The organism is Nocardiopsis flavescens (genome assembly GCF_900141985.1).
Taxonomy (GTDB): Bacteria; Actinomycetota; Actinomycetes; order Streptosporangiales; family Streptosporangiaceae; genus Nocardiopsis; species Nocardiopsis flavescens.
Map to the genome: position 1 here is coordinate 170709 of NZ_FQZK01000003.1, position 114471 is coordinate 285179.

The following is a 114471-nucleotide window of genomic DNA, read 5'->3' on the forward strand; positions in this document are numbered from 1 at the left end:
CGGCCCCGGGCGGCCCGGGACAGGGCGGCCCCGGCCTTCCGGAGGTCGTCGGGGGAACCCGAACCGACCCCCAGGAGGGCCAGCCTGGCCAGACCCTGGTCCCGGGACACCGGGAACTGGACCGACTCGCCGGCCTTGCCGGTGAGCGAGTAGTGCGTGAACAGATCGGTGAGCGGGGCCGGGAGCACCCGGTCCAGGCCGCCCGCCTCGACCCCGTCGACCGCCGCCGGTCCGCCGTCCGCCGCCTGCACGGGCAGGACGAGGAGGTCGGCCGCGGTGTCGTCGAGGGTCCCGGTGACGGGGTTGATCTCCGTGGCGAAGGGCACAGGGCGCTCACAATCGTTCACTCGTCGGGAGGTGTGACCACCTCGGGGGTCTCGGGGCCCGTCCGGCCCGGGGTGGGGGTCGGTGGTACCGGTGGTGCCGGTGTCAGCCGACGACGCCCCGGAGGGCGTCCCGGAGCTCGGTGGCCTCGTCCGGGGTCAGTTCGACGACCAGGCGGCCGCCGCCCTCCAGCGGGACCCGCATGATGATGCCGCGACCCTCCTTCGTGACCTCCAACGGGCCGTCACTGGTCCTCGGCTTCATTGCCGCCATGCCATTCCCCTTTCTCGTGTTCCTCGCGGGTGGCCGGGCCACAGCACCGACGCCGATCCGCTGGGTCCGTCTCGGCTTCGAAACCGTGGGCCGGTTCCGTGCGACTCGCGCCCGTGTGACTTAAGGGGCGTGAATCACTCTTCGACCATTATCTCGGAGGTTGGCCCCCGTGTGTGCGACGTACCACGGCGCCCGCGGGCGTCGCGCACACCGGCCAACGAGGAATCGTCGGTCAGTAAGGTTATATCGGTACTAGCCGAAACCTCGTGAGAGCACGGGAGGCCGACCGGTCTCCTCCCCCTCCGGGAACGCTTGAACCGCGTCGGCCCCCGTTTTCCGAAAACGGTGCCGACCGGCGGTGTCAGGCCCCGCCGGAGAGCAGTCCGGTGGAGATCATCCGGGTGCCCTCGCGGGTGACGGAGGACCATTCCGCGTTGAGCCCGCCGCCGCCGGGCCACACCGTCAGCTCCGCCTCGTCGACGCAGCGCTCCTCGGGGTCGGCGGTCTCGGTGTAGGTGAAGACCCGGCGGTCGTTGTCGGCCGCGGTGAGTTCGAGCGTCCCGGAGCAGGTGAAGGTCGTCCAGGCGGTGCTGCCGCGCTCGGCGCCGTCCTCGATCCGGACCTCGGCGTGCCAGTCGGCCACGTGCGCGCCCTCGGTGTCGACCTGGGTCATCTCTCCCGCCCACGACCCGACGAAGTCCTCGGCCGGGGCGCCGGAGCCCGCCGGGGCGTCCTCGGCCCCGTCGCCGATCAGCGCCCAGGCGGCGGCGGTGCCGCCCGCGATGAGCACGACGGCCGCCGCTCCGACGGCCAGCCCGGTGATCCGGCGGCGGCGTCGGGCGCTGCCCTGGACGGAACGGGGCGGCGACCACAGGGACACCTGCTGCACGGGGACGGCGGAGGTCGACGGGGCGGGCGTACCGCCCCGGTCCTGGGCTCCCGACTCCAGCTCGGCTGGTGCGTCCATCCTCGACATCCTCACAAAGAATGCGCCCGCTCCAGGGGCGGGGCGGGGGTACGTGAGTACAGCGACCGAGGATAGAGCACACGAACGCGACGGATCGTCCCGAGAAGGACACCGCGCGTGTGATGCACGACATACCAGGGGATCCCGCGGGCGAACGGTACCGGGCACCGGGCGGGACGGCGCCCCGGCGGGCCCGCGGGGCCGGGTCAGGCGCTGCGGCCGGCGGAGGTCGAGGGCCGGGCGCCGTCGTCCCCGGGGTCCCCGGGGTCCGCCTCGCCGCCGTGGTCCCCGGAGGGGCCCGGGCCGTCGTCGGCGGGGGCGTCACCGGGCAGGTGCGAGCCCGGGGTGGGGCCGGTGCCCTGCGGGACGTAGGAGGGGTCCAGGCGCGACAGGCGCCACTCCAGGTCTTCGATCCGCGCCTCGCGCTCGCGCAGGGTGGCGGTGAGCCGTAGCAGCAGTTCGTCGACGGCGCGCACGTGGTAGCCCCACATGGCCAGCGGCAGCAGCAGGCGGCCCAGCTCCGCGGCCTTCACCGGGCGGTCGCTGGGCAGGTCGAGCGGGGGGTAGTCGGCCTCGAACCGGGCGAGGCGCCCGCCCTTGCCGAGCACGACGTAGACGACGCCGACGAGCACGGCCAGCGCGGCCGCGGCGACCAGGAAGAGGATGAGATAGGGCACGGCACCGATCGTGCCATACCCGGCCGCCCCGCGGGAGGGCGCGGGAGCGGCCGGGGCGCGGGCCTCAGGAGCCGTTGGTCCTGGCGCGCTCCTGGGCGTCCAGCTCGCGGGCGATGTCCAGGTGCGACTTCTTGATGATGTCGACGACCTCCCCGGGTTCGTCGACCATCTGCACCAGCTCCATGTCGTGCGGCTTGATGAGCCCGTTCTCCAGCAGGCTCTCGCGGATCCACTTCTCCATGCCGCCCCAGAACTCGGTGCCGACCAGCACGACCGGGAACCGGGTCACCTTGTTGGTCTGCACCAGCGTGGCGGCCTCGAACAGCTCGTCCAGGGTCCCGAACCCGCCCGGCAGCACCACGAACGCCTGGGAGTACTTGACGAACATCGTCTTGCGGACGAAGAAGTAGCGGAACGTCATCCCCATGTCGATGTAGGGGTTGAGGCTCTGCTCGAAGGGCAGCTCGATGCCCAGCCCCACGGAGAGCCCGCCCGCCTCCTTGGCCCCCTTGTTGGCGGCCTCCATCATCCCGGGGCCGCCCCCGGTGATGGTGGCGTAGCCCGCCTCCGCCAGCTTCGCCCCCACCTGGACGCCCAGGTCGTAGTAGCGGGTCCCGGGCCGGATGCGGGCCGACCCGAACACGCTCACCGCGGAGGGCAGCTCGGACAGCAGGCCGAACCCCTCCACGAACTCCGACTGGATGCGCAGCACCCGCCAGGGGTCGGTGTGCACCCAGTCGGCCGGGCCGCGCCGGTCCAGCAGCCGCTGGTCGGTGGTGGTGTTGGGGATGGACTCTCCGCGGTAGGTGAGGGGACCCGCGTTCCTCACCTGCTCTTTCCTGTTCGCTTCTTCCGTCATGACCCCAAGTTATCCGCGCCGGAGCGGATCGCGCCCGAACCGGGTGTGGCCCGGTGGTGGCCACCAGCGGCCATTTCCGCGAAGCGGGCGTGACCGGCGGGCCCGGCGCGGGTCAGCGGGCCCCGGTGAGCCAGGCGGCCATGCGCTCCTCGGCCTCGCGGATGCGGGGGATCTCGGCGTACTCGCCGCGGGTGTGGGCGAGCGTCGGGTCGCCGGGGCCGTAGTTGACGGCGGGCACGCCCAGCTCGGAGAAGCGCGAGACGTCGGTCCAGCCCAGCTTGGCGCGGGCCCGGCCCTCCCCCACCGCCTCGACGAAGGCCGCCGCCGAGGGGTCGTCCAGCCCGGGGCGGGCGGGGGCGGCGGCGTCGGCCAGGCGCACCTCGAACCCGTCGAAGACCTCCCGCAGGTGCGCCTCGGCATCGGCGACGGACAGGTCGGGGGCGAAGCGGTAGTTGACCTTGACCACGCACTCGTCGGGGATGACGTTGCCCGCGACCCCGCCCGTGACGAAAACGGCGTTGAGGCCCTCGTGGAAGCGCAGGCCCTCCACCTCCGGCTCGCGCGGGGTGTAGGCGCGCAGCACGTCGAGGATCCCCCCGGCGCCGTGGATGGCGTTGACGCCCATCCAGGAGCGGGCGCTGTGCGCGCGCTCGCCGCGCGCGACGACGTCGACCCGCATGGTGCCCTGGCAGCCGCCCTCGATGACGCCGTCGGTGGGCTCCATGAGGATGGCGAAGTCACCGGCCAGCCACTCGGGGTGGCGGCGGGACAGGCGCAGCAGGCCGTTGCGCTCGGCGTCGACCTCCTCGTTGTCGTAGAAGACGTAGGTGACGTCGTGCACGGGCTCGGCGACCAGGGCGGCCAGCTTGAGCTGGACGGCGACCCCGGCCTTCATGTCGGAGGTGCCGCAGCCGTAGAGGCGGTCGCCCTCGACCCGGGAGGGGACGTTGTCGACGATCGGCACGGTGTCGATGTGCCCGGCGATGACGACGCGGCGCTCGCGGCCCAGGCCGGTGCGGGCGACGACGGCGTCGCCGTCGCGGGTCACGGACAGGTGCGGCAGCGCCGAGAGGGCGCGTTCGACCCCGTCGGCGAGGCCCTCCTCGGCGCCGCTCTCGGAGCGGACGTCCACGAGGGCGGCGGTGAGGTCCGCGACGTCCGAGGTCAGGTCGAGCATGAGGCGTCCCCGTCTTCCGTGGGTCGGTCGTGGTGTGCGGTGTCCGCCTCACGGCGCGGGCACCGCCCCCAACCCTAGGTGTACCGGCCGCGGGGGCCGGCGGCACCCGCCGCGCCCGGCGCGCACGGAGCAGGGCCTTGCGGTACCGGTGCGGACCGCGGCGCCTCCGGGCCCCACCGCCGCGGGCGTCCGGCCCCGGGAACGCCGGAGGGCGCCCCCCGTGCGGGCGGGCGCCCCCGTACGGGTCCGCGGGTCAGGCGTTGACGCCGTGCTCGCGGAGCAGGTCGTTGAGGGCGAGCTTGTCGTGCTCCTCCCCCTCGGCCAGGCGCTTGAGGACCAGCAGCACCGGCATGCCGAAGTCGCCGCCGGGGAAGCTCTTGATCCGGTTGGCGGTGACGCACACCGACCAGGCCGGGGCCTCGCCGCGCGGGAGCTCCTCGCCGGTCTCGGCGTCGAACACGCGCGTCGAGGACGTGAGGACGGTGCCCGCGCCGAGCTTGGCGCCGGTGCGCACCCGGGCCCCCTCGACGACCATGCTGCGCGAGCCCAGGAAGGCGTCGTCCCCGATGACCACCGGGGAGGCCTGCGGCGGCTCCAGGACGCCGCCGACGCCCACGCCGCCGGACAGGTGGACGTTGCGGCCGATCTGCGCGCAGGAGCCGACCGTGGCCCAGGTGTCGACCATGGTGCCGGAGTCGACGTAGGCGCCGATGTTGGTGAAGGACGGCATGAGCACGACGCCCGGGGCCAGGTGGGCCCCCCAGCGGGCGATGGCGCCGGGGACGACGCGCACGCCGTCGAAGCGGGTCTTCAGCGGCATGCGGTCGTGGTGGTAGAAGTCGCCGACCCGCGACTCCTGCATGTCCAGGACCTTGAAACCGAGCAGGATCGAGCGCTTGGCGCGCTCGTCGACCACGACCTCGTCGGTGGCGGGGTCGACGAAGGCCACCCGGGCCTTGCCCTCGTCGATCAGGTCGATGGCGGAGGTGATGATCCCGCGCGCCTCGGTGTGTCCCGGGGTGAGTTCGGAACGCTGCTCCCAGAGTTCGTCGATCCGGTCGGGCAGCGGGCTGGAGTAGGAGCTGGTCATGTGGTCCACGTTAGTAGTCCCCGCGGGATCGCACGGACACGGGCTCCCCGCTCGGCGCGGCAGGTCCGCCGCAGCGGCACCACGGCCGGGGCGGGGTTGACTACAATGCGGCCGAAGCGCCGCACGGCCCCACCTCCCCGGCACGGCGCGCCCCACGTCCCCTACCCGATGGTCGTCAGTTGCCTAAGCGCCGCAAAATCTCAGCCTTCGTGAAGATCCTCTTCGCGCTGTTCGTCGTCTGCGGTGTCCTCGTCGCGGGCGGTTACTACGTGTTGACCACCGTGGAGCCGATCACGACCGAGCCCGAGCCCGAGACGCAGTGCCGTGTGGACCTGGCCGACGGCAAGTACTCGCTCAAGGTCGAGCAGGCCGTGAGCGCGACCACGGTCGGCGGTGTGGCGTTCAGCCGGGACCTGCCGCCGGAGGCCGTGACCGTGGCCTACGCCACGGTGTGGCAGGAGACCGCGTTCTACAACCTGGAGTACGGCGACCGGGACTCGCTGGGGCTGTTCCAGCAGCGCCCGTCGCAGGAGTGGGGCGACCCGGAGGAGATCCTCGACCCGGTCTACTCCAGCAGGGCCTTCTACGACGCGCTGGTGGAGGTCGACGGCTGGGAGGGGCGCCCGGTGTTCGAGGCCGCCCAGGCGGTGCAGCGCAGCGCCGACGGCTACGCGTACGACCAGCACGAGAAGCTGTCGGCGCGGATGCAGGAGGTGTTCACCGGCACCCGCGGATCCGGCCTGACCTGCTGGTACGACCGCGAGACGCTGGCCTCGCTCACCGGGGGCGAGGCCGACCCGGCGGGCGCGGAGCAGGAGATGGCGCGGGTGTTCGGGGTGGAGCCCGCGGCGCTGACCGACGCTCCCGAGTCCCCCACCGGCGACCGCGGCTGGGCGATGGCCCTGTGGGCCGTGGCCCACGCCGAGGAGTACGGGCTGACCTCGGTCGCCTACAACGACCGCGTGTGGCGCGCCTCCGACGGCACGGAGGGCGCCGCCGAGTGGCAGTCCTACGTCACCGACACCCGGGGCGAGCTGGTCCTCGGCTGACGCGCCCGCGGGGCCGCCGTGCACGGCGCCGCCCCGGGCCCCGCGCCACCCGCCCCGAACGACCGCTCCACGGCCGTCCCGCCGCCGGCCCCGGCCGTGCGCGCCCCGCCGGGGCCGGGGCACCGGCCGTCCGCACAGGGGCGGGTCCGGCCGGAGCGCCGCCGCCCGGGGTGCGGTCGCCGAACGCGGTCACACCACCCGGTGGCCGCCCCGCGGGGCACCGGCCCCGCCGCCGTCAGCCGCCCAGGCGCGCGACGGCGGCGTCGACCCGCTCGTCCGTGGCCGTGAACGCCACCCGCACCGCACCGGCCCCGGCGGGCCCGTAGAACTCGCCCGGCGCGACGAGGATTCCGCGCCCGGCCAGGTGCTCCACGGCCTCCCAGGCGTCGTGGTCGGGGTGGGACGCCCACAGGTACAGCCCCGCCTGGGAGTGCTCGATCCGCCATCCGGCCCCGGTGAGGGCCGCGCGCAGGCGGGCCCGGCGGGCGCGGTAGCGCTCCTTCTGCCCGGCGGCGTGCTCCTCGTCGTCCAGGGCGGCGCCCATGGCCGCCTGCACCGGGGCGGGCACGATCATCCCGGCGTGCTTGCGCACCGCCAGCAGCTCCTGGACCAGGGCCGTGTCGCCGGCGACGAACGCCGCGCGGTACCCCGCCAGGTTGGAGCGCTTGGACAGCGAGTGGACCGCGAGCAGTCCCTCGTGGGAGCCGTCGGACACGTCCGGGTGCAGGATCGACACCGGGGCCTCGCCCTCCCAGCCCAGGTCCAGGTAGCACTCGTCGGAGGCGACGACCGCGCCGCGCTCGCGCGCCCAGGCCACGACCTTGCGCAGGTGCGCCACGCCCAGGACGCGGCCGGTCGGGTTGCTCGGCGAGTTCACCCACACCAGCCGCACGGGCGCCGGGCCCAGCGAGGTGAGGCCGTCGGCCGCGACCGGGGTCGCCCCGGCCAGGCGGGCGCCGATGTCGTAGGTGGGGTAGGCCAGCTCCGGGTGGACGACCGTGTCGCCGGGGCCGAGCCCGAGCAGGGTGGGCAGCCAGGCGACCAGCTCCTTGGAGCCGACCGTCGGCAGCACGCCCTCCCCGGTGACCCGCACCCCGTGGCGGCGCTCCAGCCAGCCGGTGATGGACGCGCGCAGCGCCGGGGTGCCCCAGGTCGCCGGGTAGCCGGGGCTGTCGGCGGCGTCGGCCAGCGCGGCGCGCAGGCCCGGCGGGACCGGGTCCACCGGGGTGCCCACCGAGAGGTCGACGATGCCGCCGGGGTGGTCCGCGGCGATCTTCTTGTACGGGGCCAGCCGATCCCACGGGAAGGCGGGGAGCCGGTCCGTCACGGGCCGCCGGGTCATCGTGTCTCCATCGGGTCGCCCGGGCCGTCGCGGCCCGGGGGTCGGTCGGGTGTCCGTAAAGCGATCGCGCCGACCCTCCCGGTTGCGGGGGGATCGGCGCGATGGCGGTGCGATCGGGCGCAGGGGCGCCCTCTGCGCCACGGAGGCGCACCGGCGCGCGATCGGATGCCGAGGAAGGCCCGGCTCACTCCGCCTGCGGCGGCAGCTTCGCGATGAGGGGGTGGTCCCGGTCGATCTTGCCCACCTTGGAGGCGCCGCCCGGGGAGCCGAGGTCGTCGAAGAACTCGACGTTGGCCTTGTAGAAGTCGGCCCACTGCTCGGGCACGTCGTCCTCGTAGTAGATGGCCTCGACCGGGCAGACCGGTTCGCACGCACCGCAGTCAACGCACTCGTCCGGGTGGATATACAGGCTGCGCTCGCCCTCGTAGATGCAGTCCACGGGGCACTCGTCGATGCACGCCTTGTCCATCACATCAACACAGGGCTGCGCGATGACGTAGGTCACGTCGTACTCCTTGATCTCACCCCCGCGTTCCCACGGGGGAGGCGGGGACCTCGCAGAGACGTCCGTCGAGCACGGTCCGGCGTGCGGGCGCCCGGGCCCTGCCCCCGGCCTCTGCGAACGATTGGCACAGATGTCGTACTCCTAGTATGGCGGCGAAGCGGAGTCGTCGCACAATCGGGGGGCGCGTTGCACATGGCGGGTCGCCTGGTCCACCGGATCACGCCGGAGGACACGGGCAGCAGGGTCTCCATCCGAATCCACCTCCCCGGAGGGGGGTTCACCGATATCGTCGGGGTGCTGGAGTCATGGAACGACGGCGTGCTCGCGGTGCGCCGCCGCGACGGCCGCGAGGCGCGCGTGGAGGAGTCGTCCATCGCCGGCAGCCGTGTCGTTCCCGACGTCCCCCCGCGTCGGCGCGGAACGGCCGGTGGGAGGCATTCTTCCGGCCCACCGGGGTAGGACGGTCTCAGTCCCGGACGGCCGCCCCCTGCCTCCGGTGACGACGCAGCACCGCGAAGTACCGCGCCCCCGACGGCACCCCCCGGCGGACACGCGGGCGCCAGGCACGGGGTTCCGGGGAGGTAGCGCGGTCCATGGGTGAAGCAGTTGCGTCCGCGCTCGCCGAACTGGCCCGGCGCGACGGCCGGTCGGCGGAGATGGCCCGGCAGGCCCTGGACACGCTGGCCCCCGGCAACGACCTGGAGGGCCTCAACCAGCACGCCGTCCAGCGCTTCTGCTGGTTCGAGCTGCCCGCCCGCTTCTCCCGCGAGGACCGGCTGCCCGCGCTGCGCGCCCTGGGCTCCCTGTTCTCGCTGCTCCAGCTGTACCGCTACGAGCGGATCTGCTCCGCCCCGGCCACCGCCGACCTGCTGTCGGTCCACGGCGGGGACCACGGGGCCGGCGCCGCCGTGTACGAGCGGCTGATGTGGGAGTCGGGGGTGGAGCCCCCGGACCTGCCCGAGCTGACCTGGGGCACCGTGGTGGGCGACGCGGAGATCCGGGCCCGGCAGGAGACCGCCTCCGCGCTGGAGCTGGCGATCGCGCTGGGCGACGTGCGGCCCGGCGAGCAGGACTGGCGGCATTCCCAGGAGCGGTTCACCCGGTCCTTCCTGACCCGTCCGGACGACCGGGGGCTCAGCCACCTGGACCGGATCCGCGAGGAGCGGGTGCGGTCCTGGCTGTCCTCGGCGGCGCACCCGCACCGCCGGCACCTGTGGCCCCTGGTCGGCCGCATCATCGCCGGCGCCGACGTGCCGCGCACCGCGGACTCGGCCATGGCGCCCCTCCAGCGGCTGCTGGACCTGGCCGAGGACGGGATCGCACTCACCCAGATCGGCTACATCTCCCCCGGCGTCGTCCGGTCGATGTGCGAGGACTTCGGCTGGCGCACCTCCCCCGAGCCGCCGCGCAGCGAGACCGACGCGACCCAGCTCATCGCCCTGCACCAGATGGTGCGGGGCATGCGGGTGGTCCGCCGGTCCGGCCGCCGCCTGGTGCTGACCCGGCGCGGGCGCCAGCTGCGCGCGGACCCCGAGGAGATGTGGCGGGCCGCCACCGAGACCCTGTGCCGCACCGGGGGCCCCGAGCAGGCGGCGGCGGAGACGCTGCTGGGCATGCTGCTGTCGCGCTCCCCCCGGGGCTCCGGCCCGCACTCCCGGCGCGGCGAGCCGGACATGGTCACCGCCGAGCGCCTGCTCACCGACTCCGGATGGACGGCCCCCGAGCCGCAGAGCCCGTCGGGGCGCCACGCGGCCTCGCACCGGCGCACCGCCGAGGCCGCCTCCGACCAGCTGCGGGCCATGGTCATGTCGGTGAGCTGGCTGCTGGACGCCCTGGGCCTGCTGACCGGGGACGACGGGGACGGGCACCGCGAACTCACCTCCCCCGGGAAGGCGTTCGCCCTGGCCAGCCTGCACAAGTCGGCGGTCGCGCCGCGCGCGGTGGTCTGACCGGGGACGGCCCGCCGCAGTCCGGCACCCGCTGCGGACCGGTGCCCGACAGGGCCTAACCTGGAGCGCGGACAACCCCGCGCGACCAGCAGGAGCATCATGCCCACGCCCGACCCGGCCCCGAAGGCGGAGACGCCCGACGCGACCGACACCCCGCGCACGGACTCCGCCGACCCCTGGGAGCGCATGCCCGAGGACGCGCTCAACCGCCCGGAGCTGGCGGAGCGCGGGCCCGGCACCGGCGCCGCCGGGCCGCGCGGGGACGCCGACGGGGCGGAGGCGGGCGGAGCGGGGGCGCCCCCCGCGAAGGCCGAGGAGGCCGGGACGGACGGGGGCGGGCGCGCGGGGGGCGTGTTCGACTTCCTGCCCAGCCCGGTGTTCGTCCTGGTCCTGGGCCTGACGGTGTTCGCCGGGTGGCTGTCCTGGCGGGCCGTGGAGTTGGACTGGGCCGCCGAGGACGCCAGTGTCACCCCGCTCATGCCGCCGCTGTTCATCCTGCTGGGCTGGATCGTCTCCTGTGCCGTGCACGAGTACGCCCACGCGCTCGCCGCGCACCTGGCCGGCGACCGCTCCCAGCGCGGCGGCGCCTACCTGCGCCTCAACCCGCTCGGGTTCGAGCACGCCTTCGCCGGGACCGTGCTGCCCGCGCTCTTCCTGGGCTTCGGTGCCTTCGGCCTCAACGGGCCGCCCGCGTTCGTGGACTGGGAGCGCCTCCCCCGGGGCCGCCGGGTGATGGTCGCGCTGGCCGGGCCGCTGGCGAGCCTGGTACTGGCCGCCGCCCTGGCCGTGACCGTGTCCGTCCTGGTCCCCCCGGGCAACGACACCACCAACTGGGCCATCGCGGCGCTGGCGTTCCTCGCCTTCCTCAACCTGACGTCCGCGGTGATCAACCTGCTCCCCGTCCCGGGCCTGGACGGGTTCGAGGCGCTCGCCGCGGCCCTGCCCGGCCGGCCGTGGGTGTCCGTCGCGCGGGCGAACGCGCTGTTCGGCTCGGTGGCGGTGTTCGCGATCCTGTGGTTCCCGGTCCTGCGGGACCTGTGGGTCGGCCTGTTCTACACGCTGTTCCGCACGGCCATGCCCAACCCGACGTTCGAGGGCACCGTTTTCCTGGGCGAGCTGCTGCTCCGGTTCTGGAGCGCCTGAACCCACGCGCGCACGAGGGCCCCCGCCCGGCGGCGGGGGCCCTCGGCCGTGCGTTCCCCGGGTCAGCCCCGGCCGTCTCCGGGGGCCGGGGGCAGCCCGGCCAGAAAGGGGTTGCCGCCCCGGGAGCCGCGCACCACGGCGATCGCCAGCGCCACCATGGCCCCGAAGAGGAAGCCGTAGTGGAGCAGGTGGTCGGTGAGCACGACGTCGCCGCCCGGCAGGTACACGGTGAGCGCCATGGTGGCCGCCATGAACCCGGCGGCGAAGGCCAGGCCGCCCGAGACCCCGCCGACGCCCCACGAGCACAGGCGGCACAGGCCGTACAGGGCGGCCAGCAGCAGGACGAGCCCCACGACGCCCAGCGCCTGGGCGGGGGCGCCCGCCTCCCAGTAGCGGGTCAGCCAGCCCGCGCCGACCGCCGACAGCACCCCGGTCGCGAGCCCGACCGCCAGCAGCACCGGCAGGGTGACGGCCCGCAGCACCGCCGCCGCGACGGGGTCCTCCCCGCCGGGAGCCTCGTAGCGCGCCGGGTCGGCCCCCGTCACCGGCGCGGGGCCCGGGGCTCCGCCCGCGCTCACAGGCCCTCGAAGAGGTCGGTCTCGAACTCCCCGGCCGGACGGCGCCGGCCCGGCCCGAGCAGCAGGGTGTAGTACTCCACGGCGTCGATCTCCTGGGCGATGTCGTTGGACAGGGCGAAGCGCGCGCCGTCCACCGTGATCTGCGTGGCGTGGGAGCGCATGGCCAGCGCCTTGGACGCCCAGTGCGCGGTGGCGTCGATCCGCGTGGTGACCAGTTCGTCCGGGGTCCCCCGGGCGATGTCGGACACCGCGCGCGGCGGGGTGAACGGCCCCGCCTCCTCGCCGAGCCGGGCGATGGAGGCCTCGATCACCGAGACCGGCTGGGCGATCGCGTACAGCTTGCGGACCTGCCAGGGCGTGCCCGGCACCGCCCGCTCCGCCGCCTTCACGCACGCGCGCCGGGTGATCCGGTGCGCCTGGACGTGGTCGGGGTGCCCGTAGCCGCCGTTCTCGTCGTAGGAGACCAGCACGTGCGGGCGGACCTCGCGGATGACCTCCGCGAGCAGGCCGGCGGCCTCTTCCGCGTCGGCACCCGCGAACGCGCCCGCGCGGCCGTTGGAGGGGACGCCCTCCATCCCGGAGTCGCGGTAGCGCCCCGGGCCGCCCAGGAAGCGGTGGTCGCGCACCCCCAGGGAGACGCAGGCCTTGTCCAGCTCGCCGACCCGGTGATCGCCGAGGGTGTCGTCGCGGTCGGCCGCCAGGTGCGCGAGTCCGGCGGGGATGACCTCGCCCTCCTCGCCCCGGGTGCAGGTCACCAGGGTGACCCCCGCACCTTCGGCGGCGTACTTCGCCAGTGTGGCCCCGGTGACGATGCTCTCGTCGTCGGGGTGGGCGTGCACCATCATCAGTCGTCTGTCGGTCACCACGAGGTGAACAATACCGGCCGGATGCCCGCGATCCCTCCCGAACGGCCAGGTGGGGCGCGGACGTGCGGCGTGTCGGGCGGTTCGGGGACCCCGGCCGTCCACGGGGGCCGCGGGAACCGGGGGCGTGGGCCACAATCGGTCCTATGAGCTTTCCTCGCCAACAGGCCCGTACCCTGCGGTTCACCCTCGGTGTGCCGCGTTCCTTCGAGGTGTCCCCGGACGGCGGGCGCGTCGCCTTCCTGAGGGGCCGCGACGGCATCGACACCGCCACGTGCCTGTGGGTGCACGAGGCGCAGGAGGGCACCGAGCGCGTGGTCGCCGACCCGCGCGCGCTCGGCGCCGACGACGAGAACCTGCCCCCCGAGGAGCGGGCGCGCCGGGAGCGGCTGCGCGAGAGCGGCGGCGGCATCGTGTCGTACACGGTGGACCGCGCGTTCACCCGCGCCGTGTTCACCCTGTCGGGCCGCCTGTTCTACGTGGACCTGGTGGGCGAGCGCGCCGAGCCGCGCGAGCTGCCCGCCGCCACCCCCGTCGTGGACCCGCGGATCAGCCCGGCGGGCGACCGGGTCGCCTACGTCAGCGGCGGCGCGCTGCGCGTCCTGGACATCGCCGGCGCCGAGGCCGACCACGGCGACCGCGTGCTGGCCGCCCCCGACGGCGACGGTGTCACCTGGGGCCTGGCCGACTTCATCGCCGCCGAGGAGATGGGCCGCTACCGCGGGTTCTGGTGGGCGCCCGACGGGTCGGCGCTGCTGGCCGCCCGGGTGGACGAGTCCCCCGTCGGCCGCTGGTACGTCGACGACCCGGCCTCCCCCGAGCAGGAGCCCACCGCGCTGCGCTACCCGGCGGCGGGCACCGCCAACGCCGAGGTGCGGCTGGCCGCGCTGGCCGTCCCCTCGTCCGCGGAGTTCCGCGCGGCGGGCGCCCCGGAGCCGGTGTGGATCGACTGGGACCGGGAGGCGCTGCCCTACCTGGCCACCGCCGGGTGGACGACCGGCCCGGACGGGTCGCCCACCGCCGTGTTCAGCGCGCTCTCCCGCGACCAGCGCACGCTCACCCTGTTCGGGGCCGACCCGGTGACCGGGCTGGCCATGGAGACGCGCACCGAGGCCGACGGCGTGTGGGTGGAGCTGATGCCGGGCGTGCCCGCGCACACCGGCCGGGGCGACCTGGTGTGGATCGGCCGCGAGAACGGCACCGGCGAGCGCCGCGTGTTCGTGGGCGGGCGGGCGGTCAGCCCCGCCGACGTGTACGTGCGCGGCGTGGTGGACGTGGACGGCGACCGCGTCCTGTACTCGGGCTCCCCCGCCGACCGGCCCGGCGACATCTCGCTGTGGCTGCTGGACCCGGAGACCGGGCTGTCCTCCCCGGTCGAGCTACCGGGCCACGGCTGCTCGGCCTCGCCCGACGCCGACGCGCACAGCGGCCTGCGCTCGGGGCGGCTGCGCGGAGGCACCCTGGTGGTGCAGCACCGGTCGATGGAGTTCGCGGGGGTGCGCACCCTGGTGATCCGGGAGGCGGACACCGAGACCCGGCGCGGCACCGGGTCCATCGCGAGCTTCGCCGAGGCCCCGGACCTGCCCGATCCCCGGGTGGAGTTCTGGCGGGCGGGTGAGCGGGGCATCCCCTGCGCGCTGGTCCTGCCGTCCTGGTACCGCGACGACCTGCGGCCGCTGCCGGTCCTCATGGCCCCCTACGGCGGCCCGCACGCCCAGCGCGTGCTGCGGGCGCGCGGCGCCTTCCTGACCGCCCAGTGGTACGCCGAGCAGGGGTTCGCGGTGCTCATCGCCGACGGCCGCGGCACCCCGGGCATCGGTGTGGAGTGGGAGCAGGAGGTCCACCTGGACCTGGCCTCCGGTGTGCTGGAGGACCAGGTCACCGCCCTGCACGACGCCGCGGAGCGGTTCGGCTCCCTGGACGTCTCCCGGGTGGGCATCCACGGCTGGTCGTTCGGCGGGTACCTGGCGGCGCTGGCCGTGCTGCGCCGCCCGGACGTGTTCCACGCCGCGGTGGCCGGCGCCCCGGTCATCGACTGGCGGCTGTACGACACCCACTACACGGAGCGGTACCTGGGCCTGCCCCAGGACGACCCGGGCGTGTACGAGCGCAGTTCGCTGCTGGACGACGCCGCCGGACTGGAGCGCCCGCTGATGCTGATCCACGGGCTGTCCGACGACAACGTGGTGTTCGCGCACACCCAGCGGATGTCCTCGGCGCTGCTGGCGGCGGGGCGCCGGCACACGGTGCTGCCGCTGTCGGGGGTGACCCACTCCCCGTCGGACCCGACGGTGTCGGAGAACCTCATGCTGCTCCAGGTGGAGTTCCTCAAGGACTCCCTGCGCGGCGACGCCTGAGCCGCCCGGTGCCGTGCGCCCGCGGGCGCACGGCACCGGGACCGGGCTCACGAGGACGGACGGGCCGCGTCCTGGTCGGCCGCGATCTCGGACTCGTCGGGGACCTCGATCTCCACCGGGGTGTCGAAGGCGATGAACCCGACCGACTCCGTGATGTAGTCCTCCTCCACCTCGGCGAAGCGGAGGAAGGACTGGAAGTGCTGGGGGTACCCGTCCTCGCCGACCCACAGGTCGAAGTCGCCCTCGTAGGTGTACCTCTCGTCCTCCAGCCGCAGCGTCCCGGTGTAGTGGTGCCCGGTCCTGCCCGCCATGTCGAGGCCCTCGGTCAGCTCCTCCGGGTAGGTCTCGAAGGGGGTGTCCGTCACGCCCTGGTAGGAGAAGGCCGCCGCGCCGCCGGTGAGCTGCTCCAGCAGCCCCAGCGACCTGTTCCAGCGCCCGCGGGGCTCGGGGAGGTCGGCCGGGTCCGGCCGGTAGTAGCTCCCCTCGACGACTCCGGCCAGGTTGCTGTCCAGGCGCATGAGCACGTCGGGCCCGTCGCCGACCTCCAGGACGTGCTCGGTGGCCGGGCCCAGGTAGGCGGTCTCCCGGTACCGGGGCTCGGGGTCCTCGGTGTAGAGGATCTGCTCGTTGCGCCCCTGGCTCATGAGCTCTCCGGTGGCGTCCGAGTTGTGGACGATGAAGCTCGACGCCCCGCGGGCCAGCTCCACCGCCTCGGCGACGACCGCCTCGCCGTCCTGTGGGTCGCGCTCGACCGCCGGGCCCTGCGCGGCGGCGGACGGACCGTCGGCCGCCGGTCCCGCGGAGGAGGCCGTCAAGGGGTCCTCGGGCGGCGTGTCACCGCCGGGCGAGCGCGCCGCGAGGAACCCCCCGACGAGAACCGCGGCCAGGACGGCCGCCCCCGCGGCGAGGAACAGCCCGCGGCGCGGTCGCCGGACCCTGCGCGGGCGCGGTGCCGCCACCCCGGTCCACTCCCGGCGCAGCATCTCGGGCAGGATCGCGGTGGCCGGGGCGCCGGCCGCGGGGGCGCCGGCCGGCTGGATCCGTGTGGCGCTCCAGCCCGCCGTGAGCTCGTCGAGCGCCTGGAGCGCGGTGGGCCGGCCCTCCGGGTCCTTGGAGAAGGCGCGCCGCAGCAGGGGGGCGAGGTGGTCGGGCACCCCGGCCAGGTCCGGCTCCTCGGTCCGGGTGCGGTGCGAGACCACGGACACCGGGCCGGTGCCGAAGGGCTCGCGGCCGGTGGCGGCGAACAGCACCATCCCCGCCCAGGCGAACACGTCGGAGCGGTCGGTGGCCTCCGCGCCCCCGTACTGCTCGGGGGAGACCCACCCCGGGGTGCCGAACAGGCCGCCGGTGCGGGTCAGGGCGGTGCCGCCGACCGCGCGCGCGATGCCGAAGTCCAGCACCTTGGGGCCGGTCGGCGCCAGGATGACGTTGCCCGGCTTGAGGTCGCGGTGCACCACCCCCGCCGCGTGGATCGCCGCCAGCGCCTCGGCCAGGCCGGCGGCCAGCGCGTCCAGCATGCCGCCGGACAGCGGGCCGTGCTTCCTGATGTGCGCGCGCAGGGTGTCCCCGGGCACGTACTCGGTGGCCAGCCAGGGGACGTCGGCCCCGGCGTCGGCGGCCAGGAAGGCGGGGGCGCACACCGACCGCACCCGGGCCACCATGGCGACCTCGCGGGCGAACCGGGCCCGGAAGTCCGGGTCGGCGGCGAACTGCTCGTGGACGGCCTTGACCGCGGCGCAGGACCCGTCCGGGGCGAGCCCGGCGTAGACGGCCCCCATGCCACCGGCGCCGAGGCGGCCGACCACCCGGTAGGGGCCGATGCGGTCGGGGTCCGTCGCGGCGGGCGGGGTCGCGCCGGGCGGCAGGCGGTCTGCGTCGAAGGGGCGTTCGGAGTCGTTCAACGGGGGGTTGCTCCTCGGTGCTCGATCGGCGGGCGGATCAGGTTCCGGCGGGGTCGTAGGCGCAGCTGTTCAGGGGCCTGCCGTCGGTGAGGCGCGCGTCGTGCGGCCCCAGGGAGTCGTGGCCGGGGAAGGCGGGGCCCGCCGCCTCGTCGTCGTGGGACGAGCGCACGTAGCAAACGCCGCCGGGCGTGTCGAGGGGCGCGGTCCGCCCCTCGCCGAGGGAGGCCGCGGGCAGCAGGTAGAGGGCCCCGGGAGGCGCGCCGAAGAACGCGACGGTGGTCTCCGCCTCGGGGGAGCCGGGGTCGAGTTCCGCGAGCACCCCGCGGGTGTTGGGCCGCCGGTAGTCCAGGCTCTCGTCGTCGGGCGAGACCGCCTGCACCCAGCCGAAGTCCTCGGCGTGCAGGCTCAGGGAGCCGAAGTCCGGGAGGTACTCCACCCTCAGGCCGAGCGACAGGGTGCTGGCGTTGCTCGGGTTGTCGGCGGTGAGGTAGGTGACGCGCAGCTGCTCCAGGGCGGTGCCGTCCTCCCCGACCAGGGAGCGGACGACCACCGGCTCGGTGTCGGAGGCCTCGACCACCACCGTGCCGTCGGTGTAGAGGCCGCGGTACTCCTCCGGGACGTCGTCGGGGACCGGCTCCCCGTCCGCGCCCGCGGCCGGCGGCAGGGCGGCGCCCCCGTCCGGGGAGGGCCCCGGCACCGTGCCGCCGTCGGCCGCCGTCCCCGTGGGGACCAGGGCCGGGGCGGTGGCCGCGGCGACGGCGAGGGCGGTCGCCGCGGCGGACACCGCGAGCACGCGGCCGTGGCGGCGCACCCACGGGCGGCGGGGCGGGGCGACGCGGGTCCAGGAGAGCGGGTCGGCGTCCACCGCGGGCAGGACGGCCGCCCAGGGGGCCGGGGCGGGGAACGCGGGCAGGGCCCGCGCCGCCTCGGCGGCGGAGGGCCTGCGGGCCGGGTCCTTGTCCAGCGCGGCGGCCAGGACCGGGCGCAGCGGTCCGGGGACGCCGTGGAGGGCGGGGGCCGCGGACAGCACCGCCGAGATGACGCCCTCCTCCGTGCCCGGGCCGAACGGGCCGCGGCCGGTCGCGGCGAACACCGCCATGCACGCCCAGGCGAACACGTCCGAGCGGTCCGTGGCCGCCTCGCCCCGGTACTGCTCGGGGGAGATCCACCCCGGCGTCCCGACCAGGGCGCCCGTACGGGTCAGCGCGGTCTCCTCCGCGGCGCGGGCGATCCCGAAGTCCAGGACACGGGGCCCGGCCGGGGACAGGATGACGTTGCCCGGCTTGAGGTCGCGGTGCACCACCCCCGCCGCGTGGATCGCCGCCAGCGCCCGCGCGGTGACGCGGGCGAAGTCGGCGAGGAACCCGGCGGGCAGCGGGCCGCCCCCGCGCACCCGGGCGTCCAGGGTGGGTCCGGGCACGTACTCGGTGGCCAGCCAGGGGACGTCGGCACGGGTGTCGGCGGCGAGGAAGCGCGGCACGCCCTCGGCCCGGACCCGGCGCACCAGCCGGACCTCGCGGGCGAAGCGGTCGCGGAAGTCGCCGTCGGCGGCGTACACCGCGTGGATGCGCTTGAGGGCCGCGCGCCGGTCGCGGTCGTCCAGGGCGGCGTAGACGGTGCCCATGCCACCGGCGCCGAGGCGGCCGGCGATCCGGAAGGGGCCGACGGCGCGCGGGTCCCCCTGCGACAGGGGGGACACACCGGCGGGGGCGCCCGGTGGGCGGGGCGGGGGAGGGTTCACGGGAACGTCGGTCCTCGTTCGGTTCCAGGGGGCGGCGGTCACCTTCCGTGACTCCTTTTACGATACCGAGTGCCGGAAAAAGGTTCCCGGGGCCGCCGGGAGGTCCCGGGCGGGCGGCCGTACCCTGGGCGCATGCGTTCGTTCCCGGTTCTCGCCGCCCTGCTCGCCGACCTGGTGTGCGTCCTGGTGTTCGTCGTGGTGGGGAAGGCGGACCACGGTACGGGTACCGCATTCGGGGCGGTGCTGTCGACCGCGTGGCCGTTTGTGGCCGGGGCCCTGCTGGGGTGGGCGGCGACCCGTGCGTGGCGCGCTCCGGCGGCGCTGTGGCCGACGGGGGTGTTCGTGTGGGCGGTCACCGTGGTCGGGGGCATGCTGGCGCGGCGGGCCGTCGGCGAGGGGACCCCCCTGTCGTTCGTGATCGTCACCTCGCTCTTCCTCGCGGCGGCGATGCTCGGCTGGCGCGCGGTCGCACTTCTTGTCGCGAAAAGGCGACAGCGGGCCGCCTGAAGAGCGAAACTGGGGGTGTCGCCCCCGATCGCTAAGGAGCCGTCCGTGGCCGACCCCGTCACCCTCGCCCTGGCCACCGCGGTCGTCACCGGCGTGGCCACCAAGATCTCCGAGCACGCCGGCACGGCGGTCACCGAAGGGCTGGCGCGGCTGCGCCGGGCCGCCTTCGCGTGGTTCCGCGGCGACGACGGGGCCCGGGAGGCCCTGGACGAGGCGCTGCTGTCCACCGGCGACCCCGCGGCCCTGGAGGCGGTGGCCGGGCACCTGGAGCGCGCGTCCGCCCAGAACCCGGAGATCGCGGCCCTCATGCGCGAGCTGGGCGCGGAGGTCGACGTCTCCCAGGAGGGCGAGGGGAACACCGTCAACCAGATCCACGGCGACGTCAGCGGCAGCGCCCGGGTCGTCCAGGCGCGCGACTTCCACGGGGACATCCACCTGTAGGCGGTGCCTAAGCTGGGGGGCGATGAACGAGAACCCCGACACCCCCGGTGAGGACGAGGCGCGCGAGGTCGGTGTCGGCCCCTGGGAGGGCCCCTGGCCCCGGGGCGGGCACTACGACCCCGCACTGCTCGCGGACGGCGACCGGCGCAACGTCGTGGACCGCTACCGCTACTGGCGGCGGGAGGCGATCGTCGCCGACCTCGACACCGTCCGGCACCCCTTCCACGTCGCGGTGGAGAACTGGTCCCACGACTTCAACATCGGCTCGGTGGTACGCACCGCCAACGCCTTCGGCTGCGCCGCGGTGCACATCGTGGGGCGGCGGCGGTGGAACCGGCGGGGGGCGATGGTCACCGACCGCTACCAGCACGTGCACCACCACCCCGGCACCGGGGCGCTGGTGGCCTGGGCGGCGGAGCGGGGCCTGCCGCTGATCGGCGTCGACAACCTGCCCGGCGCGGTACCGCTGGAGACCTACCCGCTGCCGCGCGAGGCGGTGCTGGTGTTCGGCCAGGAGGGGCCGGGGCTGTCGGAGGAGGTGCGGTCGGTGTGCCGCGCGGTGCTGTCGATCGCCCAGTTCGGGTCGACCCGGTCCATCAACGCGGGGGCGGCCGCGGCGATCGCGATGCACGCGTGGGTCCGGGCGCACGTTTTCGACCAGGAACTGCAGGAAACGGTCACACCCCCCGGAGTCTCGTGACGCATTCGTGATCTACCATGGCCGGGTAGGCCCCCTACTGGAGAGCGAACCGCATGACTGCGACTGTGACCGCCGGTTCCCGAGCCGCGACTCCCGACGACGTCCCCGGGGTGGCGCACGTGCTGAGCCGCGCGCTGTACGACGACCCCCTCTTCGCGTGGCTGTTCCCCGACCTCGAGACGCGGCTGGCCCGGACCAGGCGCATGCTGGCGCTCACCGCCGGGTTCGGCTACGTGCCCTTCGGCGACACCCGGGTCGTGGAGGTGGCCGAGGAGGGGGCCGACCCCGTGATCCGCGGCGCGGCGCTGTGGGCCCCCTACACGACCAACCCCGAGGGGCGCCTGGTGTCCCTGCGCATGTGGCCGCACTGGGGCCAGCTGCTCGGGCGCGCCCGGACCGCGGGGTTCGTGCGCGTCTTCGCGGAGTGGAAGATCGCCGCGCCGCAGGAGCCGCACGTGTACCTGGCGGCGCTGGGCGTCGACCCGGCCATGACCGGGACCGGCCTGGGCGGCGGGCTGCTCACCGCGGGCCTGGACCGCGCGGACTCCGAGGGCCGGCCGGTCTTCACCCAGACGCTCGACGAGAAGGGCCTCGGCTTCTACGAGCGCTTCGGCTTCCGGGTGGTCGGCGAGGCCGCCAACCCCGAGGTCGGCACCAGCTGGTTCCTGCGGCGCGACCCGCTCTGAGAACACGCGGGACACGGGTGTGTGACCTCCCCGTGATCTAGCATGGTGTCCCGAGGAAGAGGGGCACCGCCATGACCAGTACTCTCGCGCGGACCGTGCGCACCGCCACCGTGGACGACCTGCCGGGGGTGGCGCGCGTCCTGGGCCGCTCCTTCCACGACGACCCGCTGTTCCGGTGGCTCTTCCCGGACCCCCTGCTGCGGATCTCCCGGACCACCCGGGCCCACGCCCTGCTGGCGGGCTTCACGTTCGTCCCCGTCGGGTACTCCGCCCTCGTCGAGGCGCAGGAGGACCCCGGGCGCGGACCGGTCGTCCGGGGCGCCGCGCTGTGGACCCCGCCCGGCTGGGACGGCGGCACCGCGGCCGCGCTGCGCTCCCTGCCGCACTGGGTGGAACTGGTGGGTCCGGGCCGGTTCCCGGAGGTGCTCCGGTACTTCGCGGCGGTGGCCGCGCACGCGCCCGCCGAACCGCACTGGCACCTCCAGGTGCTGGGCGCGGACCCGGCGGTGCCGAGGACCGGGGTCGGGTCCCTGCTGCTGCGCGCGGGCCTGGAGCGCGCCGACGCCGACGGCTCCCCGGTGTACCTGGAGACGATGAACCCGGACAACCTCGCGTTCTACACGCGCTTCGGGTTCGAGGCCGTCGACACCGTGGACGCCCCGGAGGGGCCGACCGCCCACCTGATGCTGCGCCGGCCCGCCTGACACCCCCGCGCCGTGCCGTCCGCACGGACGTACGAGGCGTCGCCCGCCGCGTCGACCCGGCGCGCGGAGCGCGTCGCCGCCGGCATGCGCACCGTCCGCGCGGAGCCGCAGCGCACCGCCGTGATGCCCCTCGGCCACGACCTCGCGTGCCCGCGGGCCGCGGCCCGCGGGCACGGCCGTGCCGGCGGCGGAGCCGAGGCACGGGTGCGGCCGCGGTGCTCCGACCGGCCCGTCGCGGAGCAGGCCGCCCGGCCGCCGCGGTGGAGGAGCTGCGCTCCGCCCGTCCGGGACGGGCCGCCCCCGCCGGTGGGGACGGGGTTCTCGCCGCCGTGGTGCGCCCCCGGCCTCGCCTCCCGGGAGCCCGGGGCCTTCCACACGGTCGCCGCGCGCTGCTCCGCGGGCACCGGGCTCCGATAGCCTCCGGGCATGGAACTCACCCTGGACCTCCCCGACCCCCTCTGGGCACGTCTGCGGGAGATCGCCGACTCCGAGGGCACCGACGCGGCGACGGCCGCCGTCGGCGTCCTGCGCGCCCACCTGGACCTGCGCCGCGCCGAGGTCCGGCGGTGCGCCGAGGAGATCGCCGCCGAGGACGCCGAACTCTTGAGGAGGCTGGGCGCATGACCCGGCACCTGACGCGCGGCGACGCCCTGGAGATCGCCGGGGTGATCCTGCCGCCCGCCGTGTCCGTGCGCGACGCCGCCCTGCTGGACGCGGCGCTGGCCCGGCCCCGGGACACGGCGTTCGGGGAGGAGGCCTACCCGGACCCGTGGCTCAAGGCGGCGGCGCTGCTGCGCTCGGTCCTGATCGGACACCCCCTGTCGGACGGCAACAAGCGCCTGGCCTGGACCTGCGCGAAGACCTTCCTGCGGCTGAACGGGGTCGCCTGGGGCCCGGTGGACCAGGACGCCGCCTACGACCTCGTCATCGCGGTGACCACCGGCGCGCTGGTGGACGCCGCGGAGATCGCCGCTCGCCTGCGCGCCCTGCCCGCCCGCGTGTGGGGGGCGGCCGGGGAGGACGCCGGGGCACAAGACCCCGGCCGGGGCTCGGGGTGAGCGGCCGGTCCTGCGCGAACCGCCCGGTGTCGCGGCCACCGGTCGGATGCGGGCCGGGTGCGGCCCGCGCGGCGGGGCCGGAAAAGGGCCGGGGCCGCGAGGACGCGGCCGGCCCGGCCCCCGCAGACGCGAAACGCTCGGCCGGGGTGTCCCGGCCGAGCGTCTCCTCGGGCTCCTGACGGCGAACCGCCGGCTCCACGTACCGCGACGGCGGGCGGGACCCGCCGCACGCGTGCGGCCCGGGGCCTCGCCGCGGGTGCCGGCTAGCCGACGCCCTTGGCGAGGGAGCCCAGCAGGTCGCGGTTGAGCTGCGAGATGGTGTCCAGCGGGATGCCCTTGGGGCAGACCGCCGCGCACTCCCCGATGTTGGTGCAGCCGCCGAAGTCCTCTTCGTCGTGCTGGCTGATCATGTTGACCACGCGGGAGGCCCGCTCGGGCTGCCCCTGCGGGAGCATGCCCAGGTGGGTCACCTTCGCGGCGGTGAACAGCATGCCGGAGGCGTTCGGGCAGGCCGCCACGCAGGCGCCGCAGCCGATGCAGGTCGCGGCGTCGAACGCGCGGTCGGCGTCCGGCTTCGGGATCGGGTTGGCGTGGGCGTCCGGGGCGGTGCCCGTCGGGGCGCTGATGTAGCCGCCCGCCTGGATGATCCGGTCGAACGCGCCGCGGTCCACGACCAGGTCCTTGATGACCGGGAACGCCTTGGCCCGCCACGGCTCCACGGTGATGGTGTCGCCGTCCTTGAAGCTGCGCATGTGCAGCTGGCAGGTGGTGGTGACCTCCGGGCCGTGGGCCTCGCCGTCGATCACGACGCCGCACGCACCGCAGATGCCCTCGCGGCAGTCGTGGTCGAACGCGACCGGCTCCTCGTTCTCCAGCGTGAGCTTCTCGTTGAGAACGTCGAGCATCTCCAGGAAGGACATGTCCGGGGAGACGTCGGTGAGCTTGTAGTTGACCAACCGGCCCTGGTCGTCCCGGCCCTTCTGGCGCCATACGCGCAGGGTGATGTTCACTTGTAGCTCCGCTGCTTCATCTCGACGTACTCGTACTCCAGGTTCTCCTTGCGGAGTACGGGCTTGTTCCCATCGCCGGCGAACTCCCAGGCCGCGACGTAGGCGAACTCGTCGTCGTGGCGCAGTGCCTCGCCGTCCTCGGTCTGGCTCTCGGCGCGGAAGTGGCCGCCGCAGGACTCGCGGCGGTGCAGGGCGTCGATGCACATGAGCTCGCCCAGCTCCAGGAAGTCGGCGACGCGGCCGGCCTTCTCCAGGGCCTGGTTGAGCTCGTCGTTGGTGCCGAGCACCTTGACGTCGCGCCAGAACTCCTCGCGCAGGTCGCGGATGAGCTCGATGGCCTTGGTGAGGCCCTCCTCGCTGCGCTCCATCCCGCAGTACTCCCACATGATGTGGCCGAGCTCCTTGTGGAAGGAGTCGACGGTGCGGGAGCCCTGGAGGGACAGGAACGTGTCGATCCGGGAGGTGACCTGCTCCTTGGCCGCGACGGCCTCGGGGTGGGACTCGTCGACCTTCTCGAACGGGCCCTCGGCGAGGTAGTCGTTGATGGTGTTGGGCAGGACGAAGTAGCCGTCGGCCAGGCCCTGCATCAGCGCGCTCGCGCCCAGGCGGTTGGCGCCGTGGTCGGAGAAGTTGGCCTCGCCCGTCACGAACAGGCCCGGGATGGTGCTCTGGAGGTCGTAGTCGACCCAGAGCCCGCCCATCGTGTAGTGGACGGCCGGGTAGATGCGCATCGGGAGCTCGTACGGGTTCTCGCCGGTGATGCGCTGGTACATGTCGAACAGGTTGCCGTACTTGGCCTCGACGGCGGCGCGGCCCATGCGCTGGATCGCGTCGGCGAAGTCCAGGTACACGCCCAGGCCGCCCGGTCCGACGCCGCGGCCCTCGTCGCAGACGTTCTTGGCGGCGCGGGAGGCGATGTCGCGCGGCACCAGGTTGCCGAAGGACGGGTAGATGCGCTCCAGGTAGTAGTCGCGCTCGTCCTCGGGGATCTGGCGGGGGTCGCGGGTGTCCCCGTGCTCCTTGGGCACCCAGATGCGGCCGTCGTTGCGCAGCGACTCGCTCATCAGGGTCAGCTTGGACTGGTAGTCGCCGCTGACCGGGATGCAGGTCGGGTGGATCTGCGTGTAGCAGGGGTTCGCGAAGAGCGCTCCCTTGCGGTGCGCCCGCCAGGTGGCGGTGACGTTGCAGCCCATCGCGTTCGTCGACAGGAAGAACACGTTGCCGTAGCCGCCGGAGGCCAGCACGACGGCGTCGGCGAAGTGCGTCTGGATCTCGCCGGTGACCATGTCGCGGGCGATGATGCCGCGGGCCTTGCCGTCCACCACGACCAGTTCGAGCATCTCGTGGCGGGTGTTCATCTGCACGGTCCCGGCCGCGATCTGCCGCTCCAGCGCCTGGTAGGCGCCGATGAGCAGCTGCTGCCCCGTCTGCCCGCGGGCGTAGAAGGTGCGGGACACCTGCACGCCGCCGAAGGAGCGGTTGTCGAGCAGGCCGCCGTACTCGCGCGCGAACGGGACGCCCTGGGCCACGCACTGGTCGATGATCTCGACGCTGGCCTGGGCCAGGCGGTACACGTTCGACTCGCGGGAGCGGAAGTCGCCGCCCTTGACGGTGTCGTAGAACAGCCGGTAGATGCTGTCGCCGTCGTTGCGGTAGTTCTTGGCCGCGTTGATGCCGCCCTGCGCCGCGATCGAGTGGGCGCGGCGCGGGCTGTCCTGGTAGCAGAACGAGGTGACGTTGTAGCCGGCCTCGCCCAGGGTCGCCGCCGCGGAGGCGCCGGCCAGGCCGGTGCCGACGATGATCACGGAGAGCTTGCGCCGGTTCGCGGGGTTGACCAGCTTGGCCGAGAAGCGGCGCTTGTCCCAGCGCTCGTTGATCGGGCCCTCGGGGGCCTTCTCGTCCAGGATCGGGTCGCCGACGACGAAGTAGTCGGTGTCAGACATTACTTACTCACCAGTCCAAAGGTGACCGCCAGGGGCGGGAGCAGGAAGCCGATGGTCACGACCAGGGAGACCGCCACGGCCACCGCGTTGATCTTGCCCTGGCGGGACGCCTTGTTCGCGCCGAGCGTGGCCATGGCACTCCAGATGCCGTGCCGCAGGTGGAAGCCGACGGCGATGACGGCGGCGACGTAGAACAGGGTCACGTACCAGAACTCGGGCTGGAACCCGTTCACGAGCCGCTCGAAGGGGCTGTCGGACTTGCCGCCGGGCGCGATGGCGTTGACGGTCAGGTGCAGGATGTGGAACACCACGAAGAACGCGATGAGGACGCCGCCGTACCGCATGGTGTACGAGGCGTAGGTGCGCTGGACGCGCTTCTTCACCTGGTACCGGTCGTTGCGGGCACGGGCGGCGCGCCGCCAGAGGACGGCCACCGCGTAGATGTGGATCAGGATGCTCGCCAGCAGGACGATGCGCGCGATCCACAGGAAGCCCTGCTCGGGCAGGAGCGGGTAGCCGAGCTCGCGCAGGCCGTGCGCGTAGCCGTCGAAGGCCTCCTGGCCCGAGAAGACTTTCAGGTTGCCGTACATGTGCGCGATCAAATACAGCACGAGGATCGCCCCGGTGACAGCCATCGCTGACTTGAGTGCCACCGTGGACCCGTAGGCCGTAGACCGCTTCTTGGTCAAGGTACTGTTCGCCACAGCCTGCCACTCTAAATTCGTGTTGAGCCCGACGTCTAAGGCATCAGGACTCTGGCATCCATAGCCGTAGGCTATGGACCATGCAGTTCCAACAGCTCGCCTACTTCGTCGCCGTCGCCCGCACACGCCATTTCACCCGTGCAGCAGAGCTTTCCCGCGTCGCCCAGCCGAGTTTGAGCAAACAGATCCGCAGCCTTGAGAAGGAGCTGGGCGCGCCGTTATTCAGTCGTGCCCGGGGAAATATCACACTCACCCCGGCCGGCGAGGCGCTGCTCCCGCTGGCCCAGCGCATCCTCACGGACCTGGAGACGGCCCGGCGCGAGGTGGCCGAACTGGCGGGGGTGCGCCGCGGCCGGGTCCGCCTGGGGGCCACCCCGTCGCTGTGCGCGGGGCTGCTGGCCGACGTCCTGGCCGACTTCCACACCCGCTACCCGGGGATCGAGCTGAACGTGGAGGAGAGCGGGTCCCGCGACCTCATCCGCGACCTGGGCCGGGGCGAGCTGGACCTGGCGCTGATCATCCTGCCTCTACAGAGCAGCGACCCGGACCTGTCCACCACCCCGATCCTGCGGGAGAACCTGGTGGTGGCCAGCCCCACGGCGCGGCCCTCCCCCAACGGCCGGGCGTCGATCCGGATCACGGAGCTGCGGGACCGGCCGCTGGTGATGTTCCGGCGGGGGTACGACGTGCGCGAGGCGACGCTGCGCGCGTGCCGGGCGGCGGGGTTCGAACCGGAGCTGGCGGTGGAGGGCGGCGAGATGGACGCCGTGCTGCGGTTCGTGGAGGCGGGACTGGGGCTGGCGGTGGTGCCGAGCATGGTGCTCAAGAGCCGCCCCGGCCTGCGGGGTACCCCGCTGGCCCGGCCGCGGCTGCTGCGGACGGTGGCGCTGGCGCGGCGCAAGGACGTCGACCCCTCGCACTCGGCGGACGCGTTCCGCCGCCACCTCAACGCGTACCTGCTGGAGATGTCGCCGCAGGAGCTGGGGCCGGACCTGGAGGTGCTCATCTCGGACCCGGAGGCGGGCGGCCGGGAAAAGGACGGGGCTTGACCCCTACCACTCAGGCCACTCATTTACCAAAAGTGCCGAAGTTCCCAAAAAGAATCTTCATTCTGTTTTCATGACATAACCATACAAAAAACAGAACAATAGTGGCGCAATTCACATCCATTTCTCCGGCATTTCGTGGACCCTGAGATGTGACCGTCATCACAGGCCCCTAGCGTGGCGTGACAGTGCGGTCCCCCTCCGGCCACTCCCGGGCCGGCGGGCCGCTCGTCAGGAGGCGCCACGGCGCAGGGCGCGGCCACCCCGCGGCCCGTCCCCGCTCCGGGCCCTCCCCCACAGGAGGTGGAGACAACGGTGACCCCGCCCGACCGCGCGGCCCCCGCCCGCGCACGGATACAGCTCCCGCGGCGCACGCTGCGCACCGACCGATGGTGGCTCGCCCCCCTGTTCACCACGCTGGGGCTGGCCGCCTTCGTCGTCTACGCGACCCTGCGGGTCTTCCAGCAGGACCACTACTGGGTCCAGGAGCACCACTACCTGACCCCGTTCTACTCGCCCTGCCTCGCGGCCCAGTGCGCGCCGGACGCCGCCCTGTTCGGACGCCTGCCGGTGGAGTTCCCCCCGCTGGTCCCCTACGCCCTGCTCAGCCTGCCGTTCCTGCTGCTGTTCCGGGTGACCTGCTACTACTACCGCAAGGCCTACTACCGCTCGGTCTGGCAGGCGCCCACGGCCTGCGCCGTCCGGGAGCCGCACCGGTCCTACACCGGCGAGACCCGGCCGCTGATGCTCCCGCAGAACGGGCACCGGTACTTCTTCTACGTCGCCTTCGCCATCACCGCGGTCAACACCTGGGACATGCTCGTCCCCTTCTTCCACGGGACGGACGGCGGCTTCGGCGTCGGCCTGGGCAACGTGATCATGGTCGTCAACGTGCTCATGCTGTGGGGCTACACCCTCAGCTGCCACTCCTGCCGCCACATCATGGGCGGCCGGCTGCGCAGCTTCGGCCGCCACCCGGTCCGCTACCGCCTGTGGACGGGGATCTCCCGGCTCAACGACCGGCACATGTACTTCGGATGGGCCAGCATCGCCACCCTCATCGCCACCGACGCCTACGTCGCGCTCATGGCGGGCGGGGTCATCTCCGACCTGCGCTTCTTCAACTGACCTCTGGGCACGAGGCCGACCCGGAAAGGCACAAGATGGCTCCTTCGAGAGCACCCGGCGTCACCCGCCACACCTACGACGTGGTGGTCATCGGTGCGGGTGGTGCGGGGCTGCGCGCCGCGATCGCCGCCCGCGAGCAGGGCATGCGCACCGCCGTGATCTCCAAGTCGCTGTTCGGCAAGGCGCACACCGTGATGGCCGAGGGCGGCGCCGCGGCCGCGCTGGGCAACGCCAACCCCGCCGACGGGTGGCGGGTCCACTTCCGCGACACCATCCGCGGCGGCAAGTTCCTCAACGACCCGCGGATGGCCGAGCTGCACGCACGCGAGGCCCCCGACCGCATCCTGGAGCTGGAGTACTGGGGCGCGCTGTTCGACCGGACCCCCGACGGCCGGATCAGCCAGCGCAACTTCGGCGGCCACGAGTACCCGCGCCTGGCGCACGTCGGCGACCGGACCGGGCTGGAGATGATCCGCACCCTCCAGCAGCGGATCGTCGCCCTCCAACAGGCAGACGCCGCCGAGCTGGGCGACCCCGACGCGATGCTGCGGGTGTTCCCCGAGACCGCGGTCACCGAGCTGCTGCTGCACGACGGCGCGATCGCCGGGGCGTTCGGCTACCGCCGCGAGGACGGCGGGTTCGCGGTGTTCGAGGCCCCCGCGGTCGTCCTGGCCACCGGCGGCATCGGCAAGATGTTCCGGACCACCTCCAACTCCTGGGAGTACACCGGCGACGGCCACGCGCTGGCGCTGCGGGCCGGGGCGTCCCTCATCAACATGGAGTTCGTCCAGTTCCACCCGACCGGGATGGTCTGGCCGCCGTCGGTGCGCGGCATCCTCGTCACCGAGTCGGTGCGCGGCGACGGCGGGGTGCTGCGCGACTCCGGGGGCCGCCGCTTCATGTTCGACTACGTCCCCGACGTGTTCCGCGCCCAGTACGCGGAGTCGGAGGAGGAGGCCGACGGCTGGTACGACGACCCGGAGAACCACCGCAGGCCCCCCGAGCTGCTGCCCCGCGACGAGGTGGCGCGGGCGATCAACAGCGAGGTCAAGGCCGGGCGGGGCTCCCCGCACGGCGGCGTGTTCCTGGACGTGTCCACCCGGCTCCCGGCCGAGGAGATCCGCCGCCGCCTGCCGTCCATGCACCACCAGTTCAAGGAGCTGGCGGACGTGGACATCACGGCCGAGCCCATGGAGGTGGGCCCCACCTGCCACTACGTGATGGGCGGGGTGCGGGTGGACGCCGAGACCGCCGCCTCCGACGTCCCCGGGCTGTTCGCCGCCGGAGAGGTGGCGGGCGGCATGCACGGGTCCAACCGGCTGGGCGGCAACTCCCTGTCCGACCTGCTGGTGTTCGGCCGCCGGGCCGGGCTGGGCGCGGCGGAGTACACCGCCGGGCGGGGCGGGCGCGCCCCCTACGAGGCCGTGGCGGACCGGGTGTCCGAGGCCGCGGACCACGCGTTGGCGTACCTCAAGCAGGGCACCGGGGAGAACCCCTACACACTCCACTCCGACCTCCAGGACACCATGAACGACCTGGTCGGGATCATCAGGCGGGGACCGGAGCTGGAGCGGGCGCTGGAGCGGCTGGACGTCCTCCTGGAGCGGTCCGCGGAGCTGAGCGCCCCCGGGGACCGGGTCTACAACCCCGGCTGGCACCTGGCGATGTCGCTGCCCAACATGCTCGTGGTCTCCCGGGCGATCGCGGCGGCGGCGCTGGAGCGGGAGGAGTCGCGCGGCGGGCACACCCGGGACGACTTCCCCGAGATGTCGTCGCGGTGGCGCCGGATCAACCTGGAGGTCCGGGCCCGCGGGGAGGGCGCCGTGACGGTGGAGCACCGGCCGGTGCCCGACATCCCCGCGGGGATGCTGGCCGTGTTCGACCCCGACGAGCTGGCCAAGTACCTGACCAAGGAGGAGCTGCCCGAGACGGCCGCCGACACCGGCGACGGGCACGAGGACGAGGAGGAGCGGGCATGAGCGAGCGGGTGTTCCGGGTCTGGCGCGGCGGGGCCGACGGAGGGCTGGCCGAGTACCGGGTGGAGGTGAACGAGGGCGAGGTGGTGCTGGACGCGCTGCACCGCCTCCAGGCCACCCGGGCCCCCGACCTGGCGGTGCGCTGGAACTGCAAGGCGGGCAAGTGCGGGTCGTGCTCGATGGAGGTCAACGGGATGCCGCGGCTGTCGTGCATGACGCGGATGAGCGTGTTCGACGAGGACGAGACGGTCACCGTGACGCCGCTGCGCACCTTCCCGGTGATCAGGGACCTGGTGTGCGACGTGTCGTTCAACTACGACAAGGCGCGGGAGATCCCCTCCTTCACCCCCGACCCGGCGACCTCGCCCGGGGACTTCCGGATGGCACAGGTCGACGTGGAGCGGTCACAGGAGTTCCGCAAGTGCATCGAGTGCTTCCTGTGCAACAGCGTGTGCCACGTGATCCGCGACCACGAGGAGAACCAGCCGCACTTCTCCGGCCCCCGGTTCCTGATGCGGGTGGCCGAGCTGGAGATGCACCCGGAGGACACCGCCGACCGGCGCCTGATCGCCCAGGACGAGTTCGGGCTCGGCTACTGCAACATCACCAAGTGCTGCACGGAGGTGTGCCCGGAGGGCATCCACATCACCGACAACGCGCTCATCCCGATGAAGGAGCGCGTCGCCGACCGCAAGTACGACCCCCTGGTGTGGCTGGGGTCCAAGATCGGCGTCCGTCCCAGGGACACCCCGATCGCGCCCAACATCCGTCCGCCGGCGGACGGATGACCGCGTCCGGGGCGCGGGGCCGCCGCCCCGCGCCCCGGCGCCGTCCGCGACGGGGGGAGGCGTATGCGGCGGAAGGGCGGAACATGCCCGCTCATCCGCTTGATGGCGAATCTCGACTTTTCCCGTGCGGAGGGGCACACTGTGCCCCCTCGGATCGCGGGTGAGGGCGGGGAGCGATGGCGGACGACCACAGCCTCAAACGGCACGTCGGCGGCGGGGCCGCACGGGTGCTGGGCACGGCGATCCGGGAGCGGCTCCCCGGGTTCGACGTGGAGGGCTACGCCGGGGAGGTGGCGGCCCGGGTCGGCCCACTGGAGCTCAAGGACCGGGTGATGGTGATGGCCGAGGGCCTGCGGGCGCGGCTTCCCGCCGCCTATCCCGAGGCCGTCGCCGTGCTCGTGGAGTCCCTGGGCGAGGACCTGGTGGACGGCGCCGGGATGTACGCGCACGGGTTCCACCTGATGGCGGTGGCCCGGTTCGTGGAGGAGTACGGGGTGGCCCACCCCGAGGCGTCGCTGCCCGCCCTGGTGGAGATCACCCGCAGGCACACCTCCGAGTTCGCGGTGCGGCCCTACCTGGTGCACCACCGGGAGGCGGCGCTGGACCTGATGCGCGCCTGCGCCGCCGAACCCGACCCCAACGTGCGGCGGTTCGCCAGCGAGGGGCTGCGCCCCCGGCTGCCGTGGGCGCGGCGGCTGCCGGAGTTCGTCGCCGACCCGGGGCCGGTACTGGAGGTGCTGGAGGTACTGCGCAACGACCCGTCGGCGTACGTGCGCACCTCGGTCGCCAACAACCTCAACGACATCTCACGCGACCACCCCGGCAGGGTCCTGGACCTGGCCGAGCGGTGGACGCGGGAGAGCCCCACCCCCGAGACCGCCTGGACCGTCCGGCACGCGCTGCGCACCCTGGTCAAGCGGGGCGACCCGCGCGCCCTGGCACTGCTGGGCGCCACCGGCGGCGACCGCGTGGGCACCGCGGACCTGTCCCTGTCCCCCGCCGTGCTGGACCTGGGCGGCGAACTCCGGGTGCGGGTGGAGCTGGTCAACACCGACGACCGCCCGCACACGGTCATCGTGGACTACCGGGTGCACTACGTGAAGGCCGACGGCTCCCGCCGCCCCAAGGTGTTCAAGTGGACCACCGTGGAGCTGTGCGCGGGCGAGCGGCGCACGCTGGAGAAGCGGCACCGGGTGAAGCCGATCAGCACCCGCACCCACCACCGCGGCGAGCACCTGGTGGAGGTGCAGGTCAACGGGGTGATCAAGGCGGCGGCCCCGTTCGAGCTGCGGGTGTGAGCGGCCCGGCCGGTCAGGCCCCGGCGGCGATGAGCGGACGCATGTCCAGCCGGTGCACCCCGGCGGGACCCAGGGGGTCCCAGCCGTCGGCGAGCGCGGCGCGAACCGCCTCGGCCACCCGGGCCGGGGTGATGGGCTCGGGCATGGACTCGTCGGGCGAGCAGTCCGTGCAGCAGTAGTGGGACAGCGGGAGCCGATCGCCCAGGGTGACCGAGAGCAGGCGGCCGGGCGCGTCGTCGCGCTCGACCGCGAAGGTCAGCGGGCGGGAGCCGGTCCGGGCCTCGGCGGCGCTGCGGCGGGAGCGGTGGCGCCAGCGGTAGGCGGTGCCGTCGACGGTGATCCTGCGGGTGCCCTTCCTGGGCATGGTCATCGGGGCCTCGTTCGTTCGGGGGGCTGGACGGGCACCACGCTAGGGGCCGCGCCCGGGCCCGCGCCACGGGTTTTCCGGGACCGCGCCGGGCGGGGATCCGCCGCCCGAACAGGCCACGGACCGGGAGTTCCCGTCGAGGACGGCCCCCGCCTCACCGAGGGCCACCGGAACACCCGCCGGGACCACGCCGCCCGCACCAGGCAAGACCCCCCGGCCACGAACCGGGAGGCCGTGCCGGGGAAGGGACCCGCGGTCACCGAAGGCCACCGGCGGAACCACGCCGCCGGCACCGCACGGGACCCCACGACCCCGAACAGACCAGGGACCGGGAAGCCGTGCCGGGGAAGGGCCCCGCATCGACAAAAGCCGCGGGCCGCCGGGACCGTGTCCGCAGGCGCCGCGAAGGGACCCGCCCGCCCGGTCGCCCCGGGGGCTAGAAGCCCCGGGCCGCCCAGTCGTCCAGGTGCGCGGCGGCCTCGGCGATGGTCGTCGACTCCCCGTGCCCGGGGTGCACGACCGTGTCCCCCGGCAGCACGGCCAGGTGGTCGCGGATGGACGCGATGATGGTCGGGAAGTCCGAGAGCGGCTGCCCGGTGGAGCCCGGGCCGTCCGGGAAGAGCGTGTCGCCGCTGAAGACCGCGCCCAGGGCGGGCGCGTACAGGCTCACCCCGCCGGGGGTGTGCCCGGGGGTGTGCAGGATGCGCAGCTCGACCCCGCCGACCTGGAGGGCCTCGCCGTGCAGCAGCGGGGCGTCGGGCTCCTGGTCGGGGTGGACCAGGTGCCAGAGGTCGGCGTCCTCGGGGTGCAGCAGCACGGGGCTGTCGGTGAGCTCGGCCAGTGCCACCGCCGCGTTGATGTGGTCGGTGTGGGCGTGGGTGCACACGATCGCCATCAGCTCCCGGTCGCCCAGCCCGCGGGCGATGGCCCGGTGGTCGTGGGCGGCGTCGATGACGATCGCGCTCTCCTCGTCCCCCACGATCCACACGTTGTTCTCGACCGCCGACTCGACGCCCTCCAGGCTGAGCACCCCCGAGGTGCGCAGGTGCGCGACGGGGTAAGGGTCGGTCATCGAAGCCTCCACCACCTGACGTCCGCTGCTTGCTCCGGTGGCTCAGCCTATCCCGACGGGGGGACGCGCACACGCGTTCGCGGGCGGGGGCCGCGCCGCCGCCGCGCGCCCGGGGTGCTCCCGCGGACCGCCCGGCGGGAGTACCCCCGGGTCAGGCGGTGGTGCCGGGTTCGAAGTTGCGGCGCAGGGCGTACGGCTGGATGAGGCCGAGCCCGTGGGCGTGCCGCGCGCGCACCCTGACCACCTGTAGCCCCTCGGCATCCTCCAGGCTGCGGGCGAGGTCCTCGTCGATGAGGACCGTGCCCGGCCGAGCGAAGGAGGTGAGGCGGCTGGACCGGTTGACGGTGGTGCCGAAGACGTCGCCGTGCAGGGTGAGCACCGGCCCGGAGGACAGGCCGACCCGCACGTCGGGCACCTCCACGTGGGTCTTGACCCCCGAGGCCAGGCGCAGAGCGATGTCGGCGGCCTTGACGGGGTCGTCGGCCACGTAGAGGACCTCGTCGCCGAGGGTCTTGACGACCCGGCCGCCGCCGGAGGCGACGATGTCGGCGGCGGTCGCCTCGAAGCCCTCGACCACCTGGGCCAGCTCGACCTCGTCCAGTTCGCGGCTGAGGGTGGTGAAGGAGACCAGGTCGGCGAACCCGACGATGAGCGGGTAGTAGTTGGGCACCCCGTCGCCGCCGTTGGACATCACCGCCAGGGTGCGGGCCGTGGACGCGGCGAGCTGGCGGCGCCAGATGTGCAGCAGCAGCCGCTCGACCTCGGGCAGCAGCTCCTTGACCTGGTTCATCAGCGGGACGGCGCCCTCGGCGCCCTTCCCCTCGCGAAAGACCAGGGTGCTGAGGATGCTGGTCTGCCAGTCGGCCAGGCGGGCCATGGTCTGGCCCATGGCGCGGGCGAACCGGACCACCGCCTCCTCATCGAGGACGTCCTCGTCCAGGAGCCCGGTGGCCAGCCGCAGGGCCTCGACGTCGCTCTCGGTGAAGATGACGGTGTCGTCGCTCTGGGTGGGAAAGCCCAGGGCGCGCCAGATCCGTCCGGCGAGTTCGGGATCGGATCCGGCGAGTTCGATCGCCTGCTCCCTGGTGTAGACCGCTTCACCGCCCAGGAGAGCGGTCTCGATCACTTTCGGGTCAGGACGCGACGACATACGTTCTCTTTCACGGAACCGTCCCCGCCCGTGCGGGGAGCGAGTACTGGGGTCCACCGCGTCGGTGCCGCGGGGGTCCGCCTCCAGCTTACGCCGGGGGGACGCCGCCGCTCCGGGCGGCCTTCACCGGAGGTCGGAGCGGGTCTGCGGCCGGTGCGCGTCGCTGACGCGCCGGTAGATCTCGGACTGGAACCACTCCGGGCGCGGCACCTTCCCGGGGGTGACGGCCTCCTGTTCGGAGGCGGACTGCACGGTCAACGTGCCGTACCTCATGATGCGTTCCCACACCGACATGCCGAACGCGGCGTCGTCGACCCGGCTCGGCGGCATGTCGCGGCCTTGCCGGGAGATGAGGCCGTCGCGCGTCATCAGGCGGTGGTCGGCGGGGGCGGGGGCGGTGAACTCCTCGATGAGGACGGTCCGGTGCCGGCGGACGACGTGGACGAGTTCCTCGCCGTCGGAGAGGTAGCGGTCCGCGATAGCCATAGGGGGATCATGGCATAGGCGGGTACCGCCCAGAAAGGCCGTGCGCGGGCCTGTGGACGGCGGAGCGCGCAAGTCTGCGCGGAACGCGCGCGTCCCGCGCGCCCCCGCGGCCTCAGACCCCCGGGCGCAGGTGCACGACGTCGCCCGCGCTCAGGGCCCGTTCGCCCCCGGGCCCGTCGACCACCAGGCGGCCCTCGGCGTCGATCGCGCGGGCGACGCCGTCCAGCACGCGGTCGTCGGGCAGGTGGACCCGGACCCGGCGGCCCAGGGTGGTGCAGACGTCGCGGTAGACCGCGGCCAGCCCGCTGCGCTCGGCGTCCCCGCCGGCCGCCGCCCACACCGTGTACAGCTCCTCGAACTCGCCCAGCAGCGAGGCCAGCAGCACGTTCCGGTCGACGTCGGCGGCGCCCTCCCCGCGCAGGGACACCGCGGTGTCCACGGGCAGCTCGTCGCGGCTCTGGGAGACGTTGATGCCGATGCCGGCGACCACCGCCGGGCCGCCGGAGGAGAAGTCGACCTCGGCGAGGATCCCGGCGAGCTTGCCGTCGCCCCCGCCCGGCCCGCTCCGCAGCGTCTCGGGGACCAGCAGGTCGTTGGGCCACTTGAGGGCGGCCTTGACCCCGGTGGTGCGCCGCACCGCGCCGACCGCGGCGACGCCCATCAGCGCCGAGAGCCAGCCCAGCCGGCCGGTCGGCACGGCGGGGCGCAGCAGCACCGAGACGGTGAGCGCGGCGCGCGGCGGGGTGCTGAAGCCCCGCCCCATCCGGCCCCGGCCCGCGCTCTGGTGGTCGGCCACCAGCACGCTGCCGTGCGGGGCCCCGGACCGGCCGCGCGCGGCCAGCTCGGTGTTGGTGGACCCTGCCTCGGGCACCACCTCGATCCGCTCCCACATGCCGCCGGGGCGGATGAGGGCGGCGGTGAGCGCCGCCCGGTCGAGCGGCGGTCGGGGGTAGGGGTCGGGTGCGGCCATGCCCCCATTACAGCAGCGCGGCGGCGGTGGACGCGCCCGGCGCCCCGCCCCGCGGCGTGCGGGGCGGGGCTCCGGTCGGGGGTCAGCCGGTGTTCTGGAGCCCGGCGGCGACGCCGTTGACCGACAGCAGCAGGAGCCGCTCCAGGTGCTGGCGGTCCTCGGGCGACAGCGTCCGCGCGTCCTCCGAGCGCAGCGCCTCCAGGGCCCGCAGCTGGAGGTGGGACAGCGCGTCCACGTAGGGGTTGCGCAGGTCCACCGCGCGCGAGAGCACGCGGCGGTTCTCCAGCAGCCGGGAGTGCCCGGTCACCCGCAGCACCAGGGTGCTGGTGAGGTCGTACTCGTCCAGGACCCGGCGGCTCATCTCGGGGCGGTCGCCCAGGGAGAGGTAGCGCTCCGCGATGGTCCGGTCGGTCTTGGCCAGGCTCATCTCCGCGTTGTCCAGCAGGGACGCGAACATGGGCCACTCGCGGTAGGCGGCCTGGAGCAGCGGCAGGTCGGGGACGGCCGCCAGGCCGGTGCCCAGCCCGTACCAGCCGGGCAGGTTGACGCGGGTCTGGGTCCAGGCGAACACCCACGGGATGGCGCGCAGGTCGCCCAGGCCGCGGGCGGCGCCTCGGCGGGCCGGGCGCGACCCCAGGCGCAGGTCGCCCAGCTCCTCCAGCGGGCTGACCCGGGAGAACCAGGCGGCGAACCCGTCGGCGTTGATGAGGTCGAGGTAGGCCTCCTGGGCGGCGGCCGCGATGGTGTCGGCGTGCGGCCGGTACTTCAGGGCGGCGGAGCGCTCCCGCTCCTGCACCTCGTCGGTGGAGGCCATGAGGACGGCGTGGCCGACCTGTTCGATGTGCCGCCGCGCCAGGTCGGCCTGGCCGTAGCGGGCGAAGATGACCTCGCCCTGCTCGGTGACCTTGAACCGGCCGTCGACCGAGCCGGGCGCCTGGGCGAGCAGGGCGCGGCTGGCCGGCCCGCCGCCGCGGCCCAGCGAGCCGCCGCGGCCGTGGAACAGGGTCAGGCGCACGTCGTGGCGGCGGGCCCAGGAGGCCAGCCGGGCCTGCGCGTCGTACAGCCGCAGGGTGGCGCTGACCGGGCCGACGTCCTTGGCGGAGTCGCTGTAGCCGAGCATCACCTCCACGCGGCGCCCGCTCTGCTCCAGGCGCTCCCGTACGGCCGGGATGTCGAGCATGCCGTCCAGGACCCCGGGCGAGGCGTCCAGGTCGGCGCCGGTCTCGAACAGCGGGATGACGTCCAGGACGGGGCGGCGGTCGGCCGGGAGCGCGTACCCGGCCAGCTCGTACACGGCGGCGATGTCGTCGGCCGAGCGGGTGAAGCTGACGATGTAGCGGCGGCAGGCCTCCACCCCGAAGCGCTCCTGGATCCAGGAGACGACCCGGATGGTGTCCAGGACCTCGCGGGTGCGCTCGGACAGCTCGCCGTCGGGGCCGTGCTCGCGCACCTCCTCCAGCGCGGCGGCGTGCACCTCGCTGTGCTGGCGGATCTCCAGCTCGGCGAGGTGGAACCCGAAGGTCTCGGCCTGCCAGACGAGGTGCTGGAGCTCGCCGTAGGCCTGGCGGTTCGCCCCGGCACGGGCCAGGGAGCCCTGGACGGTGCGCAGGTCGGCGAGGAACGCCTCGGCGTTCGGGTACGCCAGGTCGGCGTCGCGCTCGCGGGTGGCGCGCAGCCGGGCGGCGGCGTACAGCAGGAGCTGGCGGTGCGGCTCGTTGGGCGAGCGGTCGGAGATCTCCGCCAGCAGCGACGGCTGTCCGGCGCGGGCGGAGGAGAGCGCGTCGAGCAGCTCCGGGGAGCCGGGGGTGAGGTTGCCGTAGGCGGTGAGGGTGCGGGCGATCCGCTCGGCGGCGCTCTCCAGGCCGCGCAGCACGTGGTCGGACTGGATGCGCACGGCCTCGCGGGTCACCTCGTGGGTGACGAAGGGGTTGCCGTCGCGGTCGCCGCCGATCCAGGTGCCGTAGCGGACGAACGGCACGGCCCGGGGCGGGCGGACGCCGGTGCCCTCGGGGTCCAGCGCGCGGTCCAGGGCCCGGTAGACGTGCGGGATGACGGCGAAGATGGTCTCGTCGAAGGCGGCCAGGGCGGTGCGCACCTCGTCGAGCGGGTCGAGCCGGGTGTAGCGCAGCTGGGAGGTGCGCCAGAGGAGGTCGATCTCCTCCAGCAGGCGGCGGTGCGCCTCGGCGGCCTCGGTCCCGCCCTCGTGCGCGGCGTGCCAGGCGTCGAGCTGGGCGCTGATCCGCAGGATGGAGGTGGAGACGGCGCGGCGGCGGGCCTCGGTGGGGTGGGCGGTGAGCACGGGGTGGAACTCCATGCCCGCGACCAGCTCGTCAAGGTGCTCCTCTCCCCCGGCGCCCTCGCGCACGGCGCGGACGGCCGCGGCCAGGGACTCCCGGGACGGGTTGGCGACGTCGTCGCGCTCGCGCAGGGTGCGCATGCGCTGGTGCTCCTCGGCCAGGTTGGCGAGGTGGAAGTACACGGTGAAGGCGCGGGCGACCTGCTTGGCCCGTTCGAGCGGCCAGGCCGCCACCAGCGCGGTGATCTCCTCGCCGGAGACGGCGCCGTCGCGGGCGCCGATGACCGCGTGCCGGAGTTTCTCGACATCGGCGAGCAGATCCTCGCCGCCGCTCTCCTGGAGCACGGTCCCGAGCATCTCACCGAGCAGCTTGACGTCATTCCTGAGCTGTTCGGGCACTTCCTGGCGCGCACTGGCGCGTTCTGCGCTTACCGCTGTCATAGGGCAGACACTACAGAGAACACTTGTTCCGGAGGGTTCTCGGGGGCGCATTTCCGAGCCTTTGCCGCGACGTTAACAATTGTTCCGAAAAAGCGCCGAATTCACACCGGGTCACGTTTCCCGGGTCCCCCCGGGGCGGCGGGGCCGCCGAGCGAAACCGAACGCTACTCGCTAGTAACCACGGGGCGCGTCGTCGGCGGCGACCCCGGCGGAGTTAACCTGCGTAGTTATGGCCACCGAAGCCCCTGAACCACTGCCCGCGGACGAGATCGACATCCACACCACCGCGGGCAAGCTCGCCGACCTGCGGCGACGACGCTACGAGGCGGTCCACGCGGGATCCGCGCGCGCCGTCGAGAAACAGCACGCCAAGGGCAAGATGACCGCCCGCGAACGGATCGACGCCCTGCTCGACCCGGGGTCGTTCGTCGAGCTGGACGCCCTGGCGCGCCACCGCTCCACCAGCTTCGGGCTGGACGCCGACCGCCCCTACGGGGACGGGGTCGTCACCGGCCACGGAACGGTCGACGGGCGGCCCGTCGCCGTGTTCAGCCAGGACGTCACCGTCTTCGGCGGATCGCTCGGGGAGGTCTACGGCGAGAAGATCTGCAAGGTCCTCGACCACGCCCTCACCAACGGGTGCCCCGTCATCGGCATCAACGAGGGCGGCGGGGCCCGCATCCAGGAGGGCGTCGTCTCCCTGGGCCTGTACGCCGAGATCTTCAAGCGCAACACCCACGCCTCCGGCGTCGTCCCGCAGATCTCCGTGATCATGGGAGCCGCCGCCGGCGGCCACGTCTACTCCCCCGCCCTCACCGACTTCGTCGTGATGGTCGACCGGACCTCGCAGATGTTCATCACCGGACCCGACGTCATCAAGACCGTCACCGGCGAGGACGTCTCCATGGAGGAGCTGGGCGGGGCGCGCACCCACAGCACGAGGTCGGGCGTGTCCCACTACATGGGCGCCGACGAGCAGGACGCCCTCGACTACGTCAAGGCCCTGCTGTCGCACCTGCCCGGCAACAACCTGGAGGACGCGCCGGCCCTGGCCCCCGAGGAGGACCCGGGCGAGGAGGTCAACGACGCCGACCTGGCGCTGGACACCTTCGTCCCCGACTCCGCCAACCAGCCCTACGACATCCGGACCGTCCTGGGAACCGTCCTCGACGACGGGGACTTCCTGGAGGTCCACGCCATGTTCGCCACCAACATGGTGGTGGGCTTCGGCCGCGTCGACGGGCGCTCCGTCGGCATCATCGCCAACCAGCCGATGAGCCTGGCCGGCTGCCTGGACATCGACGCGTCCGTCAAGGCCGCCCGGTTCGTGCGCACCTGCGACGCCTTCAACGTCCCGGTGCTCACCTTCGTGGACGTGCCCGGGTTCCTGCCCGGCACCGGCCAGGAGTGGGACGGCATCATCCGCCACGGCGCCAAGCTGCTCTACGCCTACGCCGAGGCCACCGTGCCGCTGATCACCGTCATCACCCGCAAGGCGTTCGGCGGCGCCTACGACGTCATGGGCTCCAAGCACCTGGGCGCCGACGTCAACCTCGCCTGGCCCACCGCGCAGATCGCCGTCATGGGCGCCCAGGGCGCGGTGAACATCCTGCACCGGCGCACCCTCGCCGCCGCCGACGACGTGGAGGCCGAGCGGACCCGGCTCGTCGGCGAATACGAGGACACGCTCCTCAACCCCTACTCGGCGGCCGAGCGCGGCTACGTCGACGGGGTGATCCTGCCGTCCGAGACGCGCGTCCAGATCACCAGGGCGCTGCGCGCGCTGGCGGGCAAGCGCAGACAGCTGCCGCCCAAGAAGCACGGGAACATCCCGCTGTGAGCGCGCAGAGCACACCGCCGCACCTGGTCGTCGTCCGAGGCGAGCCCACCGACGAGGAACTCGCCGCCCTGACCGCGGTGCTCGCCGCCCGCGCCGCGGCGGCGCGGGCCGGGGCACGGGTCCCGGCCGCGCCGGAGCGCACCTCCGCCTGGCGCGACCGCGCCCGGGGCCTGCGCGCCCCGCTGCGCCCGGGCCCCGGTGCCTGGCGCACGAGCCTGCGGTGACACCCCACAACTCAGACTCCAAGAGGAGCGGTCGGCGCATCCGCCCCACCCGACAGCAGAAGGATCTCCACCGTGCGTAAAGTTCTGATCGCCAACCGCGGCGAGATCGCCGTGCGCATCGCGCGCGCGTGCCGCGACGCCGGGCTGGGCAGCGTCGCCGTCTACGCCGAGCCCGACCTGGACGCGCTGCACGTCAAGGTCGCCGACGAGGCCCACTCCCTGGGCGGGTCAACCCCGGCCGACTCCTACCTGGACATGGGCAAGCTCCTGTCCGTCGCCGCCGCCTCGGGGGCCGACGCCGTGCACCCCGGCTACGGGTTCCTCGCGGAGAACGCCGACTTCGCCCGGGCGGTCATCGACGCCGGGCTCACCTGGATCGGGCCGCCCCCCGCCGCGATCACCGCGCTGGGCGACAAGGTGCAGGCCCGCCACATCGCCCAGAAGGTCGGCGCCCCGCTGGTCGCGGGCACCCCCGACCCGGTGGCCTCCGCCGACGAGGTCGTGGCGTTCGCCCGGGAGCACGGGCTGCCCATCGCCATCAAGGCCGCCTTCGGCGGCGGCGGGCGCGGGCTCAAGGTCGCCCACACCCTGGAGGAGGTCGCCGACGCCTACGAGTCGGCGGTACGCGAGGCCGTCACCGCGTTCGGCCGCGGGGAGTGCTTCGTGGAGCGCTACCTGGACAGGCCCCGGCACGTCGAGACCCAGTGCCTGGCCGACTCCCACGGCAACGTCGTGGTGGTGTCCACCCGTGACTGCTCCCTCCAGCGCCGCCACCAGAAGCTGGTGGAGGAGGCGCCGGCGCCGTTCCTGACGCCGGAGCAGACGGAGAGCCTGTACTCCGCGTCCAAGGCCATCCTCAAGGAGGCCGGGTACGTGGGCGCGGGCACCTGCGAGTTCCTCGTGGGCGTGGACGGCACCATCTCCTTCCTGGAGGTCAACACCCGCCTCCAGGTCGAGCACCCGGTCACCGAGGAGGTCACCGGCATCGACCTGGTGCGGGAGATGTTCCGCGTCGCCGACGGCGAGGAGCTGGGCTACGGGGACCCGGAGGTGCGCGGGCACTCCTTCGAGTTCCGGATCAACGCCGAGGACCCGGGGCGCGGCTTCATGCCCGCGCCGGGCACCATCACCGAGTTCGTCCTGCCGGGCGGGCCGGGGGTGCGCGTGGACACCGGCTGCGAGGCGGGGTTCACGGTGCCGCAGGCCTTCGACTCCCTGGTCGCCAAGCTGGTCGTCACCGGGCGCACCCGCACCCAGGCGCTGGAGCGGGCGCGGCGGGCGCTGGCGGAGTTCACCGTCGGCGGGATGCCCACGGTGATCCCCTTCCACCGCGCCGTGGTGGAGGACCCGGCGTTCGCCCCGGCCGACCCGGACGAGGCGTTCGGGGTGCACACGCGCTGGATCGAGACGGCGTTCGACAACCGGATCGAGCCCTGGTCGGGCGCCCCGGGCGAGGCGGGGCCGGTCGAGCGCGAGACCGTGACCGTGGAGGTCGGCGGCCGGCGCATCGACGTCGTCCTGCCCGCCTCCCTCAACGTCGGCGCCGCGCCGGCCGCCCCGGCGGGCGGGCGGCGCAAGCGCGCCTCCCGGTCCGGCGGCGGCTCCACCGCCGCCGTGAGCGGCGACGCCCTGGTCTCCCCGATGCAGGGCACCGTGGTCAAGGTCGTGGCCGCCGAGGGGCAGGAGGTGGCCGAGGGCGACACGGTCGTGGTCATCGAGGCCATGAAGATGGAGCAGCCGCTGACGGCCCACCGCCCGGGCACCGTGACCGGCCTGAAGGTCACCGCGGGCGAGGCCGTGGGCAGCGGCGCCGTCGTCTGCGAGATCAAGGACGCGTAGGGCCCGCGCCCGGGCGCTTCCCGCGGCGCACGGGCACGGCGGTCGGCGCCCGGCTGTCCGCGGCGGCTCCGGGGCCCCGGAACCCGGACCGGAGACGGAAGCGGAAGGGGGAGGCACCACCGGTGCCTCCCCCTCGCCGTGTCGTCTCAGCGGTCCCTCCTCCAGGAGAGGTCGGCCAGATCGAGATCCAGTTCACAGGGGACGGTGACCTTGAGCCGTCGCCGGTGAACACCGGTGGCCACGTACTCCTTGCGGACCGGGTCCAGTTCGTAGACGTGGGCGACGCCGGCGGCCTCCCCCTCCTCCTGCTCGATCAGCCAGAAGTGCGGGATGCCGGCGCCCGCGTACAGCTGCGGCTTGCGTTCGAGGTCGCGTGTCCGGGACTCGGGGGAGACCACCTCGATCGCCAGCCTCACGTCCTCGACCGCGACCCAGGTGACATCCAGGTCGTCCGGATCGTCCGTGCTGATGAGCATCAGATCGGGCTCAGGACGCTGATCCTTCCTCAACACGGTCGTCATCTCCCTCTCCACGATCAGGTCCGGGGGGACCTGATCGAGGAGCTGGAGTTCGAGCGACCTGAGCATGCGCATGTGAAAGCGTTTCTGGGGGCTCACCAGGACCAGGCTTCCGTCGATGAGTTCGGTGTGCGGCGGAAGATCCGGGATGCGGTCCAGGTCGCCGGCGACGAACCCGTCCTCGGGGGGGAGCGGGACCGTCACCTCCGGACCGAACTCCCGGGCCGACGGTGCGGCCACGGTCGGTGCGGACATGTCGTCTCCGATCGTCGGATCGTTCTCATCACTGACAGTAGCCATGTCCACCACCTCATGAGGGTGCTTTCCGTAGATCATGCCACCGACACCCGCGCGGGCGTGATTCTCGCCGCACCGGCGGCCGGTCGGGGGCGGCCGAAGCGCCGATGGGGGCGACGATCCGGTCATAGGACGTAGGAAACCTCGACCCCTGTCTATGGAAAAGGTAGGAAAAGGCGTATATGGTTCCCCCTTGTGACGAACATCTGGGGACTGACCCGCCGCTGGCACATCGACCTGTGCCGTCGCGGCTGTCAGGCGTGTAGCCAGGTCCACGCGCGCCCGTAGGGCGACGCGCCGCGCACCCTTCCCTTGTCCGCCCCTCCCACGGGGCGGTACCCCGCCCCGCCGCTCCCTACCGACGAGGGCCGCACCAGCCCGTCACCCCTCTCCGGTGACACCCGCACACCTTCCCCGAGCCGGAGATCCCGCACGTCCCGAGGCCGACCGCCGCGGCGTGCCCGTGCTCCGGTTGCACTCACCGCTTGGAGCCACTTCCGTGTCCGCACAGACCGACAAGGTCACGCCGCAGCGCCGCCGCCTGCGGCTCCCGTCGTTCGGCGTCCAGGTCCTCATCGGCCTCGTCCTGGGCCTGGTCCTGGGCTTCGTCGCCCTCCAGATCGGCCCCGTGGGCGAGGAGGGCGAGCCGAACTGGCTGGCCGTCACCCTCCAGACCGTCGGCAGCGCCTTCGTGTCGCTGCTGCGCACGATCGTCCCGCCGCTGATCATCCTGGCCGTCATCTCCTCCATCGCCAACCTGCGCAACGTCACCAACGCCGCGCGGCTGGCCTGGAAGACGCTGCTCTGGTTCGCGATCACCGCCCTGGTCTCGGTGGCCATCGCCATCGGCCTGGGCCTGCTCATCCGCCCCGGCGTGAACAGCGCGGTCGACCCGGGCACCGTCTCCGAGCCCTCCAGCAGCGGCTCGTGGATCGCGTTCATCGAGAGCATCATCCCCGCGAACTTCCTCGGCCTGGCCGCGGACACCTCCGGCTCGGTCACCACCGCCGACGACGGCTCGCTGGGCCTGGACGCCAGCACCTCGCTGGGCTTCAACGTCCTCCAGCTGATCGTCATCGCGATCGTGCTGGGCATCGCCGCCGTCAAGACCGGCAAGGCCGCCGAGCCGTTCATCTCGTTCACCGAGTCGGCCCTCCAGGTCGTCCTCAAGGCCCTGTGGTGGGTCATCCGCCTGGCCCCGATCGGCACCGTCGGCCTGCTCGGCAACGCCGTCTACAGCTACGGCTGGACCACCATCGGCGCCCTGGGCAAGTACACGCTGACCATCTACATCGGCCTGGCGCTGGTGCTGTTCGTCGTCTACCCGGTGGTCGCCCGCCTCAACGGCCTGTCCCCGGTCAAGTACTTCACCGGTGCCTGGCCCGCGATCCAGCTGGGCTTCGTGTCGCGCTCGTCGATGGGCACCATGCCGGTCACCCAGCGGGTCACCGAGCAGAACCTGGGCGTGCCGCGCTACTACTCCGCGTTCGCGGTGCCGTTCGGCGCGACGACCAAGATGGACGGCTGCGCCGCGATCTACCCGGCGATCTCGGCGATCTTCATCGCGCAGTTCTTCCCGGACATCAGCCTGGGCATCACCGACTACCTGCTCATCGTGTTCGTGTCGGTCATCGGCTCCGCCGCCACCGCCGGCACCACCGGCGCGACGGTCATGCTGACGCTGACCCTGTCCACCCTGGGCCTGCCCCTGGAGGGCGTCGGCCTGCTGCTGGCCGTGGACCCGATCCTGGACATGGGCCGCACCGCCGTGAACGTGGCCGGCCAGGCCCTCATCCCGGCGATCGTCGCCAAGCGCGAGGGCATCCTGGACCTGGACCGCTACAACGCGCCGCGCGACGCCTCCGGCTTCGTCCCGCTGGACGGGTCCGCCCAGGACGGCGAGGACCCCGAGGGCGCGCAGGACCAGGAGAAGGTGCCCGCCGCCACCGCCAAGGAGTAGCCGCTCCCGGTCGCACCCCTGCCGCGACGGCCCGCCGGAGTACCGGCGGGCCGTCGCGCGTTCCCGGAGAGAAGCACGTCACGATGGGAACCACGGGGGCTCTCCGTTCGTCCCTGGAGTGTGAGGGAAGCGAGAGGAACGACATGTTGCGCCGCTTGGTAACGCCCACCGTGCTGACCGCCGGGATCACGGCCGCGGTGGTGAGCGCCGCGGTGGTGCCCGCGGCCGCCGACACCGTCCAGCCCCCTGAGAGCAACGCCATCGTCCAGGAGCTGGAGGACGACGGCGTCTTCATCGACCCGCAGGTCGGTGACGCCATCCCCTCCGCCGAGGAGGGCGCTCTGGAGGCCGCCGCGTCCGGCACCGACACCCCCGTCTACTACGTGATCCTGCCGACCGACGCGGTCGGCTCCGACTCCGCGCTCAACGCGCTGATGGAACCCGTCATGGCCGACGTCGGCGACGGCCTGTACGGCGTGCTGGCCGGCTCCGAGGAGTTCCGGGTCATGTCGCCGAACGTGGAGGACACCGAGGCCGTCCGGGAGATCGCCCTGCGCGAGGGGGGCGGCAACCAGGTGGACACCCTGGTCGCCATCCCCGACGCCGCCCAGCAGGTGGAGGACTCCGCCGCGGCGGGGGCGACCTCGCTGTGGGTCCTGCTCGTCATCGCGGTGCTGGTCGCGGGCGGCATCTTCCTGTTCGTCCGCAACAGCCGCCGCAAGCAGGCCGAGGTCAAGGCCAAGCAGCTGGCGGAGATCAAGCAGATGGCCACCGAGGACGTCGTGCGCCTGGGCGAGGACGTCGCCCGGCTGGAGATCGACCTGTCCGCGGTCGACGACGAGACCCGCACCGACTACTCCCGCGCCATGGACGCCTACGACCAGGCCAAGACCCGGCTGGACACCATCCGCGAGCCGGAGGAGATCCGCCAGGTCACCAACTCGCTGGAGGACGGCCGGTACTACATGACGGCCACCCGCGCCCGGATGAACGGGACCCCGGTCCCGGACCGGCGCGGCCCCTGCTTCTTCAACCCGCAGCACGGCCCCTCCGTGGAGGACGTGACCTGGGCCCCGCCCGGCGGCTCGCCCCGCTCGGTGACGGCCTGCGCGTCCTGCGCCCAGGCGGTCAAGAGCGGCATGGACCCCAACGACGTGCGCATGGTCGAGGTCGACGGGCGCCGCGTGCCGTACTACGACGCGGGCCCCGCCTACTCGCCCTACGCCGGCGGCTACTTCGGCATGGACATGATGATGGGCATGTTCACCGGCATGATGATGGGCTCCATGATGGGCTCGATGATGGGCATGGGGATGGGGATGGGCATGGGCGACGCCACCGGCGACGTCGGAGCCGAGGGGGACTTCGGCGGCGGCGACTTCGGTGGAGGCGACTTCGGCGGGGGCGGCGACTTCGGGGGCTTCGACTTCTGACCCGCCCGCACACCGAACGCGGCACAGGGGCCCCGGGCGACGCCCGGGGCCCCTCGCGTGTCCGGCCGGGGGAAGAGCCTCCGGCACGGGGCCGGGGCCGTTCAGGGGCGGGCGGCGTGCAGCTCCTCGACCCAGGCCGCGATGCGGTCGGCGGTGCCGACCGGATCGGAGTCGGTGGTGTCCACGAGGGTGAGCGGCGGGTCCAGCCGGCCGGCCTCCTCGCGCACCCAGGCGGCGAACTCCAGCGTCTCGGCGACGCGCTCCTCGTCCCACTCGCGCCAGGCCGGCCGGGCCCGCAGGCGCCGGGCCAGCACATCCGGGTCGCAGGTGAGCGACAGGTAGTGGACGCCGTCGAACAGCGCCCGCTCGGGCAGCGGCTCGAACTCCGGCGGGACCACGGTCCCGCACAGCACGACCGGCCGCCCGCTCTGCTGCACCATGGCGGCGGTGCGCAGCCAGGTCGACCGGAACAGGCGGTGGTGCCCGGCCGGGTCGCGCAGGCCGCCCACCCACAGCAGGTCCTGTTCGAGCACGACGAACCGGTCCCGCAGACGCTCCAGCAGCAGGCCGGCGACGGTGGACTTGCCGGTGCCGCTGGGCCCGGAGACGCAGTAGAGGGGCAGGCGCAGGAAGGGACGGGTGCGGCCGCAGAAGCGGCACAGCAGCACGGAGGCCCCCGACGAGGTGTCGGGGGCCGGGTCCCATTCCCCGCAGTGGGTACAGATCAGCGGGTGCACGTGGGAACGCCTCTAGTCGAAGAGTCCTTCGAGGAAGCTCTTTTTGCGCCGGTAGGGGCGCGGGGAGTCGCTGTAGCCGCGCGGGGAGTCGGGGTAGCCGCCCCGGTAGCCGCGGGGCGAGTCGGGGTAGCCCGGCGCCGGGTAGCCCTGCGGGGGGCGGGCCGGGCGCGCGTAGCCGCCGGAGGGCGGCGGGGCCTGGGGGTCGGGCGGCGGGGCCACGCCGTAGTGACGCTGTTCGGCGTCGACGATGCGCTCCAGCTCGCCGCGGTCCAGGAAGATGCCCTGGCACCCGTCACACCGGTCGAGGTGGACGCCCTGGCGGTCGAACGTGCGCATGTTGCTTTGGCACTTGGGACAGATCACAACAGAACGCTAATCCCCCCGGCGTTAAGGAAACGTAAAAGGCCCGCCCGCGAGGGGCGGGCCGGGGCGCGGAGCCTACTCGGGCGAGGCCAGCATGAGGGAGCGGGCCGCCTCGGTGACGCTCCCCGACAGGGACGGGTACACCGCGAAGGTGTGCGCGAGGTCGTCCACGGTCAGCCGCTGCTGCACCGCCACCGACACCGCGAGGATCAGCTCGCTGGCACGCGGGCCGACGATGACGCCGCCCAGGACGATGCCGGTGTGCTGGCGGCAGATGAGCTTGACGAAGCCGTCCTTGACCTCGTTCATCTTGGCGCGCGGGTTGGTGTTGAGCGGCAGGGTGACCGAGCGCCCGTCGATGCGGCCGCTGCGCACGTCGTCCTCGCTCGCCCCCACCGCGGCCAGCTCGGGGTGGGTGAACACGGTGGAGGCCACGGTGGACAGCTTCAGCGGCGAGACCGCCTCGCCCAGGGCGTGCCACATGGCGATGCGGCCCTGCATTGCGGCCACCGAGGCGAGCATGTTGACGCCGGTGCAGTCCCCGGCCGCGTACACGCCGGGGACCGTGGTGCGCGAGACCCGGTCGACCTCGACGAACCCGCCCTGGCCCAGCCGGACGCCCGCCTCCTCCAGGCCCAGCCCGTCGGTGTTGGGGATCATGCCGACGGTCATCAGGCAGTGGGAGCCCTCGACGGTGCGGCCGTCGGAGAGGGTGACCAGCACCCCGTCGTCGGTGCGCACGACCGACTCGGCGCGGGTGCGGTTGAGGACGGTCATCCCCCGGCGCAGGAAGACCTCCTCCAGGACCCGGGCGGCGTCGGGGTCCTGGGTGGGCATGACGTGCTCGCGGGAGGAGACGAGGGTCACGTCGGAGCCCAGCGACTGGTAGGCGCTGGCGAACTCGGCGCCGGTGACGCCGGACCCGACCACGATGAGCTTCTCGGGGAGTTCGTCCAGGTCGTAGAGCTGGCGCCAGGTGAGGATGCGCTCGCCGTCCGGACGGGCGGAGGCCAGCTCGCGGGGGTGGGCCCCGGTGGCGACGAGGACGACGTCGGCGCGGATGCGGGTGTCGCCGACGGCGACGATGTGCGGGTCGACCAGGCGGGCCTCGCCCTCGACGACCTCGATGCCCTCCTTGACCAGCCGGGCGCGGGTGTCGGCGGACTGCGCCTGGGCCAGGGCCAGGATCCGGTTGTTGACGGTGGGCATGTCGACGTGCACGGAGGACTTGCCGTCGAGCTGGTCGTCCACCTGGATGCCGAGCTTCTCGGACTCGCGCACGTAGGTGGTGCGGGTGGAGGTGGCGATCAGGCTCTTGGAGGGAACGCAGTCGGTGAGGACGCAGGCACCGCCGATGCCGTCGCGGTCCACCACCGTCACGTCCGCGCCGAGCTGCGCGGCGACCAGTGCCGCCTCGTAGCCCCCGGGACCGCCCCCGATGATCACGACCTTCGTCACTCTTCTTCACTCCCTCTGCGGCCGGACCGCCGTCCCCCTCGTCCCGGTCGGGGCCGGAGGGCATGACGGGGCGGCGTGTGGTTCTCTCGCTCGCTTACCCCCATTGTCGGCCATGCGGACCGGCGGATTCCGCACCCGCCCCCGGACGGGCGGCCGGGCGCTCCCGTTACCGGCCCCCTAGCGTTGCGTTCCGGAATCATCCGGCTACACGGCGGTAGCATCCGCTGTGTGAGCGAAACAGAGCAGCCGCCGAGGACGACCGCCCAGGCGAAGGGGCTGGCGGCCGAGGCGGCACACGAACTCCTGGTCCGGGCCGGCGCCGACGGCTTCGACGCCCTGGTGGTGCTCGGCTCGGGGTGGACGGACGCCGCGGAGACGCTCGGCTCCCCCGACATCGAGTTCGACGTGCGGGAGCTGCCCGGCTTCCAGGCCCCGACCGCCGAGGGGCACGGGACCACGGTGCGCAGCACGTGGGTGGGCGACAAGAGGGTGGTGGTGTTCACGGGACGCCTGCACCTGTACGAGGGCCACGACCCGATGCAGGTCGTGCACGCGGTCCGCACCGGGATCGCCGCCGGGGCGGGGCTGGCCGTGCTGACCGGGTCGGCGGGCTCCCTGCGGGTGGACATCGGGCCGGGGCAGCCCATGGTGGTGAGCGACCACATCAACCTGACGGCGCGCTCGCCGCTGGTGGGCCCGACGTTCGTGGACCTGTCGTCCGCCTACAGCCCGCGGCTGCGCCGCCTGGTCCACGAGGTGGACTCCTCGCTGGCGGAGGGCGTGTACGCGGCGACGACGGGGCCGCAGCTCCAGACGCCGACGGAGGCCAAGGTGCTGCGCCAGGCGGGGGCGGACGTGGTGGGCCGGTCGATCCCGCTGGAGGCCATCGCCGCCGTGGAGCTGGGCGTCGAGGTGCTGGGGCTGTCGATCGTGAGCAACGACGCCCTCGGGGCGGTGCTGGAGCCGTTCCGGCAGGAGCGTGCGATGGAGATCGTCCGGCAGCGGTCGCGCCGTCTAGGGGAGCTCCTCCACCGGCTGCTGGTCCGGGCCTGAGGCTCCGGCCGCCTCCCGGGTACGGTCCCGGCCGTGCCGCGGGCACCGGGGCCGTGCGCGTTCCGGGCGCGCCGCGCGGGACCCCCGCAGGTCCCTTTCGAGCGCGCGACGCGACCCGGACGCGTCGTTGCCGGGGCCGCCTCCGAACGGGTCCGTCCGGTACCGGCGTGGCGAGCGTACACCCCGAGGCCTTGGGGTGGACGGTACCGGCCGTGCTCCGTCCGGAGGCGTGAAGCCCCGTTCCGATGCCCCGCCCGTGCAGGATCCCCGCAGACCCCGTTGGACTCACGGGCCGGTGGGACACCGGTTTCTCTCTTCCCGTTGTTCGTCAGAACAGCGCGATGCCCTGGAGAAGGTCCGGGCGGGCGGCCATCCGCGCGAAGCCCTCCCGCCCGGAACACTCTCCATTAGGCATGCCTTACCTAACCAGAGCGGGCGGGTTCCGTCAACCCCGGGCGCGGGCGAAGAACGGACCCGGGGAGAAGCGCTCAGGCCAGCAGGAACGACGCGACCAGCAGCACCAGGACGGCCCCGGCGACGACGACCACCTCGACCGACACCATGGTCTGCGGGCGGTCCCGGGCGCCCAGCGCGGCGGGCCCGGCCTCGTCGATGTCGCGGATCGGGCCGGACAGCGGGCGCGCCTTGTGGCGCTCCGCGTCCTGGCGCAGCTGGAGGGCGGCCCGGTCCATCGGCCGCATCGTCCGCGGGTCCTCGTCCGACTCGTCCATGAAGCCGCCCTCGCGGCGCATGTTGTCGCGGACGCGGCTCCTCTTGGTCTCGCGCAGCGGCCACGAGCGCACCGGGCCGTCGGGGGTGTGCACCCGCAGCACGTCGACCACGTCCACCCACAGCACCGCGGCCCAGGGCACGAAGGTCTCCCGCAGCGGGTTGATGACCCGCAGGCCCCGCTCGGTGACCAGGACGCGCGGGCGCAGCCACACCAGGTAGACCAGCGCGACACTGGCCACCAGGACGGCCCCGTACCGCCAGACGTCGGGCCCCTGGCCGCGCAGGAACAGGTCGACCAGCAGGAGGGCGGCGATGACCGCCCAGGCCGCGGCCAGGACGCGGGAGGAGAGGGAGTAGTGCACCGTCGGGTTGGCGCCGGCGGCCGGTCCGCTCATCGCTCGGCCGCCCACTTCAACTGCGCGAACCCGGGCTTGATGACGCCGTTGATGAGCGCCAGGCGCTCGTCGAAGGGCAGGAACGCCGACTTCATGGCGTTGACCGTGAACCACTGCACGTCGTCCCAGCCGTACCCGAACGCCGCGGAGAGCGCGGCGAACTCCTCCGAGAGGGAGGTGCCGCTCTGGAGGCGGTTGTCGGTGTTGACCGTCACCCGGAAGCGCAGGTCGCGCAGCAGCCCGATGGGGTGCTCGGCGACCGACGGCACCGCCCCGGTCTGCACGTTGGAGCTGGGGCACATCTCCAGCGGGACGCGCTTGTCGCGGACGTACTGGGCCAGCCGTCCCAGGCGCGGGGCGCCGCCCTCGGTGACGGTGATGTCGTCGATGATCCGCACCCCGTGGCCGAGCCGGTCGCAGCCGCACCACTGGAGGGCCTCCCAGATCGACGGGAGCCCGAACGCCTCGCCCGCGTGGATGGTGAAGTGGAAGTTCTCCCGGCGCAGGTACTCGAAGGCGTCCAGGTGCCGGGTCGGCGGGTTGCCCGCCTCGGCGCCGGCGATGTCGAACCCGGCGACTCCGGCGTCGCGGTAGCGCACCGCCAGCTCGGCGATCTCCGAGGACCGGGCGGCGTGGCGCATGGCGGTGACCAGCTGGCCGGTGCGGATGCTCCGCCCTGAGTCAGCGGCCCGCTTCTCCCCCAGCTCCAGCCCCTCCTGGACGGCCTCGACGACCTCCTCCAGGGTGAGCCCGCCCTCCAGGTGCTGCTCGGGCGCGTAGCGCTGCTCGGCGTAGACCACCCCGTCGGCGGCCAGGTCCTCGGCCGCCTCGGCGGCGACCCGCACCAGGGCGTCCCTGGTCTGCATGACCGCGGTGGTGTGCGCGAACGTCTCCAGGTAGAGCTCCAGCGACCCGGAGTCGGAGGCGTCGCGGAACCAACGCCCCAGCTCCTGCGCGTCGTAGGTGGGCAGGTCCTTGTATCCGACCTCCCGCGCCAGCTCGACCACGGTGGCCGGACGCAGCCCGCCGTCGAGGTGGTCGTGCAGGAGGACCTTGGGGGCGCGCCGGATCTGTTCGACTGTGAGTGGCTGGTTCATGCATTCAGAATGCCACCGGCGCCGGACCCGGCCCGCCACCCCGGCGCGAAGTTACCGAGATCCCGGCAGATCCGTGACGTCCGGCCCGGTCGCGGGCCCGGCACGGACCGCTCCGGCACGGACGCCGGGCGGCCCGCCCGGGCGGCGCGGGGTCAGAAGGACACGGCCTCCTCGGCGGCGTCCCGGGCGCGCGTGCGCCCGTCCGCCGCCAGGGAGGTGAGGGCCGTGGTCACCAGGAACCGGGTGCCGACGCCGATGGCGCGCTCGTCCACGTCGAAGGTCCCCCGGTGCAGGTCCAGCATGGGGCCGTCCCAGTCCGGGGAGTGGGTGCCCAGCCGGGCCAGCGCGCCGGGGACGTGCTCCAGGTACCAGGCGAAGTCCTCCCCGCCCAGGCTCTGCGGGGTGGGCGAGGCCGCCTCCGGGCCCAGGGCCAGGGCGGCGGCCTCGCGCATGACGTCCACGCTGGAGGCCTCGTTGATGGTGGGCGGGACCCCGCGCTTGTAGGTGACCTCGGCGTCGGCGCCGTAGGCGGAGGCCACCGACTCCACGAGGCCCTTGACGATGTCGGGGGCCTGGTGCCAGGCCTCGTCGTCCAGGCAGCGCACGGTGCCCTCGGCGACCGCGTCGTCGGGGATGACGTTGGGCGCGGACCCGGCGCTGATGCGGCCCCACACCAGGCTGAACCCGGCGCGCGGGTCGATGCGGCGGGAGAGCGCGGCGGGCAGCTCGGTGACGACCTTGCCCATCGCGTACACGAGGTCCGCGGTCAGGTGGGGGCGCGCGGTGTGCCCGCCCGGTCCGGACAGCCGGACCATCAGCTGGTCGCAGGCGGCGGTGATGCCGCCGGTGCGCAGCCCCACCCGGCCGGCCATGAGGCGGGGGTCGCAGTGCAGCGCGAAGATCCGGTCGACGCCCTCCATCGCCCCGGCGTTGACGACCTCCACGGCGCCGCCGGGGAGCTCCTCGGCGGGCTGGAAGACCAGCCGGACCCGGCCGGGCAGGGCGCCCGCCCGGTCCTGCTGGGCGAGGAAGACCCCCGTGGCCAGCAGGACCGTGGTGTGGACGTCGTGGCCGCAGGCGTGGGCGGCCCCCGGGACGGTGGAGCGGTAGTCGACGTCCTTCTCGTCGGTGAGGGGCAGGGCGTCGATGTCCGCCCGCAGGGCGACGGTGGGGCCGGGGCCCGAGCCGATGTCGCAGACCAGCCCGGTGCCCCCGGGGAGCACCCTCGGCTCCAGTCCGACTCCGCGCAAGTGGTCGGCTATCCGTTTCGTGGTGCGATGTTCGGCGAAGGCGAGTTCGGGGTGCATGTGCAGGTCACGGCGGAAGCCGATGAAGTCCCGCCCACGTCGCGCCAGAAAAGCGGTCAACTGCTCCGGCAGGTCTCGTCCCTGCATACGAGGGCCCTCTCTACGCTTTCGCCCATGTCTTACCGAGCGCCGGCGCCGTCGCCGGCGCCGACTCCTGCACGGGTGGGCCCGTCGTCGAGCTCGGCCGCGAGCATGTCCACGACGTCGTCGAGGGTGCCGCCCTCGGCGACGACCGCGCGCTGACGCTCGTAGGAGGCACCCTTGTCCAGGATCTCGGAGATCAGGTCCAGGTCCTCGGCGCAGCCCAGGCGGGTCGCGACCGGCTTCAGCTCGCGGACCAGCTCGTAGAGGTCGTCACGGAGGGGGACGGTGGTCCCCCGTTCGTCCGTGATGACGCGAGCGTCGAGCCCGTAGCGGGTGGCCCGCCACTTGTTGTCCCTCACCAGCCAGGACGGCGGGCTGGGCAGACGGTACCCGCGGTCGAGCTGGTGATCGAACAGCTCCACCAGGCTCTGGGAGAGCGCGGCGGCCATTCCCACCTCGCGCAGGGTGGGAATCCCGTCGAACATCCGGATCTCGATGGTGCCGAAATCAGGGTGCGGCCGAATGTCCCACCACACTTCTTTGATGGAAGCGATGGTACCCGCCCGGAGAAGTGTTTCGAGGTATTCCTCGAAAGCCGACCAGTTCGGGAGGTTCGGCGGCGGCCCGGAGGTGGGCAGCGCGCCGAAGACGACGGAGCGGGCGGAGGCCAGGCCGGTGTCGTGCCCCGACCAGAAAGGGCTCGAAGCACTCAAAGCGAGAAAATGCGGGAGATACCTCGCAAGCGCGTTCACGATGGGAATGGCCTTGTCCTGGTGCCGCACCCCCACGTGCACGTGGACGCCGCAGGTGAGGATGCGCCGCGCGATCCACTGCATCTGCTCGACGAGTTCCCGGTACCGGGTGCCGGGGCTGAACTCCTGGTCCCGCCAGTCGTCGATGGGGTGGGTGCCGGAACAGGTGAGGGTGGTGCCCCAGGGCGCCAGGACCTCCCGCATGCGGGAGATGCTGCGGGCCAGGTCGCCCTTGGCCTCGCCGACCGTCTCGCAGATCCCGGTGACGACCTCCACCTGGGACTGCATCAGCTCGTGGCGCAACGGCGGGACCGCGGCCGCGGAACTCAGTTCCGGGAGTTCCGAGAGGAGCTTCTGCGCCTCCTGCCGCAGGTGGCGGTTGCGGCGGTCGACGAGCTGGAGCTCCCACTCCACACCGATCGTCGCGCGTTCGGACGATTTGAATGCGGTTCCCATCTGCCCTCCGAGGGGGGTGTCTGCCGACCTTCCCGGCCGGCGGAACGGCGCGCCCCGGCGGGGCTCTCGGCCGGGACAGGGGAGGACTACCCCCTCGGAACCTGGAACATACGGGCATCGAGGACCTTGGGTGTCATTTTCCGCAAGCAAAGTGTCACACTAGGCGACAGGACGATTCCGTCGGCGCAGCAGCCACGCCGCGGTTCCGCCCGCTCCCAGCGCCCCGGCGGCCGTGAGACCGGCGGCGAGCACGCGTTGCGCGCGCCGGTGCTCCGACAGCTCGCGCGGGTCGACCCGCGGCACGGGCGCGGGCCGCGTCCAGTCGATCCCGTTCTCCTCCGGCAGCGGCAGCGAGCCGGTGTAGGGCGGCGGCACCGACAGCCGGGTCGCCGTCCAGGCCGCGCTGAACATGACCAGGCGCATCACCAGGTTGATCCACACCAGCAGGCCGACCAGAACCGCGAAGGAGGCGTACACCGGGTTGCTCAGCGTCCCGGCCAGCAGCAGCGCCGCGCCGGCCTTGAGGATCTCGAACCCCACCGCGCCCAGCACGGCGCCCCGCCACATGGTGCGGGCCGGCCTCCCGCTGCCGGACAGCAGCACGAACGTCAGCATGAAGATGAGCGTGTTGGCGCCGACGGCGATGGCCAGGGCCAGCACGCGCAGCGCGATGTTGGCCACGATCGACTCGTCCAGGGCCACCAGGGACAGCAGCCACCGGGTGGCCGCCTGGGCGACACCGGTGACGGACACCGACAGCAGCAGGGCCAGCCCCAGGCCCAGCATGACCAGCAGGTCCCGCCCCTTGCCCAGCAGCAGCCCGGGGCCGTCCTTGGGGTTCTTGAGCCAGATCGCGTGCAGGGCCTCGCGCAGCGCCGACACGGAGTTCAGGCCCGCGTAGAGCAGGCCCACCAGGCCGAACAGCCCGGCGCCCACCCTGGCGTCGGCGATCTGCTCGATGGGCAGCTGCTGCGACAGCCCCGGCAGCACCTCGTCCAGCGCCCGCTCCAGTTGGTCGCCCAGCTCGATCTGGAGGGTCGCCAGCACGTAGCCGACCGCGGCGAACGCCAGCGCCAGCAGCGGAAAGAACGACAGGAACGCGAAGTAGGTGACCGCGCCCGCCAGCTGGTTGCCGTTGCGGTCGGCGTAGCGCTCGTAGGCGCGCACCAGGTGGTCCACGAACGGCCGCCGGCGCCGCAGCGCCCAGTAGGAGTCCATGGCGGCGTTCCGGTAGTGCCGGGCCCTCGCCTTCATCCCGTCCAGCACCGGGGCCACCGCACCCTCCCCCACCTCGACCGAGCCGCCACCCTAGCGGCCTACCCGCTCTGTTGCGAAGGTCCCACTCCGGATACTCCCGGACTTGGGCAGACTTGGAGGGACGGTGGTGGTCCGGGGGGAAAGGTGCTGACGTGGGGGGCGCGGGGGCGCGGTGGAGAGCCGTGTTGGGCATGCGGACGGCGGGGCCGCGGGGCGAGTGGCCGGCGGGGGCGCCGGACCCCGACCGGCTGGCGGAGGGGTTCGGCGGGCTGTACGGGGGCCCGCCCGCGGGGGTGTGGCACGCCCCCGGCCGCGCCGCGCTGCTGGGCGAGCACACCGCCCCCTCGGACGGGGTGGGGCTGTACGCGGCCCTGCCCTGGGGGGTGACGGCCGCGGTGGGCACCGTGCCCGACGACCCGCGGGTGCGGACGGCGTCGCTCAGCGGCCCGCTGCGCTCCCGGGGACCGCAGGCCCGGGCGGTGGCCGGCGCCGTGGCCGCGGCGCGGCGTACGGGGCTGCTGGAGGCCGCAACGGGACTGCGCGTGATGCTCGGCTCCGACCTGCCCGAACAGGCCTCCCTGGGGTACGCGGGGGCGGTGGGCGCCGCGGTGGCGCTGGCCCTGGCCGACCTCGCCGGGGGCCCGCCCCCCGAGGGCGCGACGGCGGACCAGCGGGTGGCCCTGGCCGCGCGCCCCGGCTGCGCCGTGCGGGTCAACCTGCGCACCCTGGGCACCACCGTGCTCCCCTTCGACCCGGCGGCCGAGGGGCTGTCGCTGCTGGTCGCGGACACCGGGGCGCTGCCCCGGCGCGACGCCCGGCCCGCGCACGCCGCCGAGCTGGAGCGCGCCCGCAAGGCCCTGGGGCCGCTGCGGTCCGTCACCGACCTGCCCTCCGCGCTGCCCCGGCTGCCCTCCCCCGCGCTGCGCCACCGGGTGGAGTACGCCGTGACCGAGGTGCACCGCCTCAACGCCGTGGTGGGCCTGCTGCGCGCCGAGCGCTTCGGGGAGGTCGGCGTGATCCTGACCGCCTCGCACCTGTCCCTGCGCCGGTTCGGGCTGCCGCTGCCCGAGGTGGAGCTGGCGGTGGAGACCGCCAACCGGGCCGGGGCGCGCGGGGTGCGGATGACCGGCTGGGCGGGCACCGCCCTGGCCCTGGCCGCCGACGACCGGACCGCGGGCATCGGCGCCGCCCTGGAGGAGGCGTTCGCCGACCGGGGCCTGCCCGCCCCGCGGGTCCGCACCGCGCTGCCGTCGGCGGGGGCGCACCGGCTCCGCTGACCCCTGAGACTCCTCCGGGATGTCCCCGGGATGTCCCCGTCCCTCCCGGTTCGGGGGCGATTCTCCGAACCCCGCTACTCTTTCTGCGATCCCACAGAGTGGAGGCCGTGATCACGGACCTTCCGCACAGCGGAGGAGATAGGCGGTTCGATGGCAGACCGAGGACGCCGGGGAGGCTCCGACCCGACCGGTGAGCACGACAGACAGGGCGTGTTCCGGCGCAAGGGCGCCGACGACGGGCCCGAGGCGTTCGAGAAGCTCTACCGGGCCCGGGAGTCGGAGCAGCGGGTCGTCGGGGAGTCCCGGCGGATCCCCGACGCCGACGAGGTCCCGCCGCTGCGGCGGGAGCGTCCGCAGCGGCGCACGCACCACGCCGGACGCGAGTACGACGGCACCGGCCGCAACCGGCGGCGGCGCCGCAGGCAGGCGCGCAACGCGCGCAACGTGACCGTGGTGGCCCTGGTGGTCCTGCTGTTCGTCGTGCTGGTCGTGCCCGCCTGGTTCTACCTGTGGTCCAACGCCAGGCTCCAGCGGGTCGACGCCCTCCAGGACTACGAGGGGCGCCCCGACCGCCAGGACGGCGACGTGTTCATGATCGTGGGCTCCGACAGCCGGGACGGCCTGGACGACGACCAGATCCAGGAGCTGGCCACCGGCCGGGCCGAGGGCCGCCGCACGGACACGATCATGCTGCTGTACATCCCCGACACCGACGAGGCCGAGCCCACCATCGTCAGCGTCCCCCGCGACTCCTACGTGCCGCTGGCCATCCCCGGCTTCGCGGCCAACAAGATCAACGCCTCCTTCGCGGACGCCGTCTGCGGCACCGACGACGAGGGCGAGGAGGTCTGCGGCGGCCCGGCGCCGCTGGTGCAGACCTTCGAGCAGGCCTCGGGCGTGCGGGTGGACCACTACGTGGAGATCGGCATGGGCGGGTTCGTCGGCCTGGTCGACGCGGTCGGCGGCGTGGAGCTGTGCCCCGAGGAGCCGATGGAGGACCCCAAGGCGGGCCTGGACATCGAGGCGGGCTGCCAGACGATGGACGGCGGCACCGCGCTCGGGTACGTGCGCACCCGCGCCACCCCGCGCGCCGACCTGGACCGGATCGCCCGCCAGCGGGAGTTCTTCTCCGCGCTGGTGGAGGAGGCGAGCGCCCCGGGCACCCTGTTCAACCCGTTCCAGTCGGTTCCGCTGGTGCTGGAGGGCACGGACATGTTCGTGGTGGACGAGGGCGACAAGCTGCGCCACCTGGCGACGATGCTGCTGGCCATGCGGGGCGGCACGCAGACGACCGCGATCCCGGTGGGCGCCACCCCGACGCTGCCCGACGTGGGCTCGGTCGTCCAGTGGGACGAGGCCCGCTCCGAGGAGATGTTCGCGGCGATGCGCGAGGGCGAGCCGATCCCCGAGAGCGCCTTCCAGGACTGACACCGGACCGCCCCCTCCCGCCTCCGGCCCCCGCCGTCGCTCCCCGACGGCGGGGGCCGCCCCGTTCCCCGGCCCGGAGAACCGCGGACGGCGGTCGGCGGGGCCCGCCGCCCGGGCCCCGGAGAGCCGCGGACGGCAGGGGCGGGGCGGGCGGCCGCGGGGCCCCGGGAAAGGCGAAGGGCCCGGTGCCGAAGCACCGGGCCCTTCTTCGTGACGTTCCGTACTGTGCGCGCCTACCCCCCAGCGGGCGCACGGCCGGTACGTCGGTTCGTGGGGCCTGAGCGGAAAAACCCGCTCTGGCCTGCCGGTTCTCACCGGCGTGTCTCCACTGTAAGTCAAAGTTCGCACAAGGTGCGAATCGAGTTCACGTGTCCTACGTCGCACTGGCTCCGTGACCCGATGCAGTCATCCTCCCACCCTCGGAACGCGGATGTCCGCAGAATCGGGGAAACACGCCGAGGAAATTCATCGAGAGTGCCCGGATGGTGACGGAAAGCGTCCGGCCGTCCCCCGCGGGAGACGGCCGGACGTGGCGAAGGTCACCGGCGGAGTCGGCTCAGAAGACCGCCGGGACGCCCCCGCACCCCGGTCCCCCCGCCGCACCGCCCCCACGGGCGGCGGCGGGCGGCCGGGGCGGGGCGCCTCCTAGGCGAGGCGCTTGGCGAGGTTCTCGTCCAGGGCGGCGAGGAACGCCTCGGTGGTCAGCCACTCCTGCTCGGAGCCGACCAGGAGCGCGAGGTCCTTGGTCATCTGGCCGCCCTCGACGGTCTTGATGACGACGTCCTCCAGGCTGGTGGCGAACTCCGCCAGCTTGGGGGTGTTGTCCAGCTTGGCCCGGTGCTCCAGACCGCGGGTCCACGCGAAGATGGAGGCGATCGGGTTGGTGGAGGTGGGCTTGCCCTGCTGGTGCTGCCGGTAGTGGCGGGTGACGGTGCCGTGCGCGGCCTCGGCCTCGACGGTCCGGCCGTCGGCGGTGCGCAGCACGGAGGTCATCAGGCCCAGGGAGCCGAAGCCCTGCGCGACGGTGTCGGACTGGACGTCGCCGTCGTAGTTCTTGCAGGCCCAGACGTAGCCGCCCTCCCACTTGAGCGCGGCGGCGACCATGTCGTCGATGAGGCGGTGCTCGTAGGTGAGGCCGGCCTTCTCGAACCGCTCCTTGAACTCGGCCTCGTAGATCTCCTGGAACACGTCCTTGAACATGCCGTCGTAGGCCTTGAGGATCGTGTTCTTGGTGGACATGTACACCGGGTAGTTCCGGTCCAGGCCGTAGTCCAGGCTGGCCCGCGCGAAGTCCTCGATGGACTTGCGGTAGTTGTACATGCCCATGGCCACGCCGCCGGCCTCGGGGAAGTTCGCGACCTCGAACTCGACCGGCTCGCTGCCGTCGGCCGGGGTGTAGGTCATCGTGACGGTACCGGGGCCGGGGACCTTGAAGTCGGTGGCCTTGTACTGGTCGCCGTGGGCGTGGCGGCCGATGATGATCGGCTTGGTCCAGCCCGAGACCAGGCGCGGCACGTTCTCACAGATGATCGGCTCGCGGAAGACGACGCCGCCGAGGATGTTGCGGATGGTGCCGTTGGGCGACCGCCACATCTTCTTCAGGCCGAACTCCTCGACCCGGGCCTCGTCCGGGGTGATGGTGGCGCACTTGACGCCGACGCCGTACTGCTTGATGGCGTTGGCGGCGTCGACGGTGATCTGGTCATCGGTGCGGTCGCGCTCCTCGATGCCCAGGTCGTAGTACTTCAGGTCGACGTCGAGGTACGGAAGGATCAGGCGGTCCTTGATGAAGGACCAGATGATCCGGGTCATCTCGTCGCCGTCGAGCTCGACTACGGGGTTCTCGACCTTGATCTTGGCCATGGCTGTGTGGCTGTCCCTTCAGTCTTCGCCACCACCTCGTGCGGCGGTGGTCGGGGCCCGGCCCGCGGCCGGGTCCCGGCGTGCGCGCGCGGCGATCCCCCGGTCCCGCCCGGTCCGTGCTCTCCGGGGAGGGGGTGGCTCGTCGGTGTCGCGGTATCTCGATATCAAGCTTATTAGACGCTTACGATGACAATTGCGGCGCCACCCATGCGAGCACGATGAGCAGCACCGCCATGGTGGCCAGCGTGGCGACGTCGATCCAGCGGCGGCGGACGGCGAGCATGCCGATCCACGCGTCGGGCAGGAAGGCCCGAAAGGCCGAGGCCAGCAGCAGGGCGCCCGCGATGACGGCCGGCCCCCGCTTGAAATAGGCCGCGGCCACGATGACGATCCCCGCGGCCAGCGCGGACAGCACGAGGATGTACGGCACCTGGACCAGCCAGGCCGGAGCCGGCCTCTCCTGCGGTACCGGGGTCCCCTCGTCCGTGTCCGACAACTCCGCCAGCTCCACCCTGTTCACCGCGCTCCGTTCCGCCTGGTCCACGATCCCCCGCCCGGAACTGGCACAGACCGGCCACGCGTCGACGCGCGGGTGTCCGAAACGGAGCACCGGGGCGGAACGGCTCATGTTCCAGGTGGCTCCGGTGGCCGACCGTGGTCTCGGACCGGGAGGGTCAGGGCCATTGTATTGATCCGTGTCGCCGACGCCTCAGGGCTCACGGAAACGGCCCGGCGGCCCGCGGAGGGCCACCGCGACCGTTTCCCGCTTCCGGTTCGGACACAGAGCCGTATTTCCGCGCCTTATCCGCCTAACTCCGGAGTAAGCGCGTAGAACGCTCGGCAGCCGGGTAACCCAGCTGGAGACGAGTGCACAGGTGAGCGAGGACCCACCCCCATGAAGCCCACCCCCCGAACCGCGACCCCTCGACCCCACCGTCGTCCGCACACCCACCGGCAGCGCCACACGAGCCCGGCAGGAGGCACCGTGGACGGGCCCTACCTCCGGGTCGAGGAGTCCGGCGAGATCCGCGAGCTCGCGGACGAGGTCACCACGGTCGGCCGCGGCGAGGGTGCCGACATCCGCCTCGACGACCCCAGCGTCTCGCTGCTCCACGCCGAGCTGGTCCGCCGCGGCCCCTACGTGTACGTGGTGGACATGGGCCTGTCCCGCAACGGCACCCGGGTCAACGGCCGGCCGATCGCCCGGCGCGTCCTGGAAGAGGGCGACGTGGTAAGTTTCGGCACCGCCCGCTGCCGGGTCGGCGGCCTGCCCCAGGAGCAGATCAGCCCGGACGTGGAGCTGCGCCGCAGCGCCGCCCCCGAGCTGACCCGCCGGGAGCTGGACGTGCTGACGGCGCTGTGCCAGCCCGCCCTGTCGGAGGAGGCGTTCGTCGCTCCGGCGACCGCCCGCGACATCGCCGAGGTGCTGGTGGTGACCGAGGCGGCGGTCAAGCAGCACCTGCTCCGGCTGTACCAGAAGTTCCGCATCCCCGAGGGCCAGAACCGGCGCACCCGGCTGGCCAACGAGGTGGTCGCGCTGGGGCTGGTGCGCCCGCTGCCGGTCGGCCACCACACCCGGCGCGCCGCCGGCTGAGGCCGGGGGCCGCCCCCGCCGACGGGCGCGGGGCGGCGGCCCGTCCGGACCACCGCCCCGTGCGCGAGGACGCGGGTCAGCCCCGCGCGGCGACCTGCCGCTCGGCCGCCTCGACCACGTTGACCAGCAGCATCGCGCGGGTCATCGGGCCCACCCCGCCGGGGTTGGGCGAGATGTGCCCGGCCACCCCGGCCACGTCCGGGACGACGTCCCCGACCAGGCCGTCCTCCGTGCGCGAGACGCCCACGTCCAGCACGGCCGCGCCAGGGCGCACCATGTCGGGGGTGATGAGCCCGGGCACCCCGGCCCCGGCGACGATGATGTCGGCGCGGCGGGTGTGCTCGGCGAGGTCGCGGGTGCCGGTGTGGCACAGGGTGACGGTGGCGTTCTCCGACCGGCGGGTCAGCAGCAGCCCCAGCGGGCGGCCCACGGTGACACCGCGGCCGACCACGACCACCTCGGCGCCCTTGAGGGGGACGTCGTAGCGGTGGAGCAGCTCGACGATGCCGCGCGGGGTGCAGGGCAGCGGGGCCTCCTGCATCAGCACCAGCCTGCCGAGGTTGGAGGGCTGGAGCCCGTCGGCGTCCTTGACCGGGTCGATCAGGCCCAGCACCCGGTTCTCGTCCAGGCCCCGGGGCAGGGGCAGCTGCACGATGTAGCCGGTGCAGGCCGGGTCCTCGTTGAGTTCGCGGACGGCCTGCTCCACCTGCTCCTGGGTGGCGTCGCCGGGCAGGTCGCGCCGGATGCTCGCGATGCCGACCTGGGCGCAGTCGCGGTGCTTGCCGCGGACGTAGGAGTGGCTGCCCGGGTCGTCGCCGACCAGGACGGTGCCCAGCCCGGGGGTGACGCCCTGCTCGCGCAGGCGGGCCACCCGGCCGGTGAGCTCCTCGCGGATGGACGTGGCGACGGCCTTGCCGTCCAGAACGATCGCGCTCATGCCTGGGTCTCCTAGTGGAAGAAGTGCCGGGTGCCGGTCAGGTACAGGGTGGCCCCGGCCGCCTCGGCCGCCGCGACGACCTCCGCGTCGCGGACCGAGCCGCCGGGCTGCACGACGGCGCGCACCCCGGCCGCGGTGAGGATCTCCAGCCCGTCGGGGAAGGGGAAGAAGGCGTCGCTGGCGGCGACCGACCCGGCCACCCGGTCCCCGGCGCGGGACACCGCCAGGCGCGCGGAGTCGACCCGGTTGACCTGGCCCATGCCGACGCCGACGGTGGCGCCGTCGGAGGCGAGCAGGATGGCGTTGGACTTGACGGCGCGCACCGCCCGCCAGGCGAAGGCCAGGTCGGCCAGGGTCGCCTCGTCGGCGGGCTCACCGGTGGCCAGGGTCCAGCTCTCGGGGGCGTCGCCCGGGGCGTCGATGCGGTCGACCGACTGGGCGAGCAGCCCGCCGCTGATCAGGCGGGTCTCCACCGCGGGGCCGGCGGCGGCCTCGACCTTGAGCAGGCGGATGTTCTTCTTGCGGGTGAGGATGTCCAGCGCCGCGGGCTCGAAGCCGGGGGCGGCCACGACCTCGGTGAAGACCTCCGAGATCTGCGCGGCCAGCTCCTCGCCCACCGGGCGGTTAGTGGCGATGACCCCGCCGAACGCCGACACCGGGTCGGCGGCGTGCGCCTTGCGGTGGGCCTCGGCGTTGTCGGCGCCCACCGCGATGCCGCACGGGTTGGCGTGCTTGATGACGGCGACGCAGGGGGCGTCGAAGTCGTGGGCGGCGCGCACGGCGGCGTCGGTGTCCACGTAGTTGTTGAACGACATGGCCTTGCCGTGCAGCTGCTCGGCCCCGGCCAGGCCGTGCGCGGGCACGCCCGCCGGAACGTACAGGGCGGCGCCCTGGTGCGGGTTCTCGCCGTAGCGCAGGACGGCCTTGCGGGTGTGGACGGCGGCCCGGAAGTCCGGCCAGGCCGTCTCGGCGGCCTCGGCGTCGGGCGCGTAGGTGCCGGAGAACCACTCGGCGACCGCCGCGTCGTAGGCGGCGGTGTGCTGGAACGCCAGCCCGGCCAGGCGCCTGCGGCGGTCGAGGGTGAAGCCGCCGCCGCGCACGGCCTCCAGGACGGAGTCGTAGGAGGCGGGGTCGACGACGACGGCGACGCTGGAGTGGTTCTTGGCGGAGGCGCGCACCATGGCGGGGCCGCCGATGTCGATCTGCTCGACGCACTCCGTCCCGGAGGCGCCCGAGGCGACGGTCTCGCGGAACGGGTAGAGGTTGACCACGACCAGGTCGAAGGGGGCGATGCCCAGATCCTCGATCTGGGACACGTGGTCGGGGTTGTTCTGGTCGGCGAGGAGCCCGGCGTGCACGGACGGGTGGAGGGTCTTGACCCGGCCGCCCATGATCTCGGGGAATCCCGTGACGTCCTCGACCCCGGTGACGGGGACGCCCGCCTCGCGCAGCCGCGCGGCGGTGGAGCCGGTAGAGACGATCTCCACCCCGGCCGCGGCCAGGCCCGCGCCCAGGGCCTCCAGGCCGGTCTTGTCGTACACGCTGATCAACGCACGCCGGATGGCCTGCTGGGTCACCGGTTCTCCTTCGGTTCGGTCGCGTCCGCGACGCTCTGCTCGGTGCGGTCGGCCCGGCCGAACCGCACCTTCCTGCCGTCGATGGTCCAGCCCTCGCGGGACAGGCGGCCGACCGTGTCGACCAGCATGCGCCGCTCCACGCCCTTGATGCGCTCGTGGAGGCCGGACTCGTCATCGTCGTCCTCGACGGGGACCGCCACCTGGTCGATGATCGGCCCGGAGTCGACGCCCTCGTCGAGGAAGTGGATGGTGGTGCCGGTGACGCGGACACCGTGGGCGAGCGCGTCACGCACCGCGTGGGCGCCGGGGAAGGAGGGGAGCAGGGCCGGGTGGATGTTCACGGCGGCGTACTCGCGCACGACCTCGGGGCCGAGGATGCGCATGAACCCGGCGGAGACGACCAGGTCGGGAGCGTGTTCCCCGATGTGCTCGGCCAGGTCGGCGTTCCAGCGGGCGCGGTCGGCGTACTCGCGGAAGGGGACGGTGAACACGGGTACACCGGCCTCGCGGGCCCGTTCGATGCCCCGGGTCCCCTCGCGGTCGGCCCCGACGGCGACGATCTCGGCCCCGTAGGCCGGATCCCGGGCCGCCTCCAGGAGGGCGGCCATGTTGCTGCCCGTACCCGATATGAGAACCACCACTCGCGCGGACAATGCTTCTCCCATGTGACTAGAGAACGGTGCGGGAGTCCCCTCCCGTACTCCGGGGGCACCGGGGGACGGCGCAGCATCCGGAAAACGCGTACACCCGGTACAGATCCCGGGCTTGGGCCGTGCGAGGGCCCGTCCGCACCACCACCCTATCGGGCCGGGTAGCGTCGGACCCACGTGAGGCGGGCTTGGGGACGACGTGTGACGCGGGCCTCCGACCGGCCCCGATCCTCCGGAAGTCGTCTTCGGCGGATACCCTCCGCTCAAGCCGCAGTGTGACGAGGGCATCCGCCGCGGGTGCCCCGAAGGAGTGAGACCTTGACCGAGAACCGCCCGGAGCCGCGATCCGAGGACGACCGCCCCCGTGTCGAGCGCGGCGGGCTGTGGGGCCTGTTCTTCGGGCTGGCCGGGCTGCTGCTGCCGCCCTACGGGGGCGTACTGTCCGCGTTCGGCCTGGTTCAGGGCATCCAGGCGCGGCGGGCCGCCCGGCGCAACCGGTCCGACGCCCCGCTGGCGCTGCTGAGCGTGGCGGTGGGCGTGGCCGGGGTCGTGGTGTCCCTGGCGATGATCGCGGTCTCGGTGGTGTTCAACGACCAGCTCATCGAGTACCGGGACTGCTCGGCGCGGGCGCACACGGTGTCCACCCAGCAGGCGTGCGACGACGCCTGGAACTCGGGGACCGCGCTGCCCTCGTGGGTCACCGGCGCCTGAGCACCATGACATAGCGGTACAGAACGTCCCGGAGGGGGCGGCGGGGAGACCCGCCGCCCCCTCCGCGTTCTGTTTCCGGCCTTGTTCTCCAGAGGAAACGGACCTTCTCCGGGCATCGAGCACGCACCCCAAGGGACTACACTTAGTGTTCAATCGTTCACTAAAAGTGTCGACTCCCGGGGGCCGAGAACCCGGCCGCCCCCATGCCGCCACCCCGGCGGCGGGGGGAGCCGGCCCGCACCCGCCGCACGGCGTGGCCGATTCCCCGCACATCGAAGCCAGTGGCCTCTTCAGGAGGGTTTGATGGACACCCCCGCCCCCGGATCACCCGGACCGGAACTCAAGGAGTACACCGCGCTGCTGCGCCGCCGCTGGCGGCCGGTGGCCGCCGGGGTGCTCGGCGGCGCGGCCCTGGCCCTGGCCGGGGTGTTCGCGGTGCCCTCCGCCTACACCTCCACGGCCGCCGTCCAGGTACTGCCGACCGGGATGGCCGAGTTCACCGGCGAGCGGTCCGGCCGCCTGGCGGGCGACGTGAACCTCGACACCGAGGCGCAGGTGCTGCGCTCGGAGGAGGTCTCCGCCGCGGCGGCCGAACTCGCCGCCGAGGCCACCGGTTCCCCCGCCACCGCCGACGACCTGCGCGAGAACGTCGACGTCACCGTCCCCTCCAACAGCAACGTGCTGGAGATCCACTACACCGCGGGCTCCCCCGAGGCCGCCCGGGCCGGGGCCGACGCCTACTCCCGGGCCTACCTCGGGCAGCGGGCCGAACGCGTGGACGGCCTCATCGGCGCCCACCTGGAGGCGCTGCGCGGCGAGCGTGAGCGCCTGGAGGAGGAGCTGGGCGGGGTGTCCGGCGGCGCCGCGTCCGCCGACCCCCGCGCCGAGGTCCTGCGCCAGGAGGCCACCGCGCTGGGCGGGGGCATCGCACCGCTCGCCGCGCTGCGCGGGACCGTCGAGACCGGCCGGGTGATCACCCCGGCCGACCTGCCCGAGCGGGCCTCCTCCCCCAACCCGCCGCTGTGGCTGGCCGCGGGCACCGCCCTGGGCCTGCTGGCCGGGCTGGGCGCGGCCGTGGTCCGCGACCGCCTGGACCGGCGCCTGCACGACACCGAGGAGACCGGGCGCCTGAGCGGCCTGCCCGTGCTGCTCGACCTGTCCTCCTGCGCGCCGCAGCGCGGGGGGCGCACCCCCGGCCTGCTCGGGGAGAACGAGACCGGCGGCCAGCGGGTCCAGTCCCTGGTCCACCTGGTCCGCGCCCGCGGCGCCGGCCCGGGCGGCTCCGTACGGCCCCCGGCCGCCGCGGACGGGACCGCCGCGGACGGGGAGGGCCCGCGGGCGGGCCGCGTGCTCGTGGTCGCGGCCACCACGCCCGGCCGGTCCGGAACCGCCGCCGCGGTGAACGTCGCCGCGGCCCTGGCCCGGACGGGTTCGGAGACGCTGCTGGTGTGCGCCGACCCGCGGTCCGACACCGTGGGCGAGCTGCTGGGCCTGCCCGAGGGCCCCGGCCTGGCCGAGGCCCTGGTCGACGGCGAGGACCCCGGCGACCTGGAGGTGCGCCCGGAGGCGGCCCCCCGGTTGCGGGTGCTGCGCCACGGGCGGCCGGGGGCTGCCGCACCGGTGCAGGACACCGCGATGGGCGACCTGCTGGGACTGCTGCGCGAGCAGGCCGACCACATCGTGGTCGCGGTGCCGCCGCCCGGCGAGCGCGCCGACGTGCACGCCGTGGCCGGCGCCGCCGACCTCGTGCTCCCGGTCGTCGAGCTGGGCCGCACCCTCCGCGCCGACCTGGCCGACCTGCTCGCCGTCGCCGACCGGTTCGCGCTGGAGGCCCCCGGCGTGATCGTGCTGCCCCGGCAGCCGCTGCCCGGCCCGCTCCCCGAACTCGCCCCCGCGGGCGGGGCCCCGTCCGCGCCCCGGCGGACCACCTCCGGAGTCGTCCGGGCGGACGGGGACCCGCAGGAGAAGGCGGAGAAGGAGCAGGACCCGCAGGAAGCGGAGGACGCGCAGGACGCGCAGGACGCGGAGGAGGCCGGCCGCGACGGGGCCGCGGAGCCCGGCGAGGCCGGGGACGGCGAGACCGTCGTGGTGCCCGCCGACGTCGCCGGGGCGCGGCGCTGATGGCGCGGGGCCCCGCGGCGGCCGGGACCGGCGCGGCCGTGCCCGTCACCGCGGGCCCGGCCCCGTCCTCCGGGCGCCCGCTGCTGTGGCTGCTGGCGGGCTACCCGGTGTGGTGGGCGCTGGGCCTGGGCCAGTTCGCCTACTGGGTGTTCGCCGTCCCGATGGCCGTGGAGCTGGTGCGCCGCCACCGGACGGTCGGCCTGCGGGTGCCCCCGGCGTTCTGGCTGTGGGCGCTGTTCCTGGTGTGGTCGGTGCTGGGCCTGGCCGTGGTCCCGCTGGAGATGCCGGGCACCGTCCCGGACAGCGGCGGCTACGGCGGGGCCGTGCTCCGGGTCGTCAACTACCTGGTGCTGACGGTGCTGCTGCTGTACGCGGGCAACCTGACCAAGCGCGAGCTGCCCACCCGCGCGGTGGTGGCGGCGCTGACGGTGCTGGGCCTGGCCACGATCGCCGGCGGGTACCTGGGGATGCTCGCGCCGCGGTTCGAGTTCACCGCGCCGCTGGAGTACCTGCTGCCCGGCGGGCTGGCCTCCGACCCGTTCATGAAGACCCTCATCCACCCGGCGTCCGCGCAGGTGATGGACATCTTCGGGTACGACTCGGCGCGCCCCAAGGCGCCCTGGGAGTACACCAACGTGTGGGGGTACATGATCTCCCTGCTGCTGGTGTGGGCCGCCGTGCTCGTCCTCGGCCGCGCGGGCGCTCCGCCGTGGGTGCGCTGGGGCCTGCCCGTGGCCATGCTGCTGGCGGTGGTGCCCGTCGTGCACTCGCTCAACCGGGCGCTGTGGGTGGGGCTGGCGCTGTCACTGCTCTACGCGGGGTTCGCGGCGCTGCGCCGGGGGCGGGTGCTGCCGGTGGCGGTGTGCGCGCTGGTCGCGGTGCTGGCCCTGGGGGTGCTGGCGCTGTCCCCGCTGGCCGACGTGGTGCGGGCGCGGGCCGACGCCCCGCACAGCGACGACGGGCGGGCAGCGACCAACGCGGCGTCGGTGGCCGCCGCCGACCTGTCGCCGGTGCTGGGCTGGGGCACCACCCGGGAGACCCTGGGCAGCTCCGACTCCATCGCGATCGGCCCCTCCGCCGAGTGCCCCGGCTGCGGCCAGCACGTGATCGGCAACGCGGGCCAGCTGTGGATGACACTCGTCGCGAGCGGGTGGGTGGGCACGGCCCTGTTCCTGGGCTTCTTCGCGGCGGTGGCCTGGCGGTACCGGTCCGCGGTGACGCCCGCGGGCCAGGGCGCCCTGCTCACCGTGCTGCTGCTCTTCTGGTACATGTTCTTCTACGTCGCGCTCATGTCTCCGCTGGCCGTGACCATGGTGGCCGTCGCCCTGCTGTGGCGGGACGAGGAGCCCCTGCTCCGCCGCGGGACCGCGCACGGGCGGGGGTCCCGATGAACGGTGAGACGACCTATCTGACAGACCTGGCGGCGGTGCTGTGGCCGTGCGGGGGGCTGCTGGGGCACGGCCCCGGCCCCGCCCGCGGGCGGGGCCGGGGCAACCAGTACCTGCCGGTGCCCAGCGCCTGCGACCCGCGGGTGATCCTGCCCGCGCACAACCGGTCGGCGGCCACCCGGGGCATCGCGTCCTTCTCCCAGGGGCACTCCCTGCGGGAGCGGCTGCGCAAACTGCTGCTGACCGGGGCGTTCGCCTCGGGGATGGCCCCGCTGCTGCTGCGCGACCGCCTGTACGTGGGCGCCGGTCCGGGCATCGAGCACGCGCTCGCGGCGGCGCTGGACCGCGAGCTGGCCATCGCCATCCACGTGGGGCCGCCGCGGGCCAACCGCAAGCCGGTCCTGCTGCTGCTCACCCCGGGCGGGCGGACCATCGGCTACGCCAAGGTCGCCGTGAACGACCTGACCGGGCGGCTGGTGGTGGCCGAGGCGCGGGCGCTGCGCCTGCTGGCCGACCACCGGCTGCGCGACGTCACCGTGCCCCGGCTGATGTACCAGGGCGAGTGGAACGGCCGCCCGCTGCTGGTGCAGGAGGCGCTGCCGGTGGGCGACCAGACCGACCGGCCCACCCGGCGCCAGCTGCTGCGCTGCGTCGCCCAGATCACCTCCCTGGTGGAGGTGCGCCGGCGCCGCCTGTCGGCGAGCACGTACCGCGGCGCCCTGGAGGAGCGGATCGCCGCACTGGGCGCGCGTCCGGAGGCGGGGCCGCTGATGGCTGCGCTGCACGGCCTGCCGGACGTGTCCCTGCCCTTCGGCGCCTGGCACGGGGACCTGACCCGGTGGAACATCGCCGGGACCGCGCGCCGCTCGTTCGTGTGGGACTGGGAGCGCCTGTCGCTGGACGCGCCCGCCGGGTTCGACGCCCTCCACTACGACCTCAACGAGTCCGTGCAGGCGGGGGTGCACCCCGGGGTGCACCGGTGGCTGGAGAGCGGCGCCCGGCTGCTGCGCGACCCGCTCATGGCCGAGCTGGGACTGGCAGCGCACACCGTGTCCACGGTGATGGCCCTCTACCTCATCGACCTGGCCACCCGCTACCTGCACGACCGCCAGGACGAGATCGGCGTCCACCTGGCCGCGGTCGACGACTGGCTGCTGCCCGCCCTGGAGGGCCTCCAGGAGCGGGCGGCGCACGAGGCCGCCCGCGCCGGCGGCTGAGCCGTGCCCTCCCGGGCCCCCGCCCCGTTCCGCCCCGTCCCCCGCCCGCAACCGCCCCCGAGCGAACCGAGCCCGCACCGTCCGACGCATGTCCAACCCTGGAACCCGGAAACGACGAGGTCGATGTGATGCCGCAGCGCACAGCAACCCTGCCGCGACGACTGGCCGCGCCGGCCCGGCGGGCGGTCCTCCCGCTCGTCGACGCGCTGGGAACGGTCACCGGGCCCGCCCGGGCCCTGCCCGACTTCCTGATCTGCGGCGCGCAGCGCAGCGGGACGACGTCGCTGTTCAAGTCCCTGTCGGGGAACCCGGCCGCCACCGGTCCGGTGCTGCGCAAGGGGGTGCACTTCTTCGACACCGCCCACCACCGGGGGACGGCGTGGTACCGGTCGCACTTCCCGCTGCGGCTGTCGCTGCGGGAGCGTCCGGGGCGGCCCCGGGTGCGGGCGTTCGAGTCCAGCCCCTACTACCTGTTCCACCCGCTGGCGGCCGAGCGGATCGCCCGCGACCTGCCGGGGGTGCGGGTGGTGGTGATCCTGCGCGACCCGGTGGAGCGGGCGTACTCGGCGCACGCGCACGAGACGGCGCGCGGGTTCGAGACCGAGCCCTTCGCGCGGGCGGTGGAGCTGGAGGAGTCGCGCCTGGCCGGGGAGGAGGAGAAGCTGCTCTCCGAGCCGGGCTATGTGTCCCACTCCCACCAGCACCACGGGTACATCGCCCGGGGCCGCTACGCGGACCAGCTGGAGCGGATGGAGGGGCACCTGGGCCGGGACCGGATGTACGTGGCGGACTACGCCGAGCTGTTCGACGGGACCGTCGGCGAACTGCGGCGGATCGAGGACTTCCTGGGACTGCCGCCGGGGCCGGACCGGGTGCCGGGGCGGCACAACGCGCGCGGGCGGGCGGCGATGCCCGAGGCGCTGCGGGCCGAGCTGGCGGAGCGGTTCGCCGAGAGCGACCGGCGGCTGGCCCGGTGGTGGGGGCGGACCCCGTCGTGGTGCGCGTGACCGAGGTAGCGGAGCGGGGGAACCCGGGGCTGCGCCGCGTACTGCGGGGCGGCGCGGTCAACATGGCGGGCGCGGTGGTGGGGGCCGGGCTCAACCTGGCCCTGATCGTGGCGATCACGCGGGCCTTCTCCCAGGAGGCGGCGGGGCTGCTGTTCTCCGCGACGTCGGTGTTCCTCATCGCGGCGGCGGTGGCGAACGTGGGGGCGCCGGACGGGCTGGTGTACTTCATCGCCCGGCTGCGGGTGCTGGGCCGGGCGGGCGCGGTGCCGCGGCTGGTGCGGCTGGCGACGGTCCCGGCGGTGCTGGTGTCCTGCGGGGCGGCGGTGCTGATGGCGGCGTTCGCCGGGCCGATGGCCGACGCGCTGGGGACCGACGACGCCGCGGTGTACCTGCGGCTGCTGGCGGTGTTCCTGCCGTGCGCGGTGCTGCTGGACACGGCCCTGGCGGCGACCCGGGCGCACCACGCGATGGCGGCGACGGCGCTGCTGGACAAGGTGGGGCGGCCGCTGGCGCAGGTGGGTCTGGTGGCGGCGATGGCGCTGTCGGGTTCGGCGGGGATGCTGGCGCTGGCGTGGGCGGGGCCGTACCTGCCCGCGGCGGTGCTGGCGTGGTTCTGGCTGGGGCGGATCCTGCGCCGCGGGGCTCCGGGGGAGGCGGCGGGCGCGGGGGCCCCGTCGGCTCCCCCGGCGGGGCCGGACGCGGGGTACGCGTCCGGCCCCGAGCCGGTCTCCCCCGCCGAGTTCTGGTCGTTCTCGCTGCCGCGCGCGGTGGCGGGGGTGGCGCAGATGGGGGTGCAGCGCGGAGGCGTGGTGCTGACCGCGCTGCTGGGCGGGCTGACCGGCGCCGCGGTGTTCACGGCGGCGACCCGGGTGATGGTGGTCGGGCAGTTCGGGGCGCAGACGGTGCTGTCCGCGGCGCAGCCGCGGTTCGCCGAGCAGCTGGCCACCGGAGACCACGACGGGGTGCGCGCCCTGTACACGGCTGGGTCGTCGTGGCTGATGTGCCTGACCTGGCCGCTGTACCTGACCGCGCTGGTCTTCGCACCCGAGGTGATGGGGGTGTTCGGCGCGGACTACGCGGCGGGGGCGGACGCCCTGGTCGTGATCTGCGCCGGGCAGCTGGCGGCGTCGCTGCTGGGGATGGGCGACCTGATCCTGACGATGACGGGGCGCACGGGCGCGAACCTGTTCAACAACCTGCTGGCGCTGGCGGTGAGCGTGGGCGGGTGCCTGCTGCTGGTCCCGGCCGCGGGGGCGGTGGGCGGCGCTCTGGCGCTGGTGGCGGCGGTGCTGGTGCGCAAGGCGCTGCCGCTGTGGCAGCTGCGGTCGCACGTGGTCCTGCGCCCGCTGGGGCGGCCGGTGCTGGTCGCGGCGGGCGGGTGCCTGCTGTGGTTCGGCGCCCTGCCGCTGGCGGCGGAGCGGGTCCTGGGCGAGGGCCTCCCCGCCCTGGCCCTGGCGGTCGTCGCGGGCTCCGCGGGTCACCTGGCGACCGTGTGGGCCTGCCGGGGCCCCCTGGGGCTGCGCACCTGACCGATGAATACACAGAGTCATGAGATGATGACTCCATGTCTTCGCGACCGGTTCTCCTGGTGGCCTCCAACGGGGGGCACCTCGCCCAGCTGTGCGCGCTCCGCCCCTGGTGGGAGGGGCGCGAGCGGGCCTGGGTGACCTTCCGGACCCCGGACGCCGAGTCCGCCCTGGCGGGCGAGCGCGTCCACTGGGCGTACCACCCGACCACCCGCAACGCGGGCAACCTCCTGCGCAACACGGGGCTGGCCGCCCGGGTGCTGCGCGCCGAGCGGCCCGCCGCGGTCGTGACCACGGGCGCGGGCGTGGCGCTGCCGTTCTTCGCCCTGGGGCGGCTGAGCCGCGTCCCGACCGTCTACATCGAGGTCTACGACCGGATCGACACCCCCACGCTCACCGCCCGGCTGTGCCGCCCCTTCACCCGCCTGTCCCTCGCCCAGTGGGAGGAGCAGCGCGCCTTCATGCCGACCGCCATCACCGTAGGACCTCTCCTGTGACCGAACAGACCACCCGCCCTGCACCCCGGCCCGACGGCAGCGACCACCCCGACGTGGTCGTCAGCATCGGGACCGACCACCACGCGTTCGACCGGCTCGTGCGCTGGATCGACGACTACGCCCTGGCCCGCCGGGACCTGAGGATCCTGGTGCAGCACGGGCACAGCGCGGCCCCCGAGGTCGCCTCGGGCACACCGTTCCTGCCGGGCGAGGACCTGGGCGGGCTCATGGGGGCGGCGCGCGTCGTCGTCACCCACGGGGGGCCCGGGACGATCGTCCAGGCCCGCCGGGCGGGGAGGCTGCCGGTGGTGGTGCCGCGCGACCCCGAGCTGGGAGAGCACGTCGACGACCACCAGCTGCTGTTCGTGTCCCGGCTCCAGGAGGCGGGGCGGGTGCGGTCCTGCTCCAGCCCGCAGCAGCTGTACGCGCTGCTCGACCGCGCGCTGGCCGCGCCGGAGGACTTCCGGGTGGGCCCGGAGGACGACGAGGGGGCGGTGCGCTCGGCGCTGCGCGCGGGCGCGCTCATCGACCTCGTCGCCGACCGCGCCGGGCAGGACGCCCCCGCCGCCGAGCCCCGCCGGGACGGCGGCGAGGTGACGGAGTGGCCCGAGGTCACCGTGGTGGTCCCCACCCGGGACCGGCCCGAGCTGCTGCGCCGCACCCTGCGCGCCGTCTCCGAGCAGGACTACCCCGGCACCATCACGACGATCGTGGTCTACGACAACGACCAGCCCGACCCGTCCCTGGCCCGCGGGGAGGGCGGCCGGCCGGTCCGGGTGGTCACCAACACCCTGACCCCCGGCCTGGCGGGCGCCCGCAACACCGGCGTGCTGGCGGCGCACACGGACCTGGTGGCCTTCTGCGACGACGACGACACCTGGATGCCCGGCAAGCTGCGCGCCCAGGTGCGGGTGATGCTGGAGGAGCCGGGGACGGACATGGTGTGCTGCGGGATCACCGTGGTGTACGACAAGGTGGAGGCGGTGCGGACCCTGGACCGCACCAGCGTCAGCTTCGGGGACCTGCTGGGGTCGCGGCTGACGGAGCTGCACCCGTCCACGTTCCTGATCCGGCGGCGGGCGATGATCGACGGCTGCGGGACGGTGAGCGAGGAGATCCCGGGCAGCTACGCCGAGGACTACGAGCTGCTGCTGCGCCTGGCCCGGCGCGGCCCCATCCGCAACATCCCGGAGACGGGCGTGCGGGTGCTGTGGCACCGGCGCTCGCACTTCTCCGGGCGCTGGCAGACGATCTCGACGGCGCTGCGCTGGCTGCTGGAGCGCTACCCGGAGTTCCGCCTGGTCCCGCGCGGCCACGCCCGCGTCGCCGGACAGATCGCGTTCGCCGAGGCGTCCGCGGGGCACCGCCGGGCCGCGCTGCGCTGGATCGGCACCACCGTGCGCACCCGGCCCACCGAGGCCCGCGCCTATCTGGCCCTGCTGGTGGTCCTGGGCGTTCCTCCGGGCTGGGTCACGCGCGCCCTGCACCTGCGCGGCAAGGGCCTCTGACCCGGGGGCCGGGCGCCGCCCCACGGCCGATACCGGGGCCGGGGGGGAGACGGTGCTCGGCCCCCCGCCGAGGCGGTGCCGGGCGCGTCCGATCCCGTACCCGCCCGGCTCCGCCTCGGCGGGGGCGCGGACCCGGCGCGGTGCCGCCCGTCCACGTACAGGTGGACCCCGCCCTGGCCGCGGGCCCCGGGTGCGGGCGTCGCGGGCGTACACCGTCCGGCCGCCGTCCCGGATTCCGGTCCCCGAACCCGGCGGCCCCCTCGACCTGGAACGACGGCCAGGCCGACACAGCGTATCGAAACTGCCGCGATGGTAGCATCACGGCGTATCGGTACGGCGTACCGGAACCGGGCGAGGGAAGGCGGACATGGAACCGACACCACCGGAGGGCCTCGGCAGCCGCGACAGGATCCTGTGGGCGGCGGCGACGATGCTGGGCGAGGGTCCCGGCGCGATCCTCAGCGTGCGCAACATCGCCGCGCGGGCCGGTGTGAGCCCTGGGTCGCTGCGCCACCACTTCCCCACGCAGCGCGCCCTGATGGACACGGTCCTGCCCCTGGTCTACGACATGGTGCTCCCCGAGGACAGCGTCCACGACTCCTCGCTCCCGGCCCGGGACCGGCTCGTCGCCCGCCTGCGGCGGCTGCTCGCGCCCACCGGCGCCGGCGCCGACCCACGGGAGTCCTGGCGCCTGGCCTTCGAGCGGTACGTCGACCCCGAGCCGACGGAGGCGGTGCGGGAGGAGTACCTGGCCCTGGAGCGGGAGATGGCCCGCCGCGTCGAGTCCTGCCTGGCGGTCCTCCAGAACGAGGGCGCCCTCCCCGAGGGGGACACCCACCGCCGGGTGAGGTTCCTGATGACCGTGGTCAACGGGCTCTCCATTGCCCAGGCACTGCCCGCGGACGCGTCCCTGCCGCGGACGGAGACCGAGGTGCTGAACGCCGCCGCCGACGCCGTTCTCACGGGCGGCGTCTGAGGACCGGCCGCGGGCCCGTGCCCGGCGCCGGTCATGACGCCTTCCTTCGCAGCAGGGCGCCCAGACGGAGGGCGGAGACCAGGAAGAAGACACCGCCGACGGCGGCGTAGCCGCCGACCCCCGCGATGTCGCCGGAGCCCTGGAGGCCCTGGGCCAGGAAGGCGCCGCCGGCCAGGACGGAGATGCCGCCGCTGAGGATCTGCGGCACCTGGCCGCCGGAGCGCCGCCGCCGGACCGCGGCGACCAGCTGGGGGATGCCCGAGCCCACGGCCCAGGCGCCCCAGACGGCGAGGGCGGCGGCGGGGGACACCGTGGACGCCCAGCCGAGCGCGACGGCCACGGCCGCGCTGACCGCCACGTTGACCCGTTCCGCCGCGCGCGGCGAGGCGGGATCGCGGTGCCGGGACCGGAGCTGCCACAGGACGGCGGCGGCGTCGAAGAGCGGGTAGGCGACCAGGAGCGCGGTGAGCACCGGCCCCGCGGCCCCCGCCGTCGCGAACACCAGCACCGCCCAGGCGAGGGCGAAGGCGAAGCGGACGAAGTACAGGCGGCGCAGCGCCTCGCCGAACCGCGTCGGCGCGGTCGTGTCGGACACGGTCATGGGTTCTCTCCTGGGAAAGGTCGGGCCGTGGCGGCGGTGTACAGGGGCGCGGACATCGTGCCTCCTCGACCGCTTCAATGTAGAGTTACTAGTTCGTCTACATCGACGACTCTAGACTCGTCCCAGCGCCGGTGCAACCGGTCGGACGAAAAGAGGGGGACGGCAGACATGCACGCCGAGACGACCGAACCGGCGAAGCGCAGGCCGTCGGGGGCCGCGACGAGGGCGCGCATCCTCACCGCCGCGAACGAGCTGTTCTACGCCCAGGGCATCCGGGCGACGAGCGCCGACCGCATCATCGAGCAGGTGGGCGTCACGAAGGTGACGTTCTACCGCCACTTCCGGACCAAGGGCGACCTCGTGGTCGCCTACCTGGAGGAACAGGCCGCGGCGGAACGCCGGTGGCTGGCGGGCGCGCGCCGCGAGGGCGACCCGGCGGGGTCGCTGCGCGCCCTGGCCACCGACATCGGTGCGGCCAGTTGCAGCCCGGGGTTCCGGGGGTGCGCGTTCATCAACGCGGCGGCGGAGTTCTCCGACCCGGAGGACCCGGTGCGGGCCGCGGTCGACGCGCACCGCGCGTGGATGCTCGGCGAGTTCGCGGACATCGCGGCGCAGGCGGGCGTGCGGAACGTGGACGCCGTCGCGCGGCAGCTGATGATCCTGCGCGACGGGGCGATGGTGAACGGCTACCTCGGGGAGGCGGAGACCGTCGCGGACTCCCTGGCGGCCGCGTTCACCTCGATCCTCGCGGCGCCGGGCGGAGCCTCCCCCCGCTGAACCCCGCCACGGCGGCCCGCACGCGCCCCGGACCCCGACCTGGAATTCCAGGTCGGGGTTTTTTCCCTTGCCTATGACCCGATAAGTACTTTTAGCGAAGACAAAAGGAAAAATTCCCGACCCCATTCCCACCTGCGAGAACACCGAACCGAAAAGATTCCCCGGCACGACCGAAGAACAACCGGACCTATCGTCTTTCCCATCGCGGATCTCTGTCCGACAACCGAAAGCAGAGACCCCGGTGTCCGGGGCCGTAGCGGTGGTTCACCCGTTCGCACACCCCCTGAACGCCGTCCCGCGGACGCCGCTCCCGATCCGGCCGAAAGGCGGGGCGCGAACGGCGGCCGCGCCGGTTCACCCGGGCCCTCCGGGCTGCGGGCACCCGCCCGCCCCCGACCACGGAAAGAGGTCCGATGCCCAACGAAGAGCACGAGATCCCCTTGAAGATCTTCCGGAACGCACCCGAACTGGTGGTGCCGCTGCTGGAAGGCGCGGGGGTCGAACTGCCGGCGTTCACCGAGGTCACCCACACCTCGGCCGAATGCACCGACAGCAGGCCCCGGGCCTACAACGCCGACGGTGCGTACGTGCTGCGCAACGGCGCCGAGAAGGTGCTGGCGGTGGTGGTGGAGCGCCAGCAGAAGCGGGAGGAGGACAAGTTCTGGACCTGGCCCGTGTACCAGACCACCGTGCGCTCGCAGGTGAAGTGCCCGACCGTCCTGCTTGCCCTGTGCCCGACCGACCCGATCGCCCGCTACTACACGGGTCCCATCGACACCGGCTATCCCGGCGACCGGATGACACCGGTCGTCCTGGGACCGAGCCGGACCCCGCTGGTGGTCGATCCGGTCCAGGCGCGTGTACTACCCGAACTGGCGGTGTTGTCGGCCAAGGCGCACGGGGACGAGGACCACCGGGCGCTGGACGCGGTCATGGCCGCTCTGGATGTCGTGACCTCGGACGACCGCGCGTTCTACTATGACTATGTGCTGGCCGGGCGCTCCAACGCGGCCCGGAAATACCTGGAGGACTTGATGTCTGTGGAGACCTACGAGTGGCAGAGCGACTTCGCCCGTAAGTACGTCGGCATCGGCCGGGAAGAGGGACGGGAGGAGGGGATCGCCAGCAGCGTGCTCCGCATCCTGCACAAACGCGACCTGTCCGTCTCCGAGGACGTCCGCTCCCGGATCGAGTCCTGCGACGACATCGACACCCTGAACACCTGGCTGGACAGGGCCCTCGACGCCACCCGCGCCGAAGACCTCTTCGACTGACCCCCGCGTTCTCCACCGCCCCCGGTCCCGGGAGGACCCACCCTCCCGGGGCACCCGGCCACAATCGGTCGGCGGACCAGGGCCCGCGCCACATGGTTTCCACCCGACCAGGGCGCCCGGCCACAGCCGGAGGGTGTCGCTCCCTGCTCAGGTTGTGGGGGTGAGAGCTCGACCGGAGTTCTCCGAAAGCTCAGCCATGTGAAAACGGCGGCCAGCGGAGCGTGGACCCGGCCCCGGCGCAGTCGGCACACGGTAGACCGCAAGGCCAGCGCGTTCGATGCACGTCCACGGTGGTGGGGGTGTCCTCCGGGGCTGGGTCGAGCGAGGCGATCCCAGCCCAGCCGCTTGGGGCGGGAGGAATGCCCCCTGAAAAGGGCGGTGGGCGCGACAAGCGGCCCGAACGTAGAGCACACCCATGCCCTCCCAACGCCATAGGGGGTGAAACGTGCGCTGTCTTGGGGCCTCGGGCACAGCCGGTCGGCGTTGATCGCCACCCCGGCTCCAGGGGGTCAACGAGGGCGTACTCGGCTCCGCGAACCCCTGGGGGTGAGGGCCGCGGATACCTGCCCGGCTCAGCCACCGGGGGTCGTCCACCCGCCTGGAGCCCTCAACCGCAGTCGGAGGGTGTCGCGCTGCCTCAGGTCGCGCGGGATAAGGCCGCGCGCACCTGCCCCGCCGTACCACTGGGGGGTGTCCACCCGCCTGGAGCGCCCAGCCACAGCCGGAGGGTGTCGCGCGGACCCGGGCCGCAGGGGGTGAGGGCTGCGGGTGCCTGCTCGCCCGGCCGCGCGGGGGCGGGGGCGGGGGCCGCACGTGCTCGCGGTCCTCGGTGCGTCGTGGTGCGGGAGGGCGCTTGGGTGCGGGTTACTACGTCTGTGGCTGGTGTTCCAAGCGAGGTCGGGAGCAACCGCGCGCTTCCGGTCGGACCTTTCCTCCCTTTGCAGGTGGTCGGGCGGGGCAGGCCTCGCCCGGACCCGCCCCCGGAAAGCGCACCCCCACCACCCGGGACGTGCGCCCCACGCACCCGCCCGGCCGTCTGCCGCCCGTCGTGTCGTGGGGGCGGATCCGGCTCCGCCGGTCTGTACCTTTCCAAGCGGTGACCGTCTTGGAGACCAAAGGTTCTGGTCGGGCGCGACCACAGACCGCCGTTCCCACGGGGTGACCCTTTTGGAAGCCTCCAAGTCCGTCTCACCCCCTCGGGCGGAGCATGCGGGAGCGTGTCCCGACACCCCCTGCGGCGGGCCGAGCGAGAGCCTGCGGCCTCACCCCGCGCAACCTTGCGCGGGAGAGAGACCCTACGGCTGTGGCGCAGGCCCCGGGTCCGCCGACCGGTGGTGGCCGGGCGCCCCGATCAAACCGAAACCACATGGCGGAGGCCGCCCGGCCGGGCCCTCATTCGGCGTGCGCGTACTCCACGAGCCTGCGCACCCGCTCGGGCAGGTCCACGTACGGGTCCTGTCCGGCCAGCTCGAACCCCTGCTGGGCGTATCGGTTGACGCCCACCCGGAAGTCGCACCCGTCCGACACCTTGCTGTCCCAGACCTTGACCGCCCGGACCCGTTCGTACTCGCGCAGCACCCGCGGCACGTCCGCGTACCACTGGAACGTCTCGCGCGGCCCGATGTCGGTGGTCCCCATCTCGCCGATCATCACCGGCTTGGTGGAGTCGATCCCGTGCTTGGGGCCCTCGTTCTGGATCCACTCGTAGGCCGGGCGCAGCGCGTCCTCGAAGGAGTCGACGTGCTTCCAGCCCGGCATGGTGTCGCAGCCGGTCATGTTGTACGCCTCCCAGCTGATCCAGTCGACGTACTCGTTGCCCGGCCACAGCCCCGGGAGCCGGTCCAGGTTGTCCTTCCACCCCGTCACGTTCCACACCCAGATGGCGTTGTCGGCGCCCTCCCGGCGGTAGATGTCGACGATGTGCCGCCAGGCCCGGGTGAACTCCTGCGGGGTGCCGCGCGTGTTGTAGCGCTTGTTGGCGTCGGCCTCGTGGTCGAACGTGAGGAAGTAGGGCGCCTCCAGGCCGGCGATCGCGCGCGCCTGGGTCCGGAGCACGGAGTCGAACTCCCCGCCCAGGATGTCCCGGTAGGACACGGCCGGGTGCCCGGGGCGCGTGAACCTGCGCGCCTCGATGTTGGTGTGCACGAACCGCCCCTCGGCGACCATGCGCCGTTCGCTCTCGCTCGGGATCTGGGGCTGGTCGATGCCGCTCCAGGTGTACACGATGTCCATCCGCCGCCCCGCGGCGTCCTCCAGCGCGTCCAGATCCCCGTTGTGGGGGCTGCCGCCCCACCACACGCCGCAGCTGGGTTCGAGAATCTCCGAGATGGTGCAGCGGTACTCGGTGTCGGCGGGCAGTCCCAGCATGGGAGCGGTGAAGGACTGCCGTGGCGCCCCCGCGGCCCCGGCCGTGGAGGAGGCGCCGCCCGCCGCGGCCCCGCCCCCTTCCGCCCCGGTCAGTGTGAGGGTGAGGAGCACGGCCCCCACCGACGTCATCACGCGTACCGGTCCGCTCTCCATGCCGTCCGCCCCCTAAGAGCCGTCACAGATAGTGTTCACATGAACACCATACGTTATGTTACTCGGACGCAACACCCCCACCAGGCAAAACGGGCGAATCTCGGAGGCCCCGGCCCCTGGATCAGTAGCCGTACCGTTTCCGCGCGGAGGTCGTCACCGCCGACACCAGGCGGCGCCGCCAAGGCGGCAGCGACTCCCGCCAGCCCTGGTCCGCATGCACCCCCACCGGCCCCTCGGCGAAGCGCATCGGGTTGCCCGACATCGCGTGCCCCCGGGACAGCGCCACACCGTCCCCCAGGTCCGGGCACTCCCCCGCGTACCCGGCGAACTCGGCGATGCGCGCGAACTCCTCGGTGGGCGCGGCCGTGAAGTCCTCGTAGCGGACCCGCAGCGTGGGGATGCCGCGGCGGGCCAGCGCGTCGAAGCAGGCGTTCTGCGTCATCCACTGCACCGCCGAGCGGCCCGCGGAGTAGCGCGCCATCTCGGGCTCGCTGCTGCCGGGCGAGGCGTCCGGCCGGGGCACCCGCTTGCTCCAGGAGTGCGCCACCGCACGGGGGTCGCGCACCACGTGCAGCAGCCGCATCCGCGCCCCGTAGCGCCAGCGCAGGCAGGCGGCCAGGGAGGCGTGCTTGCTGGCGTCGATGATCACCGGGGATCCGCTGACCAGGGCGATCGCCGTGTAGAGCCGGTGGTACAGCTCGGTGTAGCGGTCGCGGCGCTCGGCGAGCGGGCCCTCGGCGGTGCCGTTGAGCAGGACCGGCAGGAAGCGGGTCCGGTCCACGGCGTCCTTGAGCCCGAGCACGCGCCGCACGTCGAGCCGGCGCCAGCCGCCGAAGGCCTCCCGGCCGACCTCGGTCCAGAACCCGCAGTCGGCGAACGGCAGGCCGCAGCCGCAGCGCTCGTTCTCCACCACACCGCGCCGCCACAGGTGCACCGTCTCGCCGATCGAGCAGAATCCGGGCAGCTCGCCCAGGAGCCGCTCGATCAGGGTCGATCCGGAGCGGCCCATGCCGCCGACGAACACCAGCCGATATGCCTCTTCCACCCCTCCAGGCTATTACTTTCGGTCACCGCTCGGGCCCTTTGGGTGATGTTCCCCGGAACGGGCGTGCGACGGCCCCGGGCCGGGGGTTCGCGTCCCGGGCCGGGGCCGTCGTCTTCGTTGCCTTCATCCGTGGTCAGGGGCGGGATGCGGACGCGCGGGGTCTCCGCATCCCCGTGCCTCTAGAGGCCCTGGACGTTGAGCAGGGTGTTCACCGTGCCGGACGGGACGCCGCTCAGCTTGTCCTGCGAGCCGTTGGCGACCAGCCAGTCCTGGACGGTGGCCTGGTCCGCGTCGCCGTTGGCGCTCTTGTACAGCGCGGCCGCACCGGCCACGTGCGGGCTGGCCATGGAGGTGCCGTCGTAGGCGTCCACGCCGCCGCCCGGGATGGTCGACTCGATGTCGACGCCGGGGGCGTAGATGTCCACGGCCGCACCGTGGTTGGAGAAGTACGCCGCGGTGTCGGTGATGTCGGAGGCTCCGACGGTGGTCACGCCCTCGGCGCGGGCCGGGGAGACGTTGCCCGCGTCCTGGCCCTCGTTGCCCGCGGCGACCGCGACGAACACACCGGCACCGGCCAGCGCGTTGACGGCGTCGTCCACGGCCTGGGAGGCGGGGCCGCCCAGGGACAGGTTGGCGACGGAGTTCTCGGGGGCGTTGGCGGCCACCCAGTCGATGCCGGCGATGACGTCGTCGTAGCTGCCGGAACCGCTGTCGCTCAGGACCTTGACGCCGAACAGGTCGGCGGCGGGGGCCACGCCGTAGGTGGCGGAGCCGATGGTGCCCGCGACGTGGGTGCCGTGGCCGTTGACGTCGAGGCCGCCGCCGCCGTAGGCGTCGAACGCGGACGAGGCCCGGCCCTCGAAGTCGGGGTGGTCGGGGTCGATGCCGGTGTCGATGATGTAGGCGGAGACGCCCGAGCCGTCGGCCGTGGTGGAGTACGAGTCGTCCAGGGGGAGGTCCTCCTGGTCGATGCGGTCCAGGCCCCAGGTGACGCTGGTGTGGGCGGTGCCGACCTGCTCGACGTAGGCCACGCCGTCCTGGGCCCGCAGCTCCTGCACCTCGGCGGTGCTCAGGGTGGCGGAGTACCCGTCGAAAACCTCTTCGTAGGTGTGGTTGACGTCGCCGGCGGCGATGCCCAGGGCGGCCGGGGTGACCGCCGCGGTGCTGATCGAGTCCTCCAGCACCACGAACCACTCGCCGGCGACGGCGTCGGTGCTGGTGTACAGGGGGGCGAGCTCGTCCGCTCCGGCGGAGACGGCTCCGGAGAGGGCCATGGGGACGGAGAGAGCACCGGCGGCGACGAAGCCGAGAACGGTCCTCCGGGAGTGGTGCTTCTGCACTCTTTTTCTCCTTGGTGGGGGCATATGGGGATGTTAAGCACACAGCGCGTGATAACCGACCGTGACCAACCGGTTGCTCCCTTGCTGCGATGTGCAACTTTAATCACGAACTGTCCTTTACGCCAGGGTTCGGAGGAAATTTTTCGCCGTTCGTCTCATGCGCATCCCTGTTCCCACACCGGATGTCGCGTCCACCGACCTGCCGCCACTCCGGAGCGCGACCCCCCCTAACGCTTGTGTAGTGGGGTTTCGCGTTTCTCCGCAGAAGCAAAGGGACCGCGTACCGCCGGCATCGGAACATGGTTTTACGATCAGAAATAAGTAGGAAATACGCGAATGACACGTCCATTGATTCGGAAAACCCCGGGGCGGCGGCGGGGCGCGGGCACGCTCCGCGCACGCTCCGTCACCGGACTCCGGGCCGGTCCGCGCGCACGGGAGCGGGACCACCCGGCACTCCTCCCCCGTGCCGCCGTCGCGACGCCTTCGCCCCTGCCGCCCACGCGCCCCGTAGGGCCCGGACACGGCGAGGGGGCCGCCCGGCGCGGGCGGCCCCCCGTGTCCCTCTCGGCGGGCCCGCTCCCGGGCCCGCGCGCTCAGTCGGCCCGGACGACCATCCCGGCGCCGACCGTGGCGTTGGTGGCCTCGTCGATGAGGATGAACCCGCCCGTCTGCCGGTTGCGGGAGTACTCGTCGACGAACAGGGGCTGGGTGGAGCGCAGCCGCACCCGTCCGATCTCGTTGAGCGAGAGGTGGTCGGCCTGCTCGTCGCGGTGCAGCGTGTTGACGTCCAGCCGGTAGCGCAGGTCCTTGACCACGACCTTCGCCGTGCGGGTGGTGTGCTTGACGACGAGCTTGGAGCGCGGCGACAGCTTGCGCGCGTCCGTCATCCAGCAGACCATCGCCTCGATGTCCTGGGACGTGGCGGGCGTGTTGTTGGGACGGCAGATCATGTCGCCCCGGGAGATGTCGATCTCGTCCTCCAGCAGCAGCGTGACCGACATCGGCGCGAACGCCTCGGCGACCTCCCCGTCCGCCGTGGCGATCTTGGCGATCCTGCTGGTCAGGCCGGACGGCAGGTGCACGACCTCGTCGCCCGGCTTGAGCACGCCCCCGGCGAGCTGGCCCGCGTAGCCGCGGTAGTCGTGCAGCTCGGGGTCGTCGGACTTGTGCGGGCGGATCACGTACTGCACCGGGAAGCGCGCGTCGATGAGGTTGCGGTCCGAGGCGATGTGCACGTTCTCCAGGTGGTGCAGCAGCGAGGGGCCGCTGTACCAGGGCATGTTCTCCGAGCGCTCCACCACGTTGTCGCCGTGCAGCGCGGAGATCGGCACGAACGTGAGGTCGCGGGCGTCCAGTTTGGCGGCGAAGTCGGTGAACTCCGCCTTGATCTCCTCGAAGCGGGCCTGGTCGTAGTCGACCAGGTCCATCTTGTTGACCGCCAGGACCAGGTGCGGGACCTGGAGCAGCGTGGTGAGGAAGGCGTGGCGGCGGCTCTGCTCCTGGAGGCCCTTGCGGGCGTCCACCAGGATGATCGCCAGGTCCGCGGTGGAGGCCCCGGTGACCATGTTGCGGGTGTACTGGATGTGGCCCGGGGTGTCGGCGATGATGAACGTCCGCTTGGGCGTGGCGAAGTACCGGTAGGCCACGTCGATGGTGATGCCCTGCTCGCGCTCGGCGCGCAGGCCGTCGGTGAGCAGCGCCAGGTTGGTGTGCTCCTCGCCGCGCGCGGCGCTGGTGCGCTCCACCGCGTCGAGCTGGTCCTCGAAGATCGACTTGGAGTCGAACAGCAGCCGGCCGATCAGGGTGCTCTTGCCGTCGTCTACCGAGCCCGCCGTGGCGAACCGCAGGATGTCGTTGCTCATGCTCGCTGGTCCTCTGTGGGAATGGGGTGCAACCGCAGGGCTGGAGGGGTGCCGCGTCGGAGGCGTCGGCGCGGGGCTAGAAGTAGCCCTCGCGCTTGCGGTCCTCCATGGCGGCCTCGCTGGCGCGGTCGTCGGCCCTGGTCTGCCCGCGCTCGGTGATCCGGGTGGCGGCGATCTCCGCGATGATGTCGTCCAGCTCCACGGCGGTCGACTTCACCGCTCCGGTGCAGGTGAGGTCCCCCACGGTGCGGTAGCGCACGGTCTCGGTGAACGGGGCCTCGGTGGCGTCGCGAGCGATGAGCGGTGAGTCCGCGAGGAGGATGCCATCGCGTTCGAAGACACTGCGCTCGTGCGCGAAGTAGATGGAGGGCAGCTCCAGCCGCTCCCTCTTGATGTAGGCCCACACGTCCAGCTCGGTCCAGTTGGAGATGGGGAAGACCCGGATGTGCTCGCCCCGGTCGATGCGGGTGTTGAACACGCTCCACAGCTCGGGACGCTGGTTCTTGGGGTCCCACTGGCCGAACTCGTCGCGGAAGGAGAACACCCGCTCCTTGGCGCGGGCCTTCTCCTCGTCGCGGCGGGCGCCGCCGAAGGCCGCGTCGAACCCGTGCTCCTCGATGGCCTCCAGCAGGGCGGCGGTCTGGAGCCGGTTGCGGCTGGCCCAGCGGCCGGTGGGCTCGGAGACCTTGCCCGCGTCGATCTGCTCCTGGACGGAGGCGACGACCAGGCGCACCCCGGCCTGCTCGACCCTGCGGTCGCGGAACCCGATGACCTCGGGGAAGTTGTGGCCGGTGTCCACGTGCATGACCGGGAAGGGGACGGCGCCGGGCCAGAAGGCCTTCTCGGCGAGCCGGAGCATGACGATGGAGTCCTTGCCGCCGGAGAAGAGCAGCACCGGCCGCTCGAACTCCGCGGCCACCTCGCGCATGATGAAGATCGCCTCGGCCTCGAGGACGTCCAGCTGGGAGAGCTGATACCGTCCGGGCGCCTGCTGACTCGCCTGACCCATGAATCCGCCTTAGAGATACCGCCGGGGGCACCGGTCCGGCCGACGGCGGAGGGTCTCTCGTCAGCCCCCCGCGTGCGGACCCGCGCTGTCCAGGTCCGCGCCGTCGCGGATGCTTGCCAACAACATACCCGACAATTCCGATCGGCATACAAGGACATCGGGGAGTAGCGGGTCGGCTACGTTGTAGCGCAGCGCCGAGCCGTCGATCCGGGAGGCGTGCAGCCCGGCGGCCTGGGCGACGGCCACCGGGGCGGCCGTGTCCCACTCGTACTGTCCGCCGGCGTGGACGTAGATGTCGGACATGCCCAGCAGCACCGAGCAGATCTTGGCGCCGGCCGAGCCCATCGGGACCAGTTCGGCGCCCAGCTGGGTGGCCATCCGCTGCGCGAACGCGGGCGGGCGCGACCGGCTCACCGTGATGCGCAGCCGCTGGCCCGAGGGCCGCTCCTGGGGCAGCCACGGCGGGTCGACCGTGGACAGGGTGCTGCCCTGGGCGGGCAGCGCCACGGCCCCGGCGACCAGCGCTCCGTTCTCCCACAGGGCCACGTGCACGGCCCAGTCGACCCGCCCGGACTCGGCGAACTCGCGGGTGCCGTCGAGGGGGTCGATGATCCACACCCGGCGGGCGCGCAGCCGGGCCGGGTCGTCCACGCCCTCCTCGGAGAGCACCGCGTCGCTGGGGCGCAGCCGCCCCAGGGCGGAGAAGAGGAACTCGTGCGAGGTGCGGTCGCCCAGGGTGCGCAGGACGTCCGGCTCGGCGAAGCCGTGCCGGGCGCGCAGGCGCAGCAGCAGCTGGCCCGCCTCGGTCGCCAGGTCGCGGGCCACCTCGTGATCGTCTCGGATGTTATTCACCGTTCAGTACGCCCCCGCCCCACGGATCACCGCTGACCACGTCTTCCACAGGATCTGGATGTCCAGAGTCAACGACCAGTTTTCCACGTAGCGCAGATCCAGGCGGACCGATTCCTCCCAGGAGAGGTCGGAGCGCCCGCTGACCTGCCACAGCCCTGTCAGCCCCGGTTTGACCACCAGTCTCCGGCGGACGTCGTGCCCGTAGCGGGCGACCTCCTCCGGAAGCGGCGGCCGGGGACCGACCAGGGACATCTCGCCCCGGACCACGTTGACGAGCTGGGGAAGCTCGTCCAGCGAGTACCGGCGCAGCCAAGCCCCGACCTGGGTCACCCGGGGGTCACGTCGCATCTTGAACAGCACACCGTCGTGCTCGTTGCGGGCCCGCAGCGCCGCCTTCAGCGCGTCGGCCCCGACCACCATGGTACGGAACTTGTACACGGGGAACTCGGAGCCACCCCGGCCTACGCGGGTCTGGGTGAAGAAGACGGGCCCGCGGTCCTCCCGGCGGATGAGTACGGCCAGGGCCAGGAACAGGGGGGACAGCAGCAGCAGGGCCAGCGCGGCGGCGCCGCGGTCGAAGGCGCTCTTGAGCACCCGGCGGACCCCGGCGAGCTCGGGATGCTCGACGTGCAGCAGGGGCAGCCCGGCGACGGGCCTGATCGTGGTGCGGGGCCCGGCTACCTCCATGAGGGCGGAGGCGACGATGAGCTCGGTGTCGGACTTCTCCAGCCGCCAGGCGAGGCGGCGCAGTTCGGCGCCGTCCATCTCCGGGCAGGCCAGGACGGCGACGGTGCCGGCGCCGACCAGGGCGGCGGCGTCGGCGGCACCGGCGAAGGAGCCCAGGACCGGGCAGCCCTCGACGTCGGCGGCGCCCGACGCCGCCTCGTGCTCCGGCAGGCAGACGCCCACCACGCGCATGCCGTGGTAGATCTCGTCGCGGAACCTCCGAATGAGGTCGCCGGCGGCCACCCGGTGGCCGACCGCGACGACCCCGTTCATACACTCGCCGGCCCGGCGGCGGCGGTGCAGGGCCTTGCGGCGGGCGTAGCGCAGCGCCAGGGTGGCGACCAGCACCAGCGGGAGCGCGACCAGGACGTATCCGCGGGCCAGGTCGAACTTGACCGCGTAGGCGACGATGGCGGTGCCCGCGGCCAGGGTGAGCCCGGCGACGGCGACCCGCCGGTACTCCTCGGTGCCGACCCCGATGAAGCGGCGGGCGTAGCCCCCGGACAGGTAGACGAACAGGCACCACAGCAGCGGCAGCGCCAGCGAGAACCACAGGTAGGGGACGGTGGTGGCGGCGGTCAGGGCGTCGTGGAACCGGGCGGTGGTACCGATCAGGCCCGCGCCCAGGGCGGCGACGAGGTCGAGCACCAGGAGTCCGGCCACGTACTCGCGCGTCCACGGCCGGGGCGGCGCGGGCAGGGACCGGACTTCCGGCATGGCCCCGGCGACCGGCGGCGCCATCCGTTCGCGGACATCCTTCACCCCACTGCTCACGACCATGTATCCCCCAAGACCGACGGTCCGAAAGTCATCACTTCACGTCATCGCGCTCGACGGAGGGTCAGAGCGGAGAGTCAGGAAGCCGCCCTGACAGTAACCAAAAGTAGGGGAAAAGTCGCTCTCCGTTGTTGGCTGTTGACAAAGAGGGGCCGGTCGGCCCGAGAATGTGTCCCTCCCGATACCAACCGGCCTCACACAGCGTGGTCAGCCACCGCGATAACGGTCCCACCGAAGGGCTGCCCGAAACCCTGCGGCCCCGCGCCGGTCAGGGCAGGAAGGACGCGCGACCGGCGCCGCCGGATCGTCGGCATCACCGCCGACCGCCGTCCGGCCATCGAGGACTGGCTCTTCCACGGCGGGGCGGTCTGGCGGCGCGTCCTGGAACCGCTCTCCCCCGCCGAGCGCTCCCTGGTGGTGCGCACCCTGCGGGCCTACGAGAGCGCGTTCGACGGGGGGTGAGGACCGCCCCGGGGGGTCAGACGGCGGTGTGGTAGATGTTCTGGGCCCGTTCCAGGCCGTCCCTGAGCACCGTGCGGACCGCGTCGGCGGCCCGGCCGACGTTGAGGCCGAGTTCGCCGCGCTCCGCGGAGGAGAAGTCGCGCAGCACGTACACCGCCGGGTCCATGCGGCCCGGCGGGCGGCCCACGCCGAACCGGACGCGCAGGTAGTCCGGGCCGCCCAGGGACGCGGTGAGGGACTTGAGCCCGTTGTGGCCGCCCGAGCCGCCGCCCTTCTTCAGCTTGAGCGCGCCGAAGTCGATGTCCATCTCGTCGTGCACGACGACGATCCGCTCCATCGGGACCTTGTAGAACTTCGCCAGGCCCGAGACCGGCCCGCCCGACAGGTTCATGTAGGTGCGCGGCTTGGCCAGCACCACCGCCACGCCGTCCAGGCGGGTCTCCACCGCCTCGGCGTGGGCGCGGTGCGCCTTCCAGCGCTCACCGTCCGCCAGGTCGTCCACCACCATGAAGCCGGCGTTGTGCCGGTTCCCGGCGTACTTGGGCCCGGGGTTGCCCAGCCCGACGACCAGCCAGCGCTCGGTCTCCGCCATGTCCTTGTTCCTCCGCCATCCCCACACGGGGTCGAGCCTACAGACGAAAGACCGAGCGCGCGGCTCCGGTGGGAGCCGCGCGCTCGGTCGGTGTTCGGTGCCGGGACTACTCGGCGGCGGCCTCGGCGGGCTGCTCGGCCTCGGCGGCCTCGCCCTCGGCGGGCGCCTCCTCCTCGACGCGCGGGGCGGAGACGTTGAGGACGATCGACTCGGGGTCGATGGCCAGGGTGGAACCGGCCGGCAGCTTCAGCTCGGCGGCGGTCACGACGGATCCGATCTCCAGGCCGTCGATGTCGAACTCGACGCCCTCGGGGATGCGGGTGGCCTCGGTCTCCACGGTCACGGTGACGAGCTCCTGGGTGAGCACGCCGGCGCCCTTGATCTCGCCGACCAGGGTCACCGGGATCTCGACCTCGACCTTCTCGCCCTTGGAGACGACCAGCAGGTCGACGTGCTCCAGGAAGCCCTTGATGGCATCGCGCTGGATGCTCTTGGGCAGGGCGAGGTTGTCCTTGTCCAGGCCCTCCAGGCGGAGGAGGACGTTGGGGGTCTTCAGGGCGAGCATGAGCTCGTGGCCCGGCAGGTTCAGGTGGCGGGGCTCGGTGCCGTGGCCGTAGAGGACGGCCGGCACCTTACCCGCGCGGCGGGCGCGACGGGAGGCGCCCTTGCCGAATTCCGTGCGGGGCTCGGCAGCGATACGTACCTCGGACACGACAAAACTCCTCGGGTTCAACCCCGTAGCACGGGGAACACGACTCCAGTAGTACGAACGATTTCCCGCCCTCGGCGGGGAAGCGGCGGGGTCTCCCCGGTGTGGGGACGCGACCGCCCTGGTTCCAGGCGTGCCCGGCGAGTCGCCACCGGACCCGTCCGGCCCGGGAACGCTCGTCGCGCACCCCTGCCCTCGCGTCCGCACGAAGCCGAACGAGGCTCCGCTCGGGCACGGGGACACTCGGCCAAGTCTACTGGTTCCGGGGACGACTCCGAACATGGCCCACGACCGCCCCACCGACGGCCGCGCACCCACCGGAAGCGGCGTTTCGGTGAGGGAACGGACGCACGGGCGGGCGATACGTCCGGATATTCCGCCGGCCCCGCCCGCACGGGCCTTCCGGCCCCCGGAACCGGGGCGGGCCGTCCCCCGCCCGGTCCGGGCGGGGGACGGCCCGCGGTGTCCTACTCGAACAGGCTGGTGACCGAGCCGTCCGTGAAGACCTCGCTGATCGCGCGCGCCACCAGCGGCGCGATCGACAGCTGGGTGAGCTTCTCGAAGGACCGGGACTCGGGCACCGGCAGCGAGTTGGTGATGACCACCTCGGAGATGCGCGAGTTCTGGAGGCGCTCGGCCGCCGGACCGGACAGCACGCCGTGCGTGGCGGCCACCAGGACCTGCTTGGCGCCCTGCTCGAACAGCGCGTCGGCGGCCTTCACGATGGTGCCGCCGGTGTCGATCATGTCGTCCACCAGGACGCACACGCGGTCCTCGACGGTGCCGACGACCTCGTGGACGCGGACCTGGTTGGCCACGTCCGGGTCGCGCCGCTTGTGGATGATGGCCAGCGGGGCGCCCAGCCGGTCCGCCCAGCGGTCGGCGGTGCGCACGCGGCCCGCGTCGGGGGAGACCACGGTGATCTGGGAGCGGTCGACCCGGTTCGCGATGTGCTCGGCCAGTATCGGCAGCGCGAACAGGTGGTCCACCGGGCCGTCGAAGAAGCCCTGGATCTGGTCCGTGTGCAGGTCGACGGCCATCATGCGGTCGGCGCCGGCGGTACGGAACAGGTCGGTCATCAGCCGGGCCGAGATGGGCTCGCGGCCGCGGTGCTTCTTGTCCTGGCGTGCGTACCCGAAGAACGGGGTGACGATCGTGATGCGCTTGGCGGAGGCGCGCTTGAGCGCGTCCACCATGATCAGCTGCTCCATGATCGACTCGTTGATCGGGTCGGAGTGCGCCTGGATCACGAAGGCGTCGGAGCCGCGGACCGACTCCAGGTACCGGACGAAGATCTCACCGTTGGCGAACGTGTCGAACCTGGTGGGGACCACCTCGATCCCGAGCTCCTTGGCGACCTCCTCGGCCAGGCTCGGGTGCGTGCGCCCCGAGAACAACATCAGGTTCTTCTGGCCGGTGGCCTTCATCCCGGTCACGTGTTTCTCCCCCACAGTCACTACTGGTCGCCGGCTCTGTGCCGCTCTGCGTCCTCGACGCCCTGCGCCTCCCGGGCCGGCCGCGCCCGGTGCGCCGCCTCGGCCGAGGCGGTGCCGGGGCGCTTGCGCGCGGTCCACCCCTCCACGTTGCGCTGGCGGTGTCCCTCGGACACGGCCAGCGCACCGGGCGGGACGTCGTCCCGGACCACGGTCCCGGCCCCGGAGTAGGCGCCGTCGCCCACGGTCACCGGCGCGACGATGGTGTTGTCGCTGCCGATGCGCACGTGGTCGCCGATGGTGCTCCGGGACTTGTCGACCCCGTCGTAGTTGACGAACACCGACGAGCAGCCGATGTTGCTGCCGACGCCGATGTCGGCGTCGCCGACGTAGGTCAGGTGCGGGACCTTGGAACCGCTGCCGATGTTCGCGTTCTTGACCTCGACGAACGCGCCGGCCTTGGTCCGGTCGGCCAGGCGGGTGCCCGGCCGGAGGTAGGTGTAGGGGCCGACGTCGGCCCCGGGGCCGATCTCGGCGCGGTCCGCGGTGGTGCGGCGGACCTTGGCACCGTCGGCCACGACGGTGTCGGTCAGGTCGCTGTCGGGGCCCACCACGGCGTCCTCCCCGACGGAGGTGGTGCCGCGCAGGCGCGTCCCGGGCTCGACCAGGGTGTCGCGGCCGATGCGCACGCCGACGTCGACCCACGTCGTGGCGGGGTCCACGACGGTGACCCCGGCGAGCATGTGCCCGTGCAGGAGGCGGTCGTTGAGCAGGCGGCGGGCCTGGGCGAGGTGGACGCGGTTGTTGACGCCCTGGACCTCGTCGGCGTCCTCGGCGGCCCACGCGCCGACGCGGTGGCCGTCGCCGCGCAGCAGCGCGAGCGCGTCGGTGAGGTATTCCTCGCCCTTGGCGTTGTCGCTGCCGATGCGGTGGACGACCTGCGCCAGCAGGGCGCCGTCGAAGGCGTACATGCCGGAGTTGATCTCGTCGACGGCGAGCTCCTCCGGGGTGCCGTCGGCCTGCTCGACGATGGCGGTGACGCCGCCGTCGGCGTCGCGGACGATGCGCCCGTAGCCGTGGGGGTCGGGCACGCGGGCCGACAGGACGGTGACCGCGTTGCCCTCCTTCTCGTGGAAGGAGACCAGCTCGGAGAGCGTGGCGCCGCGCAGCAGGGGGGTGTCGCCGCAGGTGAGGACGACGGTTCCGGTGGGCTCGATGCCCTGGCGGGCCAGGTCCTCCAGGGCCATCCGAACGGCGTGCCCGGTGCCCTTCTGCTCCTCCTGGACGGCGGTGACGGCCTCGGGGGCGATCAGCGCCAGGTGCTCGGCGATGCGCTCGCGGGCGTGTCCGAGGACGACGACCGTGTGCAGCGGATCGAGCTCGCGGGACGCGGCCAGCACGTGGCCGACCAGGCTGCGGCCGCCGATCTCGTGGAGCACCTTGGGGAGTTGGGACTTCATCCGGGTGCCCTCGCCGGCGGCGAGGACGATGACGGCAGCCGGGCGGTTCACGCTCACTGGAGGAGACCCCTCGTGATAGCTGGCTAGGAAGAACACGGTCTCGCGGTCGGCGTTCCGGCGGGGCGTCCCGCATGCCGCGCACGGCGGACACCCGTCGTGCCGCCGACATGGGAAGGATACATCCGCGTCACGGGCCCACGGCGGCGGCGACGGCCGGGGAGAGGGGGCCGGTCCCGCAGGTCGGCCGCTCACGGGCTCTGTTGCGGGAGGGGCGGGAGGGAGATGTGATGTGCGCCGCGCCGCGGGGGGCGGGACTCGGGGAGACTGCTCCCGGACCAGGGCTCGAACCTGGACGATGGGGACCAAAACCCCACATGCTGCCGATTACATCATCCGGGAACACGCCGGGCGCGGCTCCGCGCGCCGACATGACGGTCACCAAGATAGCGCCTCCGGTGAGACCCTTGCCAAACCTACGGGGTCGTAGGTTACGGTTACGTAGGTAAAGGTGAGGCCGTCGTGGCGCATACCCGTGTCTCTCGGCGCGCCCTGACCTCCCAGACGACGTTTCCGATGACGAGGCAGGGACCCATGACCGCCGTACCCGAGACGCCCGCGGGCGCCCCGGCAGCCGACGAGGCCGCCGCCGGAGCCAAGCGCACGCCCATCCCCGAGTACGAGCCCGAGCTGCGCGGCCGCGCCGAGCGCTTCACGGTGTTCGCGTTCGTGTTCATCCCGCTCATCGCGCTGCTCGCGTCCGTCCCGTTCTTCTGGGGCTGGGGCCTGAGCCTGGTCGACATCGCGATCGCCTCGGTCTTCTACCTGATCAGCGGCCTGGGCATCACGGTCGGATTCCACCGCCACTTCACCCACGGCTCGTTCCGCGCCAACCGCGCGCTCAAGATCGCGCTGGCGATCGCCGGGTCGATGGCCATCGAGGGCAGCGTCGTCAAGTGGGTGGCCGACCACCGCCGCCACCACAAGTACTCCGACGCCGAGGGCGACCCGCACTCGCCGTGGCGGTTCGGCGACGACTGGAAGTCCGTCGCCAAGGGCCTGTACTACGCGCACATGGCGTGGATGTACCTGGACGACAAGAAGACCTCTCCCCGCCGGTTCGCCCCGGACCTGCTCAAGGACAAGGACATCGTCCTCATCGACAAGCTGTTCGTGCCGATCGTCCTGTTCTCGCTGGGCGCCCCGGCGCTCATCGGCGGCCTGGTGACCATGTCCTGGTGGGGCGCGCTCACCGCCTTCTTCTGGGCGAGCCTGGTCCGCGTGGCCCTGCTACACCACGTCACCTGGTCGATCAACTCCATCTGCCACACCATCGGCGAGGAGAACTTCGAGGTGCGCGACCGCTCCCGCAACGTGTGGTGGCTGGCCATCCCGTCGTTCGGCGAGTCCTGGCACAACCTGCACCACGCCGACCCGACCTGCGCGCGGCACGGCGTGATGAAGGGCCAGATCGACATCTCCGCCCGCGTCATCTGGATCTTCGAGAAGTTCGGCTGGGCCACCAAGGTGCGCTGGCCGGACAACGAGCGACTCGCCGCCAAGCGGGTCAGCGTCTAGGATTCTCGACCATCATGGGAGCAGCCGACAGCGAGCAGAGGGTCCGCGTACGCCGCAAGCGGATGACAGGTGAAGAGCGTCGGCGGCAGCTGCTGGAGATCGGCCGGGAGCTGTTCGCCGAACGCGGGTTCGACGCGACCTCCGTGGAGGAGATCGCGGCACGCGCGGGCGTGTCCAAACCCGTGGTGTACGAGCACTTCGGCGGCAAGGAGGGCATCTACGCGGTCGTCGTCGACCAGGAGATGCGCACCCTGGTGGGCATGGTCTCGGAGGCCCTCACCGCCGACAGCGCCCGCAACAAGATCGAGAAGGCGGCCCTGGCCCTGCTGCGCTACGTCGAGGAGAACACGGTCGGGTTCCGGGTGCTCACCCGCGACTCGCACGTGGCCTCCGGGACGGGGAGCTTCGCCGGCCTGATCAACGACATCGCCAGCCAGGTCGAGTACATCATGGTGGACGAGTTCGCCGAGCGGGGCTACGACCCCGGGCTCGCCCCCATGTACGCCCAGGCCCTGGTGGGCATGTGGGCGCTCACCGGGCAGTGGTGGCTGGAGGTGCGCAAGCCCAAGCGCGAGGTGGTCGCGGCGCACCTGGTCAACCTGGCCTGGAACGGATTGTCGAGCCTGGAGTCCAAGCCGAGACTGCGGACCAGGCGGGGCCGCTAGGCCCCGTCCCGGGGCGCCACCCGGGGAATGGACCGCCTGTGGGGCGGGTGTGCATCGCATACCCGCCCCACTATCTTGATGTCAAGAGATATGCTGGGTCCATGCGCGATGAGGTGGATGGGCTGATCGAGGCGTGGCGCGCCGAACGGCCGGACGTGGACGTGACGCCGCTGGAGGTGCTCAGCCGGGTGTCCCGGCTCGCCCGACACCTGGACCGGGCCCGCCGGACCGTGTTCACGGAGCACTCCCTGGAGCCCTGGGAGTTCGACGTGCTGGCCGAGCTGCGGCGCTCCGGGCCCCCGTACGAGCTGAGCCCGGGCCGCCTGCTGCGCGCCACCCTGGTGACCTCCGGGACCATGACCAACCGGGTGGACCGGCTGGCCGCCGCGGGGCTGGTGCGCCGCCGCCCCGACCCGGCCGACAAGCGCGGGGTGCTGGTGCGCCTGACCGGGCAGGGCGCCGAGCGCATCGATGCGGCGCTGGAGTCCCTGCTGCGCTACGAGGAGACGCTGCTCGCCCCGATGCCGGCGCCCGAGCGCGAGCAGCTGGCATCGTTACTGAGATGCCTCCTGGTCCCCCTCGACACCGAACCGTCCGGCCGGTAGGTGTGGTGACCCGGCGGCACCGGTGTTCCCACCGGGGCCGCCGCGGCGCGCACCCTTCGGCTTCACCTGGTGGGAGAACGACAGTGAGAATCCGGCGGAACGTCCGGTACGCCGCCCTCGCCGCGGCGGCGGCGACGGCCCTGGCGGCGACCGGCTGCGGAGCGGGAGAACAGGACGGGGGCCCGGCGAGCGCCGAGGAGCGTTACTACCTCTCCCTGGGCGACTCGCTGACGGTGGGCGTGCAGCCGAGCGAGAGCGGGCCCTCCGAGACGTCCGACGGGTACACGGACATCCTGTACCGCACCCTGTACGACGCCGACTCCACGCTGCGCCACGAGCGCAGCGGCTGCGGCGGCGAGGACACCACGACGTTCCTGGAGGGCGGGCTCCCCACCTGCGACGAGCAGTACGGCGGCCGCTCCCAGATCCAGGTGGCCGAGGAGTTCCTCGCCGACCACGAAGGCGAGGTGGAGCTGGTCACCCTGACCATCGGCGGCAACAACTTCACCCGCTGCGTGGAGGGGGTCACCGAGGGCGTGGACAGCGCGCGGCCCCGCGTGGACACCGCCTGCGTCGAGGACGGTCTGGAGCGGGTCGAGACCGAGGCGCCCGAGATCGCCTCGCGGCTGCGCGCGGCGGCCGGCCCGGACACCCGGATCGTCGCGATGACCTACTACAACCCCTTCCTGGCCGCGATGCTGCTGGAACCCGCGGAGGGGGACGCCGGGGACGGGCCCTCGGAGGCCGCCACGGTCGACCCGGGGGCGGGACCGGGGCTGGGCGAGGTGGACGGCGAGATCCCCTTCGACGCGAACTTCACCGGCTACGCCACCGAGGTCCTGGAGACCATGAACGACTCCCTGCGGTCGGCCTACGCGGAGCAGGACATCGCCGTCGCGGACGTGGAGGCGGCGTTCGACTCCACCGACTTCGACGTGCCGGAGGGGGGCTCCCTGCCGGCCAACCTCAAGGCGATCTGCGACTACACCTGGATGTGCAGCGTGGAGCTGGGCCCGGACATCCACACCAACAGGGCCGGCGCCGCGGTCATCGCCGAGGAGTTCGCCGCCCGGGTCGGCTGACCCCCGACCGCGGTCCCGGCCGCCGGCCTCGCCCTCCGGGCGTCCGCGGCCGTGCCCGGGGCCGCTGCGGCGGGCGGGTCCCGGTCAGGCGGGCGGGTCCCGGTCAGGCGGACGGGGCCCGGGAGAGGGGGCCGAAGCGGGCGGTGACGGCGCCCAGGAGGAAGTGCGCGGCCTGGTGCTCGGTCAGCGGGATGACCCCCACCGGCATGGTGACCCGGTAGGGGTGGTCGTCCTCGGGCCGGATCTCGAAGTCGTCGATCAGCCCCTGGGACAGCAGGAGGGTCAACCCCTCCCGCACCTTCCCCGCCCGGTTGTCCGAAGCCCACATGACCATGCCGCCACGGTAACCGGCGCACGGGGCGGACACACCGTGTCGGGCAGAATCCGCGGCGAACCATGCCCACCGTCCTTTTCCGGACATCGAGGACTCCCCCGGCGGCCGGTGGCCGCGCCGGTCCCGCCGTCCGGGGCCGCCACCTGGGCCTCGTCCCGGGGAGGGTCCCGGGGGCGCGTCCCGGTGAGACGCAGATCTCCCGGCGCCCGGCGCGGCCCGGCGCCGTCCGGACCGCGCGGGTACGCTCGGGGTGTGACCGAATACCGGGAGCGGCGCGTGCGCGCGGGCGTGCTCTGGCGGGTCGTGGCCGGCGGACACCCCGCCCGGACGCGCCCCGCGTCCCCGGCGGCCCGCCCGGCGCACCTGGTCCTCCCCGACGCCGCCCTGGACCTCATGTGGCACCGCGGCCGCCTCGTCGTGGCCGGACCCGACACGGTCGCCCAGGCCGGGGACCCCCGGCCGGGCGAGGCCACCTGGGGCCTGCGGCTGGCCCCCGGCGCCGCACACGCCCTGCTGGGCGTCCCCGCGCGCGAGCTGGCCGACCGCCGGGTGGACCTGGCCGACCTGGTGCCCGCGCCCCCGGTGCCGCGGGGCGACCCGCCCGCGGCGCTGGAGGACGCGTTCGCGGCCCTGTGGCGCGCCGCCGACCCCGACCCCGCCCCGCTGCGCCTGGCCGCCTCCCTGGACCGGGCGGCACGCGAGGCGCGCGCGGTTCCCGGGATCGCCCGGGAGCACGGCATGTCCGAGCGCTCGCTGCGACGCGCCTGCGACCGCCTGTTCGGCTACGGGCCCAAGACCCTCATGTCGATCCACCGCCTCCAGCGCGCCCTGCGCCTGGCCCGGTCCGGGACGCCGCTGGGCGGGGCCGCCGCCACCGCCGGATACGCCGACCAGGCGCACTTCAGCCGCGAGGTGTCCCGGCTGACCGGCCTGCCGCCCGGGGTGCTGCTGGACCGCGCGCCCGGGTGAGCCCGGGGCCGGTCCGAGAGCGCGGCAGGGCGGGACGGCCGGCCCGCCCCGCCCGTCCCGCGGCCGGTGACCGCCGGACGGCGGCTCCCCCCGGCGAGGGCGGTCCGCACACACCGCGCACCCGGTGAACGGCCACCCCGCAACCGGGTGACCACCGCAAGGCGACGGCGGCCCGCACGCGCCCCGCGCCCGGACGGCCCCACCACCGGGCGACGGCGCTCCGCGCCCGGACGGTACCTCCCCCCGGCGAGGGCGGTCCGCACGGACTCCGCGCCCGGCATTCCGGCACGCCGCGGCCGGGTGGCCGTTTCGTTCAAGACCGGGACCGCACCCGCCCGGCAGGCTGGGGGCATGGACATCGACACCGACCGGACGGCCGCCTTCCTGGCCGGACACGCCCGCCCGCTGGACCGGCGGCGCTTCGAGCACCTCACCCGGCCCACCGAGCACACCGGCCCCGCGGTCCTGGCGGCCCTGGACGCCTACCGCAACCCGGACGGCGGCTACGGATGGGGGCTGGAGCCCGACCTGCGCTCCCCCGGGAGCCAGCCCGCCGGGGCCCTGCACGCCCTGGAGGCAATGGCCGACGCCGCCCCCTCGCCGTCCCCGCACGCCCCGGCCCTGCTGGACCGGCTCGGGAAGACGGCGCTGCCCGGCGGCGGGCTGCCGTTCGCGCTCCCGCTCGGGGACCCGACCGCCTGCGCGCCCTTCTGGGCGGCGGCCGACCCGCGGACCCCCTCCCTCCAGATCACGGCCGCGGTCGCCGCGCAGGCCCACCGCCTCGCCCGGACGGACCCGCGGGTCGCGGACCACCCCTGGCTCGCGGCCGCCACGGAGTACTGCCTGCGGGAGATCGCCGCCATCGACGGAGAGCCGTTCGCGTACGTGCTGTCGTTCGCGCTGGGCTTCCTGGACTCCGTCGCGGACACCCGCCCCGAGGCCGCGGAGCTGCTGCGCGGCCTGGGCCGGTTCCTGCCCGCCGACGGCCGGGTGCCCGTGGCGGGAGGCACGCAGGGCGAGACCCTCCACCCGCTCGACTACGCGCCCGAGCCCGGCCGACCGGTCCGGGACCTGCTGGACGCGGACGCCGTCGCCGCGGACCTGGACCGGCTGGAGCGCGGCCTGCGCCCCGACGGGGGGTGGACCGTGGACTTCGCCGCCCACTCCCCCGCCGCGGCGCTGGAGTGGCGCGGGTACGCCACGGTGGCGGCGGTCGCGGCGCTGCGCGCCAACGGCCGCCTCTGACCCCGGGGTCAGTCGCCGACGGCCTCGGCCTGGACGAGCCAGGCCTCCTCCAGCTCCTCGCGCTCGGCGGCCAGCGCCTTGCCCTCGGCGTCCAGCTCGGCGAGCCGGGTGTAGTCGTCGGCGGCGCCGGCCATCAGCCCGTGCAGCTCGGTCTCCCGGGAGCCGATCCGGTCCAGGCGCCGCTCGATGCGCTGCATCTCCTTCTGCGCGGTGCGGCGGTCGGCGGCCGACACGGCCGGGCGCCCGGGCTCCTGGGCCGGGGCGTCGCCGCCGCCCGCCGTGGGCACCGCGACCTCGCCCCGGGAGGCGGCCCGCCGCTCCAGGTACTCGTCCACGCCGCCGGGCAGGAACGCCAGGCCGCCGTCGCCCATGAGCGCGAGCACCCGGTCGGTGATGCGCTCCAGGAAGTACCGGTCGTGGGAGACCAGCACCAGGGAGCCGGGCCAGCCGTCGAGCAGGTCCTCCAGCTCGGTGAGGGTCTCGATGTCGAGGTCGTTGGTGGGCTCGTCCAGCAGCAGCACGTTGGGCTCGTCCATGAGCAGCCGCAGCAGCTGGAGGCGGCGGCGCTCGCCGCCGGACAGGTCGCCGATCGGCGTCCACTGGCGGTCGCCGCGGAACCCGAAGCGCTCCAGCATCTGGCTGGCGGTGTAGTCGCGCTTGCCGATGGTCACGTGCTCGCGCACGTCCATGACGGCCTGGAGCGGCCGGGCCTGCGGGTCCAGCTCGGCGACGTTCTGCGACAGGTGGGCGAGGCGGACGGTGCGCCCGGTGCGGACGGTGCCCTCCTCGGGTTCCCGCTCCTCGGCGAGGATCTTGAGCAGGGTGGACTTGCCCGCGCCGTTGACCCCGACCAGGCCGATGCGGTCGCCGGGGCCGAGCTGCCAGGTGAGGCGGTCCAGCAGGGTGCGCCCGGGGACGGCCGCCGTCACGTTCTTGAGGTCGATGACGGTCTTGCCCAGGCGGGAGCTGGCGAAGCGCACCAGCTCCACGGCGTCGCGCGCCGGCGGCTCGTCCTCGATGAGTCGGTTGGCCGCCTCGATGCGGAACTTGGGCTTGGAGGTGCGGGCGGGCGCGCCGCGGCGCAGCCAGGCCAGCTCCTTGCGCATGAGGTTCTGGCGGCGCTCCTCGGTGGCCGCGGCCTGGCGCTCGCGCTCGGCCTTGGCCAGCACGTAGGCGGCGTACCCGCCCTCGTAGCGCTCGACGGATCCGCGGCCGACCTCCCAGGTGCGGGTGGTGACGGCGTCCAGGAACCAGCGGTCGTGGGTGACGACGACCAGTGACTCGGGCCGGCCGCGCAGGTGCTCGGCGAGCCAGTGGATGCCCTCGATGTCGAGGTGGTTGGTGGGCTCGTCCAGGACGATGAGGTCGTGGTCGCCGACCAGCAGGCGGGCGAGCCCGGCGCGGCGGCGCTCGCCGCCGGACAGCCCCGACATGGGCGAGTCCAGGCTCCAGCCCCCGAGCAGGCCGCGCAGGATGTCGCGGGCGCGGGCGTCGCCCGCCCACTCGTGCTCGGCGCGGTCGCCCAGCACGAAGCCGCCGACGGTGGTGTCGGGGAAGTCGTCGCGCTGGTGCAGGAAGCCCACGCGCAGGCCGCGGTTGTGCACCACCCGGCCGGAGTCGGGGGGCAGCGCCCCGGACAGCACGGAGATCAGCGTGGACTTTCCGCCGCCGTTGCGGCCGACCACGCCGATGCGCTCGCCCTCGTCCACGCCCAGTGACACCGAGTCGAGGAGCACGAGGGGCCCGTAGGCCAGGGACACGTCCTGAAGGTTGACCAGATTCGTCATCGTCTCCATTGTCCCGGGTGTCGCCGGGTGCCCTGGACGGGGGAGCCCGGGGCCGCACCACGCAAGGCCCCGGGCAGGTCCGTAACACTGCATATCAGGATTTCACATACCCCGGGTGCCGGGGCGTCCCGGTCGGCCCCCGCGACGGACGGCACCCTCACACCAGGAAGAAGTCCCTGGCCGCGCGCGCGATTCCCTCGGTGTCCAGTCCGTGGGCGCGGGCGTGGTCGGCCGGGGTGCCGTAGGCGCGCAGCTCGGTGTCGCGGGACACGCCCAGGGAGAGCTGGCGGTGCCTGCGGTCGGCCAGCGCCTCGGAGACCTCGTGCGCGGAGGTGCCGCGCAGGTAGGGCTCGACCAGCATCACGTCGGCGCTCCCCGCCGCGGCGGCCAGGGCGCCCAGGCCGGCGCGGTCGAAGGGCCGCACGGTGGCCGTGTAGGCGACGGTGACGTCGAGCCCGGCCGTGGCCTCCAGGGTCCGGTCGAGCAGGGGGCCCACCGCCACGACCACCCCGGCGGACCGCGCCGACCCGGTCCGGACGGCGGTGAGGCCCCCGGTCAGGGGCCGGGGCTCGCGGTTGGCCGTGCCCGACAGCCGCACGTACACGCGGTCCTCGCCGGGCAGGGCCGCGCGCAGGGCGTCGCGCACCTCGTCGGCGTGGCCGGGCACGTGGACGGTCCAGCCGGGCAGGGTGTCCAGCAGGGCGACGTCCCCGGGCGCCTGGTGGGTGCGCCCCTCCTCCGAGGCGTCGTAGGAGCCGCCGATGCTCACCAGGACCGCGCCGACGTCCTGGTGCCCCAGGTCGAGCTTGATCTGCTCGAAGGGGCGCTCGACCAGGAAGGGGGCGTAGCTGTGCACCACCGGCCTCATGCCGGTGAGGGCGAGCCCGCCGGCGGTGCCGATCATGGCCTGCTCGCGGATGCCCAGGTCGATCACCCGGCCGGGGTGGCGGGACGCGGGCCGGCGGAACATGCCCGCGGAGATGGCGGCGAGGACCACGGCGACGCGCGGGTCCTCCTCCATCGCCTCGGCGACGACGGCGGCGAACGTCTCGCGCATGGCGGCCCCGGCGAGGGCGGGCGGCGCGGGGCGGGCGGTGGCGGCGGTCGTGGAAGCGGTCACGGTGTATCCCCTAGGGTCGCGGGTTCAGGAGGCGGAGCGGACGCGGGCGACGACGGCGAGCGGCCGGTCCCCCCAGGGCCGGGTGAACGCGGCGTGCAGGGCGTCGTGGTCGCGGCCCCGGACCTCGCGGGTGGCCCAGCCCTCGGCCTCGAAGCGGCGGGCGATCCCGCCGGGCCAGCCGTGCGAGGACGAGCCGTTGTCGATGACCACGGCGGTGAGGCCGCTCACGTCGAGCCGGCCGGCGGCGGCGATCGCCTCGTGGTTGCTGCCCTCGTCGAGTTCGCCGTCGCCGACGAGCACGACGGTGCGCGGCGCGGTCCCGTCGGGGCGGCGCAGGCCCTGGGCGCGCAGTCCCAGGGCGGTGCCCAGGGCCAGGGGCAGGCCGTGGCCGAGCGAGCCGCTGCCGATCTCCACTCCGGGGACGAGCACCCGGTCGGGGTGGTGCCCCAGGGCGGAGTCGAAGGCGGTCCACCCGCGCAGCGCGGAGACGTCGAGGAAGCCCTTGGCCGCCAGGACCGCGTAGTAGGCGGCGGGGCCGTGCCCCTTGGAGAGCAGGAAGCGGTCCCGCGCGGGGTCGTCGGCGGTCGCGGGGGCGACGTCCAGGACCCGGTCGTAGAGGACCCAGACCACGTCCAGGGTGGAGTGGGCGGCCGGGCCGTGCTTCTCGTCGCCCTCCATCAGGCCGATGAGGGCGGGCAGGTCGGCGTACCGGGTGAGGGCTGCTGTCGTCGGCATGGCCCCAGTCTTCAATCTCAACTTTGGTTGAGGTCAATGCGGCGGCAGCGGAATCCCGCCCGGAATCCGGGAGTGATTTACCTCACAGGACGACGGTGCCGGGGACGTCCCCGTCGGCCCGCACGATCTGCTCGCACAGCCCGCTCGCCTCCAGGGCGGCGACCACCGCGGCCTCCCGCCCGGCGACCGCCGACGCGTCCTCATCGCCGCCGCCCACCAGGAACGCGCAGGTCGGCCCGGACCCGGAGACCAGCGCGCCCAGCGCCCCGGCGGCCGATCCGGTCTTGAGCGTGCGCTCCAGCTCCGGCAGCAGCGACAGCGCCGCCTCCTGGAGGTCGTTGGCCAGCGCGCGGCCCAGGGCCGCCGGGTCCGCCGCGGCCAGCGCGTCCCGCAGGGCCGTGCTCAGCTCCGGGGCGGGGGCGTCCGGGCGCAGCCGGTCGTACTCGGCGAACACGGCGCCGGTGGACAGGCCGTGCGGGGACAGCGCGAACACCCAGCGGTACCGCCCCGGGCTGTCCACCGGCTCCAGGATCTCGCCCCGCCCCCGGCCCACTGCGGTGCCCCCCAGCAGGGGAAAGGCCACGTCGCTGCCGAGTTCGGCGGCCAGCCGCAGCAGGTCCCCGCGGCCCAGGCCGGTCCCCCACAGCCGGTCGCAGGCGACCAGGGCGGCGGCGGCGTCGGCGCTGCCCCCGGCCATCCCGCCCGCCACGGGGATGTTCTTGTCCAGGTGGATCCGCACCGGACGGCCCCGGCCGGTCTCCCGGCCCAGCAGCTCGGCGGCGCCCGCCGCGAGGTTGGAGGAGTCCAGGGGAACGCGTGACAGGTGGGAGGCCGAGCCGCCGTCCGCGGTCAGTCCGGCGAGGAGGGTCCCCCCGTCCGGCGAGGTGCTACCGTCGGGTCGCCCACTGCGCGGTCCCGCCTCCCGGACGGTAACCTCGTCGAACAGCGAGACGGCGTGGAAGACGTTGACGAGGTCGTGGAACCCGTCCTCACGTCCGGGCCCCACCGCCAACTGGAGGTTGACCTTCGCGGGAACCCGCACGGTTACGGTGGTATCAACTGTCACGAGTCCCCAATCGTAAAGGAACCCCCGCCTTGCGTGAACGCACATTCCCGCAGGGGAACCGCTGTGTTCACCCCGGCTCCGTGAGACGAACACGATGTTCGGGCGGAAACGGGAACCAAGCACGCGGTTCGGGGATCGTCTCCATTGTCATGTCAGTCACCGCCCTTCCGCGAATCGGCCCGATCCGGTCCGTGAGTGGGAATCAGGGCACAAACACCGCTACCTTGGGGCAAGGCGGAGTTTGGACACCGTCGGGGAGGGTTACTTGCCGTCGGATGGGCTCCCGAAGAACCTGGAACCGCTGGGCGCCGGAGATCCGGCCACCATCGGGCCCTACGTGCTGTCCGGGAAGCTGGGCAGCGGCGGCATGGGCACCGTCTACCTCGGCAGCGTGCCGGACCGGAACAACCAGGTAGCGATCAAGGTCATCCGCCCCGAGCTCGCCTTCGACGAGGCGACCCGGGCCCGGTTCCGCGACGAGATGGAGAACGCCCGCAAGGTCGCCTCCTTCTGCACCGCGAAGGTCCTCGACCACGGAACGTTCGAAAACCGCCCGTACATGGTGACCGAGTACATCGCGGGCACCGCGCTGGCCGAGCACATCGCCCAGAACGGCCCCCTGGACTCCTCCACCCTGCACGGGTTCGCCCTGGGCGTGGCCGCCGCGCTCGCCGCGATCCACCGCACCGGCCTGGTGCACCGCGACCTCAAGCCCGCCAACGTGCTGCTGTCGCTGTCGGGCCCGCGGGTCATCGACTTCGGCATCGCCCGGGCCATGAACACCGCCACCAACCACACCCAGACGGGCATCGTCATGGGCAGCCCGGGCTGGATGGCGCCCGAGCAGCTGCTGGAGGAGCAGGTCACCACCAAGGCGGACATCTTCGCCTGGGGGTGCCTGGTGGCGTTCGCGGGCAACGGCACCCACCCCTTCGGCAACGGCGACGCCATGACGCTGGGCAAGCGGGTGCTGTTCGCCGAGCCCCAGATCGGCAACCTCGTCAGCCCCCTGGACCGGCTGGTCCTGCGGACCCTGGACAAGGACCCCGCGCGGCGGCCCACCGCCCAGGACCTGCTCCTGGAGCTGGCGGGCGGCGAGGACACCTCCAATCCCAACGACATGGTGTCGCACGCGCTGCACCAGTCGTGGCGGCCCAACCTGCCCCCGCACGGCCCGCCGATGCCGCACGGGCCGCAGGGCGCCCACCAGACCATGACCGGCATGCGCCACCCGGCGCCCGGCTACCAGCCGCAGGGCGGCCCGCACCAGAGCGGCACGTTCGTGCGCCCCGCGCCCGGCCACCCCGTCGGCGGGCACCCGCAGCAGGGCCCGCCGCCCCCGCACCCGGGCGCCGGAGTGCCCGTCGGGCCGCCGCCCGCCCAGCGCCCGGCCTCCACCGGGGCGATCCCGATCGTGCCGCCGGTCGAGCAGCAGGCGCAGCGCCCGGGCCCGCAGCCGTACGTGCCGCCGGTGCCGCCGCCCCCGCACCGGCCGACCGGGCCCGCCAACCGGCGCGGCCTGGTCGTCATCGCCGCCGCCGCGGCGGTGACCCTGGTCCTGGCCCTGCTGGCGCTGATGTACGTGGTGACCAACGTGGCCGACGGCGGCGGCGCGGCCCCCCAGGACCAGCAGTCCGAGGGCGCCCCGGCGCCGGAGGAGAAGCCGGACGACGGCGCCGCCGGCGACCCGCCCACGGCGGGCGACGGGGTCATGGCGGCCACCAGCGCCGACGGGGCGGCCAGGCTGGAGGTGCGCGACGTCGCGTGCGGGCAGACCCGGATCCCCAGCCGCCAGGTGGCGGTGCAGGAGAACGGGCACTACTGCGTGCTCGACGTGACGCTCACCAACCTCGGCGAGGACACCGTGACGCTGGCGCACGACGCCCAGAGCATGGTCACCGGCGACCTGCGGGAGGTGGCCGCGGACCGGCCCAGCCGGGTCGAGGAGCAGGACCCCCTGTGGGAGCCGCTGCCGGCGGGCGGGTCCGCCAGCGGGCTCCTGGTGTTCACGCTGTTCACCGGGGAGACCCCCGACCGGCTGCTGTTCCGGTACAGCCCCTTCGCCGAGCCCGCCGAGATCGCCCTCCTGGAGGGCGGCGACTGACCCGGTCCGCACACGCGTGAGGGGCCCGGCCGACGCGGCCGGGCCCCTCACGCGTGTGCGGCGGGAGCGCCTACTCCCACTCGATGGTGCCCGGGGGCTTGCTGGTGACGTCGAGCGCCACCCGGTTGATCTCGCGGACCTCGTTGGTGATCCGGTTGGAGATCTTGGCCAGCACCTCGTAGGGCACGCGCGACCAGTCCGCGGTCATCGCGTCCTCGCTGCTGACCGGGCGCAGCACCACCGGGTGGCCGTAGGTGCGGCCGTCACCCTGGACGCCCACCGAGCGGACGTCGGCCAGCAGCACCACGGGGCACTGCCAGATGTCGCGGTCCAGCCCGGCGTGGGACAGCTCCTCGCGGGCGATGGCGTCGGCCTCGCGCAGGATCTCCAGGCGGTCGCGGGTGACCTCGCCGATGATGCGGATGCCCAGGCCCGGACCGGGGAAGGGCTGGCGCCACACCATCTCCGGGGGCAGGCCCAGCTCCTCGCCGACCTTGCGCACCTCGTCCTTGAACAGTTCGCGCAGCGGCTCCACCAGGGTGAACTGGAGGTCCTCGGGCAGGCCGCCCACGTTGTGGTGGGACTTGATGTTGGCGGTGCCGGTGCCTCCGCCGGACTCCACCACGTCCGGGTACAGGGTGCCCTGCACCAGGAACTCGACCTCGTTGCCGTCGCCGCCGTCCGCGACGACCTCGCGGGCCGCCTGCTCGAAGACGCGGATGAACTCGCGGCCGATGATCTTGCGCTTCTCCTCGGGGTCGGTCACCCCGGCCAGCGCGGACAGGAAGCGCTCCTCGGCGTCGACGACCTTGAGCCGGGCACCGGTGATCGCGACGAAGTCCTTCTCGACCTGCTCGGCCTCGCCCTTGCGCAGCAGGCCGTGGTCGACGAACACGCAGGTGAGCTGGTCGCCGACGGCGCGCTGCACCAGGGCGCCCGCCACCGCCGAGTCGACGCCGCCGCTGAGGGCGCAGATGACGCTCTTGTCGCCGATCTGCTCGCGGACCCGGGCGACCTGCTCGTCGACGATGTTGAGCATCGTCCAGGTGGGGCGGCAGCCCGCGCCCTCGTACAGGAAGCGGCGCAGCACCTCCTGGCCGTGCTCGCTGTGCAGGACCTCGGGGTGGAACTGGACGCCGAAGAGGCGGCGGTCGGTGTCCTCGAACGCGGCCACCGGGGCGCCCGCGGTGGTGGCGACGGCGCGAAAGCCCGCGGGCGCCTCGATCACCGAGTCGCCGTGGGACATCCAGACCGGCTGCTCGTCCGGCAGCCCGGTGAAGAGCAGGGAGTCCGCACCGGTCACGCGGAGTTCGGTCCGGCCGAACTCGCTGAGGTCGGTCTTGGCGACGGTGCCGCCCAGGGCGCGGGTCATGGCCTGGAAGCCGTAGCAGATGCCGAAGGTCGGGACGCCGGTCTCGAAGAGCTCGGCCCCGACGTTGGGCGCTCCCTCGGCGTACACCGAGGAGGGGCCGCCGGAGAGGATGATCGCCTTCGGCTTCTTGGCGAGCATCTCCTCCACGGGCATGGTCGAGGGCACGATCTCGCTGTGCACGTGAGCTTCGCGCACCCGCCGGGCGATCAGCTGCGCGTACTGCGCGCCGAAGTCCACGACGAGGACGGTGTCGAACGTGCTGTCAGCACCAACGGACACGACGGAGGACCTTCCGCAGGAGTTCAAGGGAATGCGCCCAGTCTAGGGCGTTCGCCGTGTTCAGCGGATCCGCGTCCGCGGGAGGGCCGCCCGCCCCGCCCGCCCGTGCCCGCCGTCGGCCTCGGCGGACGCCCGCGGCGGCGCGCACCGGCCGTGACGAACGGCATCCGCAGGGCGCCGGTGCGCGGCCGGGCTCAGTCCGCGAACCCCCGGGGGTTGGCCGACTGCCAGCGCCAGGCGTCCGCGCAGGCCTCGTCGAGGCCGCGGACGGCCTTCCAGCCCAGGTCGCGGGCGGCGGCGGAGGGGTCGGCGTAGCAGACCGCGATGTCGCCGGCGCGGCGCTCCACCACCTTGTGGGGGAGGCCGCGGCCCACCGCCCGCTCGAACGCGCGCAGGCACTCCAGTACCGAGTGCCCCTGCCCGCCGCCGAGGTTGTAGACCCGGTGGCCGGCGGCGTCGGCCAGGTGGTCCAGGGCGGCCAGGTGGCCGCGGGCCAGGTCGACGACGTGCAGGTAGTCGCGGACACCGGTGCCGTCGGCGGTGTCGTAGTCGTCGCCGAAGACCTGGAGGAACTCGCGGCTCCCCGCGGCGACCTGGGAGAGGTAGGGGAACAGGTTGTTGGGGACGCCCTGCGGGTCCTCGCCGATGAGGCCGCTGGAGTGGGCCCCGACGGGGTTGAAGTAGCGCAGGGAGATGATGTGCCACCGCGGGTCGGCGGCGGCCAGGTCCGCCAGGACGCGCTCGCCGAACAGCTTGGTGGCGCCGTAGGGGTTGGTGGCGCTCAGCGGGGCGTCCTCGCGGACGGGCACCGTCTCGGGGTCGCCGTAGACCGTCGCGGAGGAGCTGAAGACCAGGTCGCGGACGCCGTGCCCGTCCATGGCCTCGACCAGCGACAGGAGCGCGTCGAGGTTGTTGCGGTGGTAGCGCAGGGGCTGGGCGACGGACTCCCCCACGGCCTTGAGGCCCGCGGTGTGGATGACGGCGCCGACGGCGTGCTCTTCCAGGACGCGGGCGACGGTGTCCCGGTCGGTGCAGTCGCCGCGCACCAGCACGGGGGCGCGGCCGGTGATCCGCTCGACCCGGCGCAGGGACTCGGCGTGGCTGTTCACCAGGTTGTCCAGGACGACGACCCGGTGCCCGGCCTCCAGGAGTTCGACCGCGGTGTGCGAGCCGATGTACCCGGCCCCGCCGGTGAGCAGTACGTTCATCTTCGCTTCCCTGGCTGGTGAGGAGAGGGCCCGCCGAGCCGCGGGTGCTCCCCAGGATAGGTTCCCGTCCCGGGGCGCGGGCCCGGGGGCGTGTTCCGCGTGTCCCGCCGCGGTCCGGGGCACGGCTCGCCTTCCGGACATACGGCCGCGCCCGGCCGCGGGAACGGCCGGGCGCGGAACGGGTCGGCGCGGGTCGTCAGGGGCGGCCCGGCGGGGTGGAGCGGCGGGTGTCCAGCCACAGCACCTGCGGGTCGTGGTCGCTGACCTGGTCGTGGAACTCGGAGTTGATGCGCACGACCTCGTAGTCCACGCGCCCGGCCAGCGCCTCGTTGATCAGGATGTGGTCCAGGGCCTGGGAGTTGCCGTCGAACACGTAGTTGTGGCGCTCCCCGGCGGGCAGGTCCTCCATCGGGTTGTACAGCGGGCCGTCGTCGGTGAGGATCTCCAGGGTCCGGGAGAACTGGAAGTCGTTGAGGTCGCCCATGACCACCAGGTGGGCCTGCGGGTCCACGGCGAGCAGCTCCTCGGCGAAGTCGGCCACCAGGCCGGCCTGGGCGTTGCGCTGCGTCTCGCTGGTGCGGTTCGGCGGCTGCACGACCCCGTGCAGGGCCTCGTCGCCGCCCTTGGAGTTGAAGTGGTTGGTCACCACGTAGATGTCGCGGTTGAGGGCGCGGAAGTGGCCGACCAGCGGCTTGCGGCTGGACTCCCAGGCCGGGTCCTTCGGCTCGATGCGGCCCGGGGAGACCGACAGCTCGGCGCCGCGGGGGCCCCGGACGACCTCGACGGCGGTGGTGGCGTCGCCGCCGGGGCGGTCCACGAACTGCACGCGGGCGGGGTCGAAGAGGAAGGCGTTGCGGATGTTGCCGCCGGGGGCGCCGCCGTCCTGCTTGTCCTCGGGGCTGATCTGGCGCCACTCGTAGGCGGGCCCGCCCCGGGCCCGGACGGCCGCGACGAGCCGGTCCAGGGTGACCCCGGCGTCGACGGTGCCGTCGTCCACGGCGCCGTTGTCGTCCTGGATCTCCTCCAGGCCGATGATGTCGGGCGCGCCGAGGTGGTCGACGATCCCGGAGGCCAGCGCGTCGTACTTCGCCTGGTCGTCCTCCCCGCCGAGGTTCTCCACGTTGTAGGTGGCGACGGAGACCTCGTGCCGGGCGGTGTCGCGGACGGGGGTGCGCTCCAGGTCGCCGGGCACGTGCTCGCCCAGGGTGGAGGCGCGCACGAGGTAGCCGCCGAACCGGCTGTAGTACACCGGGCCCTCGGTGACCCCGGCGAGGGTGTCGCCCACGTTCGCCTGGGGGAAGGGCCGGACGCCGCGGTCCAGCAGGGACTCGACCTTGACCCGGCCCGCGTTGGGGTCGTCGTAGGAGCCGTAGGCCACGCCGCCGGAGGCGGTGCGGTTGTGCCCGGGTTCCACGGTGACCCAGAGCGCCTGGTAGGCGTCGGTGGGCGCGATGACGGGCGCGTCCTCGAAGCGCACCGTCATGTGCTCGTGGGCGGCCCAGAAGTCGAGGGCGTAGGTGTCGGGGCGCAGCTCCAGGCCGGAGATGTCGCCGCCGTGGTCGGGCGCGTACTCGGCGGGGATGGTCCCGGCCTCCAGCACCACCGACTCCGGGACGGCGTTGCCGGTGGACAGGACCGTCCACCGCGCCTGGTCGAGCTGGGTGACGGTCTGCGCGCCGGAGGCGGGACGGTACTCGTCGACCCGGCCGGACACCAGGACCTCGTCGCCGGGGGCGACGCCGGGCGTGGTGGAGCCGGTGAACACGAACAGGCCCTCGCTGGTGCGCGGGTCCCCGTCGCCCTCGGGGTCCTGGAACCAGAACCCGCGCGCACTGCCGAAGGCGTTGACCGCGGTGACCACCCCGGGCACCCCGGAGGCGGTGCCCCCGGCGTACGGGGAGGTACGGGTGATCCCCTGGATGTCGTGGATGCGCAGGTCGCCGGGCTCCCCGGGGCCGGGCTCCTGCGGTTCCTCCCCCACGCCCTCGCCCGCGGCGTTGACCGGGGACGGCTCGCCCGCCGTGAAGTCGGCGGCGTTGTCTCCGGTGTCGGTGAACGCGGCGTCGCGGGAGGCGGAGGTGGTGTTGGTGAGCGCGGGGGCGGGCGCGCCCTCGCGGACGACCGCGCCGCCGTAGCCGACGACGTCCACGACGGCCCCGTCCGCGGCGCAGTCCGCGGTGGTGCGGCACTCGACGGGGTCGGTGTCCGAGACCAGCAGGACGGTGCCCGCGGTCGCCGACATGGTGACCGACCCGGCGGCGTCGGGCGCGGGCAGGTCGGCCGTGCCCCCGGCGCCGGCGGCCTGGCGGACCAGGTAGCTCCCCCGCTCCGGGATCTCCCCGGCCAACGGGGTGACCTGGACGCGGGTGGCGGGGCCCGGGGAGGCGGGGAGGTACTGGACGCTCCAGCCGTCGACGGACACCGGGGCGCCGGTGGCGTTGCCCAGCTCGACGAAGTCGTGGCGCAGCGTCGCTCCGCTGTTGCCGCCGCCTCCGTAGACCTCGGCGATCACCGGGGTGCCGGCGTCGGCGTGGGCGGACGGGGCCGATCCCAGGGCCGCGGCCAGGAGCACCGCGGCCGCGGCGGACGTCGGCGCGAGCAGGCGCCGTGGTCGGGTGGGGGACACGTTCTCTCCGGGGGTGCTGGGGAGTAGGGGCGGGGACATCATGGCCCGCGCGCGTGTCCGTTGGTAGGAGGCGACGTGAAAAGAAGGCGAAGCGGGCCCCGGTTGGTGTGATCCGCCCGGGTCGGCCGTGCCCGCGCCTCGTACGATCCGCCCAATCCGGCCGGGCCGTCCCCGTCCCGCCGCGGGGGCGGGGCGGGGACGGGGGCGGCTACAGGCGCGGGTCGACCGGTTCGGCCTCCAGCGCCAGGGTCGCGAACACCGCCTCGTGGACGCGCCACAGCGGCTCGCCGCGGGCGTGCCGGGCCAGGGCCTCCAGCCCGAGCTTGTGCTCGCGCATGGCGAGCCCGAGCTTGGCGCCCGGCCTGCGGTCCCTGAGGGCCTCCAGGCGCCCGGGGTCGGTGTAGTCGGGGCCGTAGATGATCCGCAGGTACTCGGGGCCGCGCACCTTCAGGCCGGGCTGGGTGAGCCCCTTGGCGCCGGTGGCGCGGGCCCCGTGGAGCGGCTTGACGACCATGCCCTCTCCCCCGGCGTCCACCATCTCCCGCCACCAGGCCGCGGCGGAGGCACAGGCGGCCGGGTCGGTGGTGTCCACCACCCGGTAGCGGGTGGTGC

At 73.6% G+C, this 114471-nt stretch carries 101 protein-coding genes (2 of these 101 running past the window's edge); 44 read left to right on the plus strand and 57 right to left on the minus strand.

The annotated features are described in order from the left end of the window. From BUE45_RS07440 to BUE45_RS07470, 7 genes are all read right to left on the minus strand, one after another. Positions 1 to 326, minus strand: the start of a protein-coding gene (locus tag BUE45_RS07440; RefSeq protein WP_073376800.1) for a leucyl aminopeptidase. 1165 nt of this gene lie to the left of the window's left edge; 326 of the gene's 1491 nt are visible here — the first part of the coding sequence; the start codon lies at positions 324 to 326; the stop codon falls past the left edge of the window. Positions 327 to 429: 103 nt separating this feature from the next. Beyond that, positions 430 to 597, minus strand: a complete 168-nt coding sequence (locus BUE45_RS07445) for a DUF3117 domain-containing protein (protein ID WP_073376802.1) — start codon at positions 595 to 597, stop codon at positions 430 to 432. A 361-nt stretch (positions 598 to 958) separates the two neighbouring features. Continuing rightward, on the minus strand, positions 959 to 1564 hold the full coding sequence (locus BUE45_RS07450) for a hypothetical protein (RefSeq protein ID WP_073376804.1): 606 nt from the start codon (positions 1562 to 1564) through the stop codon (positions 959 to 961). Positions 1565 to 1770: 206 nt separating this feature from the next. Beyond that, a complete protein-coding gene (locus BUE45_RS07455) occupies positions 1771 to 2241 on the minus strand; it encodes a hypothetical protein (RefSeq protein ID WP_073376806.1) in 471 nt (156 codons plus the stop codon). Positions 2242 to 2305: 64 nt separating this feature from the next. Then, a complete protein-coding gene (locus tag BUE45_RS07460) occupies positions 2306 to 3100 on the minus strand; it encodes an LOG family protein (RefSeq protein WP_178378473.1) in 795 nt (264 codons plus the stop codon). Between the two features lie 112 nt (positions 3101 to 3212). Next, on the minus strand, positions 3213 to 4277 hold the full coding sequence (gene dapE, locus BUE45_RS07465) for a succinyl-diaminopimelate desuccinylase (protein ID WP_073376810.1): 1065 nt from the start codon (positions 4275 to 4277) through the stop codon (positions 3213 to 3215). A gap of 253 nt (positions 4278 to 4530) precedes the next feature. Beyond that, complete coding sequence (locus BUE45_RS07470; protein WP_073377440.1) at positions 4531 to 5367, minus strand: 2,3,4,5-tetrahydropyridine-2,6-dicarboxylate N-succinyltransferase; 837 nt, start codon at positions 5365 to 5367, stop codon at positions 4531 to 4533. A gap of 179 nt (positions 5368 to 5546) precedes the next feature. Here BUE45_RS07470 and BUE45_RS07475 point away from each other — a divergent pair, with 179 nt between their 5' ends. Beyond that, positions 5547 to 6416, plus strand: a complete 870-nt coding sequence (locus BUE45_RS07475) for a hypothetical protein (RefSeq protein ID WP_073376812.1) — start codon at positions 5547 to 5549, stop codon at positions 6414 to 6416. A gap of 235 nt (positions 6417 to 6651) precedes the next feature. On the opposite strand, the gene dapC is transcribed toward BUE45_RS07475, so the two are convergent. Together dapC and fdxA are read right to left on the minus strand one after the other, a co-directional pair. Further along, positions 6652 to 7758 (minus strand): succinyldiaminopimelate transaminase, encoded by a 1107-nt coding sequence (dapC, locus tag BUE45_RS07480; protein ID WP_073376814.1) that lies wholly within the window; start codon positions 7756 to 7758, stop codon positions 6652 to 6654. Positions 7759 to 7942: 184 nt separating this feature from the next. Further along, positions 7943 to 8263 carry a ferredoxin gene (gene fdxA / locus BUE45_RS07485; RefSeq protein WP_073376816.1) on the minus strand — a complete coding sequence of 107 codons (321 nt, stop codon included), beginning with the start codon at positions 8261 to 8263 and terminating at the stop codon, positions 7943 to 7945. 186 nt (positions 8264 to 8449) lie between these two features. Between fdxA and BUE45_RS33240 the strand changes: the two genes are divergently transcribed. From BUE45_RS33240 to BUE45_RS07500, 3 genes are all read left to right on the plus strand, one after another. After that, positions 8450 to 8722 carry a putative acetyltransferase gene (locus BUE45_RS33240; RefSeq protein ID WP_073376818.1) on the plus strand — a complete coding sequence of 91 codons (273 nt, stop codon included), beginning with the start codon at positions 8450 to 8452 and terminating at the stop codon, positions 8720 to 8722. A 134-nt stretch (positions 8723 to 8856) separates the two neighbouring features. After that, a complete protein-coding gene (locus tag BUE45_RS07495; RefSeq protein ID WP_073376820.1) occupies positions 8857 to 10212 on the plus strand; it encodes a hypothetical protein in 1356 nt (451 codons plus the stop codon). Between the two features lie 99 nt (positions 10213 to 10311). Beyond that, positions 10312 to 11355 carry a site-2 protease family protein gene (locus BUE45_RS07500; RefSeq protein ID WP_073376822.1) on the plus strand — a complete coding sequence of 348 codons (1044 nt, stop codon included), beginning with the start codon at positions 10312 to 10314 and terminating at the stop codon, positions 11353 to 11355. Between the two features lie 62 nt (positions 11356 to 11417). Here the strand turns inward: BUE45_RS07500 and BUE45_RS07505 are convergent, their stop codons facing one another. Next, the gene (locus BUE45_RS07505; RefSeq protein ID WP_178378474.1) at positions 11418 to 11933 is read right to left on the minus strand and encodes a hypothetical protein; all 516 of its coding nucleotides are present in this window, start codon (positions 11931 to 11933) and stop codon (positions 11418 to 11420) included. Then, positions 11930 to 12796, minus strand: coding sequence for an N-acetyl-1-D-myo-inositol-2-amino-2-deoxy-alpha-D-glucopyranoside deacetylase (mshB, locus tag BUE45_RS07510; RefSeq protein ID WP_178378475.1), 867 nt, complete (start codon positions 12794 to 12796; stop codon positions 11930 to 11932). Before mshB ends, BUE45_RS07505 begins: the two co-directional genes overlap by 4 nt. A 146-nt stretch (positions 12797 to 12942) precedes the next feature. Here mshB and BUE45_RS07515 point away from each other — a divergent pair, with 146 nt between their 5' ends. Further along, positions 12943 to 15153: a S9 family peptidase gene (locus BUE45_RS07515; RefSeq protein WP_073376827.1), complete on the plus strand. Its 2211-nt coding sequence runs from the start codon at positions 12943 to 12945 to the stop codon at positions 15151 to 15153. A 47-nt stretch (positions 15154 to 15200) separates the two neighbouring features. Here the strand turns inward: BUE45_RS07515 and BUE45_RS07520 are convergent, their stop codons facing one another. Together BUE45_RS07520 and BUE45_RS07525 are read right to left on the minus strand one after the other, a co-directional pair. Next, entirely contained in the window at positions 15201 to 17054 is a 1854-nt protein-coding gene (locus BUE45_RS07520) for a serine/threonine-protein kinase (protein WP_073376829.1), read from the minus strand. Positions 17055 to 17091: 37 nt separating this feature from the next. Continuing rightward, positions 17092 to 18753, minus strand: a complete 1662-nt coding sequence (locus tag BUE45_RS07525; RefSeq protein ID WP_084737054.1) for a serine/threonine-protein kinase — start codon at positions 18751 to 18753, stop codon at positions 17092 to 17094. A 174-nt stretch (positions 18754 to 18927) separates the two neighbouring features. On the opposite strand from BUE45_RS07525, the gene BUE45_RS07530 reads away from it, so the two are divergent. The 7 genes from BUE45_RS07530 to BUE45_RS07565 all read left to right on the plus strand — a co-directional run bounded on the left by BUE45_RS07530 (position 18928) and on the right by BUE45_RS07565 (position 22891). Beyond that, positions 18928 to 19302, plus strand: coding sequence for a DUF3054 domain-containing protein (locus BUE45_RS07530; protein ID WP_073376831.1), 375 nt, complete (start codon positions 18928 to 18930; stop codon positions 19300 to 19302). A 45-nt stretch (positions 19303 to 19347) separates the two neighbouring features. Next, on the plus strand, positions 19348 to 19743 hold the full coding sequence (locus BUE45_RS07535; protein ID WP_073376833.1) for a hypothetical protein: 396 nt from the start codon (positions 19348 to 19350) through the stop codon (positions 19741 to 19743). Between the two features lie 22 nt (positions 19744 to 19765). Next, positions 19766 to 20443 carry a TrmH family RNA methyltransferase gene (locus BUE45_RS07540; RefSeq protein WP_073376835.1) on the plus strand — a complete coding sequence of 226 codons (678 nt, stop codon included), beginning with the start codon at positions 19766 to 19768 and terminating at the stop codon, positions 20441 to 20443. 53 nt (positions 20444 to 20496) lie between these two features. Further along, positions 20497 to 21129: a GNAT family N-acetyltransferase gene (locus BUE45_RS07545; protein WP_073376837.1), complete on the plus strand. Its 633-nt coding sequence runs from the start codon at positions 20497 to 20499 to the stop codon at positions 21127 to 21129. Positions 21130 to 21200: 71 nt separating this feature from the next. Next, a complete protein-coding gene (locus BUE45_RS07550; RefSeq protein WP_073376839.1) occupies positions 21201 to 21833 on the plus strand; it encodes a GNAT family N-acetyltransferase in 633 nt (210 codons plus the stop codon). Between the two features lie 426 nt (positions 21834 to 22259). Then, positions 22260 to 22457 carry a hypothetical protein gene (locus BUE45_RS07560; RefSeq protein ID WP_073376844.1) on the plus strand — a complete coding sequence of 66 codons (198 nt, stop codon included), beginning with the start codon at positions 22260 to 22262 and terminating at the stop codon, positions 22455 to 22457. After that, positions 22454 to 22891 (plus strand): type II toxin-antitoxin system death-on-curing family toxin, encoded by a 438-nt coding sequence (locus tag BUE45_RS07565; RefSeq protein ID WP_073376846.1) that lies wholly within the window; start codon positions 22454 to 22456, stop codon positions 22889 to 22891. Before BUE45_RS07560 ends, BUE45_RS07565 begins: the two co-directional genes overlap by 4 nt. A 263-nt stretch (positions 22892 to 23154) precedes the next feature. On the opposite strand, the gene BUE45_RS07570 is transcribed toward BUE45_RS07565, so the two are convergent. From BUE45_RS07570 to BUE45_RS07580, 3 genes are read right to left on the minus strand one after another with little or no spacing between them, the layout of a single operon-like run. Next, entirely contained in the window at positions 23155 to 23901 is a 747-nt protein-coding gene (locus BUE45_RS07570) for a succinate dehydrogenase/fumarate reductase iron-sulfur subunit (protein ID WP_073376848.1), read from the minus strand. Next, positions 23898 to 25844 carry a fumarate reductase/succinate dehydrogenase flavoprotein subunit gene (locus BUE45_RS07575; protein ID WP_073376850.1) on the minus strand — a complete coding sequence of 649 codons (1947 nt, stop codon included), beginning with the start codon at positions 25842 to 25844 and terminating at the stop codon, positions 23898 to 23900. The genes BUE45_RS07570 and BUE45_RS07575 overlap by 4 nt, the downstream gene beginning before the upstream one ends. Continuing rightward, positions 25844 to 26497, minus strand: coding sequence for a succinate dehydrogenase cytochrome b subunit (locus tag BUE45_RS07580; protein ID WP_073376852.1), 654 nt, complete (start codon positions 26495 to 26497; stop codon positions 25844 to 25846). Before BUE45_RS07580 ends, BUE45_RS07575 begins: the two co-directional genes overlap by 1 nt. A 131-nt stretch (positions 26498 to 26628) precedes the next feature. On the opposite strand from BUE45_RS07580, the gene BUE45_RS07585 reads away from it, so the two are divergent. The 5 genes from BUE45_RS07585 to BUE45_RS07605 all read left to right on the plus strand — a co-directional run bounded on the left by BUE45_RS07585 (position 26629) and on the right by BUE45_RS07605 (position 32784). Next, entirely contained in the window at positions 26629 to 27597 is a 969-nt protein-coding gene (locus BUE45_RS07585) for a LysR family transcriptional regulator (protein ID WP_073376854.1), read from the plus strand. A gap of 300 nt (positions 27598 to 27897) precedes the next feature. Further along, the gene (locus BUE45_RS07590; RefSeq protein WP_073376856.1) at positions 27898 to 28722 is read left to right on the plus strand and encodes a hypothetical protein; all 825 of its coding nucleotides are present in this window, start codon (positions 27898 to 27900) and stop codon (positions 28720 to 28722) included. Positions 28723 to 28757: 35 nt separating this feature from the next. Next, positions 28758 to 30701, plus strand: coding sequence for a fumarate reductase/succinate dehydrogenase flavoprotein subunit (locus BUE45_RS07595; protein ID WP_073376858.1), 1944 nt, complete (start codon positions 28758 to 28760; stop codon positions 30699 to 30701). Then, a complete protein-coding gene (locus BUE45_RS07600; protein ID WP_073376860.1) occupies positions 30698 to 31486 on the plus strand; it encodes a succinate dehydrogenase/fumarate reductase iron-sulfur subunit in 789 nt (262 codons plus the stop codon). Before BUE45_RS07595 ends, BUE45_RS07600 begins: the two co-directional genes overlap by 4 nt. Before the next feature lie 176 nt (positions 31487 to 31662). Next, positions 31663 to 32784 (plus strand): DNA alkylation repair protein, encoded by a 1122-nt coding sequence (locus tag BUE45_RS07605; protein ID WP_073376862.1) that lies wholly within the window; start codon positions 31663 to 31665, stop codon positions 32782 to 32784. Between the two features lie 13 nt (positions 32785 to 32797). Here BUE45_RS07605 and BUE45_RS07610 read toward each other — a convergent pair whose 3' ends face one another. The 6 genes from BUE45_RS07610 to BUE45_RS07635 all read right to left on the minus strand — a co-directional run bounded on the left by BUE45_RS07610 (position 32798) and on the right by BUE45_RS07635 (position 39482). Then, positions 32798 to 33154 carry a hypothetical protein gene (locus BUE45_RS07610; protein WP_073376864.1) on the minus strand — a complete coding sequence of 119 codons (357 nt, stop codon included), beginning with the start codon at positions 33152 to 33154 and terminating at the stop codon, positions 32798 to 32800. Positions 33155 to 33587: 433 nt separating this feature from the next. Continuing rightward, complete coding sequence (locus BUE45_RS07615; protein ID WP_073376866.1) at positions 33588 to 34223, minus strand: MBL fold metallo-hydrolase; 636 nt, start codon at positions 34221 to 34223, stop codon at positions 33588 to 33590. Positions 34224 to 34374: 151 nt separating this feature from the next. Next, positions 34375 to 35373: an adenylate/guanylate cyclase domain-containing protein gene (locus tag BUE45_RS07620; RefSeq protein ID WP_073376868.1), complete on the minus strand. Its 999-nt coding sequence runs from the start codon at positions 35371 to 35373 to the stop codon at positions 34375 to 34377. 123 nt (positions 35374 to 35496) lie between these two features. Then, positions 35497 to 35859, minus strand: coding sequence for a PH domain-containing protein (locus BUE45_RS07625; RefSeq protein WP_073376870.1), 363 nt, complete (start codon positions 35857 to 35859; stop codon positions 35497 to 35499). 112 nt (positions 35860 to 35971) lie between these two features. Then, entirely contained in the window at positions 35972 to 36829 is an 858-nt protein-coding gene (locus tag BUE45_RS07630) for a biotin--[acetyl-CoA-carboxylase] ligase (protein ID WP_073376871.1), read from the minus strand. Positions 36830 to 36911: 82 nt separating this feature from the next. Continuing rightward, positions 36912 to 39482 carry a phosphoenolpyruvate carboxylase gene (locus tag BUE45_RS07635; protein ID WP_073377451.1) on the minus strand — a complete coding sequence of 857 codons (2571 nt, stop codon included), beginning with the start codon at positions 39480 to 39482 and terminating at the stop codon, positions 36912 to 36914. A 313-nt stretch (positions 39483 to 39795) separates the two neighbouring features. Here BUE45_RS07635 and BUE45_RS07640 point away from each other — a divergent pair, with 313 nt between their 5' ends. The 3 genes from BUE45_RS07640 to BUE45_RS07650 all read left to right on the plus strand — a co-directional run bounded on the left by BUE45_RS07640 (position 39796) and on the right by BUE45_RS07650 (position 43469). Next, on the plus strand, positions 39796 to 41406 hold the full coding sequence (locus tag BUE45_RS07640; protein ID WP_073376873.1) for an acyl-CoA carboxylase subunit beta: 1611 nt from the start codon (positions 39796 to 39798) through the stop codon (positions 41404 to 41406). Beyond that, entirely contained in the window at positions 41403 to 41630 is a 228-nt protein-coding gene (locus tag BUE45_RS07645) for an acyl-CoA carboxylase subunit epsilon (RefSeq protein ID WP_073376875.1), read from the plus strand. Before BUE45_RS07640 ends, BUE45_RS07645 begins: the two co-directional genes overlap by 4 nt. Before the next feature lie 72 nt (positions 41631 to 41702). Next, positions 41703 to 43469: an acetyl/propionyl/methylcrotonyl-CoA carboxylase subunit alpha gene (locus tag BUE45_RS07650; RefSeq protein WP_073376877.1), complete on the plus strand. Its 1767-nt coding sequence runs from the start codon at positions 41703 to 41705 to the stop codon at positions 43467 to 43469. 146 nt (positions 43470 to 43615) lie between these two features. On the opposite strand, the gene BUE45_RS07655 is transcribed toward BUE45_RS07650, so the two are convergent. Next, the gene (locus tag BUE45_RS07655; protein ID WP_143173290.1) at positions 43616 to 44287 is read right to left on the minus strand and encodes a Uma2 family endonuclease; all 672 of its coding nucleotides are present in this window, start codon (positions 44285 to 44287) and stop codon (positions 43616 to 43618) included. A 496-nt stretch (positions 44288 to 44783) separates the two neighbouring features. Here BUE45_RS07655 and BUE45_RS07660 point away from each other — a divergent pair, with 496 nt between their 5' ends. Next, a complete protein-coding gene (locus BUE45_RS07660; RefSeq protein WP_073376879.1) occupies positions 44784 to 46244 on the plus strand; it encodes a dicarboxylate/amino acid:cation symporter in 1461 nt (486 codons plus the stop codon). 170 nt (positions 46245 to 46414) lie between these two features. After that, positions 46415 to 47677 carry a chemotaxis protein CheA gene (locus BUE45_RS07665; RefSeq protein ID WP_073376881.1) on the plus strand — a complete coding sequence of 421 codons (1263 nt, stop codon included), beginning with the start codon at positions 46415 to 46417 and terminating at the stop codon, positions 47675 to 47677. 101 nt (positions 47678 to 47778) lie between these two features. On the opposite strand, the gene BUE45_RS07670 is transcribed toward BUE45_RS07665, so the two are convergent. The 3 genes from BUE45_RS07670 to BUE45_RS07680 form a co-directional block, all read right to left on the minus strand. Continuing rightward, positions 47779 to 48414, minus strand: coding sequence for a P-loop nucleotide/nucleoside kinase family protein (locus BUE45_RS07670; protein WP_073376883.1), 636 nt, complete (start codon positions 48412 to 48414; stop codon positions 47779 to 47781). A gap of 12 nt (positions 48415 to 48426) precedes the next feature. Continuing rightward, the gene (locus BUE45_RS07675; RefSeq protein WP_073376885.1) at positions 48427 to 48777 is read right to left on the minus strand and encodes a TFIIB-type zinc ribbon-containing protein; all 351 of its coding nucleotides are present in this window, start codon (positions 48775 to 48777) and stop codon (positions 48427 to 48429) included. A 75-nt stretch (positions 48778 to 48852) separates the two neighbouring features. After that, the gene (locus tag BUE45_RS07680) at positions 48853 to 50235 is read right to left on the minus strand and encodes an NAD(P)H-quinone dehydrogenase (protein ID WP_073376887.1); all 1383 of its coding nucleotides are present in this window, start codon (positions 50233 to 50235) and stop codon (positions 48853 to 48855) included. A gap of 228 nt (positions 50236 to 50463) precedes the next feature. On the opposite strand from BUE45_RS07680, the gene BUE45_RS07685 reads away from it, so the two are divergent. Further along, entirely contained in the window at positions 50464 to 51288 is an 825-nt protein-coding gene (locus BUE45_RS07685) for a purine-nucleoside phosphorylase (RefSeq protein WP_073376889.1), read from the plus strand. 488 nt (positions 51289 to 51776) lie between these two features. Here the strand turns inward: BUE45_RS07685 and BUE45_RS07690 are convergent, their stop codons facing one another. The 5 genes from BUE45_RS07690 to BUE45_RS07710 all read right to left on the minus strand — a co-directional run bounded on the left by BUE45_RS07690 (position 51777) and on the right by BUE45_RS07710 (position 57386). Then, the gene (locus BUE45_RS07690; protein ID WP_073376891.1) at positions 51777 to 52415 is read right to left on the minus strand and encodes a PH domain-containing protein; all 639 of its coding nucleotides are present in this window, start codon (positions 52413 to 52415) and stop codon (positions 51777 to 51779) included. Further along, positions 52412 to 53512, minus strand: coding sequence for an adenosine deaminase (locus tag BUE45_RS07695; RefSeq protein ID WP_073376893.1), 1101 nt, complete (start codon positions 53510 to 53512; stop codon positions 52412 to 52414). The genes BUE45_RS07690 and BUE45_RS07695 overlap by 4 nt, the downstream gene beginning before the upstream one ends. A gap of 152 nt (positions 53513 to 53664) precedes the next feature. Beyond that, positions 53665 to 54906, minus strand: coding sequence for a M20 family metallopeptidase (locus BUE45_RS07700; RefSeq protein ID WP_073376895.1), 1242 nt, complete (start codon positions 54904 to 54906; stop codon positions 53665 to 53667). 32 nt (positions 54907 to 54938) lie between these two features. Then, entirely contained in the window at positions 54939 to 56111 is a 1173-nt protein-coding gene (locus tag BUE45_RS07705) for a glutamate--cysteine ligase (RefSeq protein ID WP_073376897.1), read from the minus strand. Positions 56112 to 56270: 159 nt separating this feature from the next. Beyond that, on the minus strand, positions 56271 to 57386 hold the full coding sequence (locus BUE45_RS07710; protein WP_073376900.1) for a YhjD/YihY/BrkB family envelope integrity protein: 1116 nt from the start codon (positions 57384 to 57386) through the stop codon (positions 56271 to 56273). Between the two features lie 134 nt (positions 57387 to 57520). On the opposite strand from BUE45_RS07710, the gene BUE45_RS07715 reads away from it, so the two are divergent. Both BUE45_RS07715 and BUE45_RS07720 read left to right on the plus strand, forming a co-directional pair. Next, positions 57521 to 58645: a galactokinase family protein gene (locus BUE45_RS07715; protein ID WP_073376902.1), complete on the plus strand. Its 1125-nt coding sequence runs from the start codon at positions 57521 to 57523 to the stop codon at positions 58643 to 58645. 150 nt (positions 58646 to 58795) lie between these two features. Continuing rightward, positions 58796 to 60073, plus strand: coding sequence for an LCP family protein (locus BUE45_RS07720; protein ID WP_073376904.1), 1278 nt, complete (start codon positions 58796 to 58798; stop codon positions 60071 to 60073). Positions 60074 to 60718: 645 nt separating this feature from the next. Here BUE45_RS07720 and BUE45_RS07725 read toward each other — a convergent pair. Continuing rightward, positions 60719 to 61936 carry an NADP-dependent isocitrate dehydrogenase gene (locus BUE45_RS07725; RefSeq protein WP_073376906.1) on the minus strand — a complete coding sequence of 406 codons (1218 nt, stop codon included), beginning with the start codon at positions 61934 to 61936 and terminating at the stop codon, positions 60719 to 60721. A 181-nt stretch (positions 61937 to 62117) separates the two neighbouring features. Beyond that, on the minus strand, positions 62118 to 62456 hold the full coding sequence (locus BUE45_RS07730) for a DUF3017 domain-containing protein (protein WP_378658330.1): 339 nt from the start codon (positions 62454 to 62456) through the stop codon (positions 62118 to 62120). Positions 62457 to 62921: 465 nt separating this feature from the next. Here BUE45_RS07730 and BUE45_RS07735 point away from each other — a divergent pair, with 465 nt between their 5' ends. Continuing rightward, entirely contained in the window at positions 62922 to 63530 is a 609-nt protein-coding gene (locus BUE45_RS07735; protein WP_073376908.1) for an FHA domain-containing protein, read from the plus strand. 76 nt (positions 63531 to 63606) lie between these two features. Here BUE45_RS07735 and BUE45_RS07740 read toward each other — a convergent pair whose 3' ends face one another. Genes BUE45_RS07740 through purN form a run of 3 tightly spaced genes read right to left on the minus strand, consistent with a single transcriptional unit; the run spans position 63607 to position 66685 of the window. Continuing rightward, positions 63607 to 64467 carry a bifunctional methylenetetrahydrofolate dehydrogenase/methenyltetrahydrofolate cyclohydrolase gene (locus BUE45_RS07740; protein ID WP_073376910.1) on the minus strand — a complete coding sequence of 287 codons (861 nt, stop codon included), beginning with the start codon at positions 64465 to 64467 and terminating at the stop codon, positions 63607 to 63609. An 11-nt stretch (positions 64468 to 64478) separates the two neighbouring features. After that, positions 64479 to 66044: a bifunctional phosphoribosylaminoimidazolecarboxamide formyltransferase/IMP cyclohydrolase gene (gene purH / locus BUE45_RS07745; RefSeq protein ID WP_073376912.1), complete on the minus strand. Its 1566-nt coding sequence runs from the start codon at positions 66042 to 66044 to the stop codon at positions 64479 to 64481. Continuing rightward, entirely contained in the window at positions 66041 to 66685 is a 645-nt protein-coding gene (gene purN, locus BUE45_RS07750) for a phosphoribosylglycinamide formyltransferase (protein ID WP_073376914.1), read from the minus strand. The genes purH and purN overlap by 4 nt, the downstream gene beginning before the upstream one ends. 327 nt (positions 66686 to 67012) lie before the next feature. On the opposite strand from purN, the gene BUE45_RS07755 reads away from it, so the two are divergent. From BUE45_RS07755 to BUE45_RS07795, 9 genes are all read left to right on the plus strand, one after another. Next, positions 67013 to 67405: a hypothetical protein gene (locus BUE45_RS07755; RefSeq protein WP_073376916.1), complete on the plus strand. Its 393-nt coding sequence runs from the start codon at positions 67013 to 67015 to the stop codon at positions 67403 to 67405. A gap of 303 nt (positions 67406 to 67708) precedes the next feature. Beyond that, positions 67709 to 69526, plus strand: a complete 1818-nt coding sequence (locus tag BUE45_RS07760; protein WP_073376918.1) for a chain length determinant family protein — start codon at positions 67709 to 67711, stop codon at positions 69524 to 69526. Continuing rightward, positions 69526 to 70917 (plus strand): O-antigen ligase family protein, encoded by a 1392-nt coding sequence (locus tag BUE45_RS07765; protein WP_073376920.1) that lies wholly within the window; start codon positions 69526 to 69528, stop codon positions 70915 to 70917. Before BUE45_RS07760 ends, BUE45_RS07765 begins: the two co-directional genes overlap by 1 nt. Next, positions 70914 to 72131 (plus strand): phosphotransferase, encoded by a 1218-nt coding sequence (locus tag BUE45_RS07770; protein WP_073376922.1) that lies wholly within the window; start codon positions 70914 to 70916, stop codon positions 72129 to 72131. The genes BUE45_RS07765 and BUE45_RS07770 overlap by 4 nt, the downstream gene beginning before the upstream one ends. A 128-nt stretch (positions 72132 to 72259) precedes the next feature. Next, positions 72260 to 73138, plus strand: a complete 879-nt coding sequence (locus BUE45_RS07775; protein ID WP_073376924.1) for a sulfotransferase domain-containing protein — start codon at positions 72260 to 72262, stop codon at positions 73136 to 73138. Continuing rightward, a complete protein-coding gene (locus tag BUE45_RS07780; protein ID WP_073377463.1) occupies positions 73108 to 74667 on the plus strand; it encodes a lipopolysaccharide biosynthesis protein in 1560 nt (519 codons plus the stop codon). The genes BUE45_RS07775 and BUE45_RS07780 overlap by 31 nt, the downstream gene beginning before the upstream one ends. 35 nt (positions 74668 to 74702) lie before the next feature. After that, positions 74703 to 75161 (plus strand): glycosyltransferase family protein, encoded by a 459-nt coding sequence (locus tag BUE45_RS07785; RefSeq protein WP_073376926.1) that lies wholly within the window; start codon positions 74703 to 74705, stop codon positions 75159 to 75161. Continuing rightward, a complete protein-coding gene (locus BUE45_RS07790) occupies positions 75158 to 76669 on the plus strand; it encodes a glycosyltransferase (RefSeq protein ID WP_073376928.1) in 1512 nt (503 codons plus the stop codon). Before BUE45_RS07785 ends, BUE45_RS07790 begins: the two co-directional genes overlap by 4 nt. A gap of 367 nt (positions 76670 to 77036) precedes the next feature. After that, on the plus strand, positions 77037 to 77645 hold the full coding sequence (locus BUE45_RS07795) for a TetR/AcrR family transcriptional regulator (protein ID WP_073376930.1): 609 nt from the start codon (positions 77037 to 77039) through the stop codon (positions 77643 to 77645). 31 nt (positions 77646 to 77676) lie between these two features. Here BUE45_RS07795 and BUE45_RS07800 read toward each other — a convergent pair whose 3' ends face one another. After that, entirely contained in the window at positions 77677 to 78246 is a 570-nt protein-coding gene (locus BUE45_RS07800; RefSeq protein WP_073376932.1) for a hypothetical protein, read from the minus strand. Positions 78247 to 78414: 168 nt separating this feature from the next. On the opposite strand from BUE45_RS07800, the gene BUE45_RS33765 reads away from it, so the two are divergent. Beyond that, positions 78415 to 79023: a TetR/AcrR family transcriptional regulator gene (locus BUE45_RS33765; RefSeq protein ID WP_073376934.1), complete on the plus strand. Its 609-nt coding sequence runs from the start codon at positions 78415 to 78417 to the stop codon at positions 79021 to 79023. A gap of 413 nt (positions 79024 to 79436) precedes the next feature. Then, on the plus strand, positions 79437 to 80297 hold the full coding sequence (locus tag BUE45_RS07810) for a hypothetical protein (RefSeq protein WP_073376936.1): 861 nt from the start codon (positions 79437 to 79439) through the stop codon (positions 80295 to 80297). 1392 nt (positions 80298 to 81689) lie between these two features. On the opposite strand, the gene BUE45_RS07815 is transcribed toward BUE45_RS07810, so the two are convergent. The 11 genes from BUE45_RS07815 to glmU all read right to left on the minus strand — a co-directional run bounded on the left by BUE45_RS07815 (position 81690) and on the right by glmU (position 95144). Next, the gene (locus BUE45_RS07815; RefSeq protein WP_073376938.1) at positions 81690 to 82817 is read right to left on the minus strand and encodes a glycoside hydrolase family 26 protein; all 1128 of its coding nucleotides are present in this window, start codon (positions 82815 to 82817) and stop codon (positions 81690 to 81692) included. A gap of 121 nt (positions 82818 to 82938) precedes the next feature. Continuing rightward, on the minus strand, positions 82939 to 83826 hold the full coding sequence (locus BUE45_RS07820) for a sulfotransferase family protein (protein WP_073377468.1): 888 nt from the start codon (positions 83824 to 83826) through the stop codon (positions 82939 to 82941). Positions 83827 to 84041: 215 nt separating this feature from the next. Then, the gene (locus BUE45_RS07825) at positions 84042 to 85202 is read right to left on the minus strand and encodes a S8 family peptidase (protein ID WP_073376940.1); all 1161 of its coding nucleotides are present in this window, start codon (positions 85200 to 85202) and stop codon (positions 84042 to 84044) included. A gap of 596 nt (positions 85203 to 85798) precedes the next feature. Continuing rightward, entirely contained in the window at positions 85799 to 87067 is a 1269-nt protein-coding gene (gene cysN, locus BUE45_RS07830) for a sulfate adenylyltransferase subunit CysN (RefSeq protein ID WP_073376942.1), read from the minus strand. A gap of 76 nt (positions 87068 to 87143) precedes the next feature. Further along, positions 87144 to 88076, minus strand: a complete 933-nt coding sequence (gene cysD, locus BUE45_RS07835) for a sulfate adenylyltransferase subunit CysD (RefSeq protein ID WP_073376945.1) — start codon at positions 88074 to 88076, stop codon at positions 87144 to 87146. A gap of 60 nt (positions 88077 to 88136) precedes the next feature. Further along, on the minus strand, positions 88137 to 88928 hold the full coding sequence (locus tag BUE45_RS07840) for a 3'(2'),5'-bisphosphate nucleotidase CysQ (protein ID WP_073376947.1): 792 nt from the start codon (positions 88926 to 88928) through the stop codon (positions 88137 to 88139). A 3-nt stretch (positions 88929 to 88931) separates the two neighbouring features. After that, entirely contained in the window at positions 88932 to 90434 is a 1503-nt protein-coding gene (locus BUE45_RS07845; RefSeq protein ID WP_073376949.1) for a sugar transferase, read from the minus strand. A gap of 475 nt (positions 90435 to 90909) precedes the next feature. Next, the gene (gene pth, locus BUE45_RS07855; RefSeq protein ID WP_073376951.1) at positions 90910 to 91485 is read right to left on the minus strand and encodes an aminoacyl-tRNA hydrolase; all 576 of its coding nucleotides are present in this window, start codon (positions 91483 to 91485) and stop codon (positions 90910 to 90912) included. 106 nt (positions 91486 to 91591) lie between these two features. Beyond that, a complete protein-coding gene (locus BUE45_RS07860) occupies positions 91592 to 92197 on the minus strand; it encodes a 50S ribosomal protein L25/general stress protein Ctc (RefSeq protein ID WP_073376954.1) in 606 nt (201 codons plus the stop codon). Positions 92198 to 92661: 464 nt separating this feature from the next. Further along, complete coding sequence (locus BUE45_RS07865; protein ID WP_073376957.1) at positions 92662 to 93630, minus strand: ribose-phosphate diphosphokinase; 969 nt, start codon at positions 93628 to 93630, stop codon at positions 92662 to 92664. A 20-nt stretch (positions 93631 to 93650) separates the two neighbouring features. Then, a complete protein-coding gene (glmU, locus tag BUE45_RS07870; protein ID WP_073376959.1) occupies positions 93651 to 95144 on the minus strand; it encodes a bifunctional UDP-N-acetylglucosamine diphosphorylase/glucosamine-1-phosphate N-acetyltransferase GlmU in 1494 nt (497 codons plus the stop codon). 534 nt (positions 95145 to 95678) lie between these two features. Here glmU and BUE45_RS07875 point away from each other — a divergent pair. The 4 genes from BUE45_RS07875 (at position 95679) to BUE45_RS07890 (ending at position 99014) form a co-directional block, all read left to right on the plus strand. Next, positions 95679 to 96662, plus strand: coding sequence for an acyl-CoA desaturase (locus BUE45_RS07875; RefSeq protein WP_073376961.1), 984 nt, complete (start codon positions 95679 to 95681; stop codon positions 96660 to 96662). A gap of 14 nt (positions 96663 to 96676) precedes the next feature. After that, complete coding sequence (locus tag BUE45_RS07880) at positions 96677 to 97327, plus strand: TetR/AcrR family transcriptional regulator (RefSeq protein WP_245832883.1); 651 nt, start codon at positions 96677 to 96679, stop codon at positions 97325 to 97327. 101 nt (positions 97328 to 97428) lie between these two features. Beyond that, the gene (locus tag BUE45_RS07885; RefSeq protein ID WP_073376965.1) at positions 97429 to 97932 is read left to right on the plus strand and encodes a MarR family winged helix-turn-helix transcriptional regulator; all 504 of its coding nucleotides are present in this window, start codon (positions 97429 to 97431) and stop codon (positions 97930 to 97932) included. Positions 97933 to 98015: 83 nt separating this feature from the next. Beyond that, entirely contained in the window at positions 98016 to 99014 is a 999-nt protein-coding gene (locus tag BUE45_RS07890) for an SGNH/GDSL hydrolase family protein (protein WP_245832885.1), read from the plus strand. Positions 99015 to 99117: 103 nt separating this feature from the next. Here BUE45_RS07890 and BUE45_RS07895 read toward each other — a convergent pair whose 3' ends face one another. Beyond that, positions 99118 to 99348 (minus strand): hypothetical protein, encoded by a 231-nt coding sequence (locus BUE45_RS07895; protein WP_073376967.1) that lies wholly within the window; start codon positions 99346 to 99348, stop codon positions 99118 to 99120. A 252-nt stretch (positions 99349 to 99600) separates the two neighbouring features. Between BUE45_RS07895 and BUE45_RS07900 the strand changes: the two genes are divergently transcribed. Next, a complete protein-coding gene (locus tag BUE45_RS07900) occupies positions 99601 to 100317 on the plus strand; it encodes a helix-turn-helix domain-containing protein (protein ID WP_218619509.1) in 717 nt (238 codons plus the stop codon). A gap of 351 nt (positions 100318 to 100668) precedes the next feature. After that, on the plus strand, positions 100669 to 101562 hold the full coding sequence (locus BUE45_RS07905) for a hypothetical protein (protein ID WP_073376969.1): 894 nt from the start codon (positions 100669 to 100671) through the stop codon (positions 101560 to 101562). Positions 101563 to 101570: 8 nt separating this feature from the next. On the opposite strand, the gene BUE45_RS07910 is transcribed toward BUE45_RS07905, so the two are convergent. From BUE45_RS07910 to BUE45_RS07925, 4 genes are all read right to left on the minus strand, one after another. After that, on the minus strand, positions 101571 to 103349 hold the full coding sequence (locus tag BUE45_RS07910; protein WP_073376971.1) for an ABC-F family ATP-binding cassette domain-containing protein: 1779 nt from the start codon (positions 103347 to 103349) through the stop codon (positions 101571 to 101573). Positions 103350 to 103506: 157 nt separating this feature from the next. Beyond that, positions 103507 to 104406 carry a transketolase family protein gene (locus tag BUE45_RS07915; RefSeq protein ID WP_073377474.1) on the minus strand — a complete coding sequence of 300 codons (900 nt, stop codon included), beginning with the start codon at positions 104404 to 104406 and terminating at the stop codon, positions 103507 to 103509. 87 nt (positions 104407 to 104493) lie between these two features. Further along, a complete protein-coding gene (locus BUE45_RS07920; protein WP_073376972.1) occupies positions 104494 to 105204 on the minus strand; it encodes a thiamine pyrophosphate-dependent enzyme in 711 nt (236 codons plus the stop codon). An 82-nt stretch (positions 105205 to 105286) separates the two neighbouring features. Beyond that, a complete protein-coding gene (locus BUE45_RS07925; protein WP_073376973.1) occupies positions 105287 to 106270 on the minus strand; it encodes a 4-(cytidine 5'-diphospho)-2-C-methyl-D-erythritol kinase in 984 nt (327 codons plus the stop codon). 265 nt (positions 106271 to 106535) lie between these two features. Here BUE45_RS07925 and BUE45_RS07930 point away from each other — a divergent pair, with 265 nt between their 5' ends. Then, on the plus strand, positions 106536 to 108374 hold the full coding sequence (locus BUE45_RS07930; RefSeq protein ID WP_073376974.1) for a serine/threonine-protein kinase: 1839 nt from the start codon (positions 106536 to 106538) through the stop codon (positions 108372 to 108374). Positions 108375 to 108444: 70 nt separating this feature from the next. Here the strand turns inward: BUE45_RS07930 and guaA are convergent, their stop codons facing one another. The 4 genes from guaA to BUE45_RS07950 all read right to left on the minus strand — a co-directional run. Continuing rightward, positions 108445 to 110025, minus strand: coding sequence for a glutamine-hydrolyzing GMP synthase (gene guaA, locus BUE45_RS07935; RefSeq protein ID WP_073376975.1), 1581 nt, complete (start codon positions 110023 to 110025; stop codon positions 108445 to 108447). Between the two features lie 194 nt (positions 110026 to 110219). Further along, a complete protein-coding gene (gene galE, locus BUE45_RS07940; protein WP_073376976.1) occupies positions 110220 to 111233 on the minus strand; it encodes a UDP-glucose 4-epimerase GalE in 1014 nt (337 codons plus the stop codon). 196 nt (positions 111234 to 111429) lie between these two features. After that, the gene (locus BUE45_RS07945) at positions 111430 to 113859 is read right to left on the minus strand and encodes an endonuclease/exonuclease/phosphatase family protein (protein ID WP_073376977.1); all 2430 of its coding nucleotides are present in this window, start codon (positions 113857 to 113859) and stop codon (positions 111430 to 111432) included. A 208-nt stretch (positions 113860 to 114067) separates the two neighbouring features. Continuing rightward, on the minus strand, positions 114068 to 114471 hold the end of the coding sequence (locus BUE45_RS07950; RefSeq protein WP_073376978.1) for a polynucleotide kinase-phosphatase. 2197 nt of this gene lie beyond the right edge of the window; only the last 404 of its 2601 coding nucleotides appear in the window; its start codon lies beyond the right edge, outside the window; the stop codon is at positions 114068 to 114070.

Bases quoted from the DNA above. Each gene is read 5' to 3' on its own strand.
- BUE45_RS07445 (WP_073376802.1), bottom strand. From the start codon at position 597: ATGGCGGCAATGAAGCCGAGGACCAGTGACGGCCCGTTGGAGGTCACG.
- BUE45_RS07450 (WP_073376804.1), bottom strand. From the start codon at position 1,564: ATGGACGCACCAGCCGAGCTGGAGTCGGGAGCCCAGGACCGGGGCGGT.
- BUE45_RS07460 (WP_178378473.1), bottom strand. From the start codon at position 3,100: ATGACGGAAGAAGCGAACAGGAAAGAGCAGGTGAGGAACGCGGGTCCC.
- dapE (WP_073376810.1), bottom strand. From the start codon at position 4,277: ATGCTCGACCTGACCTCGGACGTCGCGGACCTCACCGCCGCCCTCGTG.
- BUE45_RS07470 (WP_073377440.1), bottom strand. From the start codon at position 5,367: ATGACCAGCTCCTACTCCAGCCCGCTGCCCGACCGGATCGACGAACTC.
- dapC (WP_073376814.1), bottom strand. From the start codon at position 7,758: ATGACCCGGCGGCCCGTGACGGACCGGCTCCCCGCCTTCCCGTGGGAT.
- BUE45_RS07495 (WP_073376820.1), top strand. From the start codon at position 8,857: ATGGGTGAAGCAGTTGCGTCCGCGCTCGCCGAACTGGCCCGGCGCGAC.
- BUE45_RS07500 (WP_073376822.1), top strand. From the start codon at position 10,312: ATGCCCACGCCCGACCCGGCCCCGAAGGCGGAGACGCCCGACGCGACC.
- BUE45_RS07515 (WP_073376827.1), top strand. From the start codon at position 12,943: ATGAGCTTTCCTCGCCAACAGGCCCGTACCCTGCGGTTCACCCTCGGT.
- BUE45_RS07530 (WP_073376831.1), top strand. From the start codon at position 18,928: ATGCGTTCGTTCCCGGTTCTCGCCGCCCTGCTCGCCGACCTGGTGTGC.
- BUE45_RS07540 (WP_073376835.1), top strand. From the start codon at position 19,766: ATGAACGAGAACCCCGACACCCCCGGTGAGGACGAGGCGCGCGAGGTC.
- BUE45_RS07545 (WP_073376837.1), top strand. From the start codon at position 20,497: ATGACTGCGACTGTGACCGCCGGTTCCCGAGCCGCGACTCCCGACGAC.
- BUE45_RS07550 (WP_073376839.1), top strand. From the start codon at position 21,201: ATGACCAGTACTCTCGCGCGGACCGTGCGCACCGCCACCGTGGACGAC.
- BUE45_RS07560 (WP_073376844.1), top strand. From the start codon at position 22,260: ATGGAACTCACCCTGGACCTCCCCGACCCCCTCTGGGCACGTCTGCGG.
- BUE45_RS07565 (WP_073376846.1), top strand. From the start codon at position 22,454: ATGACCCGGCACCTGACGCGCGGCGACGCCCTGGAGATCGCCGGGGTG.
- BUE45_RS07575 (WP_073376850.1), bottom strand. From the start codon at position 25,844: ATGTCTGACACCGACTACTTCGTCGTCGGCGACCCGATCCTGGACGAG.
- BUE45_RS07585 (WP_073376854.1), top strand. From the start codon at position 26,629: ATGCAGTTCCAACAGCTCGCCTACTTCGTCGCCGTCGCCCGCACACGC.
- BUE45_RS07595 (WP_073376858.1), top strand. From the start codon at position 28,758: ATGGCTCCTTCGAGAGCACCCGGCGTCACCCGCCACACCTACGACGTG.
- BUE45_RS07600 (WP_073376860.1), top strand. From the start codon at position 30,698: ATGAGCGAGCGGGTGTTCCGGGTCTGGCGCGGCGGGGCCGACGGAGGG.
- BUE45_RS07605 (WP_073376862.1), top strand. From the start codon at position 31,663: ATGGCGGACGACCACAGCCTCAAACGGCACGTCGGCGGCGGGGCCGCA.
- BUE45_RS07610 (WP_073376864.1), bottom strand. From the start codon at position 33,154: ATGACCATGCCCAGGAAGGGCACCCGCAGGATCACCGTCGACGGCACC.
- BUE45_RS07615 (WP_073376866.1), bottom strand. From the start codon at position 34,223: ATGACCGACCCTTACCCCGTCGCGCACCTGCGCACCTCGGGGGTGCTC.
- BUE45_RS07620 (WP_073376868.1), bottom strand. From the start codon at position 35,373: ATGTCGTCGCGTCCTGACCCGAAAGTGATCGAGACCGCTCTCCTGGGC.
- BUE45_RS07625 (WP_073376870.1), bottom strand. From the start codon at position 35,859: ATGGCTATCGCGGACCGCTACCTCTCCGACGGCGAGGAACTCGTCCAC.
- BUE45_RS07630 (WP_073376871.1), bottom strand. From the start codon at position 36,829: ATGGCCGCACCCGACCCCTACCCCCGACCGCCGCTCGACCGGGCGGCG.
- BUE45_RS07635 (WP_073377451.1), bottom strand. From the start codon at position 39,482: ATGCTCGGGACCGTGCTCCAGGAGAGCGGCGGCGAGGATCTGCTCGCC.
- BUE45_RS07640 (WP_073376873.1), top strand. From the start codon at position 39,796: ATGGCCACCGAAGCCCCTGAACCACTGCCCGCGGACGAGATCGACATC.
- BUE45_RS07655 (WP_143173290.1), bottom strand. From the start codon at position 44,287: ATGGCTACTGTCAGTGATGAGAACGATCCGACGATCGGAGACGACATG.
- BUE45_RS07690 (WP_073376891.1), bottom strand. From the start codon at position 52,415: ATGAGCGGACCGGCCGCCGGCGCCAACCCGACGGTGCACTACTCCCTC.
- BUE45_RS07695 (WP_073376893.1), bottom strand. From the start codon at position 53,512: ATGAACCAGCCACTCACAGTCGAACAGATCCGGCGCGCCCCCAAGGTC.
- BUE45_RS07700 (WP_073376895.1), bottom strand. From the start codon at position 54,906: ATGCAGGGACGAGACCTGCCGGAGCAGTTGACCGCTTTTCTGGCGCGA.
- BUE45_RS07705 (WP_073376897.1), bottom strand. From the start codon at position 56,111: ATGGGAACCGCATTCAAATCGTCCGAACGCGCGACGATCGGTGTGGAG.
- BUE45_RS07720 (WP_073376904.1), top strand. From the start codon at position 58,796: ATGGCAGACCGAGGACGCCGGGGAGGCTCCGACCCGACCGGTGAGCAC.
- BUE45_RS07725 (WP_073376906.1), bottom strand. From the start codon at position 61,936: ATGGCCAAGATCAAGGTCGAGAACCCCGTAGTCGAGCTCGACGGCGAC.
- BUE45_RS07740 (WP_073376910.1), bottom strand. From the start codon at position 64,467: ATGAGCGCGATCGTTCTGGACGGCAAGGCCGTCGCCACGTCCATCCGC.
- BUE45_RS07760 (WP_073376918.1), top strand. From the start codon at position 67,709: ATGGACACCCCCGCCCCCGGATCACCCGGACCGGAACTCAAGGAGTAC.
- BUE45_RS07765 (WP_073376920.1), top strand. From the start codon at position 69,526: ATGGCGCGGGGCCCCGCGGCGGCCGGGACCGGCGCGGCCGTGCCCGTC.
- BUE45_RS07770 (WP_073376922.1), top strand. From the start codon at position 70,914: ATGAACGGTGAGACGACCTATCTGACAGACCTGGCGGCGGTGCTGTGG.
- BUE45_RS07775 (WP_073376924.1), top strand. From the start codon at position 72,260: ATGCCGCAGCGCACAGCAACCCTGCCGCGACGACTGGCCGCGCCGGCC.
- BUE45_RS07785 (WP_073376926.1), top strand. From the start codon at position 74,703: ATGTCTTCGCGACCGGTTCTCCTGGTGGCCTCCAACGGGGGGCACCTC.
- BUE45_RS07795 (WP_073376930.1), top strand. From the start codon at position 77,037: ATGGAACCGACACCACCGGAGGGCCTCGGCAGCCGCGACAGGATCCTG.
- BUE45_RS07800 (WP_073376932.1), bottom strand. From the start codon at position 78,246: ATGACCGTGTCCGACACGACCGCGCCGACGCGGTTCGGCGAGGCGCTG.
- BUE45_RS33765 (WP_073376934.1), top strand. From the start codon at position 78,415: ATGCACGCCGAGACGACCGAACCGGCGAAGCGCAGGCCGTCGGGGGCC.
- BUE45_RS07810 (WP_073376936.1), top strand. From the start codon at position 79,437: ATGCCCAACGAAGAGCACGAGATCCCCTTGAAGATCTTCCGGAACGCA.
- BUE45_RS07815 (WP_073376938.1), bottom strand. From the start codon at position 82,817: ATGGAGAGCGGACCGGTACGCGTGATGACGTCGGTGGGGGCCGTGCTC.
- BUE45_RS07820 (WP_073377468.1), bottom strand. From the start codon at position 83,826: ATGGGCCGCTCCGGATCGACCCTGATCGAGCGGCTCCTGGGCGAGCTG.
- cysN (WP_073376942.1), bottom strand. From the start codon at position 87,067: ATGAGCAACGACATCCTGCGGTTCGCCACGGCGGGCTCGGTAGACGAC.
- cysD (WP_073376945.1), bottom strand. From the start codon at position 88,076: ATGGGTCAGGCGAGTCAGCAGGCGCCCGGACGGTATCAGCTCTCCCAG.
- BUE45_RS07845 (WP_073376949.1), bottom strand. From the start codon at position 90,434: ATGGTCGTGAGCAGTGGGGTGAAGGATGTCCGCGAACGGATGGCGCCG.
- pth (WP_073376951.1), bottom strand. From the start codon at position 91,485: ATGGCGGAGACCGAGCGCTGGCTGGTCGTCGGGCTGGGCAACCCCGGG.
- BUE45_RS07875 (WP_073376961.1), top strand. From the start codon at position 95,679: ATGACCGCCGTACCCGAGACGCCCGCGGGCGCCCCGGCAGCCGACGAG.
- BUE45_RS07880 (WP_245832883.1), top strand. From the start codon at position 96,677: ATGGGAGCAGCCGACAGCGAGCAGAGGGTCCGCGTACGCCGCAAGCGG.
- BUE45_RS07885 (WP_073376965.1), top strand. From the start codon at position 97,429: ATGCGCGATGAGGTGGATGGGCTGATCGAGGCGTGGCGCGCCGAACGG.
- BUE45_RS07895 (WP_073376967.1), bottom strand. From the start codon at position 99,348: ATGGTCATGTGGGCTTCGGACAACCGGGCGGGGAAGGTGCGGGAGGGG.
- BUE45_RS07905 (WP_073376969.1), top strand. From the start codon at position 100,669: ATGGACATCGACACCGACCGGACGGCCGCCTTCCTGGCCGGACACGCC.
- BUE45_RS07910 (WP_073376971.1), bottom strand. From the start codon at position 103,349: ATGACGAATCTGGTCAACCTTCAGGACGTGTCCCTGGCCTACGGGCCC.
- BUE45_RS07915 (WP_073377474.1), bottom strand. From the start codon at position 104,406: ATGCGCGAGACGTTCGCCGCCGTCGTCGCCGAGGCGATGGAGGAGGAC.
- BUE45_RS07920 (WP_073376972.1), bottom strand. From the start codon at position 105,204: ATGCCGACGACAGCAGCCCTCACCCGGTACGCCGACCTGCCCGCCCTC.
- galE (WP_073376976.1), bottom strand. From the start codon at position 111,233: ATGAACGTACTGCTCACCGGCGGGGCCGGGTACATCGGCTCGCACACC.